Annotated in this window: 91 protein-coding genes and 2 pseudogenes (1 of these 93 running past the window's edge); 51 read left to right on the forward strand and 42 right to left on the reverse strand. The window is 55.7% G+C overall.

Translation table 11 applies throughout. From position 1 onward, the window contains the following. Positions 1-322: 322 nt before the first annotated feature. Genes NZ823_11180 through NZ823_11210 form a run of 7 tightly spaced genes read right to left on the reverse strand, consistent with a single transcriptional unit; the run spans position 323 to position 8,781 of the window. Positions 323-1,483, reverse strand: a complete 1,161-nt coding sequence (locus NZ823_11180; GenBank protein ID MCS6805687.1) for a metal-dependent hydrolase — start codon at positions 1,481-1,483, stop codon at positions 323-325. A gap of 4 nt (positions 1,484-1,487) precedes the next feature. Next, entirely contained in the window at positions 1,488-2,687 is a 1,200-nt protein-coding gene (locus tag NZ823_11185) for a glycosyltransferase (protein ID MCS6805688.1), read from the reverse strand. 9 nt (positions 2,688-2,696) lie between these two features. Continuing rightward, positions 2,697-3,521: a class I SAM-dependent methyltransferase gene (locus NZ823_11190; GenBank protein ID MCS6805689.1), complete on the reverse strand. Its 825-nt coding sequence runs from the start codon at positions 3,519-3,521 to the stop codon at positions 2,697-2,699. Next, positions 3,509-4,786 (reverse strand): lipopolysaccharide biosynthesis protein, encoded by a 1,278-nt coding sequence (locus tag NZ823_11195; protein ID MCS6805690.1) that lies wholly within the window; start codon positions 4,784-4,786, stop codon positions 3,509-3,511. The genes NZ823_11190 and NZ823_11195 overlap by 13 nt, the downstream gene beginning before the upstream one ends. Before the next feature lie 20 nt (positions 4,787-4,806). Then, complete coding sequence (locus NZ823_11200) at positions 4,807-6,213, reverse strand: O-antigen ligase family protein (GenBank protein MCS6805691.1); 1,407 nt, start codon at positions 6,211-6,213, stop codon at positions 4,807-4,809. Continuing rightward, a complete protein-coding gene (locus NZ823_11205) occupies positions 6,210-7,532 on the reverse strand; it encodes a hypothetical protein (GenBank protein ID MCS6805692.1) in 1,323 nt (440 codons plus the stop codon). The genes NZ823_11200 and NZ823_11205 overlap by 4 nt, the downstream gene beginning before the upstream one ends. A gap of 19 nt (positions 7,533-7,551) precedes the next feature. After that, positions 7,552-8,781: a hypothetical protein gene (locus tag NZ823_11210; GenBank protein MCS6805693.1), complete on the reverse strand. Its 1,230-nt coding sequence runs from the start codon at positions 8,779-8,781 to the stop codon at positions 7,552-7,554. 378 nt (positions 8,782-9,159) lie between these two features. On the opposite strand from NZ823_11210, the gene NZ823_11215 reads away from it, so the two are divergent. The 3 genes from NZ823_11215 (at position 9,160) to NZ823_11225 (ending at position 14,511) form a co-directional block, all read left to right on the forward strand. Next, positions 9,160-10,641 (forward strand): hypothetical protein, encoded by a 1,482-nt coding sequence (locus tag NZ823_11215; GenBank protein ID MCS6805694.1) that lies wholly within the window; start codon positions 9,160-9,162, stop codon positions 10,639-10,641. A gap of 271 nt (positions 10,642-10,912) precedes the next feature. Continuing rightward, entirely contained in the window at positions 10,913-12,661 is a 1,749-nt protein-coding gene (locus NZ823_11220; protein MCS6805695.1) for an integrin alpha, read from the forward strand. A gap of 188 nt (positions 12,662-12,849) precedes the next feature. Then, on the forward strand, positions 12,850-14,511 hold the full coding sequence (locus NZ823_11225; GenBank protein MCS6805696.1) for an integrin alpha: 1,662 nt from the start codon (positions 12,850-12,852) through the stop codon (positions 14,509-14,511). 504 nt (positions 14,512-15,015) lie between these two features. On the opposite strand, the gene NZ823_11230 is transcribed toward NZ823_11225, so the two are convergent. After that, a complete protein-coding gene (locus tag NZ823_11230) occupies positions 15,016-17,817 on the reverse strand; it encodes a carboxypeptidase regulatory-like domain-containing protein (protein MCS6805697.1) in 2,802 nt (933 codons plus the stop codon). A 101-nt stretch (positions 17,818-17,918) separates the two neighbouring features. Between NZ823_11230 and NZ823_11235 the strand changes: the two genes are divergently transcribed. From NZ823_11235 to NZ823_11245, 3 genes are read left to right on the forward strand one after another with little or no spacing between them, the layout of a single operon-like run. Next, on the forward strand, positions 17,919-18,128 hold the full coding sequence (locus tag NZ823_11235) for a DNA gyrase inhibitor YacG (GenBank protein ID MCS6805698.1): 210 nt from the start codon (positions 17,919-17,921) through the stop codon (positions 18,126-18,128). A gap of 9 nt (positions 18,129-18,137) precedes the next feature. Continuing rightward, on the forward strand, positions 18,138-18,746 hold the full coding sequence (locus tag NZ823_11240) for a TlpA family protein disulfide reductase (protein ID MCS6805699.1): 609 nt from the start codon (positions 18,138-18,140) through the stop codon (positions 18,744-18,746). 45 nt (positions 18,747-18,791) lie between these two features. Beyond that, on the forward strand, positions 18,792-19,373 hold the full coding sequence (locus NZ823_11245) for a PEGA domain-containing protein (GenBank protein ID MCS6805700.1): 582 nt from the start codon (positions 18,792-18,794) through the stop codon (positions 19,371-19,373). A 142-nt stretch (positions 19,374-19,515) separates the two neighbouring features. Here the strand turns inward: NZ823_11245 and NZ823_11250 are convergent, their stop codons facing one another. Beyond that, positions 19,516-20,373, reverse strand: coding sequence for a class I SAM-dependent methyltransferase (locus NZ823_11250; protein ID MCS6805701.1), 858 nt, complete (start codon positions 20,371-20,373; stop codon positions 19,516-19,518). Between the two features lie 383 nt (positions 20,374-20,756). Here NZ823_11250 and NZ823_11255 point away from each other — a divergent pair, with 383 nt between their 5' ends. Then, entirely contained in the window at positions 20,757-22,802 is a 2,046-nt protein-coding gene (locus tag NZ823_11255) for a hypothetical protein (GenBank protein ID MCS6805702.1), read from the forward strand. Between the two features lie 286 nt (positions 22,803-23,088). On the opposite strand, the gene NZ823_11260 is transcribed toward NZ823_11255, so the two are convergent. The 4 genes from NZ823_11260 to NZ823_11275 are packed head-to-tail and all read right to left on the reverse strand — an operon-like array spanning position 23,089 to position 27,110. Next, positions 23,089-24,270, reverse strand: a complete 1,182-nt coding sequence (locus NZ823_11260) for a glycosyltransferase (protein MCS6805703.1) — start codon at positions 24,268-24,270, stop codon at positions 23,089-23,091. A gap of 19 nt (positions 24,271-24,289) precedes the next feature. Next, on the reverse strand, positions 24,290-25,195 hold the full coding sequence (locus NZ823_11265; protein ID MCS6805704.1) for a class I SAM-dependent methyltransferase: 906 nt from the start codon (positions 25,193-25,195) through the stop codon (positions 24,290-24,292). Beyond that, positions 25,192-26,436: a glycosyltransferase family 4 protein gene (locus NZ823_11270; protein MCS6805705.1), complete on the reverse strand. Its 1,245-nt coding sequence runs from the start codon at positions 26,434-26,436 to the stop codon at positions 25,192-25,194. Before NZ823_11270 ends, NZ823_11265 begins: the two co-directional genes overlap by 4 nt. Then, a complete protein-coding gene (locus tag NZ823_11275; GenBank protein MCS6805706.1) occupies positions 26,433-27,110 on the reverse strand; it encodes a YceH family protein in 678 nt (225 codons plus the stop codon). Before NZ823_11275 ends, NZ823_11270 begins: the two co-directional genes overlap by 4 nt. Positions 27,111-27,393: 283 nt before the next feature. Here NZ823_11275 and NZ823_11280 point away from each other — a divergent pair, with 283 nt between their 5' ends. Next, entirely contained in the window at positions 27,394-28,173 is a 780-nt protein-coding gene (locus tag NZ823_11280) for a metallophosphoesterase (protein ID MCS6805707.1), read from the forward strand. A gap of 91 nt (positions 28,174-28,264) precedes the next feature. Here the strand turns inward: NZ823_11280 and NZ823_11285 are convergent, their stop codons facing one another. The 3 genes from NZ823_11285 to NZ823_11295 all read right to left on the reverse strand — a co-directional run bounded on the left by NZ823_11285 (position 28,265) and on the right by NZ823_11295 (position 29,635). Next, positions 28,265-28,603: a DUF190 domain-containing protein gene (locus tag NZ823_11285; protein ID MCS6805708.1), complete on the reverse strand. Its 339-nt coding sequence runs from the start codon at positions 28,601-28,603 to the stop codon at positions 28,265-28,267. 4 nt (positions 28,604-28,607) lie between these two features. After that, positions 28,608-28,979 carry a fluoride efflux transporter CrcB gene (crcB, locus tag NZ823_11290; protein MCS6805709.1) on the reverse strand — a complete coding sequence of 124 codons (372 nt, stop codon included), beginning with the start codon at positions 28,977-28,979 and terminating at the stop codon, positions 28,608-28,610. A gap of 518 nt (positions 28,980-29,497) precedes the next feature. Next, positions 29,498-29,635, reverse strand: coding sequence for a hypothetical protein (locus tag NZ823_11295; GenBank protein MCS6805710.1), 138 nt, complete (start codon positions 29,633-29,635; stop codon positions 29,498-29,500). A 22-nt stretch (positions 29,636-29,657) separates the two neighbouring features. Between NZ823_11295 and NZ823_11300 the strand changes: the two genes are divergently transcribed. Further along, positions 29,658-32,099 (forward strand): protein kinase, encoded by a 2,442-nt coding sequence (locus tag NZ823_11300; protein ID MCS6805711.1) that lies wholly within the window; start codon positions 29,658-29,660, stop codon positions 32,097-32,099. A gap of 166 nt (positions 32,100-32,265) precedes the next feature. Here NZ823_11300 and msrB read toward each other — a convergent pair whose 3' ends face one another. Then, positions 32,266-32,676 (reverse strand): peptide-methionine (R)-S-oxide reductase MsrB, encoded by a 411-nt coding sequence (gene msrB / locus NZ823_11305; GenBank protein ID MCS6805712.1) that lies wholly within the window; start codon positions 32,674-32,676, stop codon positions 32,266-32,268. A 538-nt stretch (positions 32,677-33,214) separates the two neighbouring features. Between msrB and NZ823_11310 the strand changes: the two genes are divergently transcribed. Beyond that, positions 33,215-35,989, forward strand: a complete 2,775-nt coding sequence (locus tag NZ823_11310) for a M12 family metallo-peptidase (protein MCS6805713.1) — start codon at positions 33,215-33,217, stop codon at positions 35,987-35,989. Positions 35,990-36,465: 476 nt separating this feature from the next. Continuing rightward, entirely contained in the window at positions 36,466-36,747 is a 282-nt protein-coding gene (locus NZ823_11315) for a hypothetical protein (GenBank protein MCS6805714.1), read from the forward strand. Positions 36,748-36,770: 23 nt separating this feature from the next. On the opposite strand, the gene NZ823_11320 is transcribed toward NZ823_11315, so the two are convergent. Together NZ823_11320 and NZ823_11325 are read right to left on the reverse strand one after the other, a co-directional pair. Then, positions 36,771-36,923 (reverse strand): hypothetical protein, encoded by a 153-nt coding sequence (locus tag NZ823_11320; GenBank protein ID MCS6805715.1) that lies wholly within the window; start codon positions 36,921-36,923, stop codon positions 36,771-36,773. Positions 36,924-37,344: 421 nt separating this feature from the next. Further along, the gene (locus tag NZ823_11325; GenBank protein MCS6805716.1) at positions 37,345-38,220 is read right to left on the reverse strand and encodes a M23 family metallopeptidase; all 876 of its coding nucleotides are present in this window, start codon (positions 38,218-38,220) and stop codon (positions 37,345-37,347) included. Between the two features lie 140 nt (positions 38,221-38,360). Here NZ823_11325 and NZ823_11330 point away from each other — a divergent pair, with 140 nt between their 5' ends. Next, positions 38,361-39,890 (forward strand): oligosaccharide flippase family protein, encoded by a 1,530-nt coding sequence (locus NZ823_11330; GenBank protein ID MCS6805717.1) that lies wholly within the window; start codon positions 38,361-38,363, stop codon positions 39,888-39,890. Further along, positions 39,887-40,558, forward strand: a complete 672-nt coding sequence (locus NZ823_11335) for a class I SAM-dependent methyltransferase (protein ID MCS6805718.1) — start codon at positions 39,887-39,889, stop codon at positions 40,556-40,558. The genes NZ823_11330 and NZ823_11335 overlap by 4 nt, the downstream gene beginning before the upstream one ends. A gap of 96 nt (positions 40,559-40,654) precedes the next feature. On the opposite strand, the gene NZ823_11340 is transcribed toward NZ823_11335, so the two are convergent. From NZ823_11340 to NZ823_11375, 8 genes are all read right to left on the reverse strand, one after another. Beyond that, positions 40,655-41,482 (reverse strand): ATP-binding cassette domain-containing protein, encoded by an 828-nt coding sequence (locus NZ823_11340; GenBank protein ID MCS6805719.1) that lies wholly within the window; start codon positions 41,480-41,482, stop codon positions 40,655-40,657. Between the two features lie 17 nt (positions 41,483-41,499). Continuing rightward, positions 41,500-42,111 carry an RNA 2'-phosphotransferase gene (locus NZ823_11345; protein MCS6805720.1) on the reverse strand — a complete coding sequence of 204 codons (612 nt, stop codon included), beginning with the start codon at positions 42,109-42,111 and terminating at the stop codon, positions 41,500-41,502. A gap of 497 nt (positions 42,112-42,608) precedes the next feature. Beyond that, the gene (locus NZ823_11350; GenBank protein MCS6805721.1) at positions 42,609-43,358 is read right to left on the reverse strand and encodes an rRNA pseudouridine synthase; all 750 of its coding nucleotides are present in this window, start codon (positions 43,356-43,358) and stop codon (positions 42,609-42,611) included. Next, entirely contained in the window at positions 43,359-43,961 is a 603-nt protein-coding gene (gene scpB, locus NZ823_11355; GenBank protein ID MCS6805722.1) for an SMC-Scp complex subunit ScpB, read from the reverse strand. Further along, positions 43,958-44,752: a segregation/condensation protein A gene (locus tag NZ823_11360; GenBank protein ID MCS6805723.1), complete on the reverse strand. Its 795-nt coding sequence runs from the start codon at positions 44,750-44,752 to the stop codon at positions 43,958-43,960. The genes scpB and NZ823_11360 overlap by 4 nt, the downstream gene beginning before the upstream one ends. An 80-nt stretch (positions 44,753-44,832) precedes the next feature. Then, complete coding sequence (gene trpS, locus NZ823_11365) at positions 44,833-45,816, reverse strand: tryptophan--tRNA ligase (GenBank protein MCS6805724.1); 984 nt, start codon at positions 45,814-45,816, stop codon at positions 44,833-44,835. An 11-nt stretch (positions 45,817-45,827) separates the two neighbouring features. Then, the gene (locus tag NZ823_11370) at positions 45,828-46,472 is read right to left on the reverse strand and encodes a site-2 protease family protein (protein ID MCS6805725.1); all 645 of its coding nucleotides are present in this window, start codon (positions 46,470-46,472) and stop codon (positions 45,828-45,830) included. A 4-nt stretch (positions 46,473-46,476) separates the two neighbouring features. Continuing rightward, positions 46,477-47,526 carry a gluconolaconase gene (locus tag NZ823_11375; GenBank protein MCS6805726.1) on the reverse strand — a complete coding sequence of 350 codons (1,050 nt, stop codon included), beginning with the start codon at positions 47,524-47,526 and terminating at the stop codon, positions 46,477-46,479. A 139-nt stretch (positions 47,527-47,665) separates the two neighbouring features. Between NZ823_11375 and NZ823_11380 the strand changes: the two genes are divergently transcribed. The 11 genes from NZ823_11380 (at position 47,666) to argH (ending at position 59,395) form a co-directional block, all read left to right on the forward strand. Next, on the forward strand, positions 47,666-47,821 hold the full coding sequence (locus NZ823_11380) for a hypothetical protein (protein MCS6805727.1): 156 nt from the start codon (positions 47,666-47,668) through the stop codon (positions 47,819-47,821). A 314-nt stretch (positions 47,822-48,135) separates the two neighbouring features. Next, on the forward strand, positions 48,136-48,249 hold the full coding sequence (locus NZ823_11385) for a hypothetical protein (GenBank protein MCS6805728.1): 114 nt from the start codon (positions 48,136-48,138) through the stop codon (positions 48,247-48,249). A gap of 88 nt (positions 48,250-48,337) precedes the next feature. Continuing rightward, on the forward strand, positions 48,338-48,919 hold the full coding sequence (locus NZ823_11390) for a hypothetical protein (GenBank protein MCS6805729.1): 582 nt from the start codon (positions 48,338-48,340) through the stop codon (positions 48,917-48,919). 388 nt (positions 48,920-49,307) lie between these two features. Then, the gene (locus NZ823_11395; GenBank protein MCS6805730.1) at positions 49,308-49,589 is read left to right on the forward strand and encodes a hypothetical protein; all 282 of its coding nucleotides are present in this window, start codon (positions 49,308-49,310) and stop codon (positions 49,587-49,589) included. Positions 49,590-50,206: 617 nt separating this feature from the next. Next, complete coding sequence (locus tag NZ823_11400; protein MCS6805731.1) at positions 50,207-51,985, forward strand: SLC13 family permease; 1,779 nt, start codon at positions 50,207-50,209, stop codon at positions 51,983-51,985. Between the two features lie 218 nt (positions 51,986-52,203). Then, complete coding sequence (locus tag NZ823_11405; GenBank protein ID MCS6805732.1) at positions 52,204-52,776, forward strand: cysteine dioxygenase family protein; 573 nt, start codon at positions 52,204-52,206, stop codon at positions 52,774-52,776. 92 nt (positions 52,777-52,868) lie between these two features. Then, complete coding sequence (locus NZ823_11410) at positions 52,869-54,464, forward strand: carboxypeptidase-like regulatory domain-containing protein (protein MCS6805733.1); 1,596 nt, start codon at positions 52,869-52,871, stop codon at positions 54,462-54,464. 182 nt (positions 54,465-54,646) lie between these two features. Next, a complete protein-coding gene (accD, locus tag NZ823_11415; GenBank protein ID MCS6805734.1) occupies positions 54,647-55,504 on the forward strand; it encodes an acetyl-CoA carboxylase, carboxyltransferase subunit beta in 858 nt (285 codons plus the stop codon). Next, positions 55,501-56,940 carry a bifunctional folylpolyglutamate synthase/dihydrofolate synthase gene (locus NZ823_11420; protein ID MCS6805735.1) on the forward strand — a complete coding sequence of 480 codons (1,440 nt, stop codon included), beginning with the start codon at positions 55,501-55,503 and terminating at the stop codon, positions 56,938-56,940. The genes accD and NZ823_11420 overlap by 4 nt, the downstream gene beginning before the upstream one ends. A gap of 128 nt (positions 56,941-57,068) precedes the next feature. After that, on the forward strand, positions 57,069-57,998 hold the full coding sequence (locus NZ823_11425; protein ID MCS6805736.1) for an LD-carboxypeptidase: 930 nt from the start codon (positions 57,069-57,071) through the stop codon (positions 57,996-57,998). 8 nt (positions 57,999-58,006) lie between these two features. Then, positions 58,007-59,395, forward strand: coding sequence for an argininosuccinate lyase (gene argH / locus NZ823_11430; GenBank protein MCS6805737.1), 1,389 nt, complete (start codon positions 58,007-58,009; stop codon positions 59,393-59,395). Between the two features lie 1,575 nt (positions 59,396-60,970). Here argH and argB read toward each other — a convergent pair. The 7 genes from argB to NZ823_11465 all read right to left on the reverse strand — a co-directional run bounded on the left by argB (position 60,971) and on the right by NZ823_11465 (position 68,064). Next, on the reverse strand, positions 60,971-61,858 hold the full coding sequence (argB, locus tag NZ823_11435) for an acetylglutamate kinase (protein ID MCS6805738.1): 888 nt from the start codon (positions 61,856-61,858) through the stop codon (positions 60,971-60,973). A 194-nt stretch (positions 61,859-62,052) separates the two neighbouring features. Further along, the gene (locus NZ823_11440; GenBank protein MCS6805739.1) at positions 62,053-63,111 is read right to left on the reverse strand and encodes an N-acetylornithine carbamoyltransferase; all 1,059 of its coding nucleotides are present in this window, start codon (positions 63,109-63,111) and stop codon (positions 62,053-62,055) included. After that, positions 63,108-64,277 (reverse strand): acetylornithine transaminase, encoded by a 1,170-nt coding sequence (locus NZ823_11445; GenBank protein ID MCS6805740.1) that lies wholly within the window; start codon positions 64,275-64,277, stop codon positions 63,108-63,110. The genes NZ823_11440 and NZ823_11445 overlap by 4 nt, the downstream gene beginning before the upstream one ends. Next, entirely contained in the window at positions 64,274-65,305 is a 1,032-nt protein-coding gene (argC, locus tag NZ823_11450) for an N-acetyl-gamma-glutamyl-phosphate reductase (protein MCS6805741.1), read from the reverse strand. The genes NZ823_11445 and argC overlap by 4 nt, the downstream gene beginning before the upstream one ends. Continuing rightward, complete coding sequence (locus NZ823_11455; GenBank protein ID MCS6805742.1) at positions 65,287-66,378, reverse strand: hypothetical protein; 1,092 nt, start codon at positions 66,376-66,378, stop codon at positions 65,287-65,289. Before NZ823_11455 ends, argC begins: the two co-directional genes overlap by 19 nt. After that, on the reverse strand, positions 66,368-67,624 hold the full coding sequence (locus NZ823_11460; protein MCS6805743.1) for an argininosuccinate synthase: 1,257 nt from the start codon (positions 67,622-67,624) through the stop codon (positions 66,368-66,370). The genes NZ823_11455 and NZ823_11460 overlap by 11 nt, the downstream gene beginning before the upstream one ends. Further along, positions 67,621-68,064, reverse strand: coding sequence for an arginine repressor (locus NZ823_11465; protein ID MCS6805744.1), 444 nt, complete (start codon positions 68,062-68,064; stop codon positions 67,621-67,623). The genes NZ823_11460 and NZ823_11465 overlap by 4 nt, the downstream gene beginning before the upstream one ends. A 390-nt stretch (positions 68,065-68,454) precedes the next feature. Here NZ823_11465 and NZ823_11470 point away from each other — a divergent pair, with 390 nt between their 5' ends. The 4 genes from NZ823_11470 (at position 68,455) to hydA (ending at position 73,345) form a co-directional block, all read left to right on the forward strand. Then, positions 68,455-70,470: a DUF3386 domain-containing protein gene (locus tag NZ823_11470; protein ID MCS6805745.1), complete on the forward strand. Its 2,016-nt coding sequence runs from the start codon at positions 68,455-68,457 to the stop codon at positions 70,468-70,470. Positions 70,471-70,547: 77 nt separating this feature from the next. Beyond that, positions 70,548-71,102 carry a c-type cytochrome gene (locus NZ823_11475; GenBank protein MCS6805746.1) on the forward strand — a complete coding sequence of 185 codons (555 nt, stop codon included), beginning with the start codon at positions 70,548-70,550 and terminating at the stop codon, positions 71,100-71,102. Positions 71,103-71,255: 153 nt separating this feature from the next. After that, positions 71,256-71,816 (forward strand): hypothetical protein, encoded by a 561-nt coding sequence (locus NZ823_11480; GenBank protein ID MCS6805747.1) that lies wholly within the window; start codon positions 71,256-71,258, stop codon positions 71,814-71,816. A gap of 143 nt (positions 71,817-71,959) precedes the next feature. Continuing rightward, the gene (gene hydA / locus NZ823_11485) at positions 71,960-73,345 is read left to right on the forward strand and encodes a dihydropyrimidinase (protein ID MCS6805748.1); all 1,386 of its coding nucleotides are present in this window, start codon (positions 71,960-71,962) and stop codon (positions 73,343-73,345) included. Between the two features lie 127 nt (positions 73,346-73,472). On the opposite strand, the gene NZ823_11490 is transcribed toward hydA, so the two are convergent. After that, positions 73,473-74,597 (reverse strand): Rieske 2Fe-2S domain-containing protein, encoded by a 1,125-nt coding sequence (locus NZ823_11490; GenBank protein MCS6805749.1) that lies wholly within the window; start codon positions 74,595-74,597, stop codon positions 73,473-73,475. 111 nt (positions 74,598-74,708) lie between these two features. Between NZ823_11490 and NZ823_11495 the strand changes: the two genes are divergently transcribed. From NZ823_11495 to NZ823_11515, 5 genes are all read left to right on the forward strand, one after another. Next, positions 74,709-76,070, forward strand: coding sequence for an amino acid permease (locus NZ823_11495; protein MCS6805750.1), 1,362 nt, complete (start codon positions 74,709-74,711; stop codon positions 76,068-76,070). A 111-nt stretch (positions 76,071-76,181) separates the two neighbouring features. Further along, on the forward strand, positions 76,182-77,498 hold the full coding sequence (locus NZ823_11500) for an inositol-3-phosphate synthase (protein MCS6805751.1): 1,317 nt from the start codon (positions 76,182-76,184) through the stop codon (positions 77,496-77,498). Between the two features lie 162 nt (positions 77,499-77,660). Further along, positions 77,661-78,329 carry a DedA family protein gene (locus tag NZ823_11505; protein ID MCS6805752.1) on the forward strand — a complete coding sequence of 223 codons (669 nt, stop codon included), beginning with the start codon at positions 77,661-77,663 and terminating at the stop codon, positions 78,327-78,329. A 79-nt stretch (positions 78,330-78,408) separates the two neighbouring features. Beyond that, a complete protein-coding gene (gene glgP, locus NZ823_11510) occupies positions 78,409-80,562 on the forward strand; it encodes an alpha-glucan family phosphorylase (GenBank protein MCS6805753.1) in 2,154 nt (717 codons plus the stop codon). Positions 80,563-80,693: 131 nt separating this feature from the next. Further along, positions 80,694-82,673 carry a hypothetical protein gene (locus tag NZ823_11515; protein MCS6805754.1) on the forward strand — a complete coding sequence of 660 codons (1,980 nt, stop codon included), beginning with the start codon at positions 80,694-80,696 and terminating at the stop codon, positions 82,671-82,673. Positions 82,674-82,779: 106 nt separating this feature from the next. On the opposite strand, the gene NZ823_11520 is transcribed toward NZ823_11515, so the two are convergent. Both NZ823_11520 and NZ823_11525 read right to left on the reverse strand, forming a co-directional pair. Beyond that, positions 82,780-84,795, reverse strand: a complete 2,016-nt coding sequence (locus NZ823_11520) for a cation:proton antiporter (GenBank protein ID MCS6805755.1) — start codon at positions 84,793-84,795, stop codon at positions 82,780-82,782. 363 nt (positions 84,796-85,158) lie between these two features. Further along, positions 85,159-86,427 carry a cation:proton antiporter gene (locus tag NZ823_11525; GenBank protein ID MCS6805756.1) on the reverse strand — a complete coding sequence of 423 codons (1,269 nt, stop codon included), beginning with the start codon at positions 86,425-86,427 and terminating at the stop codon, positions 85,159-85,161. Positions 86,428-86,950: 523 nt separating this feature from the next. Here NZ823_11525 and NZ823_11530 point away from each other — a divergent pair. Beyond that, entirely contained in the window at positions 86,951-87,664 is a 714-nt protein-coding gene (locus NZ823_11530) for a hypothetical protein (GenBank protein MCS6805757.1), read from the forward strand. Between the two features lie 127 nt (positions 87,665-87,791). Next, complete coding sequence (locus tag NZ823_11535) at positions 87,792-88,055, forward strand: hypothetical protein (protein ID MCS6805758.1); 264 nt, start codon at positions 87,792-87,794, stop codon at positions 88,053-88,055. A gap of 281 nt (positions 88,056-88,336) precedes the next feature. On the opposite strand, the gene NZ823_11540 is transcribed toward NZ823_11535, so the two are convergent. Continuing rightward, a complete protein-coding gene (locus tag NZ823_11540; GenBank protein MCS6805759.1) occupies positions 88,337-90,154 on the reverse strand; it encodes an APC family permease in 1,818 nt (605 codons plus the stop codon). A gap of 1 nt (position 90,155) precedes the next feature. Beyond that, positions 90,156-90,629 carry a hypothetical protein gene (locus tag NZ823_11545; protein MCS6805760.1) on the reverse strand — a complete coding sequence of 158 codons (474 nt, stop codon included), beginning with the start codon at positions 90,627-90,629 and terminating at the stop codon, positions 90,156-90,158. A gap of 246 nt (positions 90,630-90,875) precedes the next feature. On the opposite strand from NZ823_11545, the pseudogene NZ823_11550 reads away from it, so the two are divergent. The 10 genes and pseudogenes from NZ823_11550 to NZ823_11595 all read left to right on the forward strand — a co-directional run bounded on the left by NZ823_11550 (position 90,876) and on the right by NZ823_11595 (position 103,565). After that, a pseudogene (locus tag NZ823_11550) lies at positions 90,876-92,396 on the forward strand (amino acid permease). Between the two features lie 388 nt (positions 92,397-92,784). Further along, positions 92,785-93,063: a hypothetical protein gene (locus NZ823_11555; protein MCS6805761.1), complete on the forward strand. Its 279-nt coding sequence runs from the start codon at positions 92,785-92,787 to the stop codon at positions 93,061-93,063. A gap of 18 nt (positions 93,064-93,081) precedes the next feature. Next, positions 93,082-93,972 (forward strand): 50S ribosomal protein L11 methyltransferase, encoded by an 891-nt coding sequence (prmA, locus tag NZ823_11560; GenBank protein MCS6805762.1) that lies wholly within the window; start codon positions 93,082-93,084, stop codon positions 93,970-93,972. 206 nt (positions 93,973-94,178) lie between these two features. Beyond that, positions 94,179-95,327 carry a hypothetical protein gene (locus tag NZ823_11565; protein MCS6805763.1) on the forward strand — a complete coding sequence of 383 codons (1,149 nt, stop codon included), beginning with the start codon at positions 94,179-94,181 and terminating at the stop codon, positions 95,325-95,327. 348 nt (positions 95,328-95,675) lie between these two features. Next, positions 95,676-96,251, forward strand: coding sequence for a universal stress protein (locus NZ823_11570; GenBank protein MCS6805764.1), 576 nt, complete (start codon positions 95,676-95,678; stop codon positions 96,249-96,251). Next, positions 96,248-97,381, forward strand: coding sequence for an NAD-binding protein (locus tag NZ823_11575; protein MCS6805765.1), 1,134 nt, complete (start codon positions 96,248-96,250; stop codon positions 97,379-97,381). Before NZ823_11570 ends, NZ823_11575 begins: the two co-directional genes overlap by 4 nt. 225 nt (positions 97,382-97,606) lie before the next feature. Then, a pseudogene (locus NZ823_11580) lies at positions 97,607-97,971 on the forward strand (four helix bundle protein). 31 nt (positions 97,972-98,002) lie between these two features. Then, on the forward strand, positions 98,003-99,808 hold the full coding sequence (locus NZ823_11585) for a carbon starvation protein A (protein ID MCS6805766.1): 1,806 nt from the start codon (positions 98,003-98,005) through the stop codon (positions 99,806-99,808). A gap of 11 nt (positions 99,809-99,819) precedes the next feature. Next, positions 99,820-101,328 (forward strand): amino acid permease, encoded by a 1,509-nt coding sequence (locus NZ823_11590; protein MCS6805767.1) that lies wholly within the window; start codon positions 99,820-99,822, stop codon positions 101,326-101,328. A gap of 116 nt (positions 101,329-101,444) precedes the next feature. Beyond that, the gene (locus NZ823_11595; GenBank protein MCS6805768.1) at positions 101,445-103,565 is read left to right on the forward strand and encodes a sodium-translocating pyrophosphatase; all 2,121 of its coding nucleotides are present in this window, start codon (positions 101,445-101,447) and stop codon (positions 103,563-103,565) included. A 170-nt stretch (positions 103,566-103,735) separates the two neighbouring features. Here the strand turns inward: NZ823_11595 and NZ823_11600 are convergent, their stop codons facing one another. After that, positions 103,736-104,113: a nuclear transport factor 2 family protein gene (locus tag NZ823_11600; GenBank protein ID MCS6805769.1), complete on the reverse strand. Its 378-nt coding sequence runs from the start codon at positions 104,111-104,113 to the stop codon at positions 103,736-103,738. A 388-nt stretch (positions 104,114-104,501) separates the two neighbouring features. Next, complete coding sequence (locus NZ823_11605; GenBank protein MCS6805770.1) at positions 104,502-105,596, reverse strand: M48 family metallopeptidase; 1,095 nt, start codon at positions 105,594-105,596, stop codon at positions 104,502-104,504. A gap of 320 nt (positions 105,597-105,916) precedes the next feature. On the opposite strand from NZ823_11605, the gene arsS reads away from it, so the two are divergent. From arsS to NZ823_11635, 6 genes are all read left to right on the forward strand, one after another. Continuing rightward, positions 105,917-106,870 carry an arsenosugar biosynthesis radical SAM protein ArsS gene (gene arsS / locus NZ823_11610; GenBank protein ID MCS6805771.1) on the forward strand — a complete coding sequence of 318 codons (954 nt, stop codon included), beginning with the start codon at positions 105,917-105,919 and terminating at the stop codon, positions 106,868-106,870. 464 nt (positions 106,871-107,334) lie between these two features. After that, positions 107,335-108,063, forward strand: a complete 729-nt coding sequence (locus NZ823_11615; protein ID MCS6805772.1) for a glycosyltransferase family 2 protein — start codon at positions 107,335-107,337, stop codon at positions 108,061-108,063. Between the two features lie 17 nt (positions 108,064-108,080). Next, positions 108,081-110,537: an NAD(P)-binding domain-containing protein gene (locus NZ823_11620; protein ID MCS6805773.1), complete on the forward strand. Its 2,457-nt coding sequence runs from the start codon at positions 108,081-108,083 to the stop codon at positions 110,535-110,537. Between the two features lie 651 nt (positions 110,538-111,188). Further along, on the forward strand, positions 111,189-112,373 hold the full coding sequence (locus NZ823_11625) for a PQQ-dependent sugar dehydrogenase (protein ID MCS6805774.1): 1,185 nt from the start codon (positions 111,189-111,191) through the stop codon (positions 112,371-112,373). Between the two features lie 132 nt (positions 112,374-112,505). Then, on the forward strand, positions 112,506-113,993 hold the full coding sequence (locus tag NZ823_11630; protein ID MCS6805775.1) for an ammonia-forming cytochrome c nitrite reductase subunit c552: 1,488 nt from the start codon (positions 112,506-112,508) through the stop codon (positions 113,991-113,993). A gap of 111 nt (positions 113,994-114,104) precedes the next feature. Next, positions 114,105-114,578, forward strand: coding sequence for an FKBP-type peptidyl-prolyl cis-trans isomerase (locus NZ823_11635; GenBank protein MCS6805776.1), 474 nt, complete (start codon positions 114,105-114,107; stop codon positions 114,576-114,578). A 10-nt stretch (positions 114,579-114,588) separates the two neighbouring features. Here NZ823_11635 and NZ823_11640 read toward each other — a convergent pair whose 3' ends face one another. Then, positions 114,589-115,343, reverse strand: partial view of a tetratricopeptide repeat protein gene (locus NZ823_11640; GenBank protein MCS6805777.1) — the 3' portion only. Its footprint extends 112 nt past the window's final position; 755 of the gene's 867 nt are visible here — the last part of the coding sequence; its start codon lies off the right edge, out of view; the stop codon is at positions 114,589-114,591.

A 115,343-nucleotide genomic window follows, 5' to 3' on the forward strand; every position in this document is an offset into this window, starting at 1 on the left:
TTTTCACGGATTGATCCGCGTTGATCGGCCAAATCCGCGTCATCCGCGTTCCATGAGCTTGTTCACTTCGAGCGATTTTCAATTGCATTTAGCCTGGTTGCCCTGCATCTTGTTGCGGGCTGATGCAGGCTGCAAGCGCGCCCTAGGGTAAACTCATTCACAAATCGCTCTAAATTGGTGACTCGGTGTCTAATTTTGAGCGAACGTCACCAGAGGATTCGCGCTGGCTCCTTCCGCTGACGCTTTGGGAGGCGAACTCATTTCAAACCGCCAAACGTCCGAGCTGTTGACGATCAACTCAGTGACCGAATGATTAAGCGATTCACTCCTGCGCCACGCAATTTTCTGCGGTGGTTGAGCCATCTTGCTGTTCAGTGGCCGAAAGCGGCACAACGACGGTGCTGAACCCTGATATGCCACGTCGCTGAAAACGAGCGTCACGCAGGATGACGGCTGATGGCTCGTTGCTCTGGTATTGCACTTCGGCGAACAAGTATCGGGAGAAACGCAGCATGATTGCGCCGGCGCATGTGCCCAGCGCGCGCTGCACGAGCGGGTCGCTCAGGTTTTTGTTGTACTGTTGTGGAGACCAGTTTGCATCGGGCGGGTTGATAAGGGAGACGATCGCGCAATATATGGCGTCTGGTGTTTCAAAGATGGCGTCCCACTCAAGCGGCGTGGCCAGTCTTGGCAGGGCTGCGTGCCCACTCGTTGGTTGATCGCGCATGATGCGTTGACTTGTTGTCATGACCTGTCGCAGCGCGACTTCATGCGCGACTGCCAAGATGCCCCAGTAAGCAACGGTCATCAACAGCGCCGCAGCCGCAACCTTTGATCCATAGCGGTGAATCCCAGTCCAGCGAGCCAATAGCACGCCAGCCAGCAAAGGTACCCATAGCCAGATTGACGAGCCGGCCCGAAAGCGCGTTTCGACGACGCCGGTTTGTGATCCAATCACCAACAGCGTTAACAATCCCCATAGTCCACACCACAACACCAGTCGCCATGATGTCTGCGAAGTTAACAGGAAAACGCTGCCACCGAGGATCAGCCACAGCCAGGGGTCCACGATGAAGACGAGGTCGCCGTAATACCATGTATTATCCCACGGCGCGAATGGGCGAATCCCGTAGTTATTAGTGAAATCAAGCAGCGGGTGACTGGCCGTGCCAATCAACGAAAGCAACAGCACCCGGCTTGGCCGCGTCGGTTCGGCATCTGGATGGCGTCGCCGCCGAATCCATCGGTCGTAGCCGGTGACGAGCAGTGTCAGCCCGATGGAAAGTACAATCACGCCAAGGATCGAATGTGTCACACCGCGATGATACTCCAAGTAGGTCAATTGACCGTGCAGCATGGTGATCACATCAATGTCAGGCAGATTGGCGCTCACCAGCAGTGTCGGCAGCGCCAATGGCGTCATCCGCTCAAGTCCGGCTTTGGCCAGCGCCGCGCCGGCAAATGTGTGGCAAAGATTTTCCATCGCTTCAACCTCGCGCGGGGCGGTTGATCAACCGCAAGAAATGAGCTTCCAGATGCTTCATCAGTTGCTCCTGATTCAGTTGCGACAAAACACGGTCGTGGCCGGCATTGCCCATCTGGTAGCGAAGCTGAGGCTCATCCATCAATTGCTGGATGTGCGCGGCTAGGGCCGCCACGTCGCCCGGTGGAACCAGCCAACCGGTGACGCCGTGATGAACGATTTCGGGCACGCCGCCAACCCGCGAAGCGATGACCGGCAAGCGAAAATAGCTTGCTTCCAGATTGGCGACGCCATAGGACTCTCGCAGGCTGGGACACACGTAAATGTCGCTTTCAGCCATGCTGCGAAACACCTGCTCACGCGGCTGAGCGCCTACGAGCGTGACGCGATCAGTCAGTCGGGCTTGACGAATCAATTCCTCGAGTTTGCTTCGTTCCGGGCCGTCACCGATGATGCGATAGACAAACGAGCCGCGCAGTCGGCAGACCGCCTCAATGCTCAGGTGGAATCCTTTCTCAGGGACAAGGCGTCCCACAGATAGCAATTTGATGGGCGATTGCTCGCGCTTCGGCGGCGACTCGAGCATGTGGGCAGTTTTTAAACCAATGCGTTGGATGAGCAGTCGCTCACGCGGGCATCCAAGCCTGAGGAGTTTTTCGGCTAGATACTGACTCGGCGTGCAGCACAGATCGAATGCGGTGAAGACATCGTCGTAGACGCCGGGCTTTTCTTCAGGCAGTAACTCGACATCGTATCCCCAAAAGGCGACAACCCAGGGCACGTCCAGATGGGGCGCAAGAAAAGCGAACTCTTTCGCTGTTGTGCCGAACTGGCAATAGATCACGTCTACGGTGTGTCGAACCAGTGGGATCACTTTTTGTAAGTGGCGTCCGAGCAGAAGGCGAAGTGGGATCGCGGGGCTCGCCTTTCGAGCCCGGCGCATCAGCGCGGCGGGCAGGTGGCGCGCGCCATACAACCAGCGTTGCATGCGTCCGCGCCATGGTCCCGGCGTGTAGTGAAGATACTCAGTGCGCTCCGGCAGTTGATAGCGGTTAACATCGTCATGCACCGGTTGAGCGCGGTCCGGTGTCCAGAAAGAAAGAATGACCACCTCGTGGCCCAGATCCAGAAAGCCGGTGATTTGATCGAGGATGAACGTTTCCGAAACGCGCGGGAAGCACTCAACGATGAAGGCAATTTTCATATCGCATGTTCAGCATGTGATGACCGCCAGGAAGTCAATACAATGAGGCGCATAATCCTCGCGTATGAAAAAGTTGCCAAGCGATAACTTCATGTCAGCGGGTTTGGACGGCGGTTCAGTGGCCGGCGGCGGAGTAATGGCGCTGGCTCGATACTGGCGCAAACGAGCTTGCCATGACGGTGGCAGAAGCCGACGGGCTACTGCGCCCAACGGTCGTCGCACATAGACGTGATACGCATCCTGCTTGACTCGTTGCGTCTCAAGCGCAAAGCTGACCGCGTCGCCGCAGATTGAGTACAGACGAACATCCTGAAAGACCCGGCGCAACAACCGGCGGAACCCGCGATAGGAATACTCGTGAACGTGTTCGGGATTCCAAGGTTTCTGAAAAGGCAACAATCGGATGGCCCGATTGGGCGTCGTGATTAGCAAGCGCCCGCCAGGACGCAACACTCGCGCCGCCTCCCGCAGAAAGCCAACAGCATCGTTCATGTGTTCGATAACTTGAAACGACAAGATCACCTCAAACGAATGCGCCTGCAATGGCGCGTGCGCGATGTCCGCTGCCAAAAAACTAACTGATGACGCTCCGTTCAGGTAACGACCGCCTAAGCCGCGCAAGAGTTCCACGTCAATGTCCATGCCGACATAGTGAGCGTATGATTGGTTGAAGTAATCGAGTCCGTAACCGGTGCCGCACCCGATTTCCAGCACGCGTTTGCCAGCGACGAACGGTTTGGCAAAATCGTATGCCTTCAAGCAGCGATAGAAGAGCAACTGATCGAAAAGATCGGCGTCAGCGTCAACGGCGCGAACTCGCTTTATCTCGACCATAGCTTCACTCCATTCACTGTGCACGTTCTTAAAAAATAGATGTTGGCGATCAAATTGGCGACGGCGCACAGCACCACTGCCCAACAAACGCCCAGTAGACCAAATCGGGACGCCAAAGGATAGATGAATGTCGCCAGGACGACAACTTGAATGAGCCCGATTTTGCTGATCGTATCGGAGCGTCCAATAGCCATCAACAGACTGCCGTTGACGCCAACAATCGCGCGCAGCATGCCGAACAGGCAGAGCACTTGAACCGCCGGCACAATCGGAAGCCACCTCGGACCAAACAGAATCGTGACGATGGGCTCCGCCATCAGCAGCAAACCGAGACCAAGCGGAATCGTCGTCAGCGCGACCAGCTTCAAGGTTTTCATGTACACTGAACGTAGCCGGAGCGGATCATCTTGCAATCGGCTATAGCCGGCCAACGTCACTGAGGAAATCAGGTGGCTGATGTACGTCGCTGGCGTGTTGGAGAGAAAATAGGCTCGCGTGTAATATCCCAGCGCCGTGAGTCCTAGGAATTTGCCAACAAACGCATCGTCGCCTTGCGTGACCAGATAGATCAAGATGTTGGATAAAAAGATGTGCCGCCCAAACTGAAACGCCTCTTTCGCGATCGTTGCATCAAACGCCAGTCGCGGGCGATAAGGCGCGAGTCGGTAGCCCATGATGACGGTGGTCACTGAGCTGACTAGGTGAAACATCACCAACGCCCACACATTTCGCATGACGAGGACGAGGATCAAACCGATGACGGCGTTGAGCACGTTGACGATCAATCCGTAGAGAGCCGGTTTCTTAAATTCAAGCTCCCGGTTGAGCAACTGCACGCCGAAATTATCCAGCCCGCCGATGATGAATGACAGCGAGATAACGCGCAGCAATGGAATCAGCCGCTCATTCTGGTAGAAGCCGGCAACCAGCGGAGCGGTGACAAACACGAGCAAAGCGAGCGCCCAACCTCGTAGGAATTTGATTGTCCACGCTGTGTTCAGGTAGCGCGTAATGTCGCCCGGTCGCTGGACGATCAGCACATTTACGCCAGTTTCGGAGACGACATTCACGCCAGCCAGCACCAGCGTCACCACTCCCATCAGTCCAAAGTCATCGGGCTGCAGGAAACGGATGAAAATGACGCTGCGGATGAATTCAGCAGTGGCCGCGCCGAGCCGTGACAGACCAACCCACATCCCGCCGGTCAGGAGGCGGCGCCGTAGCGACTGGCTCCCGCCCAGGAGGTTGCTTATCGTTCGCCGCATGACATCAATGGCATGTACCTCTAGGCTGTCTGGGCTTGGCCGGCTCTCCACTGACTCGTGTCGAGAATAGCCACGAGGATCAGAAAGACGAGCGCATTGGACGTGATCTGCAAGTTGAAATCCACCAGGCTATGCGCCAGCAGGCCAATGCAGCCGACTGCCGCTGCCAGGCCAGCCGAGCGTTCCCACCGGTCGTTGACCGTTAGGACCCGTTTGATCAGTCGGGCCAGAGAGTAAAGAAACGCTAGGCCAAGCAGCCCGCCGATGATGCCCATCTCAGCCACTCCTTGAATGTAATCGTTATGAGCGGCATTGACGAAGAAATAACCGGTCGAGGCGTCGTAATGGGGGAACACAGTGGGATATGCGCCCGCACCCACGCCGAACACGGCATGCGCTTGTATCATGTTCAGCGAGCTTTTCCAGATGGCAGGTCGTCTTTGTTGCAGGATCGGTCGTGATTGGTTGAATTGGTCGGCCAGCGAAAGTCGGCTCGTGATCGGTTCAGCGCCAATCCACCACGTCGCTATGACGATGGATGCTACCAGCAGCGCCGTTCCACCAACGTAGCGCCACCAACTTCCGCTGCGCAGGCTGATTTCTCCTCGCTGCTGTTGTTGACGTTGTGACCAGGCGTATTGCGCCAGAATGGGCAGAAAGAGCAATTGGGCGACCAATGCCATCAGCCCGCCGCGCGAGCCTGACAACAGAATCGCCGTACCCATCACCAACGCGCTGAACCCGTAGACGATCCAACGATCACGCTCAACTGCGCGGCCTAAAACGAGCAGCAACGGCAGCGGCAGGATCAGCTCCATGAAGCCAGCAAAATGATTGCGATTGACAAACGGGCCGAAAGCATCTCTGGCAAAATCGCTGGGACGGAACCATAGGATTTTGCCATTGAAGGTCAGCTTATTGAAGATTCCCACGAGGGCAACACACAGGCCCACCACGATCAGTGCATTGACCAGAATCTGGAGCCGGCGTGGCGTGTAGAGAAGCTGACTTGCCAAAAAAAAGTAGCCGACCAGAAGGCTCCACTTGGTGATGGCTTGAAGCGTGGCCGACGGATCGAGACTGATGCGGTGTGATTGCCAAAGCCCACGATGAGGCGAAAAGGGCAGAGGAACAATCTGCACCAACCCAAGCGCCAGCAGCATTAGCAAGACCCACAGGATCGGCGTCATGCGCACAACCAGCTTCTTGATCGCTGCCATGTGAAGCGCCCATAATCCTATGAGCAGCAACAACCAAATGGCCAACACATCAATGGCGTAGAATTCCACCGAGCCAAACGGCCACGGCGACGCCACGCAGGCCAACACGAGTCCGCCAAAGGCCAGGCGGTCAAAGAGGGTGACCTGATGAGCATCGCTCATCGGGCGTAGCTCAGCTCGTGCTGTATCCTGAGGCAGGGCATTCATTGAGCAATCAGCCTGAAGTCATCAAACCAGACGCGACCCGCGATGTAATCATGCAGCGGATTGACCGGTGTTCGCACAATCCGGATGCGCACGACGCGCGTTTGAGCAGGCGTTGAGAACGAGATGGATCCCATCGTCCATTGATCGGGATTGCCCAGTGGCGCAACGGCCCGAAGGCGGTTGGCATCATCAGGGTCAACAACTTCCACCATCAAGCCATTGCGAGGCAATAAGCCTTGGGTTTGATAGAAAAATTCCAGCCGGTACGCCGTTGACGCATTCACAACGACATCATGAGAGAGATTGGAAAGGCGCACGCCGTCTGTTTGTCTGAATTCGATGCGCAAGGCACGCGCGCCTGAGCGTTTGACTGTGGCATCCGGTGAGGTCGAGACGGCCGCTGAGTTTTCCAATCGCCAGTCCAGAGGAGCATCCAGCAGATCATGCTCAAAGCCGCCATTCCACAGCACCAGGTCTTCTGCAGGGATTGAACCAATGCGGGCGCGCATGATCTGATGCCAGAGCTGCTGGCTGTCCTCCCACCGGCGCTGCTGCCAGAGCTGCCAGACAAGCTGGAGGCCGGTTTTGATTCTCAATGTTGAATCGGTCAATTGCTGCCACAGAAGAATGGACTCGTTGGTGTAGTTATGCCGGCTCAGAAACGTGATCACGTCAGCGCGAATTTGATCCGAGCGCACTTGTTGCCCCAGTCGGCTCAGCGTTTGTGGGTTGCCGTTGGTGGCTTGCCAGAGGACATCGAGCATGTGCATGGCCAGGTCTGGATCGGTTTCAATCAATCGGATGAGCTGAGTGACGCCTTCGTCCATGCGATCCTGACGCAGTAGGAAGTTGGCATAGCGCCACTGTGGTCGAAAGTAGGTGGGCGCCAACGCCATCGCTTTTTGATAAGCTTGCTCAGCGGCGGCCAGTTTGTTTTGCTGTTCCAGAGCTCGTGCCCAATCGAGCTGCAAGTTGTAGTCGAACGGAGAGAGTTCAACGGCACGTTGCAGATGCCAGGCGGCAGCATCAGGATCATGCTGCAACGGGTCGAGCAAGTATATCAATCCCAGCTCTCGGTGAATTGACGGCTCGTTGGGCAGGATACGAACGGCCTGTTGGAGGGCGACGGTGTTCTTATCTAATGCTGCGATGGCGCGTCCGCGAAAGTCGTCGGTCAGATATTTGAGTCCCCAGCCAATGAGCGCGAAACAGAAGACCAACCAGATGCCGGTACGCCAGAGAGAATGCAGTGGAACAACAACAAGGTGATGTGAGCGAGCATGGTTCATGAACAGATGAAACGATACCGGAGGCCACATCGGCTGGCGGGGCACTCGTCTAGCGTCGCGGGCTGGTCGGGCTGACCGGCTCTGTTGTATCGCCTCCTGATGCTGCTAACGCCACCGGCAGTCCGGCGCCGCCAGCCAGCAGTGGAATTAACAGCGCCCACAATGGCAATCTCAGGGCCGTCACTCGTTTGGCTGCTGGTGGACAGTTATTCAGACAATTGGGCGTTGGCCGAGCCTGGATGTAACGGTCTGTATCTCGCTCACGGCAGGGCGCGCAGTTGCACCGCTGACTCGATTCAGCCAACATGCGGCCATTAGCATTTTCGTTGACCCACGGTTGATTGGGATTGATCAGTTTGAGCAATCCGGCATCGGCTTGATCGTTCATTGAGTAGACCATCGCGTCAATCAGGTTCTTGGTTGTCAGCGGTGTTCCTGGTGGGAACTGAGAGGCCGACCCCTGATAGAGAGCGACGGCTGCCGGGCCATCATGAATCGTGTTATCGGGGATCACCAGATCAACGCCGCTTACAGCCGCATTCCCTACGATGAAAAAGCCATTGCTGTTGGTTGTTCGACCATCCAGATCATAGGCGGCGTAGACTGTGTCCGTTTGGCCATCGTACAGCACCAGCACCATGCCATTCAGTGAAGTATTGCCAAATCCGCCATCATAAAGCTCAATGAATTCCATTGCGTCATAGTCGCCTTGATGAGCGTCTACTTCGCTGATTAACACGCGCTGACAAGGACTGCCGCAGGGCCTAACAACGGTTCCTTGAGCGCTGGAGTAACGCGCGCCTGCCGGAACCACTGTTGAGCGATGGTTGAGCGCGATCCGCACGGGTCGGGTAATCGCTTCCACTTCCGTGCCGCCGGAAGTAACCGTAACCAGATATGCGCTGTCTGCGTCCGCGTTGACCGATAGCTGAGGCGTCAGCAGCTTCGTGGGGGTTTTTGATCGCAGCGTCAACGCGCCGCGTGAAAGTCTGGCCGTGAGGTGGCCTTCTTCAATGATCAGTCGCAGTCGTGTGCTCGGTTCAATGGATAACACGCCGGCGCCACGCCGCAAGTTGACAACGGCTGTTGCGTTGGGGAATGTCTCGATTTCGCTCTCAGAGAAGATCGTATTTCCCGACGCGGCTTTGATGCGATTAACGGTTACATTGCCGGAAATGATGACTTCACCTAAAGCAGCTTGGGGGAAAACATCCAGTGGCATGAACGTGCTGATGAGGCTCACAATCAAAACAACAGAAAAACCCCCGCGGTAATTCATCTGCTTGTCCTCCTGTCACAATAAAACCACACCCCACTGGCCCAACTATCTCCCCCTTGTTTGTGAGGCTTGATAGTATTATCAGGACTGAGCAAAGTCAAGTGTGGTCTCGATGAAGCGTTAGTGACAGACAACCTTTTGCTTGCAGCGGCGGCTGTCTGAGCGACACAGGCTGCGGATGCGTCCTCTTGAATTCACATCTTCGCGTGTGCGCTTGTGCTCTTGCGTCTTGCAGATGGATCGTGACGTGTTATAGAATGCGGCCAGACATGTGGGGGACTCAGGTTGAGGTCAAGGGGCAAGTCGTTTATCGGTTGTCTGACAGCTTTCACAGGTTCCTCATGTGATCGTCAAATAGATTAGAGAAGAGGGGTATTCATGATGAGAGACGTCTCCAAGTTGCTTGTTGCAAACATTGTGCTCAGCCTGCTTGTGGCTGGTTTCCGGCCGGCTGTTCCGGCGGTGGCGACCGCGCAGGACCCGTGTGCCGACCGCCCTGAAGTATTTCGTGTTGCCGGGATGCTTCCTGGTACGGCTGCTGTCACCTGTTTTTCGGGCTACATCAATAACAATCCTGGTCAACCCCCCGACCCGAACGGACCGGTCGTCGCCTTGATAGACGTGCGTGATCCGTTTAGCAAGGGAGCAGTTCTTGGTCGGAATTATCCGGCGCCGATGTATCACAATCTGATGCCGAATCCGACCAACAATCCTGCTGATCAATGGATCGCGCGAAACCTTGGGCAGGTGTTTGGTGTCACGCTTGATGATGCTGAGCCGCCCAACATTTATGTCACCGCAACGACCGTGTATGGTCGGTTCGCTTTTGGATTGGGTGGGCCGGGCGCTGTCTACCGGTTGGATGGGCGTACCGGTCGTATCAGTGTGTTTGCTCAACTTCCCAACACAGGACCGGCGTTGGGCAATATCACCTATGACCATACCAATCAACAATTCTTTGTGTCGAATTTTGAAGATGGGAAAATCTATCGAATCCGCGATGTTGGTGGGACGGGTTCGATTCGGAGTTCTTTCGATCCGTTTAATCCAGATGATGGAACCGCCGGGTTTGCTCCACTCGGAGAGCGCCTCTGGGGCGTTGGCGTATTCCGTAATCGGTTGTACTTCAGCGTGTGGCGTGAAGACAAGATGCGATTGGCGGCCAATGCCGCCAATGAAGTGTGGTCCGTCGGATTGACGGCGAGCGGCAACTTCGATTCAAGCACGTTGCGCCGTGAATTTGCCGCGCCGGAGCTGCTGGCGAACAATGGCTTAGGGTTAGGCTACTCCAATCCGATTTCAGACATCACGTTTTCTCCTAATGAGCCTAGGATGCTAATTGCTGAACGCAGCCGCACAACCGGCCTCGATACCGGAACACTGCTGCCGCGCGGCTCCGACGCTCACGAATCGCGCGTCATTGAATACGTGCTGCAAAACGATCGGTGGGTTCGTAGCCAGGCCAACTTCTTCGTTGGGAATCATCCAGGCCGATGTTCGAATTTTGCGCTACCGGTGTGCGACCCAGGACGACACACTAATGCGGCTGGAGGCGCCAGCTATGATTGTCTGGGCGATGTGTGGGTCACCGGTGATGCCCTGCGGTTTGAAGAACCAATTGCTTTCAATGCGCCGCCGTTGGGCAGGCAAGACATTTATGTCTATGGCTTGCAATGGACGCCGGGCAGCGGCAATGGACCCAATGATACTGATCCGCTGACGCCGGGGTTCCAACCCGCGCCCAATGCCGTTGCGCTAACCAGCATCTTTATTGATCTGAATTGCCAGTTTACAAAAGACGATAAAGTTCAAATCGGCGACGTTGTGGTTTACAACATCCAATGCCTCTGCGACCCGTAGCCTCGCCGCCGACTCCTAATCCGCCCAGAGCGCAGCGGATTCTTATGACGTTTTTGCTGCGCTCTGGGCCAGTTTCTCCGAATTTTCTGCCGTGCCGATAACAAAACCTGGTCTCTGTCCGTATGATATGCTCTCGTGTCTATGATTGTTGACGTGGAGCAAACAGCCTGCTATAAGTGTAGCCGCCCGGTAGACAACATCAGGTTGGCGCACACGCTTGACGCTTTGTTGTAGACACGATGACATGCACGCAATTTTCCATGGAGGTGTCATGAACCACAGCAAGAGCAAGAAGCATCAGCAGGGGTCCTCTGTGCCCATGCTATTGGGATTATGTTTGACATTGTTCAGCTATTTTATCGTGATCGGGCAGGCGCAACCGACGCCTCGGTCAATTGACTTAGCAATGGGCGCTGACATGTCGGTTTTAGGCATGGAATCAGGTGAACCGCTTGACACGGTCTCGCCGGGAACCGTGAGCGGCGCCATGCAAGTGCTCTCAGTTGACCTGAATAACGACACGGTAGGCGATATGGTCATCGGATTGCCGTCGGCCAATGCGCCGGCAGGGCGAACCGGCGCCGGGCGAGTCTATGTGGTGTTTGGACGAGCTGGGCAGCCCGCGGGCGCCATTCGTGATCTGTTTATGACGCCACCCAACATCATCATCTATGGAGCAGCGACCGGCGATCAATTTGGCGCGGCGTTAGCCGCTGGCGACGTCAATGGAGATGGCGTCAAAGACTTGATCATCGGGGCGCCATTTGCTGACGAGCCTTCAGGGAGTGCCAATCCTGTGCGCCCGAATGTCGGCAAGGTCTACATCATCTTCGGCGGCCCGAATGTTGGTCAGACGGCGATACGCGACATGAGTCAGCCGGCCAATACGGGAGGCGCTGATGTGACAATCATTGGATGGGGTGGTGAACCCAATGCGATGATGATCCGAGATGATGCCGACCGCGCTGGCATTTCGGTCGCCTCGGGTGACATTAACGGGGACCGCGTGGATGACATCATTGTCGGCGCGCCGGGCAATGACGGGCGTGATGGGCGGCGGCTGGATGGCGGAGCCGTCTATGTGTTCTTTGGTCAGCGAAACTGGAGCAGTGGCGCCGTGCGTGATGCTGCCATGCCGCTGCCGGCTGGGGTGAATCTGTTGATTTTTGGCCGGGCTGTGAATTTTCCGGGTCGTGGCGATATCGGTGGAAATTTGGGACGCGTTGTCGCTGTCGGTAACATCGCTGGCGATGCAGCGGCCGACATCATTACCTCTGCGATGATCATTGATATTCGGAATTTGGACCTGGGGCCAGGCGAGGTCTACGGCGTTGTTGGTTCAACAGCTTTATCTACTACACAGGCGACGGTCTACGATGTGACCAGCGGCAGTGGCCGCTATGGCGGCTCACAGCAGCCGAATTTCACGATCTTCGGCGCGGATGCACAAGACCTCTTTGACTGCACGCTCGCCGTTGGCAACCTGAATGCTGATGGGTACGAGGACATCATCATCGGAGCTCCGCAAGCTGACGGGCCCAACAATGGCCGGAGCGCCGCCGGAGAGGTTTATGTGATCAATGGCGCGATGACCGTTGCCAGTCGCAACTTGGCTCAAACGGCCGCTGACGCGACCATCATCGGCGCGTTGGTTGGCGACCAGCTCGGTTCATCGGTGGCGCTGGGCGATGTTAACGGGGACCGCATCAAGGATCTCATCCTTGGCTTGCCTCTTGGTCAAGGAGCCGCGTCGCAAAATGCAGCCGGGCGCGTGCATGTGCTCTATGGCGGCGCCGGCTTCATTCGGCCCACGCGCGACCTGCGGGTCGAAGCTCAGGCTGCGGACATGACGATCTTCGGCGGCGGTGTCGGCGATCAAATTGGCTCGTCGGTGAGTGCGGGCGATGTTAATGGTGATCAGATCGAAGACTTGCTCATTGCCAGCCCCTTTGCCGATACCTGCACGGCCGGTCAACGTCCAAAAGCCGGCGTCACCTTTGTCGTCTACGGTAGGCGTTAAAGGGCGGCAGTTTGCTGAGGGCGTCCGCGCTGACCGGCTGCACCGGCCTCACCGGCGTTCTGTTATCTGTGTCCTGAGCATGACGTGCTGCGGTCTGTAACAGAAGCCAGCATGGATCAGCACTCAGCAGCGTAGCTGGTTTGAACCCTGAGGAGTAGCGTTTCAGCTCTGTTCTGCATGGAGGATTCATGTTCAGGAAGTTCGTAGTCGCGGTCGTCACATGTTTTTGGTTGATTCAATCTGGTGTCTCGTTGGTATCAGCTTCATTGCCGGCAAAAGTGGACCTATCGGTTGCTGGGGCAGCGGATCAACTCATCTACAATGCCGACAGCGGCGACGCGCGTTCCGGTCAACAGGTGTGGCAATCGGTGGCCGCTGGCGACGTCAATGGCGACGGCGTCAAAGATATTTTGGTGGGCGTTCCCTACGGGCAAGGACCCGATAACCGCCGACAACTGAGTGGAGAAGTCTTGATCTTCTTTGGTCGCGTCGGCGCCGATACCATGACGACCGTTCGAGACGCTGCCAGACCATCTCCACCGCAAGGAACAGGCGCCGACGTGATTGTGTACGGCCCAAACCGATCGTCATTCGGACATTCGATTGCCTGCGCCGATTTCAACGGAGACCGCGTTGATGATTTGCTGGTCGGCGCGTTCACTGCCACCAAGCCAGCCATCGGTGGGAGTCAGCAAGCGGTGTTAGCCGGCGCTGCTTACGTGATCTTGGGGAGCAGTATGCTCACGAGCAGGACTCGGATTGACTTGGATCAGAGCAATGCTGCTCGCGCCAACGTGAGAATCTATGGCGCTCATGTGACCTCGCTCACAGGCTATGCTGTGGCCGCCGGTGACCTCAATGGCGATGGACTGGCGGACGCCATTGTCGGGGCGCCGGGAGCCAATAAGGCCGGCATGGCGCAGGCGTTTGGAGCGGCTTACATTTTGCTGGGCCGCGCTTCGCTTGGCGGCGTGGTAGATTTGGCTATCGCGCCCGGTCAGGCCTCTGGTCCGAGCGCTGTTGTGTTCGGTGCAGAGGCTACCGGTCGGACGGTGGGTGATCAATTGGGCGCGGCGCTTGCGGCGGGCGACGTCAGTGGTGATGGCGTTGACGATTTGATTGTCAGCGCTCCGTTGGCCGATGGGCCGCAAAATCAACGACGCGATGCTGGTGAAGTTTATGTGATTGCAGGTGGGGCTGGTTTGAGTGCTGGAGCTGTATTTGATCTTGCCACTTCTTCATCTGCTGTATTGATTCTGGGCGCGGGAGCTGAGGATCAAATCGGGCTGTCGTTGGCATCGGGTGATCTCAACGGTGATGGAATCAGCGATCTGATTATCGGCGCGCCCATGAAAGACGGGGCTGCCGGTGATGACGTAGGAGCAGTTTATGTTGTCTTTGGTAGCCGCGCGTTGCTGGCCGGAGTCACTCGCGATCTTCAATCGAGCATGGGCGGGTATGACCTGTTCATCACTGGGCCTGGCCGGAGAAGCACATTCGGTCAGGCTGTTGCCGCCGGCGATGTCAACGGCGACCGGATTGCTGATCTGATTGTCTCGGCGGACGGAGCCGCCAATGAGAAGAATGTGACGAGCGGCATTGTCTCCGTCGTGTTTGGCCGCATGAGCGGCGCAACAGCCTCGAACTCAGCGTCGCTTGTGCAGCCGACCGGCCCTGATGTGACCATTTTGGGCGTTGATGAAGGCGATCGGCTGGGATTTGCGCTGGCTGCGGGCGATGTCAATGGCGACAGGATCGCGGATGTGCTGATGGCTGCGCCGGGAGGTGATGGACCGGCGAACAATCGTTCAAACTGCGGCGAAACCTATGTGGTGTATGGTGAATCATGAGCGCCGGGCGGTCATCCCCGATTGACCGAGCGGATTTCGTCAATGAATGAGTTGAAGTTGTGAAGAAATCGCCCATGCGCTCCGGGCGCACCACGTTGGATGAGAATGCCTTTTCGTTAGTGTGTTTCGCGGGCCTATTTCCCCGTGGGCCTATTCCCCAAGGAATCACCCTTATGCTCCTCGCTCGCCACGAAGCATGAAAATGGTTATCTCCAGAGGGGCGCCGTCGGCGCTTGGCTCTGCCGGCGCACTCCAAGAGAGAGTCAGGAGCGTATGAGGATGCGTTTTGGAGTGCGGTGGCAAGCCCGCGGGGCGCGACGCCGCTTTGGTCTGGTGCGGCGTGTCAGGGCAGAAAGCGCCGTCGGCGCTTGGCTCTGCCGGCGCACTCAAGATAAAGTCAGGAATCGCCCATGAGCTCTGCGCTGACCACGAACGATGGAAATACAATTCTTTCGTGAGCTTCGTGTGTTTCGTGGGCTATTTTCAGAGGAGCGATGGCCTCGATCACGGATTGATTTTTCCTTTTACTTCCTCAATCGTGCAGAGCACATCGTAGTTGGCGCAGAGTTTCACACCCGTCGGTTTCTCCGGCATAGGAATCTCCGCACTGGTTGAGCTATTGCCTGTGATACGCCCTGTCAATCGCATGGTGCGGCCTTTGCCGAACTCAACATAGATCGGCAATGGCATGACGAAATCAGGGGAGACATTGCTCTGTTCAATTTTGATCTTCAGCACTGGCTTTCCGCCGGCGCCGGCGTCCACGTTGTATTGGAGCTTGTAATGCGGCAGGTCAGTGCCGTAGACCCACTGGTTGAAGAACCAATCCATGCGGCCATTACCGGCTTGATCCATGTCAGGCGTCATGTGTTTTTCAACGATACGTTTGAAGTCTTCAGTTGAGGCTGCCTGGTGCAGGTGGGATTGCACAAAATCCCGCATCATGGCGATGAAGCGGTCGTCCTGGCGTCCGGCCGGCGCCCTGGTGTCCATCATCATCATGCGCAGCATGTGGAGAATGAACGCGCCTTTACGGTAGACCAAAAACGCGTAGGCGCCGGCTGTTCGCGCCGTATCCATACGGCTGCCCAACCAAATTGGAGCCACATCGTTGGGTCGCATGGAGACATTGTTAAGCCCGAGCGGATATTTTTTGGTGATGTAGTTGTGTTCTTCTTGCCAGAATTTCAAGAACCGTTCTTGCCGGCGCTGCGGATCTTTGTGGAAAGCATATTGCAGGTAGAGCGAGGCAGAGAATTCGGCGAATCCCTCTGAGAGCCATTGATCGTGGTACGTTTTCCAACTGACCAGGTGACCCCACCATTGGTGTGCGACTTCATGCGGGCCGACGACATCCGTGAACTTGGTCACCGTTGCGCCCATGCCTAACACTTTCCGTTGCGTTGCGTCGAGGAAGGCGATGTAGGGCATGTAGACGAGCATCGGCCAACTTTGTCCGAAAAATGCGGCAGGTTGCTGAGACATGACGATGCGGCCATAGGGATTGACGCCGAAATATTGATTAAAAATTCGGATGGAGTTCAATGCCTCAACCAACGAACTATTGGCCAATCCGGCGGTTGACAAATTGCCGACCGGCATTTCTTTGCCGATGTCTTCTTCTTTTTCCATCTGCTCATAGATTTGGCGTATTTCTTTCAGTTCATTAGGCTCATCTTTGTTGGTGAACACACTGATTGTGAATCCTTGGTCTTGCCTCTCCAGCACGCGGAAGTCGCCGTAGTTGAATCCGGCAACGGCCAGCGGAAATTCGCTGATCCACTGTGAGCAGGCGTATTTTCCATCTTTCCATTCCCGGACTTTTTTTCCGGTAGCGACCATTTGCAAATTGGACGGAATCCGAAACGTCATATCAAACGTCGCGCGGTCGCCGAACGTGGTTTGCCAGTTATTGGGATACCAGGTGTCGCGGCAAGCCGGATTCAGGATGTAGTTGCCGCCGCCGCTATCTTGCACCGCTTCGGGTCCGCGATACTCGATCGTCAGCGTGTAGGCGCGTTGTGTGAGAGCTTCAGGATAAACGACGCCGAATGCGCCGCCTTCTTCATGCTCAACGTGAATGAATGGAAGCGTCGCCCCATTGTCATCCAGCACGCGACTGACGCGGAGCCGCGGGAAGAGCGCCATTTGAATCAGGCGCAAGCCCGGCATGCGAGGCACAAACGTCACCTGAGCGGAGGCCGTCAGTTGTTCGTTGCGTTCGATCAATGAATCAATGCGAACGTGGGTGATGTCATACTCCAGATGATTTTCGTTGGATGAAGCGGTGCCCCGTTTGTAGTCGTCTTCAAAGTGACAGAGCGACCAGATGCCTTGTGTATTGCGGTCGTAGCTGATGAGCGCCACTTCCTCAGGGCTCGGCAGATTCGGAACGGCTCCCAATGGGTCAACCACGTAGATCAGCTTCTTGAGCTTCTGGCCTTTGATGAACGCGGTGAAGAACCCTTTGTCTTTTCGTGTGGGGGTGTAGAGGTCTGAGAGAATGCGCAATTCAATGGTCGCGCGCAGTTGGCGGCGGAGTTCGCGTTGATGGTTTTTGAAATCATCTTTGACGCTCTCGGGCGCAGGTCGGCTCGCCGGAGTCAATTTCGTCTTGAGTTCATCGAAGGTGGCATCGGTGAAGTAGAGGATGAGTTGCTCAAACGGCTCGTTGATCTGTGTCGGGTCTTCAGCGTCCTGAAGCAGATGGCGTAGGAAATTGCGATCGGTTTGAGTTGATGGTCGCATGGTGAATCGCCCACGCCCGACGAACACGGCGCCGGTAACGCGCTCCATGACCGGATTGAAGAAGTAGAATGTGCCTTCATCGAAGCGGAATCGTCCGACATCCCGTTTCAGTTCAACGTTGGAGGCAACCATGGAATTATCGCTGAAGCCGATCTCGCGCAGTTGCGTGAAGATGGGATCGCCGGGGGGCTTGCCGCCCACGTCAATTTGTTCGATCAGGCGGGCGATTTGTAGTTTGATGTCAACCGTCAGTTTTTGTCCCTCACGGAGTTGAACGACCTGTTGCCCGCCGGAGTCCATGCCGGGGGCCCAGGCGCGCAGACCGTATGTGCCCGGTCGCAAGCCGGTGAAAGCATAAGCGCCCTTGCCATCACAGAGGCTTGTTTGAGCGGCGCCCGTCTGTTGATTGATCAGCGTGACCGTTGCCTGTGCAACGACAGCTCCTTGCGGGTCGGTGACAACGCCTGAGAGTTCCGAAACGACAGTTCCGGCAGTGCGGTCAGCGGCCAACGAGGGCATCAAAAGGAGGCCGATGAGCATCAGCGATTTCAGTTTCATAAATCTACCCCCGCTCTAACATGAGCGCGGAAGTATAACACACCATCCGACGCCCACAAGTTTGCTCCCTTTCGACATTCCCGCCGATGAGCTATCATTAGATGCCCTGTATGCAAGTTCGCTGTCCTCAATGTGGCAAGCAAACACCCTGGGAAGGCAACCAGTTTCGCCCGTTTTGTTCTGAACGATGTCGGCTGATTGATTTAGGCAAGTGGGCCGATGGTCAATATGTGATTGCCGGTGAACGGGCAAGTTCGTCGGATGTCCCCGGCAAGGAGCAGTCGGATGTGGATTCCTCATTGATTCATTGAGGCAGGGCTATGATGCAATCGGAGCGTCGAGCGTTAGAGTCACGTTCATCCACCTCGACCCGATGGCTCGCGGCCATCGTGGTGGTGGGCATGATTGCTGCGGCTGGATATTTGATCTTCAGCCGCGAATCCTCGTTCGCGCCGTCACGGGCAATGGTTGACGGATTGCCGGGAACGATTGGGGTGGCTCGCGCCGCGCCTGATTTGCCGGCGCGAACGCTGGATGGCCAACCGTTACGACTAAGCGAGCTAAAAGGAAAAGTTGTCATCCTGAATTTCTGGGCGACGTGGTGCGCCAGTTGTCGGAGCGAGATTCCGCACCTGGCCAGCCTCGCCGAGAAATATGGCAAACAAGGCGTCGAGGTAGTCGGTTTATCTGTTGAAGACCCAAGCGCTGACCGAGACAAAGTGCAACGATTCAAAGAGCGGTTCCGCATGGGGTACACGGTGGGCTTCAGCTCACAGGAACTGCTGGAAGCCTATGTTGGCCCTGGTCAGCAGCCCATTCCGCAATCACTGGTGTTTGACCGGCAAGGACGATTGCAAGCGCACCTGGTCGGTTTTGATCCACGTCGTGATCCACCCCGCTTGGAAAGCCTGATTACACGCTTGCTGTGAGGTGGTCTTGTCGGACGGGAAGCGCGAGTGTTATAGTACAAAGCGATGCGATTGGGAAAATTCAAACTGCCGACTGAGCCGCGCGGCTGGCTCTCGCAATTGACGCTTGCTGCGGTGTTCATGGCGCTGCTGTTGGGCGGCATTGGTCTCCTGTTGACAGTTCCCGACCAAGAGCGAGCGGTCATTGAAATTATCACCGATCCCGATGGCGCCACCGTTCAAATTGACGGCACGACGATTGGTCAAACACCGATTCGTTACTTGCTCCCGGAAGGTGAACACGAAATCATCATCTCCAAGGATGGCTACCAGGTAGTGAGTCGCCGTATCTTTGCCGAAGCACGCTCGCTCACCGGTAACAAGTACACATTTGGGTTAGTGCCTACAGCGGCGATGCTCGCCGGACAGGAGAAGGCTGAACGGATTCGCACACTAAAACGACAGATCGAAGAGGCGCTCAAGCGCGGCGACTTTATCGTGCCGGAAAATGCTAGCGCCTGGTATTACCTGAATCAGCTTCAGGAATTGGACCCCTCTGACCCGATGATCGGCAAGCTTCGTGAAAGCATTCGCCGGTTTCTCAAACAACAGGCCACGACTCCCCAACTGCGGAGACACTTGTCGTAGACCGATCTTCAGGGAGTAGTTTGTTTGCGAAAATCGCCGACGAGCATCCCTGTGTCGGAAGCAGAGCAGCCAGAGCACTCGCTCCCTGATCAATGAAGTCCTTTGCGCTCTTGGCTTCTTAGTGAACGTGCGCCATACGGAATCAAGGCTCGATGATCGTTGATGGTGTCTTCTGAGCAAACGCTAGCATGATGTCGCCGAGGTTTAAGTGAAGTGTTCGATCTTGTAGGCGCAGAGCGTGTATGAGATGCGTGAGGATTTTGCCGAGCGGAGGACTCATTCGTCTCAGACGGTCTGTGAACAAGCGGACGCTCATGGGCTTGCCAACAGATGTGATCTGAAGCGGGCGAAAGCCTGTCAGCTCCAGCAAGCGACTCAACGTGTGCGGCGTGAAAAAGAAGTAGTGGTCAGGGATCAACTGTCGCCACCGCGTCTTTAAGAGTCGAAACCAAATCGTTTGAATGTTAGGCGTCTCGATGAGTAGGATGCCGCCGGAGTTGAGCAGCCGATGAACCTCGTGCAACGTTTGACGCGGCGAATCCAGATGCTCAAGCACGTGGAGCATGACCACTACATCAAACCGGTTGGCCGGGTAAGCTGCTTCGGGCAGTGTGCCTGTTGTGACATCGAGCCGATGGCGGTCGCGGGCCAGGGCGCTGGTCTGAGGATCAGGCTCGACGCCGGCCACCTGGAATCCGGCCTGCGCCGCCAATTGTAGGAATTCGCCTGTGGCGCAGCCGATTTCCAGCAGGCGGCCATGCCGGATGAACCGTTGTAACCGCCGCAGCCGATCAGCAAACAGCTTTTCTCGCCAAGGCCCTTCAGCCGCTTCAACTGATGCGTCAACCAGGCCAAGCGCCTCAACACGCGCGGCCAGCGCCCGCGACTTTCCTTGGTCCGTCGTAGCGAAGGTGAAATCGTGGCGCCGCTGCCCGACATACATCAAGCCACACTGTTGACAACGCACCAGCGGGCCGTCGAGTCGTTCGCAGGTGAGCACAAGCCTCGCCTGAGTGCTGCCACAGAGGTCACAAGGCCGAATCATCACGGCACAGTTGTATCGCACGCTGGGACGAGATTCAAGACTCGTAGGCTTTGAGTACCAACGCAGGCAACCGAGGGGCGGGGCCTTGAAGGAAAAGACGGCGGGAAGAACAAGCCACAACGCCGCATTCGATAGACCTTGTCCGCATAATGCCAAAATCGTCTCGTGAAAAGACACGCTGCTTGTGCGCCACCTCTTGCACGCCTGGCAGCGATGAGCCAGAGCCTCACACGTTTGCGATCTCTGGCGCGCTGTCTGCCATCTTGAGTCTTCGAGGGAACTTCACTACACTTTCCGCGTGTCAACGAGTGACATGACTTGGAGGAGATGCAAGTAGTATGGCACGATCTCGGCTCAGCACCATCGTTCAAGTGACAGGTATTGCGCTGGCCTGTGTGTTCGTCTTTGGCGCAGACCTCGTCTGGTTAACTGATGAGGCGCCGGCGCAAGATCAAAATAGGATCATCATCGGGGCTCCGCTCAGTGGCGATGATTGGCCTATTGGCACGTCGCAATCCATTCGATGGGCAACGAATTTTTCGCCGTCGCATGGTTCGTTGTCTGATGTGAGAATAACGGTGGAATTACTGGGCGAGGCCGGTTCACAGGAACTGCTGCTGGATGATGGCGAGCAAGATTTGTCATTCGATCAAGGTGATCGGATTGTGGTGTTGCGGATCACGCCGCCGAGCTATCCGGCGACGTTGGAAGCGATCCGCGTGCTTGTGCCGGCGATCACAGGGCAACCTGAACGTGAACGCGACATCACGCTCTACTATTTCGCCGACGAGCAAGGCAGCGGCTCGCCGCCATCGCCGCAACGATTTCTGACCCAGCCGGCGCGTGTCCGAACCAGCGGCAGCTTCACCGAGATTCGCGTTGAGCAAGCCACGCTGCCCACCTTACGGCAGGGCGATTTCTACATCGGTTATTTGATTGAGGCACCGACAGGTGGATTCGTTTATCCGATTGATCGCGATAATACGCAGCGCCGCACCTTCATTGCGGACCGAGGTGGAGACCAGTTTCGTGATGCCACGTTTCCTGATCCCAATGGATTTCAGGTTTCCGGCAATCTGATGGTTCGCGCCCGCGTCAATGTATTGGCCACCCGCATTCCGTTGACGCCTCCCGGCGGCGTGCCCAACACGGGTGAATTCTGCTGGAAAGTCAGGTTGTCGGAAGGCCAGGAACCGATGATGGGATCGGAGCGGCGACCGGCTCGCATCAAAGTCTCGGCCACCATCAATGGGCAAGAAGTGGCCAGCAGCAACGAAGTGCAATTTAGTATCAGCCGGGCATTGCAATCCATTCGTGTGACCTCACCATCGTCCGGTGAGATCTGGCGCGATCAAGAGGAACGGATCATTCGCTGGGATGCCGAACGGTTGGTCGGCGATGTGCGCATCGAATTATTGCGGTTTACCGATTCGGCCACGCAACCTTCAGAAGTCTTTTGTTTGTTCGATGGCGAAGACGTATTGGCCAGGCAACGCTCCTGGCAGGTTGGGCAGCGCACGCCAGGATTCTACAAGATCAGAGTCTCCAGCAGTCTGGATCATCGCATATTCGATGACAGCGACTTTTTCGTCATTGATCAACGCGCCAAACGGTCGCTCACCTGGGAAGATTGGGCCCCGTTGATGCCACAAGGCGGCGACTTGGCTCTCTCGGCTTCAAGCGCGGGCACGTGCGGCATTCACTTTGTGCCCGATGCCTCTGGCGCTTCGCTTCAAATTGTCGCGCCCAATGGCGGCGAAGTGTTTCGGCCAGGTGATCGCGTCAATATCGTGTGGGGTTCGCAAAAGCTTCGCGCGGGCACAAAGGTGCGCATTGTCTTGTTCGATTACACCAAGAATCCGGTCGTTCAAGAAACGCTCTTTAGTGGCGTGGAAAACACGGGCTTGATGGTCTGGACGGTGCCGTTCCGTTTGTCGGAAGCGGTCAAGGTCGGCGTCGTGAGTGAGTATAATCCCAATGTGGCGGATGTCAGTGATGGCACTTTCTCCATCGGCATTCCCAATCAAGGTCGGATTCGAATCCTGATGCCTGATGGCGGCGAAGAGTTTCAGGTCGGTCAGGAAACGCGCTTGGTCTGGATCTCTGAAGGTAATGATGTAGGCAGCCAGGTGCGCATTGATATTTCGTTCGACAACGGGATCAGTTGGCGCGTCTTGTGCAACGACGTGCGCTGCACGCAGGCTGCCAATAATGGAGATTTTCGCTTAGGTCTCAACTTCCCACCGAGCGATTGTGTTAAAGTGCGTGTGGTCAGTCGCAGTCGTCCACAGATTTCAGATACGTCGAATTGTAGCTTCCGCATCGTCCCGCCGCGCCCGCCTGATCCCAATGCGCCTAAGTGCCCACCGAAACCGCAGCGATAACCTGCTGAAGCGCGGGTTGCGCAGACTGAACTCCAGCGGCGGTCATTGCGGGAGCGAAGGACGCTGGCGATGATCTGATTGAAGCGCGGGTCGCGCGGATTGACCGGATCAGTCCGACCCGCGCTCTGTGCTCATTCTAAGTAACGTGACAAAAGTTCGTGGCGTTTTTCGAGTGCTGCGACGTGTCGCAGCTTTGACCGGAAAGCGGTGACACGTCACCGCACGCCAAAACGTCCCGTCCCTGCAAAATCTCCCAGACCTTTTGTCCATCTCCTTAGGGAGCCGTCTACTTACTCTGAAGCAGGGCCTGATAGAGACGCTCTGTTTCTGTCACCATCCGTTCTTGGTTGAATAGGGCTTCAACGCGGCGGCGACCGGCCTGCCCCATTATCTGCGCCTCAAGTGGATTGCGCGCGAGCCGGAGCATCGCGTTGGCGAGCGCCTGCGGCTCGTTCGGTGCAATGAGCAGTCCCGTCTCGCCATCTACAACGACTTCGGGGATGCCATCAACGGCGCTGGCAATGACCGGCTTGCCGGCAGCCATCGCTTCTAAGATGGAGAGCGGCAATCCTTCAAACCGCGAAGGCAAGACAAAAACATCGAATATACGAAGCAACGCCGGAACGTCCCGCCGATAGCCAGTGAAAATCACCTCCTCGGTCAGATGTAGCTCACGGGCTAGCCGCTGCAACGCCCCGCGCATCGGGCCATCGCCGACAATGACGCATTTGAGCGAAGCAAATTCCTTTCTAGCAATGGCGGCTGCTGCCAGCAAAACATCGTATGCTTTCTGAGCGGTGAGTCGTCCCACAGCGCCAATAACCATGTCCCCGGATGTCAAACCGAGCGCGCATCGCGTCTGTTGATCATCCACTCCTGCATCGAATCGTCGTAAATCAATGCCGTGATAAATCGTCACTGTGCGATGTGGATCAAGCTTGTAATGCTTCAAAGCCACTTGCCGGTTCAATTCTGATTCAACAATCGTCATGTCAATGTACTGTTGAGCGAGCAGCAACATGGCCTGTCCTTTCCAGGTAAAACGACGTGGATCGAGGGTCGGCAGATGATTGGTAGTCACGATCACAGGGGCGCCAGCCCATTTGGCAGCGATGATGGCGAATCGGCAGGAGTAGGGGTCAGGCATGTTGACGTGGAGAATATCTGTTGGGTGCCGGCGCAGATGTTGCATCAGGCTGATGAGCTGGCGAGAGTCAAACCGTCCGGCGCGGCTTGCCTTGCCCGTTTCAAGCACGTGAACCTGGATGCCAAGTTGAGCCATCCGGTCGAGCAACGGAGCCAACGCCTGCTCATCAACGCAGACGAATCGAATGTCGTACCGGCGTTGATCCAACCCACTGATGAGCAAGTAGAGGTATTCTTCGGCGCCGCCCAGCTCGTGCGCGTCGCTGAAGTAGGTAAGGCGAATGCGTTCGCGCTCAGTTGTTCGTTGTTGCTCCTGCGTCACGCTCACTACCTTATGATCGTTATGCTTTTCTGGCGTAGACTTCAATTCCCAAGCAGTAGTCAGCCGGCGCATGCAGCAGTGTGTGATAGAGTTGAGCTGGCATCAGGGCAATGCGGCGAGTGATTGAATACATCCACCAAAAAGGCGAGCGTTTTGTATGAACATCGCCAAGCTGCTGGCGCAGCCGCTCCAGCCAGCCTTGCAGTGGTCCGGGCAGGTGAATATCCGGTGAAATGAACGTCAGCAACACAGGCTGAAAGCCGCATGCGCGAAGCAATCGCGTCAACGTTTCGGCGGTGAAAAAACTCAGATGCTCAGGCGGCTTAAATTCTCGCCATTGGTCGGGCTGCCGCCGGGCGCGAAGATGGCCGGTGTTGGGCGTAGAGATGGCCAGCAAACCGCCCGGTTTGAGCAGCCGATGCGCTTGTTGCAATTGACGGCGCGGGTCCACCACATGCTCAATATATTCCCACATGGTGATGACGTCGAAGAGGTCTGATTCAGCAGCAAAAGCGTCGAGGCTTGAGTGAATCGGTTGCCCCAGCAACGCTTCAGCCGTCATGACGACGGCCGGAGCGATTTCCACGCCCTCAACGGACCAGCCGCGCGTCTGAGCCACATGCAAGAAATAGCCGGCTGCGCAGCCTACATCGAGCAATCGGCCAGGCCGGCAGTAGGTCTCCAACAAGCTTAATCGAGCTGAGGCTTGCTGCTCGATCCAGGGTCGCTCGGCTGCGTAGTCAGCGTAGCCGTGCGCATCGGCGCTGTGAAAGTAATTAGGATTTTGGTAAATCGCCATCACGCATTCGGCGCTCGGTGGCGGATGGACGTAGATGAAGCCGCAGCGTTGGCAGCGGACGATGTCGTATCCATTCTTGTGCAACACGTGATGAGGTTGATGTTCCAGACAGACAGCGCAGCTCATTGTCGCACCGGGCGGTTGACCTGATAGTGGTCGAGTTGATCCACCAGGTGTTGTCCAATCGCTCTCCAAGCATATTGCTGCACGTGTTGAAAAGCGGCTCTGCTCAGGCGCTCGCGCAGAGTCGCATCCGAGAGCAAATAGACGACGGCCGTGGCAAAATCATTCGGCGTATCAGCAATCCAGATGTTTTCCATGTGCGTGTAATCGAGCCCTTCAGCTCCTTTCGATGTTGAGATGACAGGGATACCATGCGCCCATGCCTCCAGGATTTTGATGCGTGTGCCGCTGCCATGTCGCAGTGGGACGACCATGACGGCAATTCGATTTAGGTAAGGCGCCAGATCAGGCACAAAGCCCGCCACGCGAATTTGCTCATCGCTCTGGCACTGTTGAACCAGTTTTGGTGGAGCGCCGCGCCCGATGATTAAGCATTGAGCATGGGGAGCGCGTGGTTTGATCTGGGGCCAAATCTCCGTCAAGAACCATCCCAGACCGAGCGCATTGGGCGGATAGTCGAGCGAGCCAATGAAGCCGATAATCGGCAATCGGTCGGCAGATGCCGGTTGCTTGGACAGGTCCACTTCGATGCCGTTGGGAACTCGCAGAATGGTCGTCTGAGGCGCGAGGCGTTGAATGTCAGCAGCATCCGATGCGGAAATGGCGAGCACCACATCGAAGCGGGGCAGATAGGTTCGTTCATGTTTCTCGGCGGCGCGCCAGTAGCGGTAGAGCGCCGGTTTGTGATACCAACGCGCCGGTTGCTGATAGTATTGGCGCCAGAGGTTTGAGTTCACGTCAACAGCATCCAGCACCGAGAGCGCGGCGCGATTCGGGCTAGCGCGGATGTCGTCAATGTAATGAGCGATCCAGGAGTGCTCCAGCACAATGAGGTCATACGAATTTGTTTGCAGGTGATGACGCACAGCGTGACGGACCGGTCGCTCGGAGAAGCGATCCATCAACGGATTGACGCCCCGGAGAGCGCGTGAGAGATTCCTCCGGATGAACGCGCCGAGGGTCTTTGCATGATAGGGCAAGCGAATGACGTGGACACGCGCGCCCATCGCTTCGAGCGCCGCTTCTGCTTCAGGCTGCGGTTGCTCACTGAATGTCAACAAGTCGGCGCGATAGCGTTCGGTGAGCGCGCGCAGCAGATAGAAGCTCCGTTGCGTGCCACCACTGATGGGCGGGTAAGGAAACTCCGGTGAGATCATCAGTGCGCGTGGCTGTGGAGCCCTCATGTGGGTGGTTCTTCTTCGTTCAACTGCCGGCGAAAATCGTTGAGTTGCTCGGTTAATTCTTCGAGCGCGCGTCGCAGCGCCTGAATCTCGTGTTCCAGTTTGATGATGCGATCATCATCAACCAGAACGGCAGTCCTCATCGCTTCCGCGCCAGTGACTCGTTCCTCTTTGTCAAAGCTTGGCTCGCCGGATAAGAGATGAGCATACCGCGATTCTTTCTGTCCTGGTTGACGAGGCAGCTTGACGACCAACGGCTCATCGCGGTTGATGAGGCAATGGAGCGTCATTTCCACGTCATTCAATTCCTTGAATGGAAAGAGTCGCTGAGCATGCCCACGCAGCTCGCCCAGTGTTTGCGGACCGCGCAGCATCAATTCGCATAAGACAGCCAGTTCGGCAGCCGATAAGCTGAATGCGTATGCCAGTCGGTGCTTGATTTTCGGAACGCGACCTTCGCTGGTGGTCGTCCAGGCCAACTCTTTTTCGCGTAGTCGGTCAAGGGCGGCTAGCACCGTCGTTTCGTCAAACGAGGTCACCGGATGACGATTTGATTTCTGATTGCACGCTGCGATGAGCGCGTTGACTGTTAGCGGGTAGTATTCAGGCGTGGTCATCTCTTTCTCGACCAGCGCCCCCAGGACGCGAACTTCAACAGCATCTAATGTGACATTCATACTTTCGCTACAACGGCGGGCAGTATATACGTTCCACAAAGGGGCATCAAGAGTTATACCACGAAGGAGACATCAAGGATTATACCGATTGCCGACGGCGTATTGCCGACGGCGAATTGCGGATGGGTAAGACGCAACATGAACAAGCCACAGGCAACTGATCACGGCGCTCTCGAAGGTAATAGGAATTAAATAGGAATTATCTAAGTCGTGGTGTGATGCTTGATCGGCTCAAGCGCGTGACGTAAACTCAACCAGCTTTTTAATGATGAGTCGTTGGAAAATGAACATGTTCTCAGCGATGGGAGCGCTTCTGTGCGGAGCGATCGTAGTCTATGCGGTCTGGATTGAGCCGTACTGGATCGAAGTGACGCATCATCGAATCAGCGCCCCATTATCGTCGCCGTTGAAGCTCGTCCACCTGAGCGATATTCACGCGCGCGATGTTGGTCGCCGCGAGCGGCGGTTGGTGGAGATTCTCCGCGCCGAGAAGCCTGACATAATCGTGATCACAGGCGACACCGTCATCAGGGGGTACACGCCGGAAGGTTTGAGCCGCGTGCTTGAACAATTTGACGCGCCATTAGGAATTTGGTTCGTGTTTGGGAATTGGGAGCACTGGGAAGGCGCGCCCATGAATCCGTCATTTTATGAGGCGGCCGGCGTTCGTTTGCTGCTCAATCGAGGTCAGCTTGTGCGGGGCGATGTATGGCTGGCCGGTTTCGACGACCTATCAGCCGGGCGGCCCAATATGCAGGCGGCGCTCAATGGTCGTCCGGCAGATGTATTCACCATCGCTCTGTTTCATTCGCCGGCTTATTTCGATCAAGTTGCAGGCCAATGTCATCTGGCGTTAGCCGGCCACACGCATGGCGGGCAAGTACGATTGCCTCTGTTGCCGCCGCTGTGGTTGCCCCCTGGTTGTGGACCTTATGCCGAAGGCTGGTATGAACGGAATGGATCACGTCTGTACGTGAGCCGTGGCGTCGGGACGGCCGTGGTGAATGTAAGGTTTTTTTGCCGGCCCGAAGTAGCTGTGATCACCATCGGCCCAACTCCTTGAGGTTTGAACGTGTGTGGCAGAGCGGTTGCCGCTGGAGTCGGCAGCTTGACGGAGCAAATCGCCGTTTGGGGCTATCGTTCCTTTTCAACCCTCAGGATGTTCCACTGCGATAGAAGTGAATATGTGCTTTCTCCAGCGTGGCCAGTCCTTCCTGAATTTCACCGTCAATCAGGTCGAGGAAGGCTTCTAGCTTGTCGCGCGTGTCAACGATCTCGATGATGATGGGCATGTCTTCAGACAGACGCTCGATTTTGAACGTGTGAATGCGACTGTGCGCGCCATAGCCCATGATCCCGCGCAGAACCGTCGCGCCGGCCAATCCACGTTCGCGGGCTTGTAGTACGATCCATTCATAAAGCAACTGACCATGCCGTCTATCACTTTCACCGATAAAAATGCGGAGCAAGTAACCTTCTTGTGGAAGCATCATGCTGTCATCCCCAAATTGTATGCGCCAGCGCGCGCCCGCCCCATACGGCCGCCAGCCCAACCAAAACATGGGCTGCAATGTTGATCAAGGCATAAGAGTTCTCGCCGTCGCGCCAGAGGTTGATCGTTTCGTTGCCAAACGTTGAAAACGTTGTGAAGCCGCCAAGCACGCCAATGAACACGAATGCTCGCGCCTCAGCCGTGAACAGACCACGCGCCTCAACCAATTCAAATAAGAGACCGATCGCAAAACAGCCTGTCAGATTGACGGCCAGCGTGCCCAGCGGAAATAGAATGTTTTTCGCCCAGTCTTGAACGAAGCCGCTCACGACGTATCTCAAGATTGAGCCGATGAACCCACCGATGCCGACAAGCAATATCCTAGTCAGATTCGATTCTCTCCCGTTACGTGGTGGAGCCTGGATTTTATCCCAGCGAGTTCAGCAGAGACAAGTCATCGCGGTTTTGCCCTCCTCTGAAAGAGTGGCACAGGCATTCCTGCCTGTGGCGTTTTCATCGTTTCTCTCGTGTCGTCCCGCACGACATGAACAACTCCTCTGAAAATAAAATAGCCCACGAAACACACGAACCTCACGAAAGAATGTCTTTTCATCGTTCGTGGCGTGCTGTTTCATAGGAGCGATTTCCTTGAAAATAGCCCACGAAACACACGAATCTCCCGAAAGATTTGTTTTTTCATGGTTCGTGGCGTGCGATAGCACATCGGCGATTCCTCGGAGAATCGGTGTGGCGCAAGTTGGCAACTTGCGCTACGTCTCTGTCCTCGTTCGTGGCGTGCTTGGCAACGCGAGCGATTTCTCTTGAAATCCGCGCCACCCGATGAAAAGCTCCAACGGATAGAGAATCGTGGGTACTTCTCATCCGTGAAAGCAGTTCATTCTATCAAGACGGCGCCGCCGGCCAGATGAACCAATCCGGCAGATGCGCGATCCGTCTCGATACGGCTGTGCTCCAGCGCATCTGCCGGTGAAGCAGGACTACTGCGTTGATTGCAATTGGTCAGGCCAATCATTACAATGCCTGTGTGTTGGATTATGAACAGGATCGTTTCCCACTATCGTTTGGAAAAAGAGCTGGGGCGGGGCGGTGGCGGAACGGTGTACAAGGCCTACGACCTGACCTTGAACCGGGATGTAGTGGTGAAATTGCTCGCTCCTGATCTGACTGCCGACCGGGAATCCCGCGCGCGATTCCTTCGAGAGGCGCAGTTAGCCTCGTCGCTCGATCATCCGAACATTTGCACCATTTATGAAATCGGGCAAACGGAGGATCAGCATTTCATCGCCATGCAGTATGTGCCGGGACAGACGCTGTCGCGGTTGCTCGACGGCCGGCCGTTGAGTCTTGACAGTCTGTTGTCTATTGGCTTGCAAGTGGCTGATGCGTTGGCCACGGCGCATGCTCACCACATTGTGCACCGCGACATCAAAGCTGCGAACATCATTGTCACGCCGCGCGGGCAAGCCAAAGTCTTGGATTTCGGACTGGCCAAGATTGTCTCCGAGAAGCGGAGTCCGTCGGATGTGGAATTGACGCGGATGGGCGCTTCGCTTGGCACGCCGTCGTATATGTCGCCGGAGCAGGCGCGTGGCGAACGTGTTGATCATCGAAGCGACATCTTTTCGTTTGGTGTTGTCCTCTATGAGATGGCGACTGGACAGAGTCCGTTCAAGCGAAGAACCCCGATTGAGACCATGAACGCTGTCATCAATGAGCGGCATCGTCCCGTCAGCGAATTGAATAAAAGCATTCCGCCGCCACTGGTAGCCATCATTGATCGAATGCTGGCCAAAGCGCCGGCCGAGCGCTACCAATCCATGCAACAAGTGGTTGAGGAGTTGCGCGCCGTGGCGCAGACCTATGGGCGTAGCGTGGGCATTCCTGACGGCGTCTCTGTGCCGTATGTGGTGCCTCAACGGCAGTCAGCGCTTGGCGGCGTCGGACGTTGGGTCAAACGGTTTCTCAATCGCGAATCGCGTTCGGGCGCGACATCGAGCCGAATGGGAAGATCGGGCTTGCGCGTGACCCAGGCGGCTGCCGATCAGTTGCCGGAACCGACCATCGAGACGACTCAGGCCGCTGTGACCTTCATGCACACCGCGCCTTCGATCATTGTGTTGCCGTTCGTCAATATGAGCGCCGATCAGGAGAACGAATACTTCTGCGATGGCATGACCGAAGAGCTGATTGATGCGCTGGCCAAGATTGATGGACTGCGCGTCGTCTCACGCAGTTCGTCTTTTCAATATAAAGGTGTCGCCCATAACATCCGCGAGCTGGCTGAACAACTGAACGTGACGCACGTGCTCGAAGGCAGCGTCCGGCAATCAGGTTCGCGCATTCGCATTACAGCCCAGCTCATCAACGCAGCGGATGGGTATCACTTGTGGTCGGAAAAATATGATCGCGAGATGGCCGACGTCTTCTCCGTTCAGGATGAGATCGCCGGGAAGATCGTTGAACAACTCAAACTCAAGCTCACGACCGAACAAGCTACGCAATTGATGAAACCTTCGACCCACAACCTCGAAGCCTACACCTTGTATCTCAAAGGGCGATTCTATTGGAATAAGCGAACCGAAGAAGGGCTTCGCAAGGGTATCGAATGTTTTCAGTCGGCGATCGCCACTGATCCTAATTACGCGCTGGCCTATGCTGGTCTGGCTGATTGTTACAATATCCTGGCTATTACCGGCGCCGACCCGTCGAGCGACGCCTTTCGGCAGGCCAAGGCGGCGGCGCTACAGGCATTAGCTCTGGATGAGCGTTTAGCTGAGGCACATGCCTCGCTTGCCCTGGCAAAAACATTTTATGATTGGGATTGGCCCGGCGCTGAACAAGGATTCAGGCAAGCCATCCAGTACAATCCTAACTATCCAACAGCACACCAATGGTACGCCGAGTATTTGTCAGCCATGAGCCGATTCGATGAGGCTTTAACGGAAATCAAACGAGCGCTCGAACTAGACCCGCTCTCACTAATGATCATCACCGCCGTTGGGCTCGTGTTTTACTATGGACGGCAATACGATCAAGCGATTGAGCCGCTCCGCCGTGTACTGGAAATGGACCCGAATTTCCCGCCGGCGCTGCGCGTGCTGGGCTGGGCCTATGAGCAAAAAGGGATGATGGAAGAAGCCGTCGGCCAGTATCAGCGAGCCGTGAGCGCATCGGGCGGGAACGTCAGCATGCTGGCTGATCTGGGGCGCGCCTACGGGTTGATCGGTTGGCAGGACAAGGCCCAGCAGGCGCTTGACGAGTTACAACAGATCGCTCATCGGTGCTACGTCTCGCCATACGAATTTGCGTTGATCTATGCTGGACTGGATGATAAGGATCGCGCCCTGGAAAAATTGTACGAGGCAGCCGAGGAACGCTACTGGCTGATGGTCAATCTCAATGCTCATGCTACGTGGGACGGCTTGCGCGATGAGCCGAGATTTATTCAGTTGCTCAACAGGATGGGATTGGCATGAACTGGTCAGTGTCGGTCGCTACCGTCGCCGTTAGCTGAACGCACAGCATCTGGGGGCACAATCGCCCTCCACCTATTCATGCTGAGAAGGCCCATCACCAAGTAATGCCGGCAAACGCCTCCACCGAAGAGAGCCAGACACGTCCGGGAACTGCCAGGCACGACGGCTACTTCGGTTCTGCTGGCTTAAAATCCAAACTGGCCGAGTTGATGCAATAACGCAGGCCGGTCGGTCGAGGACCATCATCAAAGACGTGCCCCAAATGACCATCGCAGCGGCTACACACGACCTCAATGCGGTGCATGCCATAGCTGTAGTCGTCTTTCAATTCGACCCTGCTCTTATCAATCACGTCATAGAAGCTCGGCCAGCCCGTGCCCGAATCAAATTTAGTCTTCGAGCTGAAGAGCTCCTGCCCACAGCCGGCGCAGACATACGTGCCCGGTTCCTTGTTATTCCAGTACTTGCCGGTGAAGGCTCGTTCTGTGCCTTTCTCGCGCAGAATGTGATATTGTTCAGGCGTTAGAATTTGTTTCCATTCTTGCTCTGTCTTCACAACTTTCTCCTTGGATGTCACTTTTCTTTTTTGTGCTTCAGCAATCGCTGGTGAATGATCCGGTGACGCAAACTGCGCGCAACCGGCCATGATGAGGCTCGCGGCGAGCCACAGTAAACGTAATTGCATAATGCTCTCCTTGCTGACTCATTGCAACTGGAACGTGGCAAGTTTAGCACGTTTGCCGTGATTGAGGCAGTGGTAAGATGTGAACTCACCCACCGGCAACTGAGGTGTATCGAGCATTTGTGGCGTCGGTGTGTCAACAAGCGGGCGGGGGCCCGTCTGGCTTTCCAGGCAGCACAAGCTGGCAACGGGCGCAACCGTGTCCATCAGCGGTGATGATGATTTCGTCCGCGCTGCATTCTTCGGGTCAGTTAATCGAACGAACTGTGACCTGCATGTCGGTGATCATTTGAAGAGGTTTATTGATCTTCCGTTGAGGCATAGTCTGGTTTTTGGTTGAAATGTTGACATACCTATGCTAAGGTGCAAACTCCCATGATGTGCAGTGAGGCTCAATGGGCAACGTCATTCCTGAGAGAGGGAGGTCTTCATCATGAAAATCATCAGATGGGTATTCTGCTTGGTGATCGTGGTTTTGATCGCCGGTGTGGTTATCTTATATCGAAATGCAAATGCTGCTGTTTCCTCAACCAATCCTTCGCCGACTCAAAAGATAAAACACATCACAGACGATGGCCTCTGGCAGGACGCCGATGAAGCGGACGTTCTGGCGTTCAGCAAAGGGCCAGTGGAGCGACGCATTGTGCCGCAAACGTACCGTCTCGTGCGACTCAATGTGGACGCATTCAAACGACTGCAACAGACAATTCCTAAAGAGTTCAGCGCCGAGGCGCGGAATCTCTCTGTGATAATCACGTTGCCCTTGCCCGATGGGACAGACGCGCGGTTTCATATCGAAGAGTCATCCATCATGGCGCCGGAACTGGCCGCGCAATTTCCCGAAATCAAATCCTACATCGGGCAGGGCATTGATGACCCGACGGCCACCTTGCGCGCGGATTGGACAATCTTCGGGTTTCACGCGCAGATTTTGACGCCACGCGATGCCATTTATATTGATCCCTATGCCCATCGTGACATCGAGCACTACGTCAGCTACTACAAGCGAGATTACCGCAAACAGGGAGCGCCGTTTCAGTGTTTTTTTGAAGAAGCCGACCAGCCGGCTGCTGCACCGCCGCGAGAAACCGTGAGCAATGGCGGCACGCTTCGCACGTTCCGTCTGGCTATGGCCGCCACGGTCGAATACACGCAGTTTCACGGCGGCACAGTCGCTGGGGCGCTGGCGGCTATCAATACCTCCATGACACGGGTCAATGGCGTTTACGAGCGGGACGTCGGCGTGCGCATGATATTGATTCCTAACAATGCGAACATCATCTACACAACACATCCTGATCCCTATTCACATGGCAACCCCGGCGCGATGATTAACCAGAATCAAACCAATCTGGATACCGTGATCGGCAGCGCCAATTACGACATCGGCCACGTTGTTGATACGGCCGGTGGCGGCATTGCCGGCCTCGGCGTGATCTGCATCAACGGCAGCAAGGCTCGCGGTGTTACTGGTCTCAGTCCGCCGGTTGGCGACCCGTTCGACATTGATTACTTGGCCCATGAAATGGGACATCAGTATGGCGCTAACCATACTTTCAATAGCAATGTGAGTTCATGCTCTGGCAACCGCGTTTCTTCGGCGGCCTACGAACCAGGCAGTGGCGCAACGATCATGGCCTACGCTGGCATCTGTGGGAACACCAATCTGCAGCCCAATAGCATGGCCATCTTTCACATAAAGAGTTTGGAGGAAATCGTGGCGCGGTTGGCTTCGGCCACATGTTCGGTGAATATCCCGACGGGTCATCCGGCGCCCACGGCTGATGCCGGCGGAAGCTTCACCATTCCCATTCAAACGCCGTTCACATTGACAGGCAGCGGCGGCGGTTCAGGTACGTTGACGTATAGCTGGGAACAATATGACCTCGGACCGGCGCAAGGTTTTCCGCTCACCGATAACGGGTCGAGTCCGATTTTCCGCACCTACGACGCGGTGGAGACTCCCTCTCGAACGTTCCCGTCGCTGCAATACATTTTGAACAATGCCAACGTGCCGCCAGCCAGCTATCCATGCGGGACGGGCAATTGCATGACTGGCGAAATCCTACCCTCGACCAGTCGCACGATGAACTTCCAGATTGTGGTACGCGATAATCGCGCCGGTGGCGGCGGCGTTGCCTCCGCGCAGACTCAAATCACCTCGACCACGGCGGCTGGCCCATTTCAAGTCACGCAGCCCAACACGAATCTAACCTGGCCGGCGGGTTCCACCCAGACCGTCACATGGAATGTGGCCAACACGTCCTCGCCGCCGGTCAATACAGCCAATGTGACCATACGGCTCTCAACCGATGGCGGCAATACGTTTCCGACGGTGCTGGCGGCCAACACGCCGAACGACGGTTCACAGGCAGTCACCTTGCCTTCCATCACCACTTCCACCGCGCGCATTAAGGTCGAAGCAGTCGGCAATATCTTCTTTGATGTGAGCGATGTCAATTTCACCATTGGCGGTGGACCGTCGCCGACAATCACAGTGACCGCGCCTAACGGCGGCGAAACATGGCAGGTTGGAACGATTCAAACGATCAGTTGGACAAGCACTGGTTCGATTGCCAATGTGAGAATTGAATTGTCGCGTGATGGCGGCAGCACCTATTCCACGTTGTTCACCAGCACGCCCAATGATGGATCAGAGTCATGGACGGTGACTGGACCAGCGACGACGCAAGCCCGGGTCAGGATTTCCGATGCCGGCAACGCGGCGATCAATGACACGAGCAACAACAGCTTCACCATCCAGGATGCGCCGCCGCCACCGCCACCACCACCGCCCGGCGGCTGCGCAGCCACGCGAGCAGTTGAAGGTCGAGCCGATGCGCCATCGCTGCTGAGGCTGTTGTATCAACTGCGCGATGGCGTTCTGTCGCAGAGTGAAATCGGGTTGCGATACACCGATCTGTTCTATCAGTTTTCGCCTGAGCTGACGCGGATCATGATCTCCAGTCCGAGTGTGTTGTTGGCGACGCAAGACTGGTTGGTGCGTGTCAGACCGATTATTGAGTCATTGGTGGAGATGGGGCAGGCCGAAGTCACAATGACAGAGCTGGAGCAAACAGATCGTTTGTTGCTGGCCTACAGGGCACAGGCGAGTCCGGCATTGAGGGTAGTGCTGGATCAATTGCGACGCGATCTGCGTGACCCCCTCATTCAAGCGCAACTGGGTATCCGCATCATCCGGCGATAGGCTGCCTAGTTGGTCTGGCAGGTTGGCTGACTGTGTTGTGCCACCTGCGCAGACCAACCGGATTGCTGATTGCGCTGGGTTCCGAGTGTGCAAATTCAAGGACTCACACGGAGACACGGAGAGCACGGAGAGGCTCAGTTGGCCGGTCTTTGTGTTCTTGGTGTCTCCGTGAGGAAATGATTTTCACGGAAATCGCTTATATGCGTGAGCCACGCCACGAAGCATGAAAATGGTTATTTAGAGGAGAAATCAGAGACGGCCGCTTGAGACGTTCTACTTCGCTCTCCATGTCACTTCGTCAAACACGACCTTTCTCTGAACGATTGGTATGATGCCCCTGGCTTCTGGCTCCTGACTCCCGGCTCACATAGGGCCTTTCTCGGACTATTCGTATTACTGCGCTTGTTTACCTCGAGGCTCAGTGAGTATCATAGACGAGCTTTTAATAAAGCATTTCAGCCGTGCGGAGCTGGCTGATGGCACAGTTGATTATGGAAGCACAGGCAAAACGTCGTTATGCAGCCTTGACGCGACGTATCTGGCTCTATGGCGCGTTGGCGATAGCTGCGTTCGTCATTGGCAGTCTCAACCTGATTGTCCTGCTGAGCGCGTTTTGGCGACCAAGACTGCTGTTGTTTTCGCCTCTCTGGATGATGTTCACCGCCGCAGGTTTTTTGGCGTGCGCTAGTTTTCTGCGCACTCGTTCCCGATTATTATGCCTACGTGATGATTTCGATGAAATAGAGACGAACCCGTGAGAGATTCGCTCACGCGATTCGGTTTACTTATCCCGCAACCGGCTGCCGCGATCCACCTTCCATGCTTTGGCTAATCGGTCGGCCATGCGTTGCAGCTCTTTTTCATCGTAAACCTTGTCCACCTCAGGGGCTTTCGCTTGTGCTTGGTCCTTTTTCTTGATCAATCGAATTGTCACTTCGTCACTCCCTGATTGAGTTTTGGTTGGAAAACCGATTGCTCAGATGCAGCTAGACTGTGATCGGATGCCTCAGAATTTTCAAAGAGGAGTTGTTCGTGTTGCTCAGCCGACGCCCAGAAACGATGAGGATAGAGCACAGCCGGGAACGCCTGTGTTCCATCCCCAAGGGAATCGCCCTTATGCGACTGCACGCCACGAAGCATGAAAATGGCGCACAGGCGCCAGCGCCTGTGCCAAACATTCTCAGAGGATTTTCAGGCAAGTGACCGGTTATCACATGCAGAATCACGGGCAGCAAGAAGACGGTTGTCGCCACTCACACGAGCCATCACCGGTTGCCTCATAGAGGGGTCCCGTGTCTGTTCTAAACATTTCGGCAGAGCGCGCAGTCAAGATGCGTGAATCCGGCCAATGCGGGCTAGGGAACTGCGCTGAACGTAGCGCCGAACGTGAGTGGGTTAACGGGCCGATCCTTGATGCGGATTTCGTAGTGGACGTGAGGAGAGGTTGAGCGACCCGTGCTGCCGACACGTCCGATTTGTTCACCTTGCTGAATGTACTGACCAGTTCTCACCTCAATGCGTGAGAGGTGGCCGTAGTAAGTTTCGATCTCGCGTCCGTGGTCAATGACAACGAGTTGCCCATAGCCGCCCTGATAACCGGCGAAGGTGACTGCGCCAGCGGCCGTAGCGTAGACGGGAAGACCGTGATTGGCTCCAAGGTCAATGCCAGAGTGGAATTGATAGCCGCCGCCAAACGGATCACGCCGCATCCCAAAGCCGGAATTTAAGCGCCCCACCACCGGCCAACCCGTTGGCGTCGTCGCGAGTCGCAATTTTTCTTCGTTCAGGTTGTCCCGCAGAAGTTGAATGTTGAATGAAACACGATCCAGCCGCTTTGACAGCACCTCCAGTTGATGAGGCCCGCCCACGCCTTCCAATGTGCTCGTGGTATTGCTCTGGGTATTTATGGGCAGATGAAGCCCTATTTCCTGAGCTGTGTGCAGTAGTTGTTGCGATTGAGCTTCGACAGATGTCAAGCGAGCTTGCAATTGTTCGAGCATCACGGACTGTTTCTGTTTGAGAATTTTGTTTTCACTCTGTATGCGATGATAATTCAGAAGCAGTGCCGCCTGTTTGAACACCCAGATGGAGGTGAACACGAGCAACGAAAGGCCGGCTAGGCTGCCAAGAATAATGGCATACACGTGCCGATAATGAAGGATAACCTTATAGAAACGGGAACTCGTTGTCGGTGCAATGATGAGTGTGTAAAACTGATTACCCTCACGCATAGTCTCCCCCTTAGGTTACAAACCTCGTACCTAAAACAAATTTTTATTTTTGAGCCGGCAAATTAACACAAAAATCTGATGGTGGCAAGCTAAGATTTTGTTTCCGATGAGATGCGATCGGGCTAACGGGAGATGAATTTTTGAGCTACACTCTGGCCTCGATCATGGCCAAGCCCGACGTTGAAGTAACGCCGCCGCCGTTTGTTCCCGTGCGGGATCGAACCATCAAAGGCGTTGTGGCGATGCTGCTTCGCCAGTTCATCGTGATGCCGGTCAGTTTTGCCGCCAGCATCTGGCTGGCGCGGCTCTTGCAGCCGAGCGACTTTGGCCTCTATGCCGTTGCCAGTTTCTGGATTTCGATCATCGTCGGGTTCAGGGACATGGGATTTGCTGCCGCCTTGATCCAGCAGCCGGATGAACCGCGTCAGCACGAATGGAACACGATATTTACATTTCAATTGGCGCTGGTCTCTGTCACCGTCGCATTGCTCTATCTATTGGCCGAGCCGCTCACGAGGCTCTATCAGATGGACCCGCGCATGACATGGGTCATTCGCGGCCTTTCATTGATTTTGTTTATCGGATTGCTCGGATCAATGCCCCATGTGATGTTGGAGCGCCGGCTGGCTTATGACGTGATCGCCAGGATTGATGTGATTGCCACGCTGGCGTTTCATAGTTGCGCGGTCACGTTAGCCTTATTGGGATTCAGTGTTTGGAGCTTCATTGTGGCAGCCCTTCTCAATGAGCTCATTCGTGGCGGATTATTGTTCCGACATGCCTCATGGCGCGTTGGGTTTTGCTGGAACAATGCGTTCTTGAAGTCAGCGCTGAGGTTTGGTGGATTGTATCAACTGGGCGGTTTCACATCGCTGCTACGCGATAATATCCCGTCGCTGCTGGCCGGGCCGTTATTCGGGTTGACGGCGGTGGGCTACTTGCAATGGGCTGAACGAACCGCTTATTTGACCAGTCAGGTGTTCACGCAGATCGTCACGCGCGTCAGTTTTCCGACGGTTTCGCGGATACAACAGCAGCCGGAGCGCATCGGTCCAGCAGTCGAAAAAATGCTGCGCTATTTGATGCTGGCCACGGTTCCCACGTTGGCCATTGGGGCGGCGCTGATCCCGTGGATCATTCAGTTTGTCTTCACCAATAAATGGGCGCCGGCCACATTCGCTTTCTACATGCTCACCGTTCGCATGTTGGGCGGGAACATTACAACGCCGTTCATTGGTGTGTTGAATGCGACAGGTCAGGTGACGACCAGTTTGCGCATTCTTGTCGCTTGGACGGCCGTTGATTGGGTGTTGGCACTGGTGCTGACTCGCCTGTGGGGATTCAATGGAGTCGCCATCGCGTATGCGGTGGGTGTTGGGCTGCCGGTGATCTGGTTGTTGTGGGCATTTGGTCGCCGGAGTTCGCTGAACCTGGGCTACGCTATAGGCCGTCCGCTCATCGCAGGGATCATGGCCGGCGTGATGACGTGGGGCCTTGGACGCCTGTGGATCACAAATCTCACATCACTGGCGGGCGTGGTGGCGCTGGGGTTGATCCAGTACCTGCTTGTGATGACCGTGCTGGAACGGGGACGCTTCCTGCAAGAGATCAAACAGGAAGCTCGGTTGGTGAAATCCATCATGACGGCGCAAAAAGGAGAGAGCAGGTGACAGGTTCCTATCCGGATCGGCCAATGGAACGCATCCGGCGCGCGCACGTGCACTGGCGCGATGCTGATTATTTGGCCAGGCGCGAAATGATTGCCGATTTGATCGAATGTCGTCGCTTTGCCAACGGGCGACTGCTCGATGTGGGATGCGGCAATCAACCTTATCGAGATGTGTTTGCTTCGTGTGTGGAGGCGCATATCGGTATTGATCCTGATGCACACTACAGTCAGCCGGATGTGGTTGGGCTTGCCCTCGAGTTGCCGTTTGTCTCAGCTTCGTTTGAGACGGTGCTGGCCACGCAAGTCATCGAACATGTCCCCGAGCCGGATCGCCTACTTCAGGAAATTAATCGTGTGCTCAAGCCAGGTGGACATCTAATTCTCACAGCGCCGCAATACTGGCGATTGCATGAGGTCCCGCATGATTATTATCGTTTCACGCCGTATGGGTTGAGGCACCTGGTGGAAGCTTCTGGACTGGCGCCGGTGCTGGTCAAACAACAGGGCGCAGCGTGGGCGTTGGTTGGGCAGGCAATTTGTAACACGCTGATAGGCCGGCGTGGCTGGCATCGGCTCATCCCACTGGTCAATCTGTTGTTCGGTTGGGCTGATCGCCGTTGGCGTGACACAGGCGATGCGTTGAATCTGCTGATCGTAGCGCGAAAATGAATCAGCCCACAGATGACCTGCCGCTCTGCGGCCTGCGATTGATGGTGTGACGTCGGTTAGCTGTAAGCCGGGATGCTTGACCCGAACAAACAATCTCTATATGAGGAACTCGCGAACGGCCTGTTGGTGGGCTGTCCAGAATAATTCATCGGGCGCCTCGATCAGGATGCGACCTTGAGAGAGCAACATGATTTTCGTATGGATCAGGCAGAAGTCCTTCCTCTCCCGCTCAAAGACAATCCGGCCATCGTTCGTGCGACGGTAGATGCCTGAGCAGAGATATTTGACTTCGTCCATGTTTTGCGTGACGAACAGAGAAGTCGTCTCATTCAGGTCGCGCAATTGCATGATCACTCGCAGGGCTCTTTTCTCGTTGACCGGGTCAAGGCCGGCGCAAGGGGAATCATAGAGAATGATTTTGGGTTGGCCGATCAACGCGCGAGCCAGCGCCGTGCGGCGACTCATGCCACCGGACAGTTCGGCGGGCATCATATCAATTGCGTGTTCGAGGTTGATCAAGCGTAACACACGTGCCACCTGTGATCGTACCTGCTCGACAGGTTCTCCTTGTTGAAGCAATCGGTAGCCGACGTTTTCCCACACCGGCATCGAGGTAAATAGCGCGTCCTCCTGAAAGACGATGCCGACGTGTTGTCGTAGCTCCAGGAGCTCATCTTCAGATTTTCTTGTGATCTCTTGACCGTTGATGAAAATCTCTCCTTCGTCCGGTTTCAATAGACCAATGGCCAGGCGCAACAGTGTGGATTTACCGGACCCAGCCAACCCAAGGATGATGCGCATCTGTCCTGGAAGCACCTTGAAGCTGACTCGATCCAGCACAACGTTGTCGTCGAACGAGATTGAAACATTACGGAATTCGATCGCCGGCGCGAGCAAACCGTCTTGGGGCGACTGCACACTCATACGTGTGTATCCAGGCTTCACTTCTGATGTTCAATCGTAGCCGGCGGTGAGGTTGATGAATCCGGTGTATCGGCTAATGGTTCGATGTACTGTCGAGCGACGCGCTTGGTGAGGTAAATCCGAGGGTCAGCCTGGAAAAAGCGGGCGCCGGCAGCCTGTGCTTCGCGCGCTCGAATGCGCAGAATCACCGGATGGGCTGTGCGTCGCATACCGACTTGGCGAGCGTCTTCCGGTGTGGCGGATAAATGGACGTATTGGCGTTCCATCGGCAACAAGCCTTCTACGGTGATTCGTTTGAGCGAGGCTGGAGTTGTGCCGTGATACAGGTACTCAGGCGGATCAGTTTCTGTATATTCGATCCGTTGGGGCACGCTGTGTCCATACAGAGCGCGGATGTAGTCGCCTTTCAGTTCGAATCGCGGCCGATCTTGTCGTTGGATCACTTCCAGGATCGCATCGCGCGTGGCTCGCGCCCACTGCGGTCGGGATCGTATGGCCTCCAACAGATCATCAATGTGCGCGAACCCGTGAGCATCCAGTGCTACGCCAAACTGTTCAGGACGATGCCTCAAGATGAGCGCCATGAAACGGCTCAGTTGAACCCATTGCGGTGGCGTGTTCGATTCCATAGACTCCGCACAGATGATAGAGACTGCGCCGTGACGTGTAAAGGCTTTGGGTTATTGTGATCATTTCACCCTTGATGCTCAGAAGAGGTTTGCCCTGCCAAGCTGTGGTGAGTATGCCACTCGTCCGAAGAAAGGCCCTATGTGGGTCGGCAGTCAGAAGCCAGGAGCCAGAAGCCAGGAGTCAGAAGCCAGCAGGAGTCAGGGAACCAGCAGCCAGGGACATAATACCAATCGCACAGAGAAAGGTTGTGTTTGATGAACCGACATGGAGAGCAGCAGCAGAACGCCCGAAGCGGCCGTCTCCGATTTTCTGATGGCAGTTGGGATGACTCGTGCTACGCGCCTTTCTGCTAAGCCGCGCAAGCGGCGCATGCGAAGGGAGCCAGACGTGCAACCTCTAGAGCGATTTTCAATTGCCTTAGCCGGGGAGCGCCTGCCTTGCGGGCTCATGCACGCTGGAAGTGCGCGCCCCAGGGTAGATTGATTCGCAAACCGCTCTAGTCAGGCTTTCTGGTGGCAGAGCCTGAATAGTGAAAGAATCGCCGAACTTCTGCGCTGGACAGATGACGATACTGGCCCGGCTTCAATTTGCCGATGGTTAAGAACCCAATGGCCACGCGCTTGAGCTTGACAACCGAGTGGCCGATTTTGTCGAACATCAAGCGGATTTGGTGATGGCGGCCTTCAATGATCGTGACTTCGTACCATGCGTTCGAGGCCGTTTGTCTGAGCTCACGGATCGTTGCCGGGGCCGTGCGCCGTCCTTCGATGACGACGCCGGAGCGCAGCAAGTTGAGTTGTTTCTCGCCGGGTATGCCTTTGACCTTCACATGATAGGTTTTAGGAATTTGGTTTTTGGCTGAAGCGATCAAGTTAGCAAATTCACCGTCATTCGTCAGCAACAGCAGCCCCTCCGAGTTGAAGTCCAATCGTCCCACCGGGTAGACCTTCGTTTTGGGGTCTGGCAGCAAGTCGGTCACTAACGGTCGTCGGGCTGGGTCTGACAGGCTCGATAAGTATCCGGCTGGCTTGTTCAGTAGGATGTAGACCTTTTGCCGCGCGGCCAGCCGGGGATTGATCAGCTTGCCGCTGACTTTGATGTGATCGCGTTCAGGGTCAGCCTTCGTGCCTAACGCAGTGACTACCTGACCGTTGACCGTGACCTGTCCCGCCAAGATGAGTTCTTCAGCCTTGCGCCGCGAGGCGATGCCCGCCTGCGCGATGATCTTTTGCAAACGCTCTTGCATTTATTCGACGGTGAGGTCCTCGAAGTCTTCGATGCTGGGCAGTTCCGAAAGATCATTCAAGCCGAATTGCACGAGAAATTCTTTCGATGTGCCGTATAGAATCGGGCGACCGACGACCATCTTTCTGCCCTTGGGGACGATGAGCCGTTTTTCCAGCAGCGTTTTGATGGACGAGATCGAGCTTTTGCCGCGAATCTCCTGAATCTCAGGCACGGTGATTGGCTGCTTGTAGGCGATGACGGCCAGTGTTTCCAATGAAGCCAGTGACAATCGCGCCGATGGTTGCAAGCGCAGATACCGACGAATCTGTTCGTGAAATTGCGGTCGAGTCGAGAGACGATAGCCGCCGGCGATTTTACGAATCTCTGTGCCGCCATCGCGTGCGTTGAATTCATCCATCAGCTCATCAGCCCATCGAGCCACCTGTTGGGTGTCGCCACACTGTAAAATCTCAGCCAGTTGTTTGACAGTGAGCGGTTCTTCAGCAACCAACAGTAGCGCTTCGATCGCGGCTTTCCAATAATGCGATTGGTGTTCCTGTTGGGTGTGAGCGGATGTTGCCGAGTGTTCCTGTTGGGCGTGAGCGGATGTTTCTGCGTTCATACGATCACTTCAGCCTGTATTGGTTGAGCGTTTCTGACGGCAATGATTTGACCGAACGCCGTCTGTTGGATCAGTTGAATGACCGATTGTTTGACCAATTCCAAAACGGCCAGAAAAATCGCGATCAACTCCGATGTGGATCGCGCTTCCTCTAACATTCGAGTGATGTCCAGCCGTGCCTCTGTTTTCAGGCGATGGCGCAGTTCGGCGATTTTCTCCGCCATGGTGACTTCTTCGCGTTCAATCTCCAGAGCGATCGTGGCTTTCAACCGTTCCATCGTTCTGCGGAAAGCTTCAAACAGATCGTAGACGGTCGCCGCCACTTCGTGTTCAGAGCCTTCCACCTGCGTGGATGATCTGACAAAGATCGCTTGTTCCACTTCTGCTTTGGACCAGAGCATTTCGGCGGCTGCTTTGTATTTCTGATATTCGAGCAATTGCTGAACGAGTTGCTGGCGGGGGTCCTCCGCTTCTTCGCCCTCTTCCAGGTCAGGCGCGCGCGGCAAGAGCATTTTGGTCTTGATGTAAATCAGCGTGGCCGCCATGACCAGAAAATCGCTCGCCACCGCGATGTCCATCTCCTGCATCAGGCGTAAATACTCCAGATATTGTTCGGTGATGCGGGCAATCGGAATGTCGTAGATACTGACTTGCTCACGTTTGATCAGGTGCAGCAGCAGATCGAGCGGTCCTTCAAAAATCTCCAGTTTGACCGTATAGGAGCTGGAGAGTTGATCGAGTTCCTCCCAGCCCTGTGCATCGTCACGGTAAGCTAACGGCGCTTGAGTCATGTCACGCTCCGATGGAGAGTTGATCACGTGCTTCCCAGTTCTGTGCATCCTCGCGGTGAGAGAGCGGCGTTTGAGTCATGTCACACTCCGATGCGGACGGCCTCGCGGACTTGGCGCATTGTAGCTTCCGCTTCTTCACGCGCGCGACGCGAGCCTTCGATTAAAATCTGCGTGACGGCGTCCAGATTCTGCTCATACTGGCGACTCCGTTGGGCGATCGGTTCCAGACGCTGGATCACCGGCTCATAGAGTAGCTTCTTGCAATCAATGCACCCAATGCCGGCCCGCCGGCACTCGATGTTCACATGGGCGATTGTTTCTGGCGGACTATACAGATGGTGTAACGCGAAGACCGGACACACGTCTGGATTGCCCGGATCATGGCGTCGCACGCGGGCTGGATCGGTCACCATGGTGCGCAGTTTTTCCCAAATCTGCTCCGGCGGATCAGTGATCTTGATGTCATTGCGATAACTCTTACTCATGCGCCGCCCATCAGTGCCGACGACGCGCGGGTCGGGCGCCAGCATAGCCTCTGGTTCAGGGAAAATGGGCGAGTAGAAATGATTAAATCGCCGAGCGATTTCCCGTGTCAGCTCCAAGTGCGGCACTTGATCCTCGCCAACAGGCACGCATTCGCCTTTGTAAATCAAGATGTCGGCTGCCTGCAACACGGGATAACCAAGGAACGCATAGTTGTTGAGGTCCTTGTCCTTGATTTGCTCTTTCGCTTCCTTATAGGTTGGCACACGTTCCAGCCAGCCAAGCGGCGTGACTGCCGACAGCAGCAGGTGCAATTCAGCATGCTGCGGCACAAGCGACTGGACGAAGATCGTCGAGCGATTGGGGTCGAGTCCGGCGCCCAGCCAATCGCAGACCATCGCCAGTGTGTTAGCGCGGATTTGTGATGTATCAGCGTAATCGCTGGTCAGCGCGTGCCAGTCAGCCACGAAGAAAAAGCATTGATATTCGTCTTGCAGGTTGACCCAATTTTTCAGCACTGCTTCCAGGTGGCCCAAATGTAACTTACCAGTTGGTCGCATGCCGCTGACGACTCGTTTCATAGTGCTTGAACTCAGTTGAGGAAGTACCTGACCACAACGTAAGCGGGCAGGAAGAAGTATTGCAGCACCCCCGTGAGCATCAGCGCGTAGAGGATCAAAAATCCGTAGGGACGAATCTGATCCATCACCTGCGCAGCGTGATTAGGCAACAGGTGGTAAAGCACCCAGTGCCCATCCAGCGGAGGAATGGGGATGATGTTGAAGATAGCCAGCGCGATGTTCATCAGCAGGCCGATCTGCAACAGCTTGAATGTCGGTTCGGCCAAGCTGCCGAGCAGCCCGATGCTGGAATCGGCGTAAACCAGCAGCAGCTTCAGGATCACGAGGAACAACGCGGCCAGCAGCAAGTTGCTGCCAGGCCCAGCTAGGGAAATCAGCATGTGTCCCTTGCGCACATCGCGCAGATGCACGGGATTGACCGGCACCGGCTTGGCCCAGCCAATGAACGGCAGTCCGGTGAAGAAACCAAGAACAGGGAACAGCAGCGTTCCAATCGGATCAATGTGTGGAATCGGACTCAATGAAACACGACCCAGCAGGTAACCTGTGTCATCGCCCATTCGGTGGGCGACCCAGGCATGCGAGGCTTCATGAAATGACAACGATAGCAAGAGCATCGGGAAATACAGAATGAAATCACCAACATGTCGTTCCAAGGTGTCATGCCCCCATTTCGTTGAAGATGTCGAGTAAATAACCGCGAATTCCCAATGGCAAGCGATAGATCTCTCCTTCGGTAGAAGCCAGGATCATGTTGCCAGCATCGTCAAACACCAGCCCTACCAATGTTCGCCCACTGACAAACAGGGAGACGTCTCGCGCTGGTGTAATCCGAAAGATTCCGCGACGTCCACGCCAACTCGCAGCAACATACAGATTGCCGTCCGTGTCAAACGCCAAGCCTTGCGGGCGGCCCAGTCCGGTGAAGAACGGTTCGACAATCCCGTCAGGAGAGATGCGATAAATCGTTTCGTTGCTCGAAGCCGTTGGCCCGGTGACGTACAAGTGATCGTCAGGCCCAAACGCTAGATGGTAAGCCGAAACGCTCGGTTCCAATTCAACAAAGGTGCGCGCTTCCCCCATCTCGTTGACCTGAAAAATCACGCCCGTTCGGTCCCCGACATACAGCAGGCCCTGCCGATCAAATGCCAGACCGGTGGCCACGCCAAGGTCTTGCACGAATGGTTCTGCTTCCTTAAACGGTGAGATGCGATAAATCGTCCCATCATACCGGCTGGAGACGAACATCGTTCCATGAGGATCAAAGGCAATCCCCGTGGCATTCATAATATCGTGTAGGAACTCGCTTTTCTCGCCCATGGGCGAGATGCTATAGATGGAACATGGGGTTTTTTGTCCGCGACTGCCGCTATAGGTGACATACAGGTTGCCGCTCTCCGGATCGAATGCCGGGTTGGTCACCGGGTGCAATTGATCGGTCACAAACATGGCGACGGCGAAATAAACCGGGTCGCTCTGTTGGCCCCGCGCTTCGATGGTCAGCGAATCGGGATGGTCAAAGCTGCCGGTGATTTTTGGCACAGCGGCAATGATGCGATGGGGCGAGGCGCTGATGATCCGGCCTTCATGTTCACCGAACCATACGTGACACTGTTTGAAGTCACTCGTGTCAAAGTTTTCACAGGCGATGATAATTTCACCCTGCTGCACTCCCGCTGTTGGTGACACACTGCGAATGATCGGTCTCATACGTGATACTGAACAATGCCTATTGACCGGAGGGTTATACCATAACGATGTTCTTACTGGCTAGTGGGTCGTGAAACTTGCTTCGCATCAGCGCTGGTCAATACCTCCGTTGGCGCGTTGATTGAAACGTTTCAGCCTCATGAACCAGCCATCGCCGTTTTCCAGGATCACCGATCCGGTTGGCAGAAAGAAGCGGGAGGTGCGCGACGGGCTGGGCCGGTTGATCCGCGTGGACGAACCGAACGACAACGGTAATCTGGGCACGATCACAGCGCCAACGCAACCGGCGTATTAGAGCTACAACGTGCTGGACACGATGACACAGAGTAATCAGGGCGGGCAATTGCGCTCATTCCAGTTTGATGCGCTCATGCGCCTGACCAGCCAAACGACGCCGGAAGCGGGCACGGTCATCTATCAGTAGAACCATTTCAATCAGGTCACGCGCAAACGTGATGCGCGCGGCGTGGAAATGCATATCGAGTACGATGGTCGTAATCAGGTCAAGCGGGTGTTTTAGGCCGGTACAGGTGGCGGCCCGTTGCCTTCCGGTGTGATTGCGACAGGCGAAACCAATTACACTATTCAACGACAATTCCAGCACAGCTCATGCAAGTCAGCGACGAGCTTGGCACGGAGAGTTACAGCTATGATACACTTGGGCGCGTGACGTCGGTGACGCGGGGCATGGAGAACGTCAGCTACACGACGCAGTACGTGTAGGACGAAGCCAATCAACAGGTCGAGACGATTTACCCCAGTGGCCGGCGCGTCAAGAGGTTCCGCGACAGCGTGGGTCGGCTCACGCGGTGTGAAACGTGTCAACGCTGGTGGTGGCGTGATCAACACGTATGTGTCGAATGTGACGTATCAAGTGGGCACGGGGTTGGTGTCGCAGGTTGTGTTGGGGAACAACACGCGAGAAGAGTTCACCTTCAACAGCCAGCGCTTTCAGTTGACCAACAAGATAGCGGTCAAGACGAGCAACAATAGCACGCTGTTTGAGGTCAGTTACGGGTATGAGGCCTCAGCGGGGCAAGCTGGGCCGCAGGCTGGCAACGCTGGGCAGATCGTATGGATGTGGGACACGCAACAACCGGCGGAATGGTATGCCTACGACGCGCTGGGGCGATTGACAGATGAGATGGCCGCCGGCGTTCGTTACACGTATGACCGGTGGGGGAGAATCGCCTATGTGCTATCGCACGCCACGAGGCATAAGAATGCTTATTTTCGAAGGAGGCGTCGGCCACAGATTGCACCGATTGTCACCGAGAGAACCATCGGTGTGAATCTGTGCAATCTGGTACGCCAGGCCAAGCCTGGCCGATCTAGTCAACTGAGAGGTGTTGACCATGTCAATTGCTCGTACAACATAGCCCACCAAGCGTGAGTCGGAGTAATCCGGCTGGCGGAGCCTTGGGCGGCGAACCGGCGAGCCGTAGCGAGAGCGAACCCAGTACGGCCTCGTTACACGACATGAGCGTGGCCAGTCTGCCGGGTAAGCTGAAGCCTGCCATCGGCGGGGAAGAAACGAGCGTGAGCACCCGTCGGACGCTCCGGGGTGAGAGGGGACAGCGCGCGGGGATAGATCGGTCGAGGAACCTGGGAGACCCGCCTGAGTGGGGCCGATGGCCCGCCCGTCGGCAGGGAAGAGATAACCTGCCGGAGGACTCGGGACGCGAGTCGGACAGGCCCCTAGGAGCGAGGAAGCGAGTCAGGATCGTGGAGCGAAGGGGTCTGACCGGAAAGACGTTTCTGTAAGAGGAGGAGAAAGCCGCTTGGATAAAGAGATCAATCCCACTACGGAGGAACCGGGGGCGATCCCAGGGGATGGCCTGCCGGTGAAACTTTCTCAACTGAGACAGAAGCTGGGCCAGAAAGCCAAGCAGGGGCTCACTGGCGAGCATTTCCGGGAGAGCCGGATGCGGGAAATCCGCACGTCCGGTTCGACGAGGGGGGAGTGGGCCGTGTCACTTGGTGGCATCGCTCATTCTCCTACTCTACTGGCTATTTTCAGAGGAGTTGTTCATGTCGTGCGGGACGACGCCCAGAAACGATGAAAAACGCCACAGGCGGGAACGCCTGCGCCACTTTTTCTGACGAGAAAGCGCCGTCGCCGCTTCGCTCTGCCGGCGCACTCCAAGATAAAGTCGGGAATCGCCCATCTGCTCCGCGCTCACCAGGAACGATGAAAATACAATTCTTTCGTGAGGTTCGTGTGTTTCGTGGGCGATTTTTAGAGGAGACTATGTGCATTTGGCTGGGGAACATTGTGTCCACTTGGCTGAAGAGCACTATGTGCAGTTGGCTGGGAGCACTGTGTGCAGTTGGCTGGGGGCACCACGTGCGCTTGGCTGCCGATCTTTCGCTAGTGAGCCGGCCCTTCCTTTTCATTCGCTTGCTTGCCTTGCGCCGATGGATATACAATGCCCACTCTCGGCAAGATTGGTAGCTCAATCACACGGCGGCGCTAACGAGTCTGTTTTTCACAATTCGCTCGTGGTAAGCATCAGCAAGCGGAGGCTGCTCTCTGACACGTAGCCCTTCTGGGTCAGGCCAATGATGAGCGGCAATCTCGATCCGAACTCAATCGGAAGAGTTGCTCGCTTTTGCTCTTTGGCCGAGATGAACGATGAATGAAGCGTCGTAGGTTTGTGCGTGGGTATCGAAATTGGCCATGAACTTTGAAACTCTATTCGTCATAGCGGTATTGCTGCTGGCCGTTGTTTTGTTTGTCACGGAAAAGCTGTCTGTTGATCTCGTTAGCCTGCTCGTGATGGCCCTGCTTTTACTGAGCGGCATTATCACACCGGCAGAAGGGCTTTCAGGCTTTAGCAACGCAGCCACGATCACCGTCGGCGCAATGTTTGTGCTGAGCGCAGGATTGTTTCGAACCGGCGCCGTCAACTCGCTCGGCGTGTTTGTCAGTCAGGTTTTCCAAAAAAATTTTTTGATCGCCATGCTCGCGGTGATGGTGCTGGTCGGGCTGCTGTCAGCGTTTATCAATAACACGCCGGTGATCGCGATTTTTCTGCCAATCCTTTTGGGCGTGGCCAAAGAGATGCACATCAGCGCGTCGAAGATTTTAATGCCGATTTCATTTGCTTCGATGTTCGGCGGCGTGTGTACCCTGATTGGGACTTCGACCAACATCCTGGTCAGCTCAATCGCCGAGAGTCATGGGCTTGCGCCGTTTTCGATGTTCGAGTTGACGCCGCTCGGCTTGATCATGTTCATCGTCGGCGCTACCTACATGCTGTTGGTCGGCATTCGACTCATTCCCAATCGGCGCGGGGAAGGGGATTTGACCGAAGCGTTTTCGTTGAACGAATACCTGACGGAAATCGTGCTGTTGCCCGATGGGCCGTCGGTCGGGCAACCCATAAAAGACACGCCGCTCGTTCATGATTTGGATATTACGATTGTGCAAATTCGCCGCGACAGCGTGGTGATCCATCAGCCCACTGGCGACGTGCCACTGCGCGCTGGCGATGTGTTGCTCGTCCGTTGCAATCTGGAAAAGATTCGCGCATTGCAGGAACGCGAAGGCATCAAACTCAAACCGGAAGCGAAGTGGGACGACGAACACCTCATGTCAGATGAGTACCGACTGCTCGAAGTTGTGGTTGCTCCCAATTCCCCGCTGGTAGGCAGCACACTGCAACGCTCCAACTTCCGCGAGAACTACGGTGGAACGGTGCTGGCGATCAGGCATCACCAGCAATTGTTGCGGGAAAAAATTTCCGACACCGTGTTGCGTGCCGGCGATGTTTTGTTGGTGGCCATCCATCGCGCGCGACTCAATGCGTTCAAGCGAAGCGGGCATTTTATTACGGTCAGCGAGCAGCAGACAGTCGAGTTTCGCCGCGATAAAAGCATTGTGGCGGTCGCCATTGTGTTTGGCGTTGTGTTAGCCGCCACGGTGAAGTTGTCGCCAATCGTCGTGGCGGCTGTCAGCGGCGCGATTCTCCTGGTGTTGCTTGGCTGTCTCACGATGGAGGAAGCCTATCAGGCAATTGAATGGAGAATTCTTTTCCTGCTGGCCGGCGTTTTGTCGTTAGGGACGGCCCTGGAAAAGACCGGCGCTGCCCAGCTCATCTCGTCATACCTTGTTTCGACGGTTGGCGATCTTGGATTGGTCGCACTGGTCTCGGCGTTTTATTTGCTGACATCGCTGCTGACCGAAACTATGTCGAACAACGCCACGGCGGCGCTGCTGGCCCCGATTGCGATTTCAACAGCCGCAGCCTTGGATGTCAATCCGCGTCCGTTTCTGATGGCGATCACATTTGCCGCCTCGGCCAGTTTCATGACGCCGGTTGGCTATCAAACCAACACGATGATCTACGGACCCGGACAATACAAATTCATTGATTTTGTCAAAGTCGGAGGGCCGCTCAATCTGCTGTTTTGGCTCTTGGCGACGCTTTTGATTCCGCTGATCTGGCCGTTCTAGTCGTTGATCAGGTGGTCGGATTGAAGCCGTGAGTTTCGGCAAGAGCACCTGTCAGCCTCCGGTTGGTTGCACGTTTGGGCGCTTGGAAATCGCTCAAAGGCGCAGCTAACATTCCGTAATCTCTAGCCGGTGTGTTACCATTTGCTGGCGGCACGGGTTTATGAGCGATGCAAGGCAGGGGCATAGCCTGTGCCGACATCGAAGGAGTGGAGGCAAGGATGAGCGTCAATGTGTCTATTATGCAATTGGTCGAAGACATGGGGAGATTGTTGGGTGGTGAGCATACGAATCAGAGCGTGACAAGTTACCTGCGGGATCATCCCGTCATACTGGCATCGCTGGAGCCATATATTCGTTTCAATGAACGCACCTATACGCGTAATCTAATTCATAAAGACAATCTCTTTGAAGCGGTTCTGCTGTGTTGGGAACCAGGGCAGCGTTCGATGGTTCACCGACATCGTGATCAAGTGGGGTGGTTGACGGTCATTCAAGGTCAATTGACCATTATCACCTTCATCAAACTCCGAAGTGGAGCTGTTGAGCAGCATGAACCGGACATCAACTGGAGTCCAATCAATTCGGTTTATTTGAAAGAGACGCACCGTTACACTATATCAGCCGGCGAAGTATTTCAAGAAGTGAATGAGCCAGAAACGATCCATCGGACGGAAAATACCGGTTCGCAACAAGCGATCAGCTTACATATCTGTACGCATCCGTCCGAGACGTCGGTGATCTACGACGTTGAGAATCATCGTTGCCGAACCGTTCGCATGGGGTATGTGTGATTGGCAGTCGAGTTGATGACATGAGGGGAATGGATGCAACAGAATGACGTCTGGCCGTATCAAGTGCTTGCCGTCAGTGAGGTGAATCGAGTATGAGCAAACGCAATCAGCGCATAGCCTGGCCTATCGTCGCAGTGTTATCGGTGATGCTCAGTGTCAGTTCGACGATGGGCATGCAACAGCCCAAAGGCCGGATTTCCGGCACCGTCGTCTCAGACCGGGGGCGACCGGTCAAGTTTGCCACCGTGCAACTGTATTTGGAGTCGCCGTCCACGCATGGCGAGGCCACTCCCAGTACGGTGACCGACCGAAAAGGCAAATTCGTGCTAGATAATCTGCGGCCCGGTGTCTATCGCCTGCAAGTCTATCAAGTGGGATACCTCGGCACTCAATCCGGGGGCGACTCCTCCATGCAGCTCACGCTGGAGGAAGGGCAAGAGATCACCGACCTACACATCGAGCTGACCAGCGGCGGCGCCATCACCGGCAAAGTGACCGATGAAGACGGTGATCCGCTCGTCAATGTATCGGTCACCGCGTGGCAAAAAGATCAACAGGGCTACCTGCGCCAGGTCAATCAAGCACAAACGGACGATCGCGGTGTCTACCGCATTTTCGGACTGCCGGCAGGTGAATACGTGATGAGTTGTCATGTGCCGCAGAATATGAGTCGGCAGGCGTCTTACGGCGTGCTCTATTATCCCGACGCGATCCTGCAGAAAGAAGCGACCGTGCTTTCATTGAGCAGCGGCAGTGAATTAACAGGCATTGATTTTCAACTCCAATCCAATCGTGGCGTGACGTTGACCGGCAAGGTGACCATCGGCTCGTCAGGTCAGCCGGTCGCCGGTCTTCATCTCACGCTGTATGGCGAGCAGCTCTCGTTGAGCACAATGACCGGACCTGACGGCCAGTATGAATTCACTGATCTGCCGCCCGGACGGTTCTACTTGCAGAGTTTTCCCACCACACAGAACGTCACGCCGATCCAACAACAAATAAACGTCGCCTCCAAAGGGACAGTCCAACATGACATTCAATTGCCGGAAGGCGGCCAGATTGTTGGTCGCATCGAGCTGATCGGTGGCCGTCCCATCAGTCACCCCGATCAGATTTATGCCACCATTGAACTAACGCCGACCAATCCACAGGTACCATCGGGCATTGGTTCGCTGCGGATCAAGATCGAGCCTGATGGAACGTTTATCCTCGGCGGGCTGCCATCGGCCCGCGTGCGGTTTACAGCGCAGGCCATCAATCACAGGTACTTCTTGCAAGGCGTCTATCGTGGGGACGTCGAATTGCCGCGCAACGAGGTGTTGGTGGAAGCCGGCAAGAAGCTTTCTAATATTCGGTTGGTCTTTTCCGACCAGGTCGGAACTGTTCGCGGCCATGTTCGTCAGTCTGATGGGCAGTCTACGTCGTATCAGGTGATCTTGGTTCCCGCCGATCCTGCATTGTGGGCCGATCAGCGAAACTATCGCTTCGGCTGGAGCGATGGTCAGCAACCGTTTCATATCGAAGGCGTGCCTGCCGGTCGCTACTTAGTCTTCACGATTGATGGCACGGTCGGATTCGGCGGCGAATCCTGGGTACGGAAATACCGTTCGCGGGCCGGCGACCTCAGCGTGCGGGCTGGAGAAATTGAGGACATCGAAGTCACGCCCCTGGAGATACACAAGCGGTGACGGCTTGGTGCTGCGCATCGTCGCCGAGAGACGCAAGCTGCTGAAGCCGTCGAGTTGGACAACAAGCGGTGACGGCTTGGTGCTGCACATCGTCGCCCAGAGCCTCGGCGCTTGATGGATATTGGCCGAGACCTCACTTTGACAAGCTCCTGACGCATCATTACAATCTGGCCTTCTTTTTTATGCCGTTATTCAAACGAAAGGAACGACTGCAACGCATTGAGCCGTCACACGAGCGCACGGTGAAGACCGAAGGTGTCTTCATCAAGTGTGAAGGTTGTCAGGCCATCCTCTACCGCAAAGATGTGGAGGAGAACCTGCGCGTGTGCACCAAATGCGGGTATCACTTCAAGGTGAGCGCACGACAACGCTTGGCTATGTTGTTTGACGCGGGTCAATACGTTGAACTCAACAGCAACTTGGCTTCCACCGACCCGCTTAAGTTTGTTGACAAAAAGAGCTATCGGCAGCGGCTCGCAGAGATGCAAAAAAGCGTCGGCTTACTGGATGCCGTCATTACCGGCGAAGGGCGGGTTGGCGGCTATCGGACGATTATCTCAGCCATGGAATATAACTTCATTGGCGGCAGCATGGGCTCGGTTGTTGGCGAGAACATCACACGGGCGATTGAGTCAGCGATTGAACGGCGCGCGGCGCTGATCATCGTCTCCTGCTCAGGCGGCGCTCGCATGATGGAAGGTGTGTATAGCCTGATGCAACTGGCCAAAATTTCTGCCGCCTTAGCTCGGCTCGATGAGGCACGATTGCCCTACATCTCGGTGCTGACAGACCCGACCACCGGCGGCGTCACTGCCAGCTTTGCCATGTTAGGTGATTTGAATATTGCTGAGCCGGGCGCGCTGATTGGGTTTGCCGGACCGCGCGTCATCGAACAGACGATCCGCCAGAAACTCCCCGAAGGCTTTCAACGCGCCGAGTTTTTGCTGAAGCACGGCATGCTCGATGCAGTCGTCAAACGTCAGGAACTACGCTCCTACCTGATTCAGGCGCTCGGCTTCATGATGGATGGGCGGCCGTGAACTATCAGCAAATCGTTGACTATTTGATTCGACGTGGCAACGAGCTTGTCACGGCCGATTTTCGCCTGGAGCGCATGCAGCGGTTGTTAACCTGCTTAGGTCAACCGCAGGACGCTGTGCCCTCGATCATCGTTGCCGGCACAAACGGCAAAGGTTCTGTCTCAGCCATGATGGAATCGGTGCTGCGCCAGGCTGGATGGCGAACGGGATTATACACATCGCCTCATCTGGTCAGCATCTGCGAGCGCATTCAAGTGGGTGGCCGACTCATTACGCCGGAAGAGTTTGCCGCGCACGCATCGCGTGTGTGGGAGGTTGGCTCAACGTTAGTCTCGCGCGGTGAATTGAGTTCGATGCCGACTTTCTTTGAACACGTGACGGCGGTGGGCTTTTTACATTTTTGCCAACAGCGTGTAGACGTTGCCGTGTTGGAAGTGGGTTTGGGCGGCCGGCTTGATGCCACGAACGTCGCTCCTTCATTCATGGCTCTGATCAGTCAGATTGATTTCGATCATCAAGACATTTTGGGGGACACGATTGAGGCCATTGCCAGAGAGAAGAGTGGCGTCATCAAAAATTCGACGAAGGCTGTCGTCGTCGCGCCGCAGCGGCCGGCCGCCAGCTCAGTCATCGAGCAACGTTGTCAACTGTTTGGGCTCCAGCCTCAATGGACACAGCATCTCAGAGAGCGTGTCTGTGTGGATCAAATTGACGCCGATGGGTGTGTCCGGTTCAGTCTTCGCACCGACGAGCGCGAGTATCGCGGCATTCGATTGAGCCTGCCGGGCGATCATCAGATTGAGAACGCCGTTGTGGTGATTCGCGCCGCTGAGATGCTGAACCAATTAGGAATTTGCGTGCCCGCGGATGCCGTGATTGCTGGTTTGCAAGTAGTGCAGTGGCCTGGACGGTTGGAGTGGCTCGTCCCATTTCAATCCTCAACAGACGCCGGACTGAACGGCGGGCGTCGCGCTTCATCCAATGGCGGTCGAGGCCGACCTGCGATTCTGCTGGACGGCGCTCATAATCGAGCCGGCGCGGTGGCGCTGCGCAGCTTCTTAGAGCGTTTCTTGTCTGTGCCCATCACCTTTGTGTTCGGCGTGATGCGCGATAAACAGATTGCAGAGATGGCTCAACTGCTATTTCCGCCGGCACGCCATGTGATCTTGACGCGTGTGGAGAATGAGCGGTCGGCAGACCCAGATGAGATTGAGCCGCTTGTATCGCCGTTTTGCCGCCACGTTCTGACCACGCGAACTGTTGAGCAGGCGATGCGGCAGGCGCTAGCTCTGACGCCACCCAATGGCCTGATTTGTGTGGCCGGTTCACTCTATCTGGTTGGCGCCGTCAAACAGCTCTGGCCAACGGTCAGTCGCCGACTCGCGGCCATTGGCCGTTCATCGCCGGCGCTCGCCCCTCATGTGTCTGAAGTCTAATGGCAGGAGGGAGGAGTCAGGAGTCAGAAGCCAGGAGTCAGGGGTTAGAAGACAGAAGGCAGAAGGTAGGGGTCGGGAAGCAGGAGCCTGAAGGCAGGAGGCAGAAATCTGAGGTGTGAAGTCCGAAGATGATGACGAAACCGCCTCGATTACAACTGGGCAACACTATCGGCGTTGTCGCTCCAGCCAGCAATATCCAGCCGGCGCTATTGGAGGCTGGCATCCGCGAATTGGAGCGATTGGGGTTCCGGACAAAATTTTTCGATTCCATCTTCGATAAATGGCGGTATACGGCTGGCTCGGACGAGCGGCGCGCAGGAGAGTTGAACGCGATGTTTGCTGATCCTGACGTCAACGCCATCATTGCGGCGCGAGGCGGGTATGGTACAGTGCGGTTGTTGCCCTTGCTGGATCGGGATGTGATTCGGGCCAATCCCAAAATTTTCATGGGCTACAGCGACATCAGCACGTTATTGATCTACTTTCAGCGCATGTTCCATTGGGTTACGTTTCATGGGCCGATGATCACACGTGAATTTGCCGGCGGCAGCCCTTATTACGATGGGGATTTGCTGGATCGCGTGCTATGTCGCGCCGAGCCTGCCGGTAACGTTGATACAAGCGGCACACAGATTCTGCGCGGCGGCATAGCGCAAGGCCGACTCGTTGGCGGCTGCTTGCCGATGGTCACATGTAGCCTGGCAACAGAATACGAGCTTGATACCCGCGATACGATTTTGTTTCTCGAAGATTATGCCTCCAAGCCATATCAAATTGACCGCATGCTGACCCATTTGCGACTAGCTGGCAAATTGGAGCACGTGCGCGGGCTGATCTTCGGTGAGATGACCGATTGCGTGCAGCATCCTGACCAAGGTTATACCATCATTGAGGTGATTCACTCGTGCCTTGAAGGATTGTCTGTGCCGGTCCTGTTTGGCTTGCGCTCCGGACATAGCGACGTGGGTAATCTGGTACTGCCCTTGGGCGTTCAGGTGCGACTGGATTGTTCAGGCGCGCAGGCTGTGCTCTCCATCGAAGAAGCGGCTGTCAGTTGAGGAGAGGTATGACGAAACTATGGGGCGGACGATTCACCGGCCACACTGATGAACAATTCGCGCGGTTCAATGCTTCTTTTCGATTTGATCGGCGGCTGTTCGTTGCCGACGTTCGCGCAAGCTTGGCCTATGCCGAGGCGTTGCGACAGGCCGGCGTGTTGACCGATGAAGACGCCGGCAAGATTCGGACCGGTTTAGAGGTCATCCTTCAACGGGGCCAGAACGAACCGCAATGGATTGACGCAGGCATCGAGCAGGGCGTCGAGGATGTGCACAGCTTCGTTGAAGCTGAGCTGGTGAAATTGGTCGGCGAGGTCGGTTACAAGCTGCACACCGGGCGCAGCCGAAATGATCAAGTTGCCACTGATCTGCGACTCTATTTGAGAGAGGCAATTGATGAGGCGCAAGCGCAGCTCCGAAACTTACAGCAAGCGCTAATAGCGTTGGCCGAAGCGCATAAGGATGTGGCCATCGCCGGTTACACGCATTTGCAGAAAGCGCAGCCGGTGCTGTTGGCGCATTACTGGCTCGCCTATTTTGAAATGTTCGCGCGTGACCGGCAACGGCTTGCCGATGCGCGCACGCGCGTGAATGTGTTGCCGCTCGGTTCAGGCGCATTGGCCGGGACCAATTATCCGATTGATCGGCAATTGCTGGCACGGCTGCTGGAGTTTGGTGAGATTTCTCGCAACAGCCTGGATGCCGTCAGCGACCGGGACTTCGTCATCGAGTTTATCGGCGCAGCGGCGCTCATCATGATGCACCTGAGCCGATTGTCTGAGGATTTGATCCTCTACTCGACAGCGGAGTTTGGGTTCATCGAACTTGGCGACACAGTGGCCACCGGCTCTTCGCTCATGCCGCAGAAAAAGAACCCGGACGCGCTGGAGCTGATTCGCGGCAAGGCCGGTCGCATCTTTGGCCATCACGTCGCATTACTCACAGTCATGAAAGGACTGCCGCTCAGCTACAATAAAGACCTTCAAGAAGACAAGGAGCCGCTCTTTGATACGATTGATACAGTGACAGACTGCTTGTCAGTGATGAGAACAGTTTTGGATAGCATCAAAATTCACCCGGAGCGCATGATTGCCGCTGCGAGCCGAGATTACCTGAACGCGACCGAGCTGGCTGACTATCTCGTGCGCAAAGGCATACCATTTCGCCAAGCGCATGAGTTGGTCGGGCGAGTCATTCTGTCTGCCTTGGAGCAGGGCAAACAGCTTGACGAAATTTCACTGGACGAGTACAGGCAATTTTCCTCGCTATTTGACGACGATGTGTATCAAGTTCTGTCACTCGATGCTGTGCTGGCCGGCAAGGCTGTAGCGGGCGGCACAGCTCCAGAACGTGTGACCGAAGCTGTGGAGGAAGCCAAACGGCGCTTGAGTCAGTAGCTCGATCCATCGAGAGCCTTCTGCCCTCTCTGTGCTCTCCGTGACCATTTTCAGCGAAGGAACTAAAGAATCCGGATGTTATCCACCGAAGTCACCTCGCAAGATTCTATCTTCGAGAGCATGCTCTAGAGCGATTTGTGAATGAGTTTACCCTAGGGCGCGCGCTCGCAGCGTGCGTCAGCCCGCAACAAGATGCGGGGCAACCAGGCTAAATGCAATTGAAAATCGCTCTACGTAACGTGACAAAAGTTGGTGGCGTTATTGGAGTGCTGCGGAAAGAGGTCTCAGGCATTGAAGTATCCCGGCAGGATGAGAGCATGCGGGAAGCAGTGATATGAGGCTAAGTAACTTGACAAAAGTTAGTGGCGTTTTTGGAGTGCTGCGACGTGTCGCAGCTTTCGCCGGAAAGCGGTGACACCTCACCGCACGCCAAAACGTCCCGTCCCCCCAAAATGTCCCAGAGCGTTTGTCCACCTACTTAGAGCGATTTTCAGTTGCGTTTAGCTGGGGCCCCACATCTTGCGGACTAATGCATGTTGGAACCGTGCGTTCCCCAGGGTAAACTCATTCACAAACCGCTCTAAGCTCGTGGAGTTTGGATAGAACGCGGATGCGGCGGATGCGGCGGATTTTCACGGATTGATCCGCGTTGATCAGCCGAATCCGTGTCATCCATGTTCCGTGAGCTTCTTATTAACTTCTAGCGATCTTCCATTGCCTTTACCCGGGCAGCGCCGGCCTGCGGGCTCATGCACGCTGCAAGTGCGCGCCCCAGGGTAGATTGATTCGCAAACCGCTCTAGTGTGGCTCGTACAGCGCGGTCGAAACAGTTGAGTGGGCTAATCCAATTTCGTGATAGATGGGGTGAGCCTACCCTTCCATGCGCAAGTGGAGGCGGTTGTTTTGTTGTTCTGAGACGTGCGCGTTTGTGGCCAGTGATCGGAGAGCTTGAACAAGCCAGTGAAAGAACGGGCGGCGCTGTTGAAGGCGTGAGGAATTGAGGATGATAGCTCCGCGAGGTTGCACGTCTGGCTACCTTCTGGTGGACGGCTACTGCTGCCGCCGCCGAAGTAAATCCCGAGTGAATATCTCAGGTTGTCGCTCAGTCAGTCTGAGCTGACTGAGCGGGGATGTGCGATCCTCACTCGCCATTTGACATGATCCGTGTCCTTCAACAAACGTGCCCGGCACGTCCCGATTCAAGCGCTGAAAAGGGCTCCAGTCAATATGCGTGAGTGCGACTACGGAATCCAGCGTGGAAGGGTCGCACTGCTCCAGGACTTCAACCGCTTCAGGGTTGGGCTGGAAGGTACTGCCCATCCGGTGGCGTTGTCACCGGCCATTAACTCAGTCCCCTTCGGGGATCCGAGCCAGTCGTCTGCGGGAACAGGCAGAGTGGCGTGTCACCGGCCATTGACTCGGTTCCCTATGGGGACTCCTTCTACCATAGGCGGTTGGCTTCATCAAACATCGCCTTTCTCCGGACTATTGGTATCAGTCACGTTTTCCTTGTTGATCATTGTGCCCATGCCCAGAGGTTGCTTGGCGAAGCACAATTCTACAATCTCACGCTCCCTACGACGTGATCATCGTGCCCATGCCTTCGTCGGTGAAGACTTCTTGCAGCAGCGCATTGCGTCGAGAGCCGTTGATGATATGCGCGCTTTTGACGCCTCGACGCAGCAGCGAAATGACCGATGCCAGCTTCGGAATCATGCCCGCGCCAATGCACGCTGACTCGACCAGTTGTTCAGCTTCGGCCAGCGTCAATCGCGAAATCTTACTATGTGGGTCGTTCACGTCACGATAAATCCCATCCACGTTCGTCATGTTGACGAGCTTTTCCGCCTGAAGCGAGACGGCAATTTCAGCCGCAATGGTATCAGCATTGATGTTGTAGACATTCCCTTCATCGTCAGCGCCGAGCGATGAGATGACAGGGACATAGCCATGATTGAGTAAGAGTCGAAGTAACTGCGCGTCAATCTCGACTATGTCTCCCACATGACCGTAATCTACCAGTTGAACGGCGCCCGTTTCGCGGTTGACGATCCGTTGAATCTCGCGGCGCCGCGCGCGAATAATGTTGCCATCGAGCCCGGAGAGCCCGACCGTTGGCACGCCCAGCCGACGCAGCACCGATAAGATGTCTGTGTTGATCTTGCCAGCGAAGACCATCTTCGCAATTTCCAATGTGCTGCTATCAGTGATGCGGCGACCATTGATGATGGTTTGAGGCACGCCGAGCCGTTCAGCCAGTTCGGTCAGTTGCTTGCCGCCGCCATGCACCACGAGCATGCGGAAGCCGACCTGATGGCACAGCGCAATCTCTTCGGCCAACGATTCGAGAATGCTCGGCTCTTCGGTGACATGCCCGCTCAGTTTAATGACAAACGTCTTTCCTTTGAATCGTTGGATATAGGGAAGCGCTTCCCGGAGCAGATCAAGTTGTTTGCTATCCATACAACCTCGATGATCGGTGGTGAGTTGCTGCGCCGAACGCTGTCGCACGATACGCGAAAGCATCCCGCTCGTGAGCGATCCGGCCGATGGTCAGTTGTGCGCGCTCCATGCTGAGGCCACCGTTCACTGCGACTACGGATGACTGAATATCGCGACGCGGTTTGATAGTGCGCGCTCCATGCTGAGGCCACCGTTCACTGCAACAACAATGAGAGGAGCGTTTTTTGAATGTGCAATCGGTTTGAGGCCTGATGCACAACGATTGAGCGCGGGCTATCCAAGACCTCATCGGCGACGACGACGTTGCGCCGCACCGGCAGACAGTGCATGAAGTAGCCGTTATTGGTTCGTGCCATGATCTCAGGTGTGACGATCCAGTGTTTGTATTGTTGTCGCATCTGCCGTTCTTCGTCCAGGCGCCCATAGTAATGTCGGCTGCCCCAGCTCTTGGCATAGACGACCTCAGCGCCCCGGCAGGCTTCGGCCATATCATGCACGACGCGGACGCGACTCTGATTGAGCGCGGCCTGTCGCTGGACTTCAGCCATGATGTCCGGATCGAGTTCGTATTCCGGTGGATGAGCAATCGTCAGGTCCATGCCATATTGCGCCGTGACCAGCGCGAAGGTGTTAGGCACGGCCATCGGCAGCGGCTTGGGATGATAAGCCCACGTCAATACGACTTTGCGCTGGTCAACCGTGCCGAACTTCTCCTTGATCGTCATCACATCAGCCAGCCCCTGCAAGGGATGGTGCATGCTTGATTCGAGATTGAGAATCGGGACGTGGCTGTAGCGCTTGAAGGCGTTGATGACCAACTCCGCTTTGTCTTCGTCATAATCCTGCATCCGCGGAAACGACCGCACTCCGATGGCGTGGACATACGTGCCGAGCACCGCTGCCGCTTCTTTGATGTGTTCGGTTTTGTCGCCGTCCATGACCACACCCTCACGGTATTCCAGCGACCATGTGCCTTGGCCAACGTCAAGCACGACCGGCACGCCGCCCAATTGCTGAATCGCCACAATCATCGAAGCGCGCGTTCGCAGCGATGGATTGAAGAAGACCAACGCCACACTTTTGCCGGCCAGTGGCAGTCCAGGCGTGATCCATCCATGCTTGTGTTGAATGGCCAGGTCCAACAGCGCCGACAATTCAGGACGACTAAAATCGGTTGTCGCCAGAAATGAACGACCTTTCAACGACGCCAGTATCGGCGGCGCCGCTTGCGCAAAATCGGTGGCCTGTTTCATAGCAACTCCTCCTCTACCTGTGACAGGGCATTGATGAAGAGATCAATCTCTGGTTGACGAAGCGTCAGCGGCGGCAACACCCGCAACACATGCGGGTCATCGGCCAATCCGGTGAGGATACGACGCTGGAGCAAGCCTTGCTGGAACGCCGCTGCCGGTTGCTTGAAGCGAATTCCTAAAAGGAATCCCAGCCCGGTGATCTGCTCAACGCTGGACAGTGCTTGACAGCGTTCCATCAAGTAACGGCTCTGCTGGCGCACGTTGTCCAACAATTGTTCCTGCGCGATGACCTCAAGTGTGGCCGTCAACGCCGCGCAAGCCAGCGGCCCGCCACCAAACGTCGTTCCAAAGTCGCCATAGCCGACGCGCGACGCGATGGCCTCGGTGACCAGCACGGCGCCCATCGGCACGCCGCTGGCGATGCCTTTGGCCAATGTCATAATGTCGGGCGTGACGCCCCAGCGTGGCGCAAAGAAAAATTCGCCGGTGCGCCCCATGCCGGTCTGGACCTCATCGTAGATCAACAGCGCGCCATATTGATTACACAGCCGCCGCAATCCTTGGTAGAACTCGGCTGACGCCATGCGAACGCCAGCCATGCTTTGAATCGGCTCCAGAAGAACGCCGGCCACGGTCTCATTCATCTTGGCGGCGACGGCCTGCAAATCGCCAAACGGAACGTGATGGTGATCAGGCACGAGCGGGGCAATGCCCTTGTGATATTTGCTTGAGCCGGTAGCGCTCAGCGCCGCCATCGTTCGCCCGTGAAAACCGCCTTCAAACGAGATGATGCCTGTTCGGCCGGTCAGTTTTCGCGCCAGCTTGATCGCGTTTTCATTGGCCTCAGCGCCCGAGTTCACAAAAAAGACTTTGCTCAATCCGACGGGGGCAATCTCAATCAGTTTCTGAACCGCTTCAGCGCGAGCGTCGTTGTAAACCAGGTTTGAGTAGAAAATCAGTTTTTCCACCTGCCGCTGAATCGCGGCCACAACCCGCCGATGGCAATGACCAGTAACAGCGACGGCATGGCCGCCATACAAGTCCAAATAACGCTCCCCCTGATCGGTCAACAGCCACACATCATCGCCACGCTCGATGACCAGAGGGAATTTCTTGTAGGTCGGCAGTTGAAAGCGGTCTTCAAGCTGACGCACGTGTTCGCTCATGGATGACTCCCCGGCCAGATCAACCCGGTCTGTTCTTCAAGTCCAAACATCAGGTTCATGTTTTGCACAGCTTGTCCGGCAGCCCCTTTGACCAGGTTGTCAATGGCGACAAACACGATCAGGTCATCGCCGCTGACTGCCCAACCGATGTCAACAAAGTTTGTGTTCTTGACCCAATTGACATCAGGCGAGCCGTCAATCAGCCGAACAAAGAAACAGTCGCGATAGTAGCGGCTCATCACATCCCCGATGTGGCCGGCTCTCATCGGAGTTTGCAGTGTGGCGTAGATCGAAGCAAAAATGCCTCGTACCATCGGCGCCGAGTGCGTCTGAAAAATCAGCCCGTCCTGCCACTGAGGATCGAGCGACCGCAGTGTTTGAACGATTTCAGGCCGATGCTGGTGCGCAAAGGTCTTGTACGCGAAAAAGCTGTTGACCCGCTTCGGATGATGCGTGTTCGCTGTCGGTTTAGCGCCGGAGCCAGATGAACCCGTCTTCGCATCTACGATGATCTTGCCACGCAACAGACGATGCGCAACCAACGGAGCCAATCCAAGCAACGTGGCCGTGGCAAAGCAACCGGGATTGGCCACGCAGCGCGCCTTTGCAATCTGACGAGCATGGAGCTCGCTGAGTCCATAAACAAATTCCTTTTGTTGAGCGATGGCTGTGTGCGCCTGTCCGTAGTGTTGCTCAAACAGAGCAGCATCGTTCAATCGGAAGTCGCCGCCCAGATCAATGATCTTGACCGATGCCGGCAAGCGCGGAACCAATTTCATGCTCTCGCCGTGAGGCAAGCCGAGGAAGAGGCAGTCAAGTTCGTTCAGCCGATCCGTGATGACCGTCTCAGTAAAGACAAGGTCGGTCAGCCGCCGCAAATTCGGATGAACCTGATCAACGCGCTTGCCCGCGTGCTCGTGCGCGGTGACCAGCTTGACTTCAACGTTGGGATGAAACAATAAAATCCTCAACAGCTCGCTGCCGCCGTAGCCTGACCCACCCAGAATGCCTACGCTGATTTTAACCATGCGTCCACTTTCTCCCGAACAATGGCAAACAGCGATTCGCCTCCGTTGAGCGCGTTGGCAGCAGGAATGCCGAATTCGCGCTCGATGAATTCGATCCCCATCTGACTGTCAGTAGTGGAGCCGGTGATGACGTGAATCTCGATGCCGCGTTGCCGCAGAAGCTGGATGCCACCCCACGCTCCGACGAAATCGCTGGCGCAAAAGACCAGTGCCGAGCAAAATCGCATGAAACTTGCATCATCGAACGCGGTGCCGACCTGATACCCACCAAGCAACCCGTCGCCCAGCTCCAGCACGATGACATCCGGCCGCACCGTGTTCAAATGGCTCACGATCGTTTTCGCAATGGGCGCGATGTCAGGCAGTCCAACGGTCGAAGGATACCCACAGTCGAGAAAGCTCAGCGTTTTGACGGCGCCGTGATCGCGCATGTTGAGCGTATCGCGCAGGCAGGCCACGCCGGTCAGCTTGCCAGCGGCTACGCGATAACCATGCCGAGTGAAATGCTTGATCAGTTCGGCAGCGGCTTGCGTTTTTCCTGAGTTCATGCAAGTGCCGGCGATCAAGACAATGGGCGCGCTGCTGTTCAACTGCTCAATGGTGTCAATTGCTGACTGACCGATATTCAGCACCTGCCCATCACGCATGGCGACGCCGAGCAATTCAGCTTCAATCGGATTACCCAGTGCATGGTGATGGCCCGTGCATCGTCCGATGACACCGCCCAGATTCAAGATGTGCAACCGATCGCCCGGCGCTACACGCGCCGGCACGTCCCCGACAAATCCTTTGAGCGCCTTTCGACGCCCCAGCACACCAACAATGATGTCGTGGGGATTGATACGCGCCAATCGGCCGCTGGTCAGCTCAAGCTGATTGTAGGTGGCGCTGTCGGTCAGCGTGCGAACGACAACGACATCACCGATGCGTGGCTCGGCTGGGAAGCCGATCTCGACTTCTTCATCCAACGCCAAATTGACCGTCGCTGAGGCGATTTTGTCAACGCGAATGACGGTTGGCAGCGAGCTGACAAGCGGGATGGCCTGCGGGCAGACAGCATACTCAGTGTTCATGGGGCGTGACCTCCGTGGCAAGATGGTAGCGAGCGGCGGAATCACCAAGCAGCGCCTGCAACTTCAGCCGCAGCGCATTGAGCTTGATGAATCCTTCGGCATCGCGTTGCTGATAAACCTCGTCCGCTTCAAACGTGACGTGGTCGTGCGAATACAACGAACGCGGCGCTTTCCGGCCAACAATCATGCAATTTCCTCTGTAGAGCTTGACGCGCACCGTGCCGGTGACATTTCGCTGTGTTTGTTCAATCATGGACCTCAACAACGCGAATTCAGGCGAGAACCAGAAGCCATAGTAGATGCATTCGGCAATCTTTGTGCCTAACGTGTCTCGCAGGCGCATGACTTCGCGGTCCAGTGTGATGGATTCCAACGCGCGATGCGCCGCGTGCAGGATCGTCACACCGGGCGTTTCGTATACGCCGCGCGATTTCATGCCGACAAACCGATTCTCCACCATATCCACGCGCCCAATGCCATGTTCGCCGCCAATGCTGTTGAGCGTTTGCAGCAAGGCCGCTGGTTCAAACGGTTGGCCATCGAGAGAAACGGGCACGCCTTCAATGAAGTCAATCTCCAGATAGGCCGGCGTCGGTGCTGCTTGTTCGGGCGATTTGGTGAGTAAGAAAATGTCTTCCGGCGGCTCCAACCAAGGGTCTTCCAGAATGCCGCCTTCATAACTGCTGTGCATCAGATTCCGATCAATCGAATAGGGCCTCGCTTTGCTGGCGGCCACCGGAATCCGGTGTTGTTCGGCGTATTCGATCAATTCAGTGCGCGAACGGAACGGCCACTGCCGCCAGGGCGCGATCACCGTGATGGTCGGTTCCAGCGCGTAGTATGTCAATTCAAAGCGCACTTGATCGTTGCCTTTACCAGTCGCCCCGTGCGCCACAGCATCGGCCCCTTCACGACGGGCAATTTCAATCTGTCTCTTGGCGATCAACGGGCGAGCCAACGATGTGCCCATCAAATAACACCCTTCGTAGACAGCATTGGCTTTCACCGCCGTGAAGACAAAATCACGCACGAATTCGTCTTTGAGGTCTTCAATGTAGATTTTTGACGCGCCGGTGCGCAACGCTTTCTCATGCAAGCCGCTGAGCTCCTCCTCTTGTCCAACGTCGGCTGTGAAACAGACGACCTCGCAGCCGTACTGCTGCTTGAGCCAGTGGAGCATGACCGAGGTGTCTAATCCACCCGAATAGGCTAACACGATTTTATTGACTTGTTGTGTGTGCGTCATGAGCGTTTCCTTTTGAAGAGATTAAGAATTTGCTTGATGGCGCGACTTTGAGCCTCGCGATTCTTGACGGCGACGAAAATCGTATCGTCGCCGGCAACCGTCCCGACAACCTCCGGCAACTGCGCCTGATCAATGCGGACGGCGACGACCGACGCTTGTCCCGCCGCTGTCTTCAAAACGATCAGATGGTCGCCAGCAGTGTCCGCTTCCAATACGTCAACGAGCGGCGACTCGCCTCGTTCTAAGTGAGGCAGCCGATACGTGCCCCCCAGCTTGATGATGCCCAGTTCCGTAAGGTCACGCGAGATGCTCGATTGCGTCGCGACAATGCCCAGTTGCTTCAAACGGCGCTGCAATTGCGCTTGCGTAGACGCCGGTTTGGCCCGGATGATCTCCAGCAAGGTGCGTTGTCGTTCTCTCTTGTCGAGATGTGTCTGCATAATATGCACCTTTTCTGCATGAACGCGAAAAAGATGCATACTTATACGGCAACGTTGGCTCGTTTGTCAACGAGCCATCTCATATTGGTGAAATTCATTGCTGGGGTGGCGTGAGCCTGAGCCTGCGTGATGTGCGCCGGTCGCCACGTGGCGACTGGCGGGCGTGGCAGTGTTGAGACCATTGTCTGGAAGCCGCGCCAGTGCATTTCCGAGAGGGTGGGCTCAGAGCGAAGCCGGTTTACATACCAGCTCGGTGTGTTGCCTGCGTCGCGCTGTTGCCCTCTGTTTGGGATTTCAATCAAATGTTATATCATTCTTGACAATCTCCCCATTTTGACCTAAGAATATGCACCGCACGTTGAGCTGTTAAAACTAATCGGGAGGTTGCTTATGAAGCACAAAGCGCTGTGTTGGATTTCAGCGGTGTTGGTGATGACGGTGACCGTCTGTTCGGCGGCGGCGAGCGGACCCAGTCATTGGGCTGGCCAAGGCGGTTCGACAATCCAGATCGCTGACTATTATCCATTGCACGAAAACGATACGTGGACCTATCAAGTCAAAGATTACCGTGCTGACGGGCAAATTTATTACCGGCTCAGTCGGCAAGCTGTCAAAGGCGAAGCGACGATTGGGGACCGGATTACGGCGAAGAAGTTGGTGGATGATCGAGGCTTCTATTATCTGGTCTCAGCGGATGCGCAGAAGCTGGTCATCTATGGACAGAATGAAGGGCGTGGCGATGTGACGTACAATCCGCCTTACACGGTGGTGAACGTCAGCTATGAGTCGGGGCGACCATATCAAATGCCGCACGTTCCCTCCGTTGGTCAACCGGTTTTCTCCGAAGCGACCGTATATGGTTTTGAGAGTGTCGAAGTGCCGGCAGGGCGATTCAAAGATTGCCTCAAGGTTCGCTTCCAGTTCACCCGGCCATCCGGCGCGACGCATACGTTGACATCGTACTTGGCCAAGGGCGTGGGCGTGGTGAAGCAGATTCACGAGATTTATTCGCCGGCGGCGAATCAGACGCTTCGATCTGAGCACGAGCTGCTGAATGGAGTCGTCAACGGCGCTCCGATTGGCGGCGACTCGGCGGTGACGGTCAAAATCGCTGAGTACTTCCCCTTCCATCAAGGTGATAAGTGGACCTACGATTGGGAGTTCCGATTGCCGGATGGCACGGTTCGAAAGTTTGAGCGCACGCGACGCTTTGAAGGAACACGGTTCTTTGATGCCGGCGCAGCGTTCAAGCTCGTTGATGACACCGGCGAGGAGTATCAATACTATTCACTCGATCGTCGGACGGGCCTGCAAATCGTCGCTTCACGCGAGCGCGGCATGCGACAACAAGGAATTGAGTTCATGTACGACCCGCCGATGTTGCTCGGACGTGACGACATGGTGCTGGGCCGCGAATACAAATACACCAACGATGATGGACAAAACTTGATACATTTCACCACGCTGCTGGACGGCTTCCAACCGGTTACGACCCCAATGGGACGGTTTGAAAACTGCTTGCGCGTGTGTGTCAACTGGGAGACCAAGTCCAGTTCGGTGCGCAGCATCTACTACCTGGCTCGCGGCACTGGGATTGTGGCGTATGATTACGCCAACTACAACAAGGCGAATCGGCAGTTGATGATTGCATCGCATGGCCAGTTGAAACAAGCCACGATCAATAATCACACGGTGAGCACGGCGGCTGAAGCGTCGGCTTTGTGGGACAAAATGGTCGCCGAATTGAATGCGGCCTCAGAAGACCCCGAAGCGCGACGACTGTTTAAGGAGGCCAGCTTGAATCGGTATGTGTGGGACGCCAAGCTCGGTTTCCGTGGTTTTGAAGCCGATTTCATCATGCGGGTTGATGGCGGGCCGCCGACCAAGGGGCGCGTCATCTGCGCTCCCAATTTGAAGATCACGATTGATCATCCCGATCCAAAGATCCGTGCGCTGGCGCACGTCGAGATGAGCCAGTTTGTGACACACCGTGAGCCACGCGTGCCGTTTGATGATTGGTATGGCCCTGATCGCGCCAAGTTCAAGCTCGGTCGGATGACCCCGGAAGGTCGTGAGATTCTCGTTGAAGGCGACTCGATGGGTTCCAACTACATCATCGCCGATAAAATGGTGAAGTATCTCAGCCGTAATGTGGACCGGCTCGATTTCACCATTCACAACCAAAAGCATTTCAACGCCGAAGACGGGCGCTACATCACGACCGACTACAGCGTCACTTTCTACAAGAAAGGCACTAAAGAAGAAGTGGGCCGAGCTGAATTCAAGGACATGTACGTGAAGAAAGGCCCCTATTGGGTGCCGAAAGGGCGCATCCATCGCTCAACGTTGCAGGGCGAGCCGGCCCTGGTTGAGATGGAAATTATTAATTTGGAGTACCTCAAGTAAAGAGTGAGTGGGCAGTGAGTAGTGCCGTTTCGACTCTCACTGGCCACTCTCACTGACCCCTGTTTGTGGAGGAAGGCATGCAAAAAGGAAGAGTGATGAAGTTAATCATCTGTGCGGCGGCTCTCATCTTCATTGATGGGCTGTTTCACTGTCCGGTCTTGCGGGCGATGCCGCGCTTTCTGGAGTGGTATGAAGCCAGCCCCAACGCCCTCGCTGAATGGAAAGGTAAATGCACGCTGTGTCACGTCAACCAGGATGGTCGTGGGCCGCTCAATGAGTTCGGGCAAGCGTTCGCCGATCATGGTTTTCGGTTCACGCCGGAACTGGCTCAAGCTTTTCCCGATCGCTTTGCCGGCGTCGCTCGGCCTGAGGTAGCTGCGGCCAAGCCGACGGTGGATGCTAAAGAAATTTTCATGCGAGACTGCGCGGCATGTCACGGGGAAGACGGCAAAGGGACACTTCCCAATGTGCCCGATTGGACTGATGCTCAGTGGCAGCGGAAGGTGACCGATGCACAGATGACTGCGACCATTAAAACCGGAAAGGGACTCATGCCGGGCTGGAAAGACCAACTGAGCGATGAGGCCATCGCGGCGCTTGTGAAGTACGTGCGCGGGTTTGGTAAAAAGTAATTCGGGTCAGAGCACTTGTCCTGCTTGACGAACAGGGATGTTCTGAGGCATGCTCAGAACGTCCCTTGTGTTTTCATGGGGTGTAGTTGAGGAAGCCCGGAACCGTCGGCGGTATGAGCCGGACTCATCATAAAGATCAGGTTGGAGGAGATTATGTTTAGAAAGAAACTCATCATGGGGGTTATTGCAGTCGGATTGTTGGCCGGCCATCAGCTTCCTGTGTCGCAGGGGCAAAGTGGTCACAATTTTGCTGGTGTGTGGCGATTGACGATTCAGTTTTCGCCTCAGCTCTCTCCGTTTGAGTATGCGGTGATCGCGCGCCCAAGCCCCGGTTATAAGCCTGAGGATTTCGGGCCTGTGCCCGATGATAAGTTTGGCGAAGGATTGGTCATTGGCCCTTGCTTTGCCGCCAAGGCAGCGGGGTTGACCTGGCGGCACACGCCGCGCATCGGCAGTCCGGCCACAGGCGTGAGCTTGACGTTTGAAGTGACCAGCGCGTCGTCCCCTTCAACTATCGTGATCCGAGGCAATTTCTCGCCTGATGGCAACAGGATTGTTGGCGGAAAGTGTATCGTGATTAGTGACAACACGGAGGCATCGCAGGTTCAGCCCGGCCAAGTGTTCGACGACAAGATCGGCCAGGTGGTCACACTGGTGCCCTACACGCTGGAACGAGTCCGGAGCATGTCCTGCGGCGGCGTTGACATTCCCTAAGCGTGCGTCTCCATGCACTCAAGCCGTCTGGTCGCGCGACGAGCTCGCCGACTAGACGGCCCGTTCCGTTCGACCACCGCATCGAAAGACCTGGCACTGGGGTTGCAGCACGCTCGCCGACAAGAGTGTAAAAGGGGGTTATCATGCGAACGCTAATCAAAAACGGTCGGATTGTGACCGCTGTGGACGATTATTATGGCGACATCCTCATTGAGGGTGAAAGAGTCACGCTGATTGGACAACGCCTCGATATACCCGCTGACCGCGTCATTGACGCCTCAGATAAGCTGGTCATACCGGGCGGGGTTGATCCCCATGTGCATCTGGAGTTGCCGTTCGGCGGGACGTATTCGTCCGACGACTTCCGCACTGGCACGATTGCGGCGGCTCATGGCGGAACAACGACGATTATTGATTTTGCCGTGCAGTACAAAGGCCAGTCGCTGATTGAAGGGCTTGACGCCTGGCATCGAAAAGCAGAAGGGAAGACGGCGATTGATTACAGCTTCCACCTGATTATCACTGACCTGCCGGATGCGCGCTTGCCTGAACTCAAGCAGGTGATCCTGAACGAAGGTGTGCCCAGCTTCAAGTTGTTCATGGCTTATCCCGGCGTCTTCCTGGTTGACGATGGCACGATTTTCAAAGCGATGCTCACGGCTGGACAGGCTGGCGGGTTGGTCTGCATGCATGCGGAAAACGGGGTGGTGATTGATGTGCTGGTTCAACGCGCGCTGGCTGAAGGCAAGACAGCGCCCAAGTATCACGCGCTGACCCGTTCGCCAAAAGCTGAAGCAGAAGGCACCGGGCGAGCTATTGCCATTGCTGAGATGGCTGGTTCGCCGGTTTACATTGTGCATCTCAGTTGCGCCGATGCGCTCAACAAGGTGCGAGAAGCGCGCGACCTGGGGCTGCCCGCGTATGCTGAGACGTGTCCGCAGTATCTCTTCTTGGATTACTCCTTGTACGAACAAGAAGGCTTTGAAGGCGCCAAGTACGTCATGACACCGCCGCTGCGCGAAAAATGGCATCAGGACGAATTGTGGAAAGGACTTCGCATGGATGACCTGCAAGTTGTCTCCACCGACCATTGCCCGTTCTGCTTCAAGGAACAGAAAGAGCTGGGACGAAACGATTTCAGCAAAATTCCCAACGGTGGTCCCGGCATTGAGCATCGCGTCAGTTTGATCTACAACGGCGGCGTGGTTGGCGGTCGCATCAGTTTGAATCGTTTTGTTGAGCTTGTCTCCACGGCGCCGGCCAAGATGTTCGGTCTCTTTCCGCGAAAGGGCACCATTGCCATCGGCTCAGATGCTGACATCGTCATTTTTGATCCACATCGGGAAGTGACATTGAGCGCGGCGACGCATCACATGAACGTTGATTACAGCGCCTATGAAGGCATGAAGGTCAAAGGTACGACCGACGTGGTGCTCTCACGCGGCAAGGTGATTATTGAGGGCGGTCAGTATGTGGGCACGCCCGGCGAAGGACGGTTTCTCAAACGTTCGACATTTAGCCCGGTGTAGCTTCTTACGGCAGCGCCCTGCTGATCTATCATCTGCCTGATGCTGCTGGTCAGGCAAGGAGTTTCCGTCTTCAAACTTTCCCCAGCTATAGGCCAAAGACAAAGCAGACAATCAGCGACCCTATCGTTTATCCGTTCTGTTGTGATTGGTCGGTGAGCGAGGGTCTGCTTGCTGCTTGCAGGTATTGAACCAGCAAGCCATGAAAATGGTGGACGCCGTTCTCTCGTTTGACAGAGTAGCGCCCGCTCCTGTAGGTGCGCGAGCGCAAGCCGCGTTGTACGGCTTCACAGATGGCGATGTCTTCGACCTGAATTTCATCGCTGAACGCCACTGTTTCCTGAATGCGTTGCTGCACATCTGGTCTCTCTGGATTGAGGAAGTACCATTCAAAGACGGTAAGGGTGCGCTCTGGGCCTAGTGGCACAATGAGGTTGGTTGAATAATTGTCGGGATAGACGTTGAGCATCAGATTGGGGAAGACCCAGAAGTAACGAGCTTGGCTCTCAGCGTCGGAATCCCCGCGCCGCAGTCGTGGTTTATTAGTTGGTTTGATAGGCGCATGTTGAATGGAGTAATACGATTTTGTTTCGGTGCGATACTGCGCGTAATCGAGTTGTTGCATGAGTGATGGATGAACGATAGGAATATGGTAACCTTCGAGGTAGTTATCAACGTAGACTTTCCAGTTGCATTCAATGTACCAATCGCGTCGCGCGGCCAATGTCATCTGCGCCAGGTCGGTGTGACCGAGCTGTGCGGGCAGGTCTTCGAGCGTGTGTGCCAGGGGTAAAGCCTCAGGATCGAGATTGACGAAGACGAGTCCGTTCCAGGTTTCGATGCGAAATGCTGGCAAGCCGAAGGCCTCTTTGTTGAAGTGTTGCACGCCGTCGAATTCCGGTGTGCCGAGCAATCGTCCATCGAGCGAATAGGTCCAGCCGTGATAGCCGCACTGAAACGCTTTGCAGTGACCTTCGGCTCGGGCAACCGGTCCGGCGCGATGGCGGCAGACGTTCGACAGCGCGCGCAGTTGACCGTCGGCGCCGCGCACGACAATGATCGGTTCATTGGCGACGGTGGTAGTGAAGTAATCGCCCGGCGCGTTGACGCGCTCGTGGTGTCCGACCAGTTGCCAGGTGCGCGCAAAGATATGGCTCATTTCGCGCTCAAGCATAGTCGGGTCAACATACCAGTGAGACGGCAGAGTTAATGCCGTGGCAAGCTGCTCATCAAACACGAAGTCGTCTGGTTGCATAGTTCGTCAATAGAGTCCGTCAATATGAAACCGCGTCCTGGCGGGATTGTCAATTGACCGGTCGTGTGCGTTGCGTACATCTGACCGACTGCGATAAGCTAGCGCTGGCTCATGATGCCTTCACAAACACCCGAACGGAGCCAGTTGCTCCGTCAATTGAGCTTGCTTGATTCGATCATGATCAACGCCGGCGTGATGATCGGCTCAGCCATTTTTCTCGTTCCCGCTACCATTGCTCAGCAGGTTGAAACCCCTTGGCTAATGCTCGCGGTGTGGCTGGTTGCCGGCCTGCTGTCGCTATGCGGCGCATTGGCGTTTGCCGAGCTGAGCGCCATGATGCCTGCTTCGGGCGGCGCCGTCGTCTATTTGAGCGAGGCGTATCATCCATTCTGGGGCTACCTGTATGGTTGGACCGTATTCGCGGTCATCCAGACCGCCTCGATTGCCGCCGTGGCCGTGGCATTGGCGACGTATGTCGGTTATTTCATCGCGCTGACCCCATGGATGATCAAACTCATTTCGATTCTGATCATCTTGTTTCTCTCGTGGCTCAACGGGCTGGGTGTGAAGCAAGGCGCACACATGCAGAATGTCTCCACGTTGTTGAAAGTCGGGTTGCTGCTGATCATCATCGTCGCCTGTTTGATCGGCCCGCGCGAAGGTGTAGCCGATTTTTCCACGTGGTGGCCAGCTACGCCTCAGACCACTCTGTTGAGTCAATTCGGACTGGCCATCATGGCAGCATTGTGGGCATACGACGGTTGGATCAGTATCACCTATGTGGGCGGAGAGGTCAGGCAGCCTGACCGATTCTTGCCGCGTTCGATCACGTTTTCAGTTCTCATTGTGATCGTGTTGTATGCGTTGGTCAATCTCGCTTATAGCATTTCGCTGCCGATGGCTTCGATGGCCCAATCAGAACGAGTCGCCGCGACAGCCGTCCAGCAGGCTGTGGGACCGTGGGGCGGCGCATTGGTCGCATTGGCAGTGATCGTCTCGTGCTGGGCGGCGGTCAACGGTATGATCCTGTCAGGTGGGCGGGTGTATTACGCGATGGCTGTCGAAGGCCTCTTCTTCAAGCGACTGGCCTCACTGCATCCAACTCGCCACACGCCGGTTGCTTCACTCTATGTGCAAGGTCTCTGGGCCAGCCTCATCGCGTTGACAGGAACCTATGATCAGCTCTTCACCTATGTCATCTTCGATTCCTGGTTCTTTTATGCGATGGGTGGCGCGGCGGTGTTGATACTGAGGCACAAGCAGCCTGATCGCGCGCGAGCGTATCGCACATGGGGATACCCTTATGTGCCGATTCTATTCGTCGGCCTATCGCTGGTGTTATTGATCAACACACTTGTGTCGGACCCGCGCGATGCATCTATCGGCATAGGGATTGCCTTGCTGGGTGTGCCGGGATATATTGCTTGGTCTAAGAAACCTGTTATGTCGGAGCCGCCGTTGCAGCGTCAATGACGATGTCACCGGTTAGGTGAAAAACTGACGGTCACTGGTTGAATCAGAGAACGCGCCGTTGCAGCGTCAATGACGACGTTACAGGTTATGTGAAGGAGGAATGCAAGACTGATGATTGAAAAAGGTGTGAAGATTGAGCCACCCAATGGCAAGCTGGGTGTGCTGTTGGTGGGGCTTGGGGCCGTGAGCACGACGTTCATTGCCGGCGTGGAAGCAATACGCCGTGGCTTGGCTCTGCCCATTGGCAGCCTAACGCAGCTCGGGACCATCCGGCTGGGCAAGCGGACCGAAGGGCGAGTGCCATTGATCAAAGACTTTGTCCCATTAGCTTCAATGGATGATCTGGTGTTTGGCGCGTGGGACATTTTTCAGGACAATGCCTATGAGGCTGCCCTCAAAGCCGGCGTTCTGGAAAGGAATTTGCTCGATCAAGTCAAGGAGCCGTTGCAACAAATCGAGCCGATGAAGGCCGTCTTCGATCAACGCTACGTCAAGAAATTGTCTGGCAGCAATGTCAAGACGGGCACAAGCAAATTCGACTTGGCGCAACAACTGATAGAGGACATCCAGCAGTTCAAGCAGCGCCACGGCTGTGCACGGCTGGTAATGATTTGGTGCGCATCAACTGAAATTTTTCTGACTGCCGATGCCACGCATCAGTCCGTTGAGTCATTCGAGCAAGCTCTGAAAGAGAATTCACCCTCGATTGCCCCTTCGATGATTTATGCCTACGCGGCGCTACGGCTCGGCATTCCGTTTGCCAACGGAGCGCCGAACTTAACAGTAGATATTCCGGCAATGTGGGCGCTGGCTGCTGAAACCAACGCCCCGATTGCCGGCAAAGATTTCAAAACTGGCCAGACGTGGATGAAGACAATTATCGCGCCTGGCATCAAAGCGCGGCTGCTCGGCTTGAACGGATGGTACTCAACCAACATCCTCGGCAACCGCGATGGCGAAGTGCTGGACGACCCGGAGAGTTTTAAGACAAAGGAAGAATCAAAATTGTCGGTCCTCGAATATATTCTCCAACCGCAACTCTACCCACAGTTGTACCATGACTTCACACACGTCGTGCGCATCAACTATTACCCCCCTCGGGGTGATAACAAAGAAGGATGGGATAACATTGACATCGTCGGCTGGCTTGGCTATCCGATGCAGATCAAAATCAATTTCCTTTGCCGTGATTCAATCTTGGCTGCGCCAATTGTGCTCGACCTTGTGTTGTTCCTCGACCTTGCCCAACGCTGCGGAATGAAGGGCATTCAGGAGTGGCTGAGTTTCTACTTCAAGAGTCCGATGACCGCGCCGGGATTGTATCCTGAACATGATTTGTTCATCCAACTGATGAAACTCAAAAATACGCTCCGACATCTGCGTGGTGAAGAGCTGATCACGCATCTTGGGTTAGAGTACTACGACTGATGGATCGTGGGTTGTGATTCGTGGATCGTGGATCGTGATTCGTGATTTGTGATTCGTGGATCGTGGCTCGATTCACGGGCCCCGGCTCACGGGTCACGGCTCATGGCTCACAGACGCCGGCTTACAGACCCCGGACCCCGGATCACGGATAATGGTGATGGTATGGAATGGATTTGGCAGTTCGTTGATTTCTTTATTCACCTGGATAGGTATTTGAGTGAGATCATTCGGGCGTATGGGACATGGACCTACCTGATTTTGTTTCTCATCATTTTTTGTGAAACCGGTTTGGTGGTGACGCCTTTGTTGCCGGGCGATTCGTTGTTGTTTGCTGTCGGCGCATTTGCTGCCATGGGCGCGTTGGATGTCTGGTGGGCGTTTGTGCTGTTGAGCATCGCGGCGATTGCTGGAGACACGGTCAATTATTGGATTGGTTACCACATGGGGCCGCGCGTCTTTCACGAGGAGCATCGTTTCTTTCGCAAAGAGTATTTGGATCGCACGCACCGATTTTATGAGCGTCACGGGGGCAAAACGATCATCATTGCTCGCTTCGTCCCGATCATTCGCACATTTGCTCCGTTTGTGGCGGGCATTGGGCGCATGACGTATAGTCGTTTTGTCGTCTACAACGTGGTGGGTGGTCTGCTCTGGATCGCCATCTTTGTCTTTGGTGGTTACTATTTCGGCAACATTCCGATTGTCAAGCGTAACTTCACGCTGGTCATTATCGCCATCATCATTATCTCTGTGATGCCGGCTGTCATCGAGTATTGGCGTCAGCGACGTCAGGCGTGGTCAACTGATGCAGTCGAATCCATCGAGGGTTGACACGTTGGCGTGGACTTGAGTATAAGCTGCCGCCTAGTCATGGGCCGACGATGTCGTTGAGGATGGAGAGCAGGCGTTGATGAGCGACGTGCTGAGGCGGTTTGAGCTGCCCGAACGAATCGGACGGCTGGCTGAATTGGCATATAACTATTGGTGGAGTTGGCATCCGTCGGCCCGCGAGCTCTTTCGTTTGATTGACCATCCGCTCTGGCGACAGGTGGCGCACAATCCCGTGCAGTTCCTGCGCCTGGTTGATCCGGCGAAATTGGCGGCAGCCGCGCACAGTACGACGTTCTGCCGGTTGTATGACGCCGTCATCAAGACGTTTGACGACGAGCTGAAGACGCGCGATACATGGTGCGCGCGAACGCTGCCGGAGTTAAGCGAGCGTCCTGTAGCCTATCTTTCGTTTGAATTCGGCCTGCACAATTCCTTGCCTGTTTATGCCGGTGGGTTGGGCATTCTGGCTGGCGATCATTGCAAAGAAGCCAGTGACCTGGGCATTCCGCTCGTCGGCGTCGGCTTCATGTATCCGCAAGGCTACTTTCGCCAACGCATTTCAGCCGATGGATGGCAGGAATCGCTCTACACACATTTAGATTTTGCCGATGCGCCGGTTCGCTATGCGCGGATGCCCAGCGGCGAGCATTGCGTTGTCAAAGTGCCGTTGCGGGAGCGCGACGTGCGCATTGCGGTGTGGCGCGTGGACGTCGGACGTGTGCAGTTGTACCTGATGGACGCCAATGTGGAAGGGAATGATCCGTGGGATCGTGAACTGACAGCTCGGTTATATGGCGGCGATCATGAGCATCGCATTGAACAAGAGATGATTTTGGGAATCGGCGGCGTCCGTGTGTTGCGGGCGCTCGGCATCCATCCGGCTGTGTGGCATGCCAATGAAGGCCATGCCGCGTTTATGATGTTGGAGCGGATTCGTGAACAGGTGGAGCGGGGCTTGACGTTTGAACAAGCCGCCAAAGAGGTTCGCCAGACCACGATCTTCACAACACATACGCCTGTGCCCGCAGGCAATGATTCATTTCCGCTCCACCTGATCAGCAAGCACTTTCGTCATTATTGGGGATCGTTAGGGTTGACGGAAGAGAAATTTTTGGCGCTGGCCGCCCATCGGGAGACGTGGGGCACAGGATTTAACATGACGGTCTTAGCCCTGCGACTGGCCGGTCGAGCCAACGGCGTCAGCCGGCTGCACGGTGAGGTGTCGCGTCAGATGTGGCACACATTGTGGCCCGACCGTCCCATCCAACAAGTGCCGATTGACTCGGTCACCAATGGCGTCCACGTGCCGACGTGGATTGCGCCAGAGATGAATCTATTGTTCAACAAGTTTCTTGGGCCTGATTGGATCAAGCGACATGACGATCCCGACATGTGGGAGCTCGTCATGGAAATTCCTGATGAACAGCTCTGGGCTGTTCATCAACAATTGAAGCGAAAACTATTGAGTTTTATCCGTGATCGCGTGCGGCACAAGTGGCGACAAGGATTACTCAATGCGGAGCAGGTGATCGCGGCTGGAGCGTTATTGGACACCAACGTGTTGACGATTGGATTTGCCCGCCGGTTTGCCACCTACAAACGGGCTCACCTGATCTTTTGGGACCTCGCACGATTGCAAGAGTTGTTATTGTCTGCGGCGCGACCGGTTCAGATTGTATTTGCTGGCAAGGCGCATCCGGCTGATCATGGGGGTCAGCGCCTGATTCACTTAGTTTATTCGGCTGCCAAAGACTATCGGTTTGCCGGTCGTGTGGCGTTTGTCGAAGATTATGACATGCACCTGGCTCGTTATCTTGTCCACGGCGTTGATGTGTGGTTGAATAACCCGCGTCGGCCACAGGAAGCCAGCGGCACCAGCGGACAAAAGGCCGCACTCAACGGTGTTCCTCACTTAAGTATTTTGGATGGCTGGTGGGCCGAAGGCTATACAGGCAACAATGGGTGGGCGATTGGCGATCATCACGAGCTGCCGAACGAGGCGCTTCAGGACGAAAGAGATGTTGAATCACTCTATCGCCTGCTGGAGCAGGAGGTCGTTCCACTCTACTATGAACGCGACCGGGATTCTCTACCGCGCGGCTGGATACAGGTGATGAAACAGGCGATCCGCACGTGCGCGCCGAGATTCTCCGCTCGTCGCATGGTGAAGGAATATGCCGAACGATTTTATGCGCCAGCGGCCCGCGCAGCAGCATCGTTGAAAGCTACGTGACGTTCGTTACCTGTCCCCAGTGGGGATTCATTTCTGCCTTCAGCATGCACTGGCACACGAGCAACAGCACGCCACGAGCAATGAAAAAGTTATTTCTCGCGGATTGTGAGCGGCTTTTTTGAGGGGGGACGATGAAAAAGGAACACACGCTGACCGGCGTTCCAAGCGCGTCGCAGGCTGCGCCGGCTTCTCGTTGGGGCCGCTGGTTATTTCGACTGGATGAGCAGGCTGAAGAACGGCGTCACGAACAAACGCATCCCTGGTACAAAGTGTTGTGGCTCACCGGCGTGGATTATTTTTCCACGCTTGGTTACCAGCCTGGCATTGCGCTGTTAGCGGCGGGCGCTTTGTCTCCGCTGGCCACGGCGATTCTGCTTCTGGTGACGCTGTTTGGCGCCTATCCGACTTATGCGCAAGTAGCCCGCCGGTCTTATGCCGGGCAAGGCTCGATTGCCATGTTGGAAAATCTGTTGCCGGGCTGGCGCGGCAAATTGTTTGTGTTGGTGTTGTTGGGATTCGCGGCCACTGATTTCGTCATCACCATGACCTTATCGGCTGCTGATGCTGCGCTGCATGCCATCGAAAATCCTTACTTGCAACCCTACTTAGGCCACGCGCAACTGAGCACCACCATCGTGCTTCTGGCCTTACTGGCGCTCGTCTTTTTGAAAGGATTTCGCGAAGCGATCGGACTGGCCACAGCGGTCGCCGTGCCGTACATCCTATTGAATCTGATCGTGGTGATTCGCTGCCTGATTGAAGTGTTTCACCATCCCGAAGTGTTTCCCCAATGGCAAGCCAGCCTGGCGCTCAAGGGTGATTGGACGATGTTGCTGGTTAGCTCAGTCATTATCTTTCCGCGATTGGCTTTGGGACTGAGTGGATTTGAGACCGGCGTCACCGTGATGCCGCTCATCTCTGGAGGCGTTCAAGACATTGGCGAATGTTATCCCCGGGGTCGTATCCGCGCTACCCAACGCTTGTTGCTGGCCGCTGCGCTGATCATGAGTTTCATGTTGTTGACGTCCAGTTTCGTCACCGCTTTGCTGATTCCGCCGGAAGATTACGCCGAAGGCGGGCCGGCATCGGGCCGCGCCATTGCTTACCTAGCGCATCGCTATCTGGGGGCGACGTTCGGCTCGATCTACGATTTTTCCACGATCTTGATTCTCTGGTTTGCCGGCGCGTCGGCGATGGCTGCGCTGTTGAATTTGATCCCGCGCTATCTGCCGCGGTTTGGCATGGCGCCGCAATGGGTCGCTTATGCGCGGCCACTGGTGATCTTGCTCTTTGTCGTGGATGTCATCGTCACGCTCGTGTTCAACGCCGATGTTGAAGCGCAGGGCGGCGCGTATGCGACCGGCGTGTTGGTTTTGATCTTGTCGGCGGCTGTGGCTGTGTCGCTGGCCTTCGCAAGCGAGCGGCGAGACGAACCGGATCGCAAGCAAGCTCGCCGACTGTTCTGGTGGGAGGCCTATTTCTGGATCGTTTCAGCCGTGTTCGCCTTTGCGCTTGTGGATAACGTGATTGCCCGCCCCGATGGTGTGATTATCGGCAGTTGCTTCATCGTGGCCATTGTGTTTTTAAGCGGCTTGAGCCGGTATCGCCGCTCGACCGAGCTGCGCGTGTTTGACATCAAGTTGATGGATGAAGAATCGTTGCGATTGTGGCCGTTGTTGAAAGGCAAGACGGTCAACCTGGTCCCATTGCGCACGTCCAATGAGGCGGCGCGGGTGCGCAAAGAGCGCGAGATTCGCAAGTATTATTCGATTGAAGGCCCGCTGGCATTCATCCATGTCAATTTGGTTGATGATCGCAGCGAATTCCTCGCTCGATTGCGCGTTCGCGTGCGTTCCGAACGCGACAATTATGTGATCGAGGTCTACGGCGCTGTGGCGATTGCCAACACGATTGCTTATCTGAGCGAATTGATTGACCCAAAGACGTTGTTCCTCGGCTTAGCTCGCCAGAATCTGACGGTGCAAGCCTTGAAGTACTTGTTCCTTGGCGAAGGCGAAGTTGGGCTGATGGTTTATACGATTTTGCTTCGTTACTGGGAATCAACCCCGGAGGAAGACGTTCGTCCGTTGATCTTTTTGATGAGCGAGTGAGAGCAGCGCAGAAAGGCCGCGACCTTGGTTGCATTCATGCCGGTTGGCTCACGCCGGCACGAGTCTCACCAGACGCTGGCGAAGTTCCGGGTGACGTTGGTTGCGTTCATGTCGGTTGGCTCACATGGTCTGGCGGTTGCGTCAGGGCGGTGACGGTGGCGATATTTTCCGGGTTGCCCAAGACGATCAACTGATCGTTGGCCTCCAGCCGCGCCTCAGCATCAGGATTTGCGAGGATGACCCCCTGACGACGAATCGCGACGACGGTCACGCCGTATTTCTTTCTCAGGGCTAGTTGGCCCAGCGTCTGGCCGACCATCGCCGAGCGTTCATCCAGCCGCAGCGTGCTGATTTGCACATCGGTCAGGTACGGCCTCACATCGTTGATCGAAGCTGTCTCCAGCATTGGACGGCGCAGCATCTGGTAGCCATCGGCGCGCACCTCAGCGATAAATCGCTCAATGTCATCTTTGGGGACCAAGTATTTTGCTAACACGCGGGTGAAAATTTCTATCGAGGTTTCAAATTCTTCCGGGATGACTTCGCTGGCTCCCAGTTCCAGCAGCGGTTTCATCTCTTGAAGGAAGCGAGTTCGCGCAATGATGTAGAGGTTCGGATTGAGGCTCCGCGCCAGTTCAATGATCCGGCGCGTCGCCGCAGGATCAGAAATGGCCACGACCAAGACCCGCGCTGTCCTAATGCCGGCATGTTCTAGGACAGCCTGCTGCACAGCATCGCCATAGAAGATCGGTTGTCCTTTAGCCTGTTCTTTGCGAACGGTCTCGGGATTGATCTCAATGATGAGGTACGGAATACCGGAGGCATCGGCTGCACGCGCCACGTTTCTGCCGTTGAGCCCGAATCCAACGATAATCAAGTGATCGTAGTTGACTTTTGTCATCGCGTCGGCGCCTTGCGGGAGCGCAGGGAATAGCCCCGATCTGAGCCGTTCCGGCCACGGCCATCGTAACACTGCTGTGACCAAGCGAGGCGCCATGGCCATGACCAGCGGCGAGACAGCCATCGTCAGCACCGAAACGGCGAGGAAGAGTTGATAGGAAGTTGCTTCCAAGAGACGATAACCGATGCCAATTTTGGCCAGCACAAACGAGAACTCGCCAATCTGCGCCAACATCAAACCTGTCAATAGCGCCGTGCGCAGCGGGAATCCCAGCAAGGCTGTTGCCAAGCTGGCCAGGCTCGCTTTCAAAACAAAGACGCTGACAGCCGTCGCCAAAATCAGACCGGGGTGCTGCACGACAAATTGGATATCAAGCAGCATGCCGACCGAGACAAAGAAGAAACTAACGAACACGTCACGGAACGGCAGCACACTGCTGAGCGCCTGGTTGCCATAAGCAGATTCGGAGATGATCAGCCCGGCAAAAAACGCGCCGAGCGCCAGCGAGAGGCCAATCTTTGATGTCAGCCAGGCGACCGCTAAACAGATCAGAATGATGCCTAGCAGAAAAACCTCACGACTGCGCGTTTGCGCAATCTGATAGAGCAACCAGGGCATCAGCCATTTAGCGGCCAACACGACCATGCCAATGACGCCGACTCCTTTGACGAGCAGGAGTAGCAAAGGTTGGCCAATCTCTTGCACGTCGCCGGCCAGCAGCGGCGTGAACAGGATCATCGGCACGGTGATGACGTCCTGAAAAATCAGCATGGCCAGACCGGTCCGCCCCTGTGGCGTGTCCATCTCAGCGCGTTCCTGCAAAAGTTTCAAGGTGATCACCGTGCTACTGAGCGCCACCAGAAAACCGATGAAGATGGACTGCCCCACCGGTTGACCGAACTGGCGAGCAATCAAAGCGGTCGCCACAACGGTCAGGATCACCTGTATGCTGCCGCCGAGCAGCGCCGCCCGCTTAATCTGCATCAGGTACTTGATCGAAAATTCGATGCCGACACTGAACAACAGAAAGACCATGCCCACTTCTGCCAGCACCTCGACATCGTGAACAGCTTGAATCAAGCCGAGGCCGTGTGGGCCGGCCAACAATCCCGTCAAGAGAAAACCGACAATCGGCGACAGGTGCAGCCGGTGACACACAAACAGCACGACAATGGATATGGCAAAGATGATGAGAATGTCATTCAACAGTGGTATCGTCATCAACTTGCTCGTTCCTTGACATTGAAATCTCGATCCACTTCGAGCCGCAGCGCCGGCATCAGCGATCTTGAAGTCTCAACTCAATTCGAGCCGCGACACGGGCCTCGGCCGAGCCAGACAACTGCGACCCTCGCGCTCTCATGCGCTTTGGCGATGAATCACCTTCACCACTGCGCTCGATGCGATGTGGCCAAGCGGCCTTCGTGCTCTCACGCGCTTTGGCGATGAACCGCTCGCAGAATCAGCGCGCTGAGCAAGCTGACTCAGTTGGTTGTCGCGGCATTGCGTTGTTCCGCATGTTTGTTCATCTGTCGGACGGCTGCTACTGCGAAGACATGCCCATAGCCGGGCTTCATCATGCAATCACTGAATCTCGACTGTCTGCCCCCGATAAGGGCCCTCATGATAGGGTATCGCTTCGCCCCGAAACGACAGGCGTAGCAACGGGGGCGCAAGCAGTGTCGTCACGACCGCCATGAACAGAACGACGCCGTACATCGCTGGCGAGATTGTTCCCAGACCCAGTCCGATCTGAGCCACGACGATACCAACTTCACCACGCGGAACCATGCCAAGACCGACCTGCGTCGCCCGGCGCCATCCCAGCGTGATCGCTCCAGCGCCGCAGCCAACCAGTTTGCCTATGACGGCCAGCAGTGTGACCAGCACCGCCATGATGAGAACGCCGGCATTGAGAAATGCGTCCAGGCGCAACTGCATGCCGATGTTGACCAGGAAAAACGGAACGAGAAATTCCATCAGCGCCTCAGATTGATGAACCAGCTTAGTCTGGTGGGCACGTTCGGCCAGCATGACGCCTGCCAGGAAAGCGCCAATAATGGCGGCCACGCCGATATAAGCGGCAGCGTCGGCAATTCCTAAGCACAGGATCAATGCGAAGGCATAATAAGATTGTCTCACGCGCAACTGCTCAACGCGCGGCGCCAGCCGGTTGACCAGACGCGAGCCGACGACCATAAGAAATATGGTGAATCCGATGGCCAGCCCGGCTGTTGTAGCCAGCTCTGCGTAGTTGATGGTGCCTTTGGCCAGGCCGCTGACAATGGCCAGAATCAATAAGCCGAGCACGTCGTCAATAACCGCAGCGCCGAGTATCACGCGACTCGTTTGAGCGTTAATCAACCCCATGTCACCAAGGACACGAGCTGTAATGCCCACGCTCGTAGCCACCATCGCAGCGCCGATAAAAATGGATTCAGTGCGCGTGTGACTCCCCATGAGCCTGCTACCCGTGAGCTCGACCAGCCCATAGCCGAGCAGAAATGGCACGATGACGCCGAGCACAGCCACAACTGTCGCCGTCTTGCCGACGCGGAACAGATCGCTCGGTCGTGTCTCCAATCCGACGGTGAACAACAAAAAGATGACACCGAGTTCAGCCAGGAAGGTCGTAATCTCCGTCGGCGAGACCAGTTTGAACACACTTGGGCCAATCAGAATGCCAGCGAGAATTTCACCAACAACGGCCGGTTGTCTGAGGCGCTCAAAGATTTCGGCCATGAGCTTGGCCGACGTAAACATGATAAACAAGCCAAACAGAACCTCGGTTGAATGATTCGGCGCAGACCACCACAGACCTAACTGACTCTGCATAGAGACAAGATTGTTCAATTGGCTATCCTCCCACCACGTAATCTTCACACGCGATCAGATGCGCGGCGCTGATCGCGCTTGCTTTGCACATTTTCATGACATGCCTGTACTCTGGCATGCGATCAGGTGCGCGGAGCTGATCGCGCTTGCTTTGGACACTTTCATGCCATGCCCGTGCCTCGGTTATATGGCCGCATGGCGACCGCTCAGTCCAAAGGCACAAATCTTAGCATACCGATCTCAAGCAAAACAGCAAAGGCAGTGGTGAGCTCAGGAATCTAGTCAGTGGGGAATCGCCCCTATGCAACAGCACATCTCAAATGATGAAAAGCGAGCACAGATTTATAGACAATTGATTCCGTTCTGTTAATCCAGTTAATCTGTGCGTACTTTCATCTTCGGGCAGTTTGCTTTTCTAGTTCGTTGCCATTCGCTGAGAAAGCGTTGGTGATTGCCTCAGCGGTGATTGAATGGTCTACTGTGGCATGATACAATCGCGCCTCCAAAATTTGGATTTATGGAGGGGACGATGAGAGCTGGGATGTTATCAATCATTGTATTTTTGTTTTGTTTGGGAGGGGTTACTTTGGCGCAGACGCCGATGAAAGTTCATCGGGCGGAGCTTTCAATTCCATTTGGTGTAACATCAGGCCACATCCTGCTGGTCGGGGATTACCTTATATTCGTAGATGCGGAGAAACCCGACGCTTCGTTTGCCATTGCAAAATCCGATATTCGCCACATGATCGCTGAAGGCGGCGTGATCACGCTCGAAACGCGCCAGCCCGTGCGCGACCGCACAGGTGAACGATCTACTCTGAGTTTTCGCTTGCAGGAAGTGGAAGTCGGCTCGGTGATGAATTGGTCAAGCGCGCCTGCTTCGCCGCTGCCCACCCCTGTTGCCGGTCAGAGGCCGACCGCTGAGACGCCAGCGATGACCCCTTCTCCGACCACAACTCCAGCTCATACGTTGAACTATGAGGCAAAACATAAGCACACGCTTTTTGGCAGTTGTAGCGGTACGATTACCATTACCAATGAACGCATCACCTACGAGTCAACCGACAATATCGGCCACTCGCGGCAATGGCGGATGGCTGACATTCGCGAAGTGAAACAGAACGGCCCTTATTTCTTCGAGGTCGAACCATTCATTGGGAGTCGGTATCGGTTTGAGATCGGCGGCCAAGGCATGGACATACAAGATTTCAAAATGGTGGTGCTCCACATCACGGCGGCACGAGCCACTCGGTAAGGTACGCTCCGCGCCGTGCATCGCTTGGGCACGAAAGCCCTGTCGCAGATTCCACCTGTTGGCGACCTTTTACGTCGCCATGGTAACACCAATAGTCCGGAGGAAGGCCCATGTTTGATGAAGCGACATGGCAAGCAGCAGCGGAACGACCCGAGCAGAAGTCTCCGATTTCCTGATGGCATTTGGGATTGCTCATACTACGCTCGTTTTTGCTAAGCCGCGCAAGCAGTTCGTGACAACGTTGCCAGACGTGCAACGTCTGGAGCAGTCGCGCAAGCAACATTGGCGCGTTGCAGAAGCGCCAGAACGGCGCGTGTGTGGCCAGCGGTTGGAGGGCATGAACGAGCTGATGAGGGAACGGATGGCGCTCCTTCAGAGCGCGAGGGATTGAGGGCGACAGCTCCAGACGTGCAACATCTGGCTACCCTCGTGTGGGCGGCTACCGCCGCCACTGCTCGCAGTCAGCGAGCGTCCACATGGGGAGGCTCCTGCAGACGCGCGTCGCCGCAACACAAAACGCCACACGTCAGCGGGCCTCCACACAGGGATGCCCCTACAAAAACGCGGTCTTTTTCTCCACGATTGGTATGACTGTGCATCGCTTGTGAGTGAAGGCTCCGTCGCAGGGGCCCGGCTGCGTCGTGTCAGCAGCACGTGACCGCTGACGTACCCTCATTCTTCCAGGTGGTACGGCACGCTGATCACGATCACCCCTTTCTTGAATAACAAAGCGCCCTTGATGAGGAGCGCTGTTTGATTGTGCAGCAGCGTTTGCCACCAGTGCGGCGTGACATATTCCGGCAAAAGCACCGTCACCATGTCCAATTGCTCATCACGCTTCACCGCATCAATATAATCGAGCAGCGGTTGGATGATGGATCGGTAGGGCGATTCCAGCACCACCAACGGGATGTCAGCGTGCCATTGTTTCCACCGTTCGCGCAGAGCGCGGGCCAGTTCGATATTCAAATCCACGTAGACAGCCCGCACATCAGAAGAAATCGTCTTGGCATACGTCAGCGCCAACACAACGCCTCGATGAATATCAGAAACTGGCACAATAACAACATGGCGGATATGCGTAGGTCTCTCGAACCCGCCCAGTGTCAATCGCGCATTAACAAATTCATAGTGTCGGTGAATCGAGCGGAAATGGAGCACTAGCAGCGGAATTAAGATGATCACAATCCAAGCGCCCTGCGTGAACTTGACGGTGGCGAACACGCCGAGCACCACAAAGGACATAAATGCTCCCAGTCCATTGATAGCGGCTCGATGCGCCCAGCCCGCGCTGCGTTCTTTGCGCCAGTGCATGACCATCCCCGATTGTGACAACGTGAACGAAAGGAATACGCCCACAGCATACAATGGGATTAACGCATGGGTGTCACCATCGAAGGCGATGATCAGCAGGCTGGCCAGCACACCGAGCGCGATGATGCCGTTGGAAAAAACCAGTCGGTCGCCCAGATTGACCAGTTGTCGTGGCAAGAAGCGGTCCCGTGCGATGAACGAGGCCAGACGCGGGAAATCGGCATAACTGGTGTTAGCAGCCAGCACAAGGATCATCGCCGTGGCTGCCTGGACGTAGTAATACAACGGGCCGCTGCCCAACACATGGCGCGCCAGTTGCGAGACGACGGTTTGGCCATGCTGTGGGACGATGCCATACAGATGTGACAGCGTGGTGATACCGATGAACATGGTCATCAGGATCAGCGCCATCCACAACAAGGTCACGCCGGCATTGCGTGATTCAGGTTTTTGGAAGGCGGGCACGCCATCAGCAATAGCTTCCAGCCCAGTCAACGCCGTGCAGCCAGAGGCGAACGCCCGTAGGACTAAAAATGTTGTCAGCGCATGTGTGGCCACAGGCGGGTCAGCGACTGGCGCTGGCCCAAGTCCGTATAGCGTGTATTTGATCAGTCCTGTTGCAATCAGCCCGAACATACCGATGATGAACAAATAAGTAGGAAGCGCAAAGATGTTGCTCGATTCTCGGATGCCACGCAGATTGGCCAATGTAATCATCGCAATGAGAGCGACGGCCAGTGCGACTCGGTGTGGGTAAAGCGAGGGAAACGCCGAGGTGATGGCCGCAACACCGGAGGCGATGCTGACGGCTACTGTCAAGATGTAATCGGTCAACAGCGCGGCGCCGGCGACCAAGCTGGGGTATGTGCCCAGATTGTGCTTGGCGACGATATAGGCTCCTCCGCCCATCGGATATGCGTGGACGGTCTGCCAATAGCAGATTGTCAGGATCAGCAGCAGCAGGCCAATGGCGATGGCAATTGGAATAGATAGATGAAGCGCGGCTGTGCCGGCCAGTACCAGGACCAGCAAAATCTCTTCGGTGGCGTAGGCGACCGATGAGAGCGCGTCTGAGGAGAAGACGGCCAACGCTTTGACCTTGGTCAACCGTTCATGAACAACGTGAGCGGTGGCCAACGGGCGACCTAGAAAGAATCGCCGCAGCGCCATGGCCATATCAGCCGTGCACCTCACCTTGACGTCGGAGGATTTGGTACTCCGGCGTCTTCTCGAATTCTTGGAAGAAATAGGATTGAACGACCTCGACGTCTACATCATAGTTCTGAGCGATCCGTTCAATAACACGGTGGTAGGGTTCGGTCAACTCGTGACGCTGGTGGGCAGCCTGCCGTTCCATCACGTAATCTCGCACTTCTTTTCGCCAGACAGGTTCCAGTTGAAACGGAGCGAATGACTGCTCGCTGGCTGGCAAGCCCGGCTCATGGAACCTGAGTCGAATCGGATAGACAATGGACTCTACACTGATGATGCCGGGAAGCTCTTCGTTATACCCGACGACTTCGCCAACCAGTCCGTCGTAGCACTGATAGGCAGAAGCCGTCGCTGGGGGCGAGGACTCCAACCGGACACGCCATTTGGAACCGATTGGAAATTGAGACAAGTCGGCTCGAGCCGCAACCGTGTTGTCCATATTTCAATATGCCTCCAACATGGCACATTTAACATACATGCGCGCTGAGCAAAACTCAAGCCGCGCGGCAGCAGTTGCCACTCTTGACACTCAGGCCGGGCGTCACCATAATGCCCGTTCCAAAATGTGAACAAGCCTGAGGGGAGTTTCACACGCAGCAGGCGGATAGACCCGCAAGCGTGGGTTATGATACGTGGGAGCTATATTTGATCCTGTCTTTCCAACTTCTCAGGGAGGTCATTCGGGATGAATACAATCTTGGCAAAAAAATCAATCGCTGCCCTGCGCGCCGAAGCTGAGGACACGGAACACGGGCTGAAGCGGGCGCTGGGGGCGCTCAATCTGACCTCATTAGGTGTCGGAGCGATCATCGGCGCCGGCATTTTTGTGTTGACTGGTAATGCGGCGGCGCAATATGCCGGCCCCGGTATCGTGCTCTCATTTGTCCTGGCAGGGATTGGGTGCGCCTTTGCTGGTCTCTGCTACGCAGAGATGGCTTCGATGATTCCCATTGCCGGCAGCGCCTACACCTATTCATACGCCACGATGGGAGAGTTTTTGGCCTGGATCATCGGCTGGGACTTGATTCTGGAGTACTCGTTCGGCGCAGCAACGGTGGCCATCGGCTGGTCGGGCTACGTGGTCAGTTTCTTAAAAGATTTCGGCATTTACATTCCGCCGCAGTTTACCGCGGCGACGGGCACGACGCTGATCGAAGTGCCCAATCAAGGCTGGACGACGTTGACCGCTGAGTTGACAACGAGCCTCATGCAACGCGGCCTGGATCCGGCGACGCTGCCGCAGGTGACGGCCATATTCAACGTGCCGGCGGCTCTGATTGTCATCGCGGTCAGCGCACTGCTGGTTGTGGGGATCAAGGAATCGGCCAATGTCAATAACATCATCGTCATCACCAAAGTGGCCGTGCTTGGTTTATTTGTAGTGGCGGGTCTGGCTTATTTGTTCCGCAATGTCGAGTTGTGGAACCAAAACTGGACACCGTTTATCCCGGAGAACCAAGGGGAGTTTGGAAAGTATGGATTGAGCGGCATCTTGCGTGGCGCGGGCGTCATCTTCTTCGCCTACATTGGATTTGATGCGGTCTCCACGGCGGCGCAAGAAGCGCGTAATCCTCAGCGTGACATGCCAATTGGCATTATGGGCAGCCTGTTCATCTGCACGGTCATTTACATTTTGGTCGCCGGCGTCTTGACGGGCATCGTGCATTACCCGCAACTGTTGGTCCCTGATCCGGTGGCTGTCGGCATTGATGCGACTGGCATGAAGTGGCTAGCGCCAATTGTGAAAATTGGCGCCATAGCCGGCCTCAGTTCGGTGATTTTGGTGATGCTGTTAGGGCAGCCGCGCATCTTCTGGACGATGTCGCGTGACGGTTTGTTGCCATCGGCATTCGCCAAAGTCCATCCAAAATTCAAGACGCCCTACATGACGACAATGTTCACCGGTGTAGCCGTTGCTTTGGCAGCAGGCATGGCACCGATCTCGGTCGTTGGTGAGCTGGTCAGTATTGGGACATTGTTAGCCTTTGTGCTGGTATGCGCCGGCGTGTGGGTGTTGCGTTACACCAATCCAGATGTCGAGCGACCGTTTAAGGTACCGTTGGTTCCATTGACGCCGATCCTGGGCATATTGATTTGCCTTGCCCAGATGATCGGTCTGCCGTTCCACACCTGGGAGCGATTGATTGGCTGGCTAGTTCTGGGCTTTGTCATTTATGGAGCCTATGGCATCGTTCACAGCCGGCTGGGCGGGCGTGAGCAAAGTGATAATCCCGATGCCCATGACGCTCACTCATCGTTTGTCGGGGCATGGTTGGCGCTGGCGAGCATGCTGGTGCTGATGTACATCCACGGCTATGAAGTGTGGAAAGCGGCTGGGATGAATCAGCCGGTGACGGCGTTGGATGTTGTGTTTATCGTGATACCCATGGCGCTGAACGGACTCATGCTTTGTCCAATGGTGATTAAACGAGGCCTGAGAGCGCGACGAGCCGTTCCGCAGATGAGCGGCAAGACAACCATCAGCATCGCGCTGGCTAGCGTGTTGTGCGTCGCGACCGTGATCTACCTGGGCCGCGTGGTGCCGTCTTTGCTGGGCATCGGTCAGTGAGTTCCATAGGTGAGGTTTAACAAGAATGGCAGAACGACAAGTACAACGATTTAGCTGGACCGGCATGGGTGTCATTGCCGGTATGGGTGTGATTACTTATTTTCTCGTTCAGGCGGGCAAGGGAGGATTGCTTGGTCTCTATGTTTTTGCCACTGGTATCTTGGTCGCTTTGCTGATAGCCGTTGCGTTTGACATTGGCATCAAGCGGCGGTCCGCGCCATTGATTGAACAAGAACAAGCCGAAGCTGACGCGCCCGTGCCCGTGCAGCCGGCCAAAGTCAAGAGCCGGAAACGACGTCGTTGAGCAAGCTTCCGTTGCGTGATGGATCAGCGGCGTCAAAGCTGGTGGGCGCTGCGGCTCACCATCCTACCTGAGGTTGAGGAAGTTGTCTCGGCATGGTTGTGGGAAGCCGGGACCATCGGCATCTCATCGGAAGCACACGGCGGTGTTCTTCATCTGTCCGCTTATTTCACCGCTCAGCAGAATGTTCATCGCATCCAAGCCGGACTGAGGTGCGCGCTCTCTCAGTCTGAAGCATCGGTGGATTCACTGATCGCGCTCACCCAGCACGAAGTTGCCGAACAAGACTGGTTGGAGTCTTGGAAAAAAGGGTATCACGCGACTGTTGTTGGTCAACGTCTGCTCATCGTGCCCTCCTGGGAAGCCAATGCTGAAGCGCATGGTCGCATCGTCATTGAGATTGATCCTGGAATGGCCTTCGGCACGGGTACGCATCAAACGACCCAACTGTGTCTCATTGCCATTGAAAGATACTGGCGCGGTGGACGGTTTCTGGATGTCGGCACGGGAACGGGTATTCTGGCGATGGCGGCCGCCAAGCTCTACCCTGACGCCTGTGTGGTTGGCATTGACACTGATCCGCTGGCTATTGAAGTGGCGCGCGCCAACCTGATTCGCAACCAGCTTGACGGGAAAATCCAGTTGCAAACCGGAAGCATTGAAACTGTGCGGGGACGTCGCTTTGATTTGATCGTAGCTAATTTGACGGCTGAGGTGATCGAAGAGCTGGCCGTGGAGTTGATCGGTCTGCTGGCTGCTGGTGGGCGGCTGATTCTTTCAGGAATTCTCGTGGAGCAGGAAAAGGCTGTTTGTTGCCGCTTGGCGCGGGCTGGCATCGGTTTTGCCCAGCGATGTCGTTTAGATGAATGGATCGCTTTGGTGACCCGACCGTTTGATGCCCATGGCCGTTGATCGAAGGATGTTTCTTTGCCTCTAGCGAACCCTTCGCTGATTGTCATATAATCTGCCGCGCTTTGTATTGTTTGTTGGGAGGTTGGTGAGCGTTTTCAAGATAAGTTTATAGCTCGGTGTGGTGTTGACGTTTAGAAACGGGAAGTAGAGCGCCGGCGCTGAAGCATAACGGGTCAGGCCAGGCACGTGACCCACGTGGTAGGAGCATGGAAGAGATCAAGCAAGAACAGGCTGTTGCTGCGAGGCCCAGTAGTGCTGTGCGAGCCATTTCTGGCAGCCAGCAGGTGGTCAGAGCCGTCTTCAACTGGAAATCGGCTGTGATGATTGCAGCATCGCTGGTTTTGTTTATCGTTGCGCTGGAATTCACCCGCGGCGGAGCGCGCAGTCTTAGCTTTTTGCTCAAAGAATTGCTCATTCGTCAGAATCCGATTCACACTCTCGGATTGGGGTGGATCGCCTCATATTTGATGTTGAGTGGTTCACCGGTCGCGGCGACGGCATTAACATTCCTCGATTCCGGCGCGCTCAACGAAGTGCAAACTTTCACGATGGTGGTGGGCACACGGTTCGGGGCGATTTTTGTCACCGTTTTCTTCGGCTTGCTCTACTATTGGGAGGGCACGCATTCAAAGAAAAGCCTAGCGATGGGCGTGCTGGCCTACTGGGCGACGTTCTGGGTGGCGTTGGGTTCGTTGCTGCTGGGGTTGGTCTTGCTTCAGGTGGGACGCTTTGAATTCGGGCTACCCATTATGTTCGCCAAGGGCCTAGACGATTTTTTGAAACCACTGGTCAAGCCGGTCATTGATGCAGTCGGTCGTGTCGCGCTCGCGGGATTGAATGTTGGTCCTGGGCTGATCTTCCTGATAGGTTTAGGACTGCTCATGCTGAGCTTCAAAATAGTAGACAAGGCGCTCCCTGATTGGCGGAAACAGGAGATTGACCATCAAAAATTTGTGGACTTACTACACAGCCCGTTCACCATGTTTCTGCTGGGATTTGCCATCACGCTCATCTCGCCGTCAGTAACGGTCTCTTGCGGATTGCTTGTGCCTTTGTACGCGAAGGGCTACATCCAGGCCAGCCGTCTGGTTCCTTATGTCATGGGAGCGAATATCTCCACGTTTTCTGACACGCTGTTGGCTGCCTTAGTCTTGCAAAACAATGGCGCTGTGCACGTGGTCATGACCGAGATCATCAGCATCAGTCTGGTCTCGCTGGCCATCTTGATATTTGGGTTCTCCAAATTCGAGAACATGATCGAACGGTGGACTGATTACTTCACGGAGAGCACGCAACGGCTGGCGCTTTTCTTGCTCATCGTATTCTTTGTGCCGCTGGCGCTACTGATTTTGTGAGAGGGGGCAGTCGAAAATTTCTGGGCCGCGAAGGCTAGCTAGGACACCTTGACCGAGGCTTGTGGTCGTTTTCCGCAGCCCATTGACGTTTGTCGGTGACCACCCAGGGGCGATCATGTGCCCCTTAAATGAAACCGCCAGCAATTAGGCACTCAACCGCTCGCCCCGTCTTCCTTGAGTTTGCTCGTAGCGATTGACAAACGGGACGGCATCGCAACGCTCATCAGGGGGGCGCCTGACGTCAAGCTCGCTGAAGAAAACGCTGTTGAAAACACCAGATGAAGTCGGTATACTCTCCGCTCATTTTTCAATCATCACGTGCATGAGCTTGGCAAACGGTAGAGAAGGGTGAACTTCGAAGCAATCGGCGTTTTCCTATTTTTGACAATCGTCACGCTGTTGGGTGTGTTCATCTGGTGGCAGCGGCATCGTCGCGTTGTTTCAGAGAGCGTGAAGCAGGCGGTGCGCAGCGTCAGCGCGGCTCGCCGATTGCTCGTTCCGGTCAAGGGGACGAGTTACAGTGATCGGGCTGTTGAGTTGGCGTGTCGCTTGGGTCAGGCGCAGAAAGCCGATATTGTGCTGGTCTCGGTGATCGAAGTGCCGCTCTCGCTCTCGCTCGATGCGCCGCTGCCGGAGCAAGAACGCAAGGCGCGTGAGGCACTGGAGCGAAGTAGTCAGATTGTGAAATTACACCATCTGCGTCCCATCATGGTGGTGCGCCGAGACCGCGATGTTGCGCCGGGGATTTTAGCCGCCGTTCAAGAGCATCAGGCCGATCTGGTTGTCCTCGGTGTGAACCCGCGACGGATCACGGCAGGGGATTCCATTGGAGCGAGCATCGAGTCAGTGTTGAAGCGAGCCGGCATCGAAGTCATCGTGGACATGGTACCGGAGCCAGCGCAGCGGGAGTTGATCGTTTCATGAGAATCGTCGTGATCGGCTATGGGCGCGTGGGCAGTCGTGTGATCCGCGCCTTGGCCATCCGAGACCACATTCTCACGTTGGTGGATAAAGACGCCGTTCGGCTGCAAAGCGCCGTTGGTCTGACCAACGTCAAGCTTGTTGCCGGTGACGCTACGGAGCTGAACGTTCAACGCGAAGCGGGCGTTGCAGAGGCAGACGTCTTACTGGCGTTGACCCGTGATGATAACGTCAATTTGCTGGCCGCGCATGTGGCGCGTGAGTTCTTCCGTGTGCCGCAAGCTATTGCCCGCGTCTATGAACCGAGTCATGCCGAAGTGTGCGCTGATGTTCATATCGCGACAATTTGTCCGACGCTTTATGCAGTTGATGCGATCATCAATCGGATTGACCCTTCACTCCCGACGGTTCAATCGGCAGGCGGATCAGCGTCTGCCATGTTTGAAGCGCGTCCTCTCGTGCAACGCGACGCACGTTTTGTGCTGATTGTCGGCGGCGGAAAAGTCGGTATCAATTTGGCGCGGTCGCTCCACAACAGCGGGCATGAGATCGTGCTCATTGAGAAAGATTGGGCGCGGGCGCGGCACTTGGAAGTGTCGTTGGAGACGCCCGTCATTCAGGGCGATGGCTCAACGGTGCCGGTCTTGGAAGCGGGCGGCGCGGCGCGCGCTCGCGTGCTGGTCGCTGTCACCGATAGCGACCCGGATAATTGGGTGACCTGTCAGTTGGCTAAACGCATCTTCGGCGTGCCAAAAACGATTGCGCGTGTCACCAATCCTAAGAATGAAGAAGTGTTCCAACGGCTCGGTGTGGACACGACCATTAGCTCGACAGGGATCATCGAACAAGTCATTGAGCGAGAATTGCCGACCATCAGGATTCGCACGTTGCTCCAGATGCAAGACGGCGCCACACAACTGATCGAGTACGCTTTGGGTGAGAACTCACCGGCTATTGGCCGCCGGCTCCGCGAGATTGGTTTCCCGCCCGATTGCAATTTGGTTGCTGTGCTGCGTCAGGGCGCGACCATTGTGCCGCGTGGTGACACGCAACTGGAAGCCGGCGATTTGATTATCGCGCTCGTTCGCGCTGAACGTGAGGAAGATTTTCGGCAGTTGCTCGTTGGGCAGTAGGAGATAGGCGTCAGAAGCCAGAAATCAGAAGGCAGGAGTCAGGAGAGGGGAGTTGGGAGGTACAAGTCAGGGGGCCAGAAGAGAGGGGTCGGGAGGCAGAAGTCAGGAGTCAGAAGTTCGTGGTCAGGAGACAGAAGACAAGAGCCAGAAGTCAGGAGTCAGGAGGTAGGAGTTAGGAGACGGGAGGCAGAAGCTAATAATCAGGAGACAGGGAGCAGAGGCCGTATGCAAAGGACACCGGCCAGAACATGTCAGGATTTGATTGTGTGGCAAAAAGCACACCAATTCGTCCTAACGGTATATCGGTTGAGCAATGACTTTCCTCAGCAAGAGGTGTATGGGTTGACATCTCAACTGCGGCGGGCGGCTATATCAGTGCCAGCCAATATCGTAGAAGGGCTCAAGAGAAAAGGGAGAAACATAAGGCTCGATTCATCAACATGGCCCAAGCGTCGTTGGAAGAGTGTCGTTATTTTTTGATTCTCGCCGAGGACCTTGGGTATGGCAACTATGAACCGGTGATGGAACAAGTCGAGGAAGTGAGCAAGCTGCTGGAGCGATATGATTCAACGCTTCTGGCTCTTGACTCGTGGCTTCTGGCTCCTTATCTGGTGAGGCGTTATGAATGCACTTCCGGTCATGCTTGGTGCTTTGTGCGTGTTGGCGCTAGCCTACCGCTACTATAGCGCCTTTCTGGCAGCCAAAGTGGCGGCGCTGGATGATTCGCGTGTGACACCCGCTCATACGCTGAACGATGGGCACAACTATGTGCCGACAAACAAGTGGGTCTTGTTTGGTCATCACTTTGCGGCGATCACCGGCGCCGGCCCGCTCATCGGGCCGACACTGGCAGCGCAGTTTGGTTTTGTGCCGGGCTTTCTCTGGTTGTTGATCGGTGTGGTGTTGGGCGGGGCTGTTCATGATTTCATTATTTTGTTTGCCTCGGTCAGGCGCAAAGGCAAATCATTAGCTGAAATCGCTCGCATGGAAATTGGTCCTGTGGCCGGTGCGACCACAGCCGTGGCGATCCTGTTCATCATCGTGATTGCGTTGGCAGGCTTGGGGCTGGCTGTGGTCAATGCGTTGCGTGAAAGCTCATGGGGTACGTTTACCATCGGTGTGACGATTCCGCTGGCCCTGTTTATGGGCCTTTACATGTACCGGTTTCGCAAAGGCAAAATTGCCGAAGGCACGGCCATCGGCGTGGTCGGATTGATCGCGGCCGTGATCATTGGCAAGTATATCCCGGACTCGTCGTTGGGTCCTTATCTGACACTGAACAAAGACGAGATCACATTGGCCATCGCCATTTACGGGTTCATTGCGTCGGTCTTGCCGGTGTGGATGTTATTATGTCCGCGTGATTACTTGAGTTCGTTCATGAAGATTGGAACGATTGCGTTTCTGGTGTTAGCCGTGTTGATTGTCAACCCGACGTTGCACATGCCGGCTTTCACCCAATTTGTGGATGGCGGTGGGCCGATTATTCCCGGCAAGTTGTTTCCCTTCGTGTTCATCACGGTGGCGTGTGGAGCCATCTCCGGTTTTCATTCGTTGATTGGTTCGGGCACCACGCCCAAGATGATTGACAAAGAATCGCACATCCGTCCGATTGGCTATGGCGCCATGTTGATCGAGGGCTTGGTTGGCATCACGACGATCACAGCCGCCAGCGCGCTCTATCCGGCCGATTATTTCGCAATCAATGTGGAGCCGGCCAAGTTTGCCACGCTGGGCATGGAGCCGGTCAATTTGTCCCAGCTCGCGCGTGAAGTTGGTGAGCAACTGGAAGGCCGCACGGGCGGCGCCGTTTCGTTGGCCGTCGGAATGGCTCAGATATTCACGTCGCTGCCCGGATTGAAAGGCTTGATGTCCATCTGGTATCACTTCGCCATCATGTTTGAAGCGTTGTTCATCCTGACGACCATTGATACAGGCACGCGGGTGGCTCGCTTCCTTGTGCAGGAGTTTTTGGGAAAATTCTATAAGCCACTGGAGCGGACTGATTGGATGCCGGGCACGGTGATTTCCAGCTTCCTGGTCTGCGCCGCATGGTCCTATTTCATCTTCGCCGGCAGCATCAGTACCATCTGGCCAATGTTCGGCATCGCCAATCAGCTTTTGGCCGCCGTGGCGTTGTGTGTTGGCACAACTGTGTTGATTAACACCGGCAAGCTGCGCTATGTATGGGTCACGGTCTTGCCGTTGGCGTTTGTGGCGACGACCACGCTGACGGCTGGGTGGTTGAGCATCCTGGAAAATTTCTGGCCGCGCGGCGATTTTCAAGGCTATCTCAATAGCATCCTCACCGCGATTATGATGAGCTGCGTGTTCATCATTCTTGGGAATTCACTGTGGAAGTGGTACTCGGTAGTATGGCGAGACAAGACGATCACTCCAGCCCCTCAGCCTGGAGTGGGTGATTAGTGAGTGTAGCTATGACAACCGATGGCAAATTGGTACGTGGACTGGGCTTGCTCGATTCGACCATGATCGTGGCCGGTTCGATGATCGGCTCTGGCATTTTCATCGTCTCGGCCGATATTGCGCGGCAGGTTGGTTCGCCAGGGTGGTTGTTGGTGGTTTGGTTGATCACCGGCTTGCTGACGGTGATGGCGGCGCTCAGCTACGGCGAGTTAGCAGCCATGATGCCGCAAGCCGGAGGGCAGTACGTCTATTTGCGAGAAGCGTTCTCGCCGATGTGGGGATTTCTCTACGGCTGGACGCTCTTTCTGGTCATCCAAACGGGCACGATCGCTGCGGTCGGCGTTGGGTTTGCCCGCTATGTCGGTATTTTGTGGCCAGCGATTTCAGAAAACCGCTACATCATCCCGCCGATTGCGCTTGGCTCCAGCTATGCCATCTCGCTCTCGACGGCGCAACTAGTCGGCATCTTGATGATTGCCTTGCTCACCTGGATGAACACGCGTGGATTGCGGCTTGGCAAGCTTGTACAAAACGTGTTCACCATCACCAAGACCGGCGCGCTCATCGCGCTAATCCTGCTGGGTCTGGTTGTGGGCTGGAGCGCGGACGTGGTGCGGGCCAATTTTGGTGATTTCTGGACGGTGCGCGGTCAATTACAGGATGTCGGCGGTGGCTTAACAGCCGTCACGGCGTTTGGTTTGTTTGTGGCGATTTGCGTGGCGCAAACTAATTCGTTGTTTTCGGCTGATGCTTGGAACAATATCACCTTCACTGCCGGGGAGGTGAAAAACCCTCGACGAAACATTCCGTTGTCGCTGGCCTTGGGCACGTTCCTGGTGATCGGTCTTTACTTGCTGGCGAACATTGCTTATTTGGTAACCTTGCCGTTTGAGGGGATTCAGCAAGTGGCCAGCGACCGCGTGGCCGCTGCGACGGCAGATGTGGTCTTCCCCGGTTATGGCGCGACAGTGATGGCGGTTGCCATCATGATTTCCACATTTGGCTGCAACAACGGATTGATTCTGGCGGGCGCGCGCGCTTACTATGCGATGGCCCGTGACGGGTTATTTTTTCAATCCGTCGCCCAGCTCAACCGCTACCACGTGCCGGCATGGGGGCTGGTGGTTCAGGGCATCTGGTCGGCGTTGCTGATTCTGCCTCGGACGGTGACGGCGACTGATTCGAGCGGCCAGCCAATAGCCTACGGCAATCTTTACGGGAATCTGCTGACCTACGTCATCTCGTCAGCGTTGATCTTTTACATTTTGACAATCGCCGGCATTATTCGATTGCGCGCCACGCGGCCCGACGTTGAGCGCCCCTATCGCGCGTTTGGCTATCCGGTCGTGCCTATCTTATACATGATTGGAGCGAGCGTGATTTTGCTTGTTCTGTGCCTCTATCAATGGCAAATTACGTGGCCGGGATTGATCATCGTGATGACAGGATGGCCCGTCTATCTGCTGTGGCGACGGAGGCAACAGGTCGTGGTCGAATTGGAGCCAGAGGCTGTTGAATAAACAAACAGACGTCAGACGTCAGACTTCAGACTTCAAACCGAAAGAGCGTTGTTTGATGATCCTGAAATCTGAGGTCTGAAGTCTGAATGCATGAACAACATCAGGAAAATTGAATTATGGAAATAACGCTTGTCTTAGGCATCAGTGTATTAGCCTTGTTGTTTGCCGGTTATCTGACTTCGTATGTCATCAAGCAGGATACAGGCACGGACGCCATGCGCGTGATCTCAGAAGCCATTCGCGAAGGCGCCGAGGCGTTTCTCCATCGGCAATACAAAACGATCGCTCAGTTGAGCATCGTTGTTGCTGTGCTGATTTTTCTGCTCTATGGATTTGTTCGCAGTCTGAATCCGAATGATCCGGTCAGTTCGCCCGTGGAATTGGCCGTGTATGTGACGGTCTCTTTCATGCTGGGCGCGCTGTGTTCAGGCATTGCCGGTTACATCGGGATGTACGTTTCGATTCGCGCCAATATTCGCACCGCGTCAGCGGCGCGCACGAGCTTGAATTCGGCCTTGCAGATCGCTTTGCGTGGCGGCGCGGTCACAGGGTTGTTTGTCGTGGCCATGAGTTTGTTAGGCGTCGGCGGCTTGTTTGCCATTCTCCAGGCGATCGGCATTGCACCGGAGAAGATTCCATTCATGATCGTCGGCTATGGGTTTGGCGCGTCATTTGTCGCACTGTTTGCGCAGCTTGGTGGGGGCATTTACACCAAGGCGGCTGACGTTGGCGCTGACTTGGTGGGGAAAGTCGAAGCGGGCATCCCTGAAGACGATCCGCGCAATCCGGCAGTCGTGGCTGATCTTGTTGGCGACAATGTCGGCGATTGCGCCGGTCGTGGCGCAGACTTGTTTGAGTCCACGGCAGCGGAAAATATCGGGGCGATGATTCTCGGCGTGGGACTGGTCAAGTATTCCGGTTTCGGCATCCAGGCGATTTTGTATCCGCTCGTCGTGCGCGCCTTCGGATTGATTGCTTCGATCATCGGCATCATGATCGTTCGCACCGATGAAGATAAAGACCCGATGGCTGCGCTCAATCGCGGTTACTATGTGGCCAGTGTGCTAGCTATCATCGGATTCGTTGCCGGCTCTTATTGGCTCTTGCGCAGTCCAGAGTATCCGGATGCGTGGTTCTACTTCTCGCTGTGCGGCATTGTCGGCGTCTTGACCAGCATCGCCTTTGTGTTCATCACGCAGTATTACACCGAGTACAAGTACCGTCCGGTGAAATCCATTGCTGAAGCTTCTCAGACCGGCCCTGCCACCAATATCATCACCGGCATGGCTGTAGCAATGGAGTGCACTGCGATGCCGATCATCGTGATCTCGGCCGCCATCCTCGCCTCATACTACTTGGGCGCGCAAAGCGGTGTGGAACACGCCGGCTTGTTTGGCACAGCCGTTGCCACGATGGGCATGCTCGGAACCGCCGCCTATATTTTGGCGATGGATACATTCGGTCCAATCACGGACAACGCTGGCGGTATTGTCGAGATGAGTCAGCAGCCGGAAGAGATTCGTAAAAAGACCGACCGGCTTGATGCCGTCGGCAATACAACCAAGGCGCTGACCAAAGGCTATGCGATTGGTTCAGCCGCATTGGCGGCGTTCTTGCTGTTTTCGGCCTATCTGGATGAGGTGCAGCATTACGGCGTGGCATTGAAATCCATTGACATTGCCAAACCGGAAGTCTTCATCGGTGGACTGGTCGGCGCGATGTTGGTCTTTTACTTCTCGGCGCTGGCCATCCGCGCGGTCGGCAAAGCGGCCTACTATGTGATCAATGAAGTGCGTCGTCAATTCAAAGAGAAGCCGGGCATTTTGCAGGGCACAGAGAAGCCTGATTACGGGCGCTGCGTGGACATCGTCACCGTCGGCGCGCTGAAGGAAATGGTGATGCCCGGATTGGTCGCTGTGGGCGGCCCGCTGGTGGTCGGCTTGATCTTCAAGCCGACAGGACATGCTGCCGAAGTGGTCGGCGCGTTGTTGATGGTGGGAACGATTGGCGGCATTTTATTGGCCACGCTGCTCAACAACGGTGGCGGCGCTTGGGACAACGCCAAGAAGTATATCGAAACCGGCATGTACGGCGGCAAACGGAGCGAAGCGCACAAAGCTGCTGTCGTCGGTGACACGGTCGGCGACCCATTCAAAGACACGGCTGGGCCGTCGCTGCACGTGTTGATTAAGCTGCTCAGTACGATCACGCTGGTGCTGGCGCCGCTGTTTGTGTGAGCCGGTGATTGGCGCAAAGAGACGGTGGAGCCGCGACCGACCGCCGGTCGGCTCAGTGGCGGCAGGGCGGGCAATGAGTGACGTGGCGCGTTTTTCGGCGCTCGCGCTGCCGGTAGCCGGCAGGGAGTTTTTCTGAGGACGGCTCCTTCCGTCGCACTTCGATCAGCTCGTCACGCCGGCGGGAGCAACGCCAGGTCGTTCCACACGAGCCAATCTGTAATCTTGCCTGAGGCGTCAAAGTAGAAATGATCTGTATAGCGTGTTCCGTCCATCACCCGGCCGTCTTTGAACCGGCCAAACAAAGCGCCACTGACCACTGCCGCATGGTCGTCCACGACCCACCGCTCATAGGATTTTGTTGGGCAGCCGTCGAATACGCTCTCAATCATCTGGAAAAGCGCATCTACACCTTCATAGCCAACGGCGCTGAATCCGGGAAACACGATTCGGCAATCGGCGCTCAAGTAGGATTTCACGATGTCGCGCTGACCGGCAACGAGTGCAGCGAGTAAATCCACGACGCGACGTTTCTTCCATTCGGCATTCATCAGTCCCTCCTTAATAATGGTTTGAGTTCATCATCATAGCCACCCATTTGCTGTGAGCGCCAGACGTGAAACGAGAACCGGCTGATGCGCAGTAGTCAATTGTCAGTTCTTCTCTGAGAAGCTGGCACAGGCGTTCCCGCCTGTGGCATTTTCATGCTTCGAGGCGAGCACGGAGCATAAGGGCGATTGCTGCGTCGTCCCCGGACAACATGAACAACTCCTGTTGAAAACGGTTATGCGTGGTTAGCCGGAACCCATGGCAAGCGATGCAAACTGCAAGCAGATTGCGTGCTCTGGCCATCAACACCAGCGTCTGCGCTACTGATCCTTCCGTTTCAGGACAGTTGTACCGCAAGGGAGTGGAAAATGAAGCTGGCAGGCGTCTGCGCTACTGATCCTTCCGTTTCAGAAGATGGGCATCCGGTTCTTCCGGCCGTTTCAGCACTGGCGCATCCGGTTCTTCCGGCCGTTTCAGCACTGGCCCATCCGGTTCTTCCGAATCTTGTCCGCTCCGAGGCGTTGAGTCTGAAGGCAGACGCTTCAACGTCGGTCGCTTTTGTTCCTCGGCTGCGTTCAATCGCTTTGCCGAGCCTACGATCCGGCTGAGCCGCTGCTTGACCTGAGAAAATTCCGATGAGTTGATGACATACTCATCGCGTTCAGGAAAACGTCCAAGCAGCGCACGCACGGCCTTGATACGATCTGGCGTGGTTGGGTGCGTGAGAAAGAGTTTGGAAAAAGCGTTGGGCTGTTTTTTCTTCTTGGCCTCCAGTTTCTCAAAGAACGTGATCAAGCTGTTAGGATCATAGCCACTGGCCCACATGTACTGTGCGCCGAGCATGTCGGCCTCTTTCTCGGCGCCTCGGCTAAATTTGAAGAAGCTCAGCGCCAATCCAAGGTTTGCGCCCAACTGGGCAAGCTGGCCCAGTCCGCCGCCCACAAAGATCAACGGGATGCTGGCGTATTGAAGCAACTGCGATTTACTGAAATTTTCCACCGCGTGGCGCGCCGTCACGTGAGCGATTTCGTGAGCCATGACCCCGGCAATTTCCGATTCTGTATCGGCGGTCAGAATCAGGCCAGTGTTGATATAAAAATGACCCCCAGGAAGGGCAAATGCGTTGATTTCATCGCTGCTGACCACCTTGATGGTGAACGGAACTTTGGCGTCCGAATGCAACACAATGTTCTGTCCGATGCGATTGATGTATTCCGTCACCACGGGGTCATCCACCAGCTTCAATTCTTTTTCGATCTCCGCTGCCAGTTTTGCGCCGAGGGCCAGTTCTTTTTCGAGCGAATAGAAATTGATCTGGCGTTTATTGATGTCGCGTTTTCCGATCAGTAGGGGATTTTCCTTTTCGTCAAGTGGCTTGGAGGTATTGGCGGGATTGCCGGCAAGGGCGGTAAGGGGATCAGCCACGATCAGTGCGCTCAATGCCACGATGCCAATTGTTCGGCGAATCTTCATGGTTGCTCTCATGCGTTCTCCTTCTCAGTATCTTTGTTGTCCGAGGTTTTCAGATGATTATTCTGGCAATTGCGATTGCTTCGTCAACGGGCAGCAAATTAAATGTCGCTAATGTTCGATCGTTGCGTCTGGCAAAAACAGTGATAAACTAACGGGGCTTTGGCTCGTGGGCAGGTCTATGTCCCGTGGTTTGGTATGGACGACTCAGAGCGGTTGGGTGGCAGTTGCCACGTGTTGCGCCAACGTTGGTCAATGGATGATCGGCGTTGATCGGCAGTATCGGCGTCATCAGCGTCCTATTTCCGTAGCAATTGACGATGGAGGAAACGGGCATGAACGAATTTGATCAGAGAGTCATTGAAGCGACGGGGTCACCCTTATTCGGATTGAGCCTCGACGTGATTCAGGTCAACATTGGACTGAAGTGCGATTTGACCTGTGTGCATTGTCATGTTAGTTCGTCGCCGCGTCGAAAAGAGATGATGGACTGGCCAACCATGGAGCTGATCCTGAAGATTGCTCAAGAGACGCAGTGCCGCGAAGTTGACATCACGGGCGGCGCGCCCGAACTGAATCCTCATCTACGACGGTTCATCACGGCGCTTCGTGAGCAAGGCCGGCCGGTAAAACTGCGCACCAATCTGACAGTGTGGTTTGAACCGGGCTTGGAGACGATGCCCGAATTTTTCCGGGATCATCAGGTCCATCTGGTCGCTTCGTTGCCTTGTTATTTGGAGAGTAACGTCACGGCGCAACGCGGCGAAGGGGTCTATGCTCGGAGCATTGAAGCGATTCGACGACTGAATGATTTGGGCTACGGCATAAAATCTGAGTTGCCGCTCGACTTGGTCTACAATCCTGTCGGCCCGTTCCTGCCCGGCGAGCAGTCGGCGTTGGAGGCGGATTATCGGCGAGAATTACACAAACGGTTTGGGCTTCGTTTCACCCGATTGCTCACCATCACCAACATGCCGATCGGGCGTTACATGGTCGAACTGCGCCGCGCCGGTCAGGCTCAGGCATACCAACAACTGTTGTATGACTCGTTCAACGCAGCCACGCTCCATGGCTTGATGTGCCGCCACCAGATCAACATTGATTGGGACGGTCGCATCTACGATTGTGATTTCAATCTCGCGCTACGCATGCCAGTTGATTCTCATGCGCCGAGGCACATTCGAGATTTTGATCCACAAGCGCTGGCGGCGCGTCGAATCGTGACGGGCGCACATTGCTTTGGGTGCACGGCTGGACATGGCTCGTCGTGCGGCGGCGCGTTGGTGTGAGATTACACCATGTGGGTCCATGTGCTCTGCGCCAGGCAGGAGGGTGCAACACGCTCATACGCGGGCGTGGATGCGCCAGCGCGTTCAACGACAGGGCGCAACCAAGTTCTCCTCAGAAAAAGTGGCACAGGCGTTCTCGCCTGTGGTGTTTTTCATCGTTTCTGGGCGTTGTCCGGACGACATGAACAACTCCTCAGAAGAGGCACTCACAGATTCATTGATGAAGAGATTTTTAATCAAGCAATCAGACGATCTGCGCTTGTTTTTGATCGTTTCTCCCGCGTCGCCGCCGGCGACATGAGCAAGTCGCCGTGCTGTTCTCGGCGTGGCAAGCCTCCTTTGAGAAAGTGGGACAGGCGTTCCCGCCTGTGCTCCGTTTTCATCCTTCGTGGTGTGCCGTCGCATAGGGGCGATTCTCCTGAGATGCACGAGTTCGTCAATCGTGATTGACTGGTGGAGAGAAGATGAGGCGCGGCGCGAAAATCTCGGTCATCATTCCTGCGCTCAACGAAGAGCAAGCCATTGGCCACGTGGTCTCAGCGATCCCTGCCTGGGTTGATGAAGTGATCGTCGTTGACAACGGTTCAACCGACAAAACAGCAGAGGTTGCTCGCGCTCATGGCGCGCGTCTCATCGGCGAGCCGCAACGTGGCTATGGCGCGGCCTGTTTGGCTGGGCTGGCCGCGCTCAACCAGCCCGATATTGTCGTTTTTCTTGACGGCGATTTCAGCGATCATCCTGAAGAGATGCACCTGCTCGTTGATCCGATTATCAACGATGAAGCGGAGGTGGTCATCGGGTCGCGGGTCATGGGTCGAGCTGAACCGGGAGCGCTTCTGCCGCAAGCACGCTTCGGCAACTGGCTCGCGTGCCGATTGATTCGACTGCGCTGGGGTGTTGCTTTCACGGATTTAGGCCCGTTCCGCGCGATTCGATATGCCACGCTCGCCGGCTTCGACATGCAGGATCGAGATTATGGTTGGACTGTTGAGATGCAGATCAAAGCGGCCCGCGACGGTGTCCGCATCAAGGAGGTGCCGGTCAGTTACCGCGCGCGAATCGGGCGATCCAAAGTTTCGGGAACCATCAAAGGCGTGCTCGGCGCAGGAACAAAAATCCTTTTCACCATCTTCCGCTATGGAATAAGAACTCCAGCTCACGCGCGACAATCCGATCGGAAGCAACGCTCGTAATATACTTCGGCAGTTTTATGATAAATCTCATCAGGCGCTATGTTCGATGGCTTCACACGCAGTGGCCGGCTGGTGTTGTTGAAAAATTACCGGTCATCAATCCAGATGGTTCGACCAACGTGCCAGGTGTATACATCGTCGGTGATCTAACGGGAATCCCGCTGCTGAAATTTTCGTCGGACACAGGCGCCAAGGCTGTGCGAACAATCCTTGCGGATGAGGCTTTTCAGCGGTCACGCGCAACCAAAGGCGTCGAGGCGCGAGACTCCAGGACCACGGATCATGCAGATGAGGCTTTTGAGCAAGCGCGCGTTGACGATCAGCCTGATGAAATTCTCGATCTGGTCATCATCGGCGGCGGGGTCTCCGGGATGGCGGCAGCGTTGGAAGCCAAGCAAGCTAATTTGAGATTTGAAATCCTCGAAGCTTCTGAGCCGTTTTCCACGATTGTGAACTTCCCGCGGGCCAAGCCGATCTATACCTATCCGAGCGATATGGTTCCGACAGGGCAGTTGCAACTGACGGCAACAGTCAAAGAATCGCTCCTGGAAGAGCTCAACGCGCAAACACTCGGTCGGGGGATTAGGCCTCGGCTCGCGCGCGCCGAAAGGATTGTGCGCAGCGGCAACGTGCTTGAAGTCGTGCTGGCTGGTCAGGAGAGATTGAAGGCGCGGCGGGTCATCATCGCAATCGGGCGTTCGGGCAATTTCAGAAAGCTCGGTGTGCCCGGTGAAGACCGCGATAAAGTCTGCAACCGGTTGTACGATCCCAAAGACTACGCCGGCCAGCATGTGCTGGTGGTGGGTGGCGGTGACAGCGCGTTGGAAACTGCCATTGCGACTGCTCAGTGCGGCGCGATCGTCACACTCTCCTATCGCAGCAAGGAATTTTCTCGACCCAAGCCTGAGAACATTGAGCAATTGAATCGCTTGATTGACGATCCAATGGCTGACGTGGCCGTTGAAACGCCATCGTCGGAGCGGGTCACGACAAGTTGTGGCGGCTTCATGGGCGAGTATCGAAAGCCGGGGCGCATCCGGCTGATGCTGGGCAGTCAGGTGAAGCAGATTGGCCAGTCCGACGTGACCTTGGTGTTGTCCGATGGAAGCGAAGAAACCATCCCCAATGATGCGGTATTCACCATGATCGGGCGTGAAGCGCCGTTGGAATTTTTCCGTCGCAGTGGCATTCGCATCCGGGGCGAAATGCAGACCAGGCAATGGCTCGGTTTTTCGCTGTTCATGGCTTTCTGTGTTTTTCTCTATAACTGGAAAGCTGGCGGCTCGCTGACAACGCTGTTCAAGCAACGCGGCTGGTTTCCGTTCAATGTGCCTGCTCTTTTGCAAGAACTGAGTGACGGGCTCGCTGCGCGGGTGGCTGATCCCTCGACGTTGATCGGCACGCTTGCGTTGAATCTGGGAGACCCAGGATTCTACTACACCTTTGGCTACTCCCTTCTGACGGTGATATTCGGCATCGCTCGCATTCGACGCCGTCGAACACCTTACATCACCGCACAAACAGTGACGCTGATCGGTATTCAGGTCATTCCGTTGTTCATTTTGCCATTGATCGTCCTGCCATATCTTGGCCACAACGGTTTCTTCGATGATGGGCTGGGCAAGCGTTTCGCCGATACGTTCTTCCCGGTAACCAATGGTGGACATGGCCGCGAGTATTGGCGGGCCTTCGGCTTCGTGTTGGCGTGGCCGCTGTTTTTGTGGAATGTTTTTACCAATCAGCCGATGTGGGGATGGTTGATACTCAGCCTCGTGCAAACGTTCGTGATCATTCCGCTACTCATCTATTTTTACGGGAAAGGGGCGTATTGCGGCTGGATTTGCTCCTGTGGCGCGTTGGCCGAGACATTGGGAGATACGCACCGACAGAAAATGCCACACGGCGCACTCTGGAATCGCTTGAACATGGTGGGACAAATGACGCTGGCCGTCGCTATGGTGTTGTTGATTGCGCGGCTGGTCAGTTGGACCTGCCCTGATGCCGCTATGGGACGGAGCATGAACGATTTTTATACCGGCCTGCTCGGAGGCTGGAAGGCATTCGGCACTCAACTCAACTACAAGTGGATCGTGGATACCTATCTTGCCGGCGTTGTCGGCCTCGGCTGCTATTTTTGGTTCAGCGGGCGCGTCTGGTGTCGGTTTGCCTGTCCGTTAGCTGCGTTGATGCACATTTACGCGCGATGGAGCCGGTTTCGCATCATTGCCGACAAGAAAAAATGTATTTCCTGTAATCTGTGCACGGCTGTATGCCATCAGGGGATTGACATCATGAACTTCGCCAACAAGGGGCTGCCGATGGAAGACCCGCAGTGCGTGCGATGTAGCGCCTGCGTTCAAACCTGTCCGACCGGCACGTTGCAGTTTGGCCAAATTCGTCGTCGGACTGGCCAGGTGATCGCCATGGATTCGTTGCCAGCCTCGCCCGTGTTGATGGCTGAGCAGGGGAGGTGACCGCTGCAAGTTATACGTTAAGCCTGCTGGCGTCGAGGCACTGTGTGGTGATAGCTGAGCGTGCAAGATGAACACTGCGGCGCCCGTGCATAAGTCATCATAATACCGATCGTCCGGAGAAACGTCACGGTTGACGAAGCGACATGGAGTGCGGCAGCAGAACGCCTCAAGCAGCAGTCTCCGATTTTCTGATGGCATTTGGGACTGCCCATGCTACGCTCGCTTCTGCTGAGCCGCGCAAGCGGCTCAGTAGAAGGTAGCCAGACGTACAACGTCTGGGAAAGCAGATCAAACAATAGTGGCGCGTTGGAGACGCGCTGAGACGTGCGCGCTCGCGCTCAGCGATCGCAGAGCGTGAACGAGCTGATAGGAGAACGGATGGCGCCGTTGAAGGCGCGAGCGATTGAGGATGGCACCCGCCAGACATTGCACGTCTCGCTATCCTCTGGTGGGCGCCTGCCGCCGCTGCTGGGAGCCCGCTCAGTTCACAACACCACACATGAGCAGGCGTCCATACACCGACACCCCTGAAGACATGCGTCGCCGTAACACAAAAACACCACTGCCTGCGACTCCTTGCCGAAATTGTCTCCGAGTCTGTATATTGGTTGCCCCCTGAGCGCAGGGACATATCGAGTCAGGAGGATGACGATGCAGAATGAACATTCTCTAAGGCGGTCGAGCGTTGTGTTCTTGCTTTCTTTGATCCTGTTGGGGTCCTTTGTGTTGACTTCCGACGCTATTACGCACTCATCTGGGCAGAGCCAGTACCGGCTTCAAGAGGTGGCTCGCGGCATTTCGTTTCCCGTTCTCGCTACGCATGCCGGTGATGGGAGTGGGCGGCTGTTCATTGTCAGTCAACGCGGGCAAATTCTTATTTTGAAAGACGGCGTTCTGTTGCAACGCCCGTTTCTGGATGTTCGCAATCTGGTCAGTTGTTGCGGCGAGCGTGGATTGTTGGGGTTGGCCTTTCATCCGAGCTATGAGCAGAACGGCTACTTTTTCATCTACTACACCGATTTGCAAGGCGACATCGTCGTTGCGCGGTATCGCGTGTCAAGTGATCCTGATGTTGCTGAACCGCGCGAAGATCGCCGGCTGCTGCGCATTCCGCATCGGACGTATCCGAACCACAATGGCGGGCATATTGCGTTTGGTCCCGATGGGTATTTGTACATTGCGGTCGGCGATGGCGGCGGCGCCGGTGATCCATTCCGCGCCGGCCAAGACATCAACACGTACCTTGGCAAAATCCTACGTGTGGATGTTGACGGCCAAGCGCCCTATGCTATCCCGCCCACCAATCCATTTGTTGATAAGCCGGGGTTGGACGAAATCTGGGCTTACGGGTTGCGCAATCCGTGGCGATTCAGTTTCGATCGTGAGACCGGCGATCTCTATATCGGCGACGTTGGACAAAACGCTGTGGAAGAGATTGATTTTGAGCCGGCCGGTAGCCCCGGCGGACTCAATTATGGATGGAGCGTGATGGAAGGGTCTCGTTGCTTCCGACCCAGCACCAACTGCAATCAGGCCGGCCTGACATTGCCGATTTATGAATATGCGCATCTGCCACGACGGTGCGCTTCGGTCACCGGCGGCTACGTCTATCGTGGCCGCCAATTGCCGGAGTTAGTCGGCACCTACATCTTCGGCGATTATTGTTTGAACACGATCTGGGGATTGACGCGAAATGCGGAAGGGCAATGGACGCGGGTGACGCTGCTTGAGCTGTTGTTTGAAGGCGGACTCAGCTCGTTCGGCGAGGATGAAGACGGCGAGCTATACGTCATAGACATTGCTCAGTATGTCTATCGGCTTGTGCGCGCCCGGTGAGTTTCGGGCCGGTGGCTGCGTCCATGCGAGTGCCTGAGATATGAGCGCCTTAGGATTTTGCCTGAGACTCAAGCGAGGCGATTCAGATATGAGCGCCTTAGGATTTTGCTTGCGACTCGAACGAGGTGATTCATGACGCGACCGATCAAAATGGGATTCATCAGCGCCTATTTGATGGCCATCCTGTGGCTCGGCTTGCTGTCCACATCGGCGCAAGACGAGGGCGGCATTCATCTACCGGGCACTCAGCCAGGCGAGTTGAGAGTGCCGTTTAGCCAGCCGGCGTTGTGCGCGCGCTGTCATGGCGGATATGCGCCGTATGCCGCTCACGACCAATGGCTGGGCACGATGATGGCCAATAGTTTTCGTGATCCACTGTTTCGAGCGGCCTTGGCCATCGCCAATCAAGACACGCGCATCGGCGGCGATTTCTGCTTGCGTTGTCATGCGCCGGTTGCATGGTTGGCCGGGCAGTCTACGCCGACAGATGGCTCACGGGTCGGCAGGGACGGCGCTGAAGGCATCAGTTGTGAGTTTTGTCATCGCATTGAAGCTCGTTCGTTGCCGAGCAATTCGCAGTACTTCATCGTGGATCAGCCGGTGGTGTATGGCCCATATCCTGAGGATGTCTCAGGCAATCTGATGCTGCTGGCGACGGGGCGGCGTCCCGTTTTTTCCGAGCATGTGAGCCGCTCAGAGTTATGCGCCACCTGCCATGAGATCACCAATCCATTGAATCAACTGCCCATCGAGAATACCTACACGGAATGGAGAAACAGCGCGTTCGCGCGGGAGGGAGTCGAGTGTCAGGATTGCCACATGCCGGACGTTCCCGGTGGCGGCTATGCGGCGCAAGACCCGCGCGTGACGACGCCGTTTCGTGAGCACGTGCCGCAGCACATCTTCGTCGGCGGCAATGCGTGGGTGCCGCTCGCGCTGGCTGAGCTGTATCCCGGATTGAATCGTCGAGCAGCGTATGAACAGACGGCCGCCGAAGCGGTCAAGATGTTACGTCAGGCTGCCGAACTTTCGGTGACGCTCCAACAGGGCAGCGACCGCAATGAATTGATCGCGCAGGTTCGGGTCACCAACCTCGCTGGGCATAAACTGCCGACAGGCTATCCTGAAGGTCGCCGCATCTGGTTGCAGGTGACGGCCAGCGATGGCGCCGGTCGCGTCTTTTTTGAGTCGGGACGTTATGATGCTGAGCAAGCCCGATTGATTGAAGACGCACAGATCAAAATCTACGAGGCGAAATTCGGCATTCGCGGACGCGGCGAAACGTTCCATTTCTTGCTCAACGATACGTTGTTGAAGGATAACCGTATTCCACCTCGTGGCTACGTGCCTGATCCGCGCACCAATCCGGTGGGCGCGTTCTATGCGCCGGGGCAGCATTGGGATGTCACGACCTATCGCATTCCGCTATCTACTGCTCAAAGACCTGTGACGGTATCTGCCAAGCTGCTTTATCAAACAGCGTCGCGTGAGTACATCGAATTTTTGAGAGATGAGAATCGCTCCGATGACTGGGGAGAGCGTCTGTATCAGGTGTGGCAGCGAACAGGAAAATCTGCTCCGGTGGTCATGGCTGAAGCACAAGCGACAGCGACATTTTGACACGCCGAGCATTTCAACGTCTTACAAGAGGGAAGAATCGTCCAACGCGGGAGCTTGGATCACGTTCATCGAGATTTGAATCGTTTCAACAGCTTACAGGAGGAAAGAATCGTGCAACAGTTTATTCGACGCGTTTTCGTTGTTGGTTTGATCGTTTCTTTACAGGGAGTGACTAGCGCCGTGGCCCAGACGAGGCCTGAGAAAGAGCCGACCACGCTGGCTCCCGCGGATAAGAAAGGAGCTGCCGAAGTGACCACGCCATCCGGGTTGAAATATATTGATCTGGTGAAGGGAACCGGCCCAAGCCCGCAACGCGGCCAGACGGTCAGCGTGCATTACACCGGCTGGCTGACTAACGGCAAGAAATTCGACAGCTCGGTAGATCGAGGGAAACCACTGGAATTTCCCATCGGCGTTGGTCGCGTGATAAAGGGTTGGGATGAAGGCGTGATGAGTATGAAAGTCGGCGGCAAACGGAAGCTGATCATTCCGCCACACCTGGGCTACGGCGAGCGTGGCGCTGGCGGCGTTATTCCGCCGAATGCCACGTTGATCTTCGAGGTTGAATTGCTGGCTGTGAAATAAACGAGCGCGATCAATGCGGCTGGATGCGCTCGCCGGTGCTTCGCGCAGCAATATCCTTCTTCAACTGTTCAATGATCGGCGCGCCGGGGATGATCTTTTCAAGCTTGGCCAGCGTTGATTCGGCGTCTTGCCATTTGCCCAGTTTCATCAAGTCCTGGGTCACACTGAAGAGCGTGCGCGCTAACAGCTCTGAGCCGGGGGCTACTTCTTCTAATTTCGCCAACGTCGCTTGCGCCTCCGACAGATTGCCTTGCTCGGCTAACGCGATGGTCAGGTTGGCCAGTGTTTGCCGATGCATGGGATCAACTTGAAGGGAGCGGCGATATTGCTCAATCGCTTTTGTCAGCTCCTGTGGTTGGCGAAAGTAGAATGTCAGGCCGTAGTCAGTTCGTACGTTCACATCGTCCGGTTTTTTCTTCAACGCTTGCTCGTACCACTGCGCGGCTTCGACAAAGTGCTTGGAGGCATGATCGGAGGCCTCTTGTTGTATTTCGGTCATTCCTTGATCGAAGTGGGCATTGCCGATTTGAACGATCACGTCATAATCATCCGGCTTCAGTTTATGGGCACGCTCAAAGTATTTGGCAGCGTCTTCAAAGCGGCCAGCCCGATAGAGCAGTTGCGCGGCGGATAGTTGCGCGTCAAAATCTTGAGCCTTTTCATCGGCTGCCTTGGTTGCCGCTTCAATTTGTGCCGGATCAACCTGGGGCATCTCCGGATGGCCCGGCGGCAGTTGTCCCGCGCCCATTTGCGTGTTGCCCATAC

This window comes from Blastocatellia bacterium (assembly GCA_025054955.1).
Taxonomy (GTDB): Bacteria; Acidobacteriota; Blastocatellia; order HR10; family J050; genus JANWZE01.

What these genes read in the sequence shown, in the direction of transcription:
- NZ823_11180 (MCS6805687.1), bottom strand. Translation starts at nt 1,483, where the DNA reads ATGGAAAATCTTTGCCACACATTTGCCGGCGCGGCGCTGGCCAAAGCC.
- NZ823_11185 (MCS6805688.1), bottom strand. Translation starts at nt 2,687, where the DNA reads ATGAAAATTGCCTTCATCGTTGAGTGCTTCCCGCGCGTTTCGGAAACG.
- NZ823_11190 (MCS6805689.1), bottom strand. Translation starts at nt 3,521, where the DNA reads ATGGTCGAGATAAAGCGAGTTCGCGCCGTTGACGCTGACGCCGATCTT.
- NZ823_11195 (MCS6805690.1), bottom strand. Translation starts at nt 4,786, where the DNA reads ATGCGGCGAACGATAAGCAACCTCCTGGGCGGGAGCCAGTCGCTACGG.
- NZ823_11200 (MCS6805691.1), bottom strand. Translation starts at nt 6,213, where the DNA reads ATGAATGCCCTGCCTCAGGATACAGCACGAGCTGAGCTACGCCCGATG.
- NZ823_11205 (MCS6805692.1), bottom strand. Translation starts at nt 7,532, where the DNA reads ATGTGGCCTCCGGTATCGTTTCATCTGTTCATGAACCATGCTCGCTCA.
- NZ823_11210 (MCS6805693.1), bottom strand. Translation starts at nt 8,781, where the DNA reads ATGAATTACCGCGGGGGTTTTTCTGTTGTTTTGATTGTGAGCCTCATC.
- NZ823_11215 (MCS6805694.1), top strand. Translation starts at nt 9,160, where the DNA reads ATGATGAGAGACGTCTCCAAGTTGCTTGTTGCAAACATTGTGCTCAGC.
- NZ823_11220 (MCS6805695.1), top strand. Translation starts at nt 10,913, where the DNA reads ATGAACCACAGCAAGAGCAAGAAGCATCAGCAGGGGTCCTCTGTGCCC.
- NZ823_11225 (MCS6805696.1), top strand. Translation starts at nt 12,850, where the DNA reads ATGTTCAGGAAGTTCGTAGTCGCGGTCGTCACATGTTTTTGGTTGATT.
- NZ823_11230 (MCS6805697.1), bottom strand. Translation starts at nt 17,817, where the DNA reads ATGAAACTGAAATCGCTGATGCTCATCGGCCTCCTTTTGATGCCCTCG.
- NZ823_11235 (MCS6805698.1), top strand. Translation starts at nt 17,919, where the DNA reads ATGCCCTGTATGCAAGTTCGCTGTCCTCAATGTGGCAAGCAAACACCC.
- NZ823_11240 (MCS6805699.1), top strand. Translation starts at nt 18,138, where the DNA reads ATGATGCAATCGGAGCGTCGAGCGTTAGAGTCACGTTCATCCACCTCG.
- NZ823_11245 (MCS6805700.1), top strand. Translation starts at nt 18,792, where the DNA reads ATGCGATTGGGAAAATTCAAACTGCCGACTGAGCCGCGCGGCTGGCTC.
- NZ823_11255 (MCS6805702.1), top strand. Translation starts at nt 20,757, where the DNA reads ATGGCACGATCTCGGCTCAGCACCATCGTTCAAGTGACAGGTATTGCG.
- NZ823_11265 (MCS6805704.1), bottom strand. Translation starts at nt 25,195, where the DNA reads ATGAGCTGCGCTGTCTGTCTGGAACATCAACCTCATCACGTGTTGCAC.
- NZ823_11270 (MCS6805705.1), bottom strand. Translation starts at nt 26,436, where the DNA reads ATGAGGGCTCCACAGCCACGCGCACTGATGATCTCACCGGAGTTTCCT.
- NZ823_11275 (MCS6805706.1), bottom strand. Translation starts at nt 27,110, where the DNA reads ATGAATGTCACATTAGATGCTGTTGAAGTTCGCGTCCTGGGGGCGCTG.
- NZ823_11280 (MCS6805707.1), top strand. Translation starts at nt 27,394, where the DNA reads ATGAACATGTTCTCAGCGATGGGAGCGCTTCTGTGCGGAGCGATCGTA.
- NZ823_11285 (MCS6805708.1), bottom strand. Translation starts at nt 28,603, where the DNA reads ATGATGCTTCCACAAGAAGGTTACTTGCTCCGCATTTTTATCGGTGAA.
- NZ823_11295 (MCS6805710.1), bottom strand. Translation starts at nt 29,635, where the DNA reads ATGATTGGCCTGACCAATTGCAATCAACGCAGTAGTCCTGCTTCACCG.
- NZ823_11300 (MCS6805711.1), top strand. Translation starts at nt 29,658, where the DNA reads ATGAACAGGATCGTTTCCCACTATCGTTTGGAAAAAGAGCTGGGGCGG.
- NZ823_11310 (MCS6805713.1), top strand. Translation starts at nt 33,215, where the DNA reads ATGAAAATCATCAGATGGGTATTCTGCTTGGTGATCGTGGTTTTGATC.
- NZ823_11315 (MCS6805714.1), top strand. Translation starts at nt 36,466, where the DNA reads ATGGCACAGTTGATTATGGAAGCACAGGCAAAACGTCGTTATGCAGCC.
- NZ823_11325 (MCS6805716.1), bottom strand. Translation starts at nt 38,220, where the DNA reads ATGCGTGAGGGTAATCAGTTTTACACACTCATCATTGCACCGACAACG.
- NZ823_11340 (MCS6805719.1), bottom strand. Translation starts at nt 41,482, where the DNA reads ATGAGTGTGCAGTCGCCCCAAGACGGTTTGCTCGCGCCGGCGATCGAA.
- NZ823_11345 (MCS6805720.1), bottom strand. Translation starts at nt 42,111, where the DNA reads ATGGAATCGAACACGCCACCGCAATGGGTTCAACTGAGCCGTTTCATG.
- NZ823_11350 (MCS6805721.1), bottom strand. Translation starts at nt 43,358, where the DNA reads ATGCAAGAGCGTTTGCAAAAGATCATCGCGCAGGCGGGCATCGCCTCG.
- scpB (MCS6805722.1), bottom strand. Translation starts at nt 43,961, where the DNA reads ATGAACGCAGAAACATCCGCTCACGCCCAACAGGAACACTCGGCAACA.
- NZ823_11360 (MCS6805723.1), bottom strand. Translation starts at nt 44,752, where the DNA reads ATGACTCAAGCGCCGTTAGCTTACCGTGACGATGCACAGGGCTGGGAG.
- trpS (MCS6805724.1), bottom strand. Translation starts at nt 45,816, where the DNA reads ATGAAACGAGTCGTCAGCGGCATGCGACCAACTGGTAAGTTACATTTG.
- NZ823_11375 (MCS6805726.1), bottom strand. Translation starts at nt 47,526, where the DNA reads ATGAGACCGATCATTCGCAGTGTGTCACCAACAGCGGGAGTGCAGCAG.
- NZ823_11380 (MCS6805727.1), top strand. Translation starts at nt 47,666, where the DNA reads ATGAACCAGCCATCGCCGTTTTCCAGGATCACCGATCCGGTTGGCAGA.
- NZ823_11385 (MCS6805728.1), top strand. Translation starts at nt 48,136, where the DNA reads ATGCAAGTCAGCGACGAGCTTGGCACGGAGAGTTACAGCTATGATACA.
- NZ823_11400 (MCS6805731.1), top strand. Translation starts at nt 50,207, where the DNA reads ATGAACTTTGAAACTCTATTCGTCATAGCGGTATTGCTGCTGGCCGTT.
- NZ823_11405 (MCS6805732.1), top strand. Translation starts at nt 52,204, where the DNA reads ATGAGCGTCAATGTGTCTATTATGCAATTGGTCGAAGACATGGGGAGA.
- NZ823_11410 (MCS6805733.1), top strand. Translation starts at nt 52,869, where the DNA reads ATGAGCAAACGCAATCAGCGCATAGCCTGGCCTATCGTCGCAGTGTTA.
- accD (MCS6805734.1), top strand. Translation starts at nt 54,647, where the DNA reads ATGCCGTTATTCAAACGAAAGGAACGACTGCAACGCATTGAGCCGTCA.
- NZ823_11425 (MCS6805736.1), top strand. Translation starts at nt 57,069, where the DNA reads ATGATGACGAAACCGCCTCGATTACAACTGGGCAACACTATCGGCGTT.
- argH (MCS6805737.1), top strand. Translation starts at nt 58,007, where the DNA reads ATGACGAAACTATGGGGCGGACGATTCACCGGCCACACTGATGAACAA.
- argB (MCS6805738.1), bottom strand. Translation starts at nt 61,858, where the DNA reads ATGGATAGCAAACAACTTGATCTGCTCCGGGAAGCGCTTCCCTATATC.
- NZ823_11440 (MCS6805739.1), bottom strand. Translation starts at nt 63,111, where the DNA reads ATGAAACAGGCCACCGATTTTGCGCAAGCGGCGCCGCCGATACTGGCG.
- NZ823_11445 (MCS6805740.1), bottom strand. Translation starts at nt 64,277, where the DNA reads ATGAGCGAACACGTGCGTCAGCTTGAAGACCGCTTTCAACTGCCGACC.
- argC (MCS6805741.1), bottom strand. Translation starts at nt 65,305, where the DNA reads ATGGTTAAAATCAGCGTAGGCATTCTGGGTGGGTCAGGCTACGGCGGC.
- NZ823_11455 (MCS6805742.1), bottom strand. Translation starts at nt 66,378, where the DNA reads ATGAACACTGAGTATGCTGTCTGCCCGCAGGCCATCCCGCTTGTCAGC.
- NZ823_11460 (MCS6805743.1), bottom strand. Translation starts at nt 67,624, where the DNA reads ATGACGCACACACAACAAGTCAATAAAATCGTGTTAGCCTATTCGGGT.
- NZ823_11465 (MCS6805744.1), bottom strand. Translation starts at nt 68,064, where the DNA reads ATGCAGACACATCTCGACAAGAGAGAACGACAACGCACCTTGCTGGAG.
- NZ823_11470 (MCS6805745.1), top strand. Translation starts at nt 68,455, where the DNA reads ATGAAGCACAAAGCGCTGTGTTGGATTTCAGCGGTGTTGGTGATGACG.
- NZ823_11475 (MCS6805746.1), top strand. Translation starts at nt 70,548, where the DNA reads ATGCAAAAAGGAAGAGTGATGAAGTTAATCATCTGTGCGGCGGCTCTC.
- NZ823_11480 (MCS6805747.1), top strand. Translation starts at nt 71,256, where the DNA reads ATGTTTAGAAAGAAACTCATCATGGGGGTTATTGCAGTCGGATTGTTG.
- hydA (MCS6805748.1), top strand. Translation starts at nt 71,960, where the DNA reads ATGCGAACGCTAATCAAAAACGGTCGGATTGTGACCGCTGTGGACGAT.
- NZ823_11490 (MCS6805749.1), bottom strand. Translation starts at nt 74,597, where the DNA reads ATGCAACCAGACGACTTCGTGTTTGATGAGCAGCTTGCCACGGCATTA.
- NZ823_11495 (MCS6805750.1), top strand. Translation starts at nt 74,709, where the DNA reads ATGATGCCTTCACAAACACCCGAACGGAGCCAGTTGCTCCGTCAATTG.
- NZ823_11500 (MCS6805751.1), top strand. Translation starts at nt 76,182, where the DNA reads ATGATTGAAAAAGGTGTGAAGATTGAGCCACCCAATGGCAAGCTGGGT.
- NZ823_11505 (MCS6805752.1), top strand. Translation starts at nt 77,661, where the DNA reads ATGGAATGGATTTGGCAGTTCGTTGATTTCTTTATTCACCTGGATAGG.
- glgP (MCS6805753.1), top strand. Translation starts at nt 78,409, where the DNA reads ATGAGCGACGTGCTGAGGCGGTTTGAGCTGCCCGAACGAATCGGACGG.
- NZ823_11515 (MCS6805754.1), top strand. Translation starts at nt 80,694, where the DNA reads ATGAAAAAGGAACACACGCTGACCGGCGTTCCAAGCGCGTCGCAGGCT.
- NZ823_11520 (MCS6805755.1), bottom strand. Translation starts at nt 84,795, where the DNA reads ATGACGATACCACTGTTGAATGACATTCTCATCATCTTTGCCATATCC.
- NZ823_11530 (MCS6805757.1), top strand. Translation starts at nt 86,951, where the DNA reads ATGTTATCAATCATTGTATTTTTGTTTTGTTTGGGAGGGGTTACTTTG.
- NZ823_11535 (MCS6805758.1), top strand. Translation starts at nt 87,792, where the DNA reads ATGGCAAGCAGCAGCGGAACGACCCGAGCAGAAGTCTCCGATTTCCTG.
- NZ823_11540 (MCS6805759.1), bottom strand. Translation starts at nt 90,154, where the DNA reads ATGGCCATGGCGCTGCGGCGATTCTTTCTAGGTCGCCCGTTGGCCACC.
- NZ823_11545 (MCS6805760.1), bottom strand. Translation starts at nt 90,629, where the DNA reads ATGGACAACACGGTTGCGGCTCGAGCCGACTTGTCTCAATTTCCAATC.
- NZ823_11555 (MCS6805761.1), top strand. Translation starts at nt 92,785, where the DNA reads ATGGCAGAACGACAAGTACAACGATTTAGCTGGACCGGCATGGGTGTC.
- prmA (MCS6805762.1), top strand. Translation starts at nt 93,082, where the DNA reads ATGGATCAGCGGCGTCAAAGCTGGTGGGCGCTGCGGCTCACCATCCTA.
- NZ823_11565 (MCS6805763.1), top strand. Translation starts at nt 94,179, where the DNA reads ATGGAAGAGATCAAGCAAGAACAGGCTGTTGCTGCGAGGCCCAGTAGT.
- NZ823_11575 (MCS6805765.1), top strand. Translation starts at nt 96,248, where the DNA reads ATGAGAATCGTCGTGATCGGCTATGGGCGCGTGGGCAGTCGTGTGATC.
- NZ823_11585 (MCS6805766.1), top strand. Translation starts at nt 98,003, where the DNA reads ATGAATGCACTTCCGGTCATGCTTGGTGCTTTGTGCGTGTTGGCGCTA.
- NZ823_11590 (MCS6805767.1), top strand. Translation starts at nt 99,820, where the DNA reads ATGACAACCGATGGCAAATTGGTACGTGGACTGGGCTTGCTCGATTCG.
- NZ823_11595 (MCS6805768.1), top strand. Translation starts at nt 101,445, where the DNA reads ATGGAAATAACGCTTGTCTTAGGCATCAGTGTATTAGCCTTGTTGTTT.
- NZ823_11600 (MCS6805769.1), bottom strand. Translation starts at nt 104,113, where the DNA reads ATGAATGCCGAATGGAAGAAACGTCGCGTCGTGGATTTACTCGCTGCA.
- NZ823_11605 (MCS6805770.1), bottom strand. Translation starts at nt 105,596, where the DNA reads ATGAGAGCAACCATGAAGATTCGCCGAACAATTGGCATCGTGGCATTG.
- arsS (MCS6805771.1), top strand. Translation starts at nt 105,917, where the DNA reads ATGAACGAATTTGATCAGAGAGTCATTGAAGCGACGGGGTCACCCTTA.
- NZ823_11615 (MCS6805772.1), top strand. Translation starts at nt 107,335, where the DNA reads ATGAGGCGCGGCGCGAAAATCTCGGTCATCATTCCTGCGCTCAACGAA.
- NZ823_11620 (MCS6805773.1), top strand. Translation starts at nt 108,081, where the DNA reads ATGATAAATCTCATCAGGCGCTATGTTCGATGGCTTCACACGCAGTGG.
- NZ823_11625 (MCS6805774.1), top strand. Translation starts at nt 111,189, where the DNA reads ATGCAGAATGAACATTCTCTAAGGCGGTCGAGCGTTGTGTTCTTGCTT.
- NZ823_11630 (MCS6805775.1), top strand. Translation starts at nt 112,506, where the DNA reads ATGACGCGACCGATCAAAATGGGATTCATCAGCGCCTATTTGATGGCC.